The organism is Corynebacterium minutissimum, assembly GCF_016889765.1.
Taxonomy (GTDB): Bacteria; Actinomycetota; Actinomycetes; order Mycobacteriales; family Mycobacteriaceae; genus Corynebacterium; species Corynebacterium minutissimum_B.
Window position 1 is genome coordinate 2,175,942 of sequence record NZ_CP069533.1, and the last position, 113,762, is coordinate 2,289,703.

The 113,762-nt window shown below is 58.9% G+C and carries 111 protein-coding genes and 2 tRNA genes (2 of these 113 cut by a window edge); 78 read left to right on the plus strand and 35 right to left on the minus strand.

Annotated features, from left to right (window positions below):
* Nucleotides 1–331, plus strand: partial view of a DoxX family protein gene (locus I6J26_RS10185; protein ID WP_039674551.1) — the 3' portion only. 83 nt of this gene lie to the left of the window's left edge; the window shows 331 of its 414 coding nt (coding positions 84–414); the start codon falls outside the window, past its left edge; the stop codon is at nt 329–331.
* A complete protein-coding gene (locus I6J26_RS10190; protein ID WP_115021483.1) occupies nt 318–1,007 on the plus strand; it encodes a zf-HC2 domain-containing protein in 690 nt (229 codons plus the stop codon). Before I6J26_RS10185 ends, I6J26_RS10190 begins: the two co-directional genes overlap by 14 nt.
* Nucleotides 1,008–1,010: 3 nt before the next feature.
* On the opposite strand, the gene I6J26_RS10195 is transcribed toward I6J26_RS10190, so the two are convergent.
* Entirely contained in the window at nt 1,011–2,609 is a 1,599-nt protein-coding gene (locus I6J26_RS10195) for a dolichyl-phosphate-mannose--protein mannosyltransferase (protein ID WP_395858313.1), read from the minus strand.
* A 44-nt stretch (nt 2,610–2,653) separates the two neighbouring features.
* On the opposite strand from I6J26_RS10195, the gene rsmI reads away from it, so the two are divergent.
* The 5 genes from rsmI to I6J26_RS10220 all read left to right on the plus strand — a co-directional run bounded on the left by rsmI (nt 2,654) and on the right by I6J26_RS10220 (nt 9,179).
* On the plus strand, nt 2,654–3,514 hold the full coding sequence (gene rsmI / locus I6J26_RS10200; protein WP_115021485.1) for a 16S rRNA (cytidine(1402)-2'-O)-methyltransferase: 861 nt from the start codon (nt 2,654–2,656) through the stop codon (nt 3,512–3,514).
* A 282-nt stretch (nt 3,515–3,796) separates the two neighbouring features.
* Nucleotides 3,797–5,644: a BCCT family transporter gene (locus I6J26_RS10205; protein WP_115021486.1), complete on the plus strand. Its 1,848-nt coding sequence runs from the start codon at nt 3,797–3,799 to the stop codon at nt 5,642–5,644.
* Between the two features lie 106 nt (nt 5,645–5,750).
* The gene (metG, locus tag I6J26_RS10210) at nt 5,751–7,583 is read left to right on the plus strand and encodes a methionine--tRNA ligase (protein WP_115021487.1); all 1,833 of its coding nucleotides are present in this window, start codon (nt 5,751–5,753) and stop codon (nt 7,581–7,583) included.
* Between the two features lie 5 nt (nt 7,584–7,588).
* Nucleotides 7,589–8,782, plus strand: a complete 1,194-nt coding sequence (locus tag I6J26_RS10215) for an MFS transporter (protein ID WP_115024256.1) — start codon at nt 7,589–7,591, stop codon at nt 8,780–8,782.
* Between the two features lie 160 nt (nt 8,783–8,942).
* On the plus strand, nt 8,943–9,179 hold the full coding sequence (locus I6J26_RS10220; RefSeq protein ID WP_239121875.1) for a HigA family addiction module antitoxin: 237 nt from the start codon (nt 8,943–8,945) through the stop codon (nt 9,177–9,179).
* On the opposite strand, the gene I6J26_RS10225 is transcribed toward I6J26_RS10220, so the two are convergent.
* Nucleotides 9,176–9,679: a GNAT family N-acetyltransferase gene (locus I6J26_RS10225; RefSeq protein ID WP_115021488.1), complete on the minus strand. Its 504-nt coding sequence runs from the start codon at nt 9,677–9,679 to the stop codon at nt 9,176–9,178. The two genes, I6J26_RS10220 and I6J26_RS10225, sit on opposite strands and share 4 nt — an antisense overlap.
* A 288-nt stretch (nt 9,680–9,967) precedes the next feature.
* Here I6J26_RS10225 and I6J26_RS10230 point away from each other — a divergent pair, with 288 nt between their 5' ends.
* From I6J26_RS10230 to I6J26_RS10245, 4 genes are all read left to right on the plus strand, one after another.
* Nucleotides 9,968–10,792 (plus strand): TatD family hydrolase, encoded by an 825-nt coding sequence (locus tag I6J26_RS10230; protein WP_115021489.1) that lies wholly within the window; start codon nt 9,968–9,970, stop codon nt 10,790–10,792.
* A 252-nt stretch (nt 10,793–11,044) separates the two neighbouring features.
* Entirely contained in the window at nt 11,045–12,193 is a 1,149-nt protein-coding gene (locus I6J26_RS10235; protein WP_115021490.1) for a resuscitation-promoting factor, read from the plus strand.
* 33 nt (nt 12,194–12,226) lie between these two features.
* Nucleotides 12,227–13,069 (plus strand): 16S rRNA (adenine(1518)-N(6)/adenine(1519)-N(6))-dimethyltransferase RsmA, encoded by an 843-nt coding sequence (gene rsmA, locus I6J26_RS10240; protein WP_115021491.1) that lies wholly within the window; start codon nt 12,227–12,229, stop codon nt 13,067–13,069.
* Complete coding sequence (locus I6J26_RS10245) at nt 13,066–14,004, plus strand: 4-(cytidine 5'-diphospho)-2-C-methyl-D-erythritol kinase (protein ID WP_115021492.1); 939 nt, start codon at nt 13,066–13,068, stop codon at nt 14,002–14,004. Before rsmA ends, I6J26_RS10245 begins: the two co-directional genes overlap by 4 nt.
* 33 nt (nt 14,005–14,037) lie before the next feature.
* Here I6J26_RS10245 and I6J26_RS10250 read toward each other — a convergent pair whose 3' ends face one another.
* Complete coding sequence (locus tag I6J26_RS10250) at nt 14,038–15,321, minus strand: hypothetical protein (protein ID WP_115021493.1); 1,284 nt, start codon at nt 15,319–15,321, stop codon at nt 14,038–14,040.
* Nucleotides 15,322–15,411: 90 nt separating this feature from the next.
* Here I6J26_RS10250 and I6J26_RS10255 point away from each other — a divergent pair, with 90 nt between their 5' ends.
* Nucleotides 15,412–17,277 (plus strand): ABC-F family ATP-binding cassette domain-containing protein, encoded by a 1,866-nt coding sequence (locus I6J26_RS10255; protein ID WP_115021494.1) that lies wholly within the window; start codon nt 15,412–15,414, stop codon nt 17,275–17,277.
* A 24-nt stretch (nt 17,278–17,301) separates the two neighbouring features.
* On the opposite strand, the gene I6J26_RS10260 is transcribed toward I6J26_RS10255, so the two are convergent.
* A complete protein-coding gene (locus tag I6J26_RS10260) occupies nt 17,302–18,216 on the minus strand; it encodes an AEC family transporter (RefSeq protein WP_115021495.1) in 915 nt (304 codons plus the stop codon).
* A 145-nt stretch (nt 18,217–18,361) separates the two neighbouring features.
* Between I6J26_RS10260 and I6J26_RS10265 the strand changes: the two genes are divergently transcribed.
* Both I6J26_RS10265 and I6J26_RS10270 read left to right on the plus strand, forming a co-directional pair.
* The gene (locus I6J26_RS10265) at nt 18,362–18,919 is read left to right on the plus strand and encodes a hypothetical protein (RefSeq protein ID WP_239107231.1); all 558 of its coding nucleotides are present in this window, start codon (nt 18,362–18,364) and stop codon (nt 18,917–18,919) included.
* 105 nt (nt 18,920–19,024) lie between these two features.
* Nucleotides 19,025–19,348, plus strand: a complete 324-nt coding sequence (locus tag I6J26_RS10270; protein ID WP_115021497.1) for a putative quinol monooxygenase — start codon at nt 19,025–19,027, stop codon at nt 19,346–19,348.
* Nucleotides 19,349–19,457: 109 nt separating this feature from the next.
* Here I6J26_RS10270 and I6J26_RS10275 read toward each other — a convergent pair whose 3' ends face one another.
* Nucleotides 19,458–21,707, minus strand: a complete 2,250-nt coding sequence (locus I6J26_RS10275) for an acyltransferase family protein (protein WP_395858295.1) — start codon at nt 21,705–21,707, stop codon at nt 19,458–19,460.
* Between I6J26_RS10275 and I6J26_RS12950 the strand changes: the two genes are divergently transcribed.
* Nucleotides 21,688–22,020, plus strand: coding sequence for a hypothetical protein (locus I6J26_RS12950; RefSeq protein ID WP_239121777.1), 333 nt, complete (start codon nt 21,688–21,690; stop codon nt 22,018–22,020). The genes I6J26_RS10275 and I6J26_RS12950 overlap by 20 nt on opposite strands.
* A 61-nt stretch (nt 22,021–22,081) precedes the next feature.
* Here I6J26_RS12950 and I6J26_RS10280 read toward each other — a convergent pair whose 3' ends face one another.
* Nucleotides 22,082–22,870, minus strand: coding sequence for an HAD family hydrolase (locus I6J26_RS10280; protein ID WP_258553368.1), 789 nt, complete (start codon nt 22,868–22,870; stop codon nt 22,082–22,084).
* A 95-nt stretch (nt 22,871–22,965) separates the two neighbouring features.
* Here I6J26_RS10280 and I6J26_RS10285 point away from each other — a divergent pair, with 95 nt between their 5' ends.
* The gene (locus I6J26_RS10285) at nt 22,966–24,000 is read left to right on the plus strand and encodes an enoyl-CoA hydratase/isomerase family protein (protein ID WP_115021498.1); all 1,035 of its coding nucleotides are present in this window, start codon (nt 22,966–22,968) and stop codon (nt 23,998–24,000) included.
* A 7-nt stretch (nt 24,001–24,007) separates the two neighbouring features.
* Here I6J26_RS10285 and I6J26_RS10290 read toward each other — a convergent pair whose 3' ends face one another.
* From I6J26_RS10290 to I6J26_RS10300, 3 genes are read right to left on the minus strand one after another with little or no spacing between them, the layout of a single operon-like run.
* Nucleotides 24,008–25,147, minus strand: coding sequence for a DUF6882 domain-containing protein (locus I6J26_RS10290; RefSeq protein ID WP_115021499.1), 1,140 nt, complete (start codon nt 25,145–25,147; stop codon nt 24,008–24,010).
* A 25-nt stretch (nt 25,148–25,172) separates the two neighbouring features.
* Nucleotides 25,173–26,315, minus strand: a complete 1,143-nt coding sequence (locus I6J26_RS10295) for a glycosyltransferase family 4 protein (protein ID WP_115021500.1) — start codon at nt 26,313–26,315, stop codon at nt 25,173–25,175.
* 11 nt (nt 26,316–26,326) lie between these two features.
* Nucleotides 26,327–27,550 (minus strand): NAD-dependent epimerase/dehydratase family protein, encoded by a 1,224-nt coding sequence (locus tag I6J26_RS10300; protein WP_115021501.1) that lies wholly within the window; start codon nt 27,548–27,550, stop codon nt 26,327–26,329.
* A 202-nt stretch (nt 27,551–27,752) separates the two neighbouring features.
* Between I6J26_RS10300 and I6J26_RS10305 the strand changes: the two genes are divergently transcribed.
* Nucleotides 27,753–28,409 carry a hypothetical protein gene (locus I6J26_RS10305; RefSeq protein ID WP_115021502.1) on the plus strand — a complete coding sequence of 219 codons (657 nt, stop codon included), beginning with the start codon at nt 27,753–27,755 and terminating at the stop codon, nt 28,407–28,409.
* Between the two features lie 147 nt (nt 28,410–28,556).
* Here I6J26_RS10305 and I6J26_RS10310 read toward each other — a convergent pair whose 3' ends face one another.
* Both I6J26_RS10310 and I6J26_RS10315 read right to left on the minus strand, forming a co-directional pair.
* On the minus strand, nt 28,557–29,102 hold the full coding sequence (locus I6J26_RS10310; protein WP_115021503.1) for a gamma carbonic anhydrase family protein: 546 nt from the start codon (nt 29,100–29,102) through the stop codon (nt 28,557–28,559).
* 3 nt (nt 29,103–29,105) lie between these two features.
* The gene (locus I6J26_RS10315; RefSeq protein ID WP_115021504.1) at nt 29,106–29,501 is read right to left on the minus strand and encodes a hypothetical protein; all 396 of its coding nucleotides are present in this window, start codon (nt 29,499–29,501) and stop codon (nt 29,106–29,108) included.
* 35 nt (nt 29,502–29,536) lie between these two features.
* Between I6J26_RS10315 and I6J26_RS10320 the strand changes: the two genes are divergently transcribed.
* Both I6J26_RS10320 and I6J26_RS10325 read left to right on the plus strand, forming a co-directional pair.
* Entirely contained in the window at nt 29,537–30,406 is an 870-nt protein-coding gene (locus tag I6J26_RS10320) for a patatin-like phospholipase family protein (protein ID WP_115021505.1), read from the plus strand.
* Nucleotides 30,407–30,586: 180 nt separating this feature from the next.
* Complete coding sequence (locus I6J26_RS10325; protein WP_115021506.1) at nt 30,587–32,152, plus strand: TrkA C-terminal domain-containing protein; 1,566 nt, start codon at nt 30,587–30,589, stop codon at nt 32,150–32,152.
* Between the two features lie 15 nt (nt 32,153–32,167).
* Here I6J26_RS10325 and I6J26_RS10330 read toward each other — a convergent pair whose 3' ends face one another.
* The 3 genes from I6J26_RS10330 to pth (I6J26_RS10340) are packed head-to-tail and all read right to left on the minus strand — an operon-like array spanning nt 32,168 to nt 35,386.
* Nucleotides 32,168–33,811 carry a peptide chain release factor 3 gene (locus tag I6J26_RS10330; protein ID WP_115021507.1) on the minus strand — a complete coding sequence of 548 codons (1,644 nt, stop codon included), beginning with the start codon at nt 33,809–33,811 and terminating at the stop codon, nt 32,168–32,170.
* A gap of 24 nt (nt 33,812–33,835) precedes the next feature.
* The gene (locus I6J26_RS10335) at nt 33,836–34,681 is read right to left on the minus strand and encodes an SDR family NAD(P)-dependent oxidoreductase (RefSeq protein ID WP_115021508.1); all 846 of its coding nucleotides are present in this window, start codon (nt 34,679–34,681) and stop codon (nt 33,836–33,838) included.
* Nucleotides 34,682–34,720: 39 nt separating this feature from the next.
* Nucleotides 34,721–35,386, minus strand: coding sequence for an aminoacyl-tRNA hydrolase (pth, locus tag I6J26_RS10340; protein ID WP_115021509.1), 666 nt, complete (start codon nt 35,384–35,386; stop codon nt 34,721–34,723).
* A gap of 37 nt (nt 35,387–35,423) precedes the next feature.
* On the opposite strand from pth (I6J26_RS10340), the gene I6J26_RS10345 reads away from it, so the two are divergent.
* Together I6J26_RS10345 and I6J26_RS10350 are read left to right on the plus strand one after the other, a co-directional pair.
* Complete coding sequence (locus tag I6J26_RS10345) at nt 35,424–36,407, plus strand: NAD(P)H-dependent flavin oxidoreductase (RefSeq protein ID WP_115021510.1); 984 nt, start codon at nt 35,424–35,426, stop codon at nt 36,405–36,407.
* A gap of 65 nt (nt 36,408–36,472) precedes the next feature.
* Nucleotides 36,473–37,927, plus strand: coding sequence for a glyceraldehyde-3-phosphate dehydrogenase (locus tag I6J26_RS10350; protein WP_115021511.1), 1,455 nt, complete (start codon nt 36,473–36,475; stop codon nt 37,925–37,927).
* A gap of 180 nt (nt 37,928–38,107) precedes the next feature.
* Here I6J26_RS10350 and I6J26_RS10355 read toward each other — a convergent pair whose 3' ends face one another.
* The 12 genes from I6J26_RS10355 to I6J26_RS10410 all read right to left on the minus strand — a co-directional run bounded on the left by I6J26_RS10355 (nt 38,108) and on the right by I6J26_RS10410 (nt 49,961).
* Nucleotides 38,108–39,493, minus strand: a complete 1,386-nt coding sequence (locus tag I6J26_RS10355; protein WP_239121778.1) for a hypothetical protein — start codon at nt 39,491–39,493, stop codon at nt 38,108–38,110.
* A gap of 124 nt (nt 39,494–39,617) precedes the next feature.
* Entirely contained in the window at nt 39,618–40,361 is a 744-nt protein-coding gene (locus I6J26_RS10360) for an ATP-binding cassette domain-containing protein (RefSeq protein WP_115021513.1), read from the minus strand.
* 86 nt (nt 40,362–40,447) lie between these two features.
* Entirely contained in the window at nt 40,448–41,119 is a 672-nt protein-coding gene (locus I6J26_RS10365) for a response regulator (RefSeq protein WP_039674614.1), read from the minus strand.
* Nucleotides 41,100–42,305 carry a sensor histidine kinase gene (locus I6J26_RS10370; protein WP_115021514.1) on the minus strand — a complete coding sequence of 402 codons (1,206 nt, stop codon included), beginning with the start codon at nt 42,303–42,305 and terminating at the stop codon, nt 41,100–41,102. The genes I6J26_RS10365 and I6J26_RS10370 overlap by 20 nt, the downstream gene beginning before the upstream one ends.
* 30 nt (nt 42,306–42,335) lie before the next feature.
* A complete protein-coding gene (gene ppk2 / locus I6J26_RS10375; RefSeq protein ID WP_115021515.1) occupies nt 42,336–43,232 on the minus strand; it encodes a polyphosphate kinase 2 in 897 nt (298 codons plus the stop codon).
* Between the two features lie 48 nt (nt 43,233–43,280).
* The gene (locus I6J26_RS10380; RefSeq protein ID WP_239121779.1) at nt 43,281–43,721 is read right to left on the minus strand and encodes a PepSY domain-containing protein; all 441 of its coding nucleotides are present in this window, start codon (nt 43,719–43,721) and stop codon (nt 43,281–43,283) included.
* 83 nt (nt 43,722–43,804) lie between these two features.
* Nucleotides 43,805–44,680: a fumarylacetoacetate hydrolase family protein gene (locus I6J26_RS10385; protein ID WP_115021516.1), complete on the minus strand. Its 876-nt coding sequence runs from the start codon at nt 44,678–44,680 to the stop codon at nt 43,805–43,807.
* Between the two features lie 5 nt (nt 44,681–44,685).
* On the minus strand, nt 44,686–45,225 hold the full coding sequence (gene pth / locus I6J26_RS10390) for an aminoacyl-tRNA hydrolase (RefSeq protein ID WP_181815346.1): 540 nt from the start codon (nt 45,223–45,225) through the stop codon (nt 44,686–44,688).
* Nucleotides 45,226–45,331: 106 nt separating this feature from the next.
* Nucleotides 45,332–45,991, minus strand: a complete 660-nt coding sequence (locus I6J26_RS10395) for a 50S ribosomal protein L25/general stress protein Ctc (protein WP_039674625.1) — start codon at nt 45,989–45,991, stop codon at nt 45,332–45,334.
* 209 nt (nt 45,992–46,200) lie between these two features.
* Entirely contained in the window at nt 46,201–47,175 is a 975-nt protein-coding gene (locus I6J26_RS10400) for a ribose-phosphate diphosphokinase (RefSeq protein ID WP_070671664.1), read from the minus strand.
* Between the two features lie 24 nt (nt 47,176–47,199).
* Nucleotides 47,200–48,663 (minus strand): bifunctional UDP-N-acetylglucosamine diphosphorylase/glucosamine-1-phosphate N-acetyltransferase GlmU, encoded by a 1,464-nt coding sequence (glmU, locus tag I6J26_RS10405; protein WP_115021518.1) that lies wholly within the window; start codon nt 48,661–48,663, stop codon nt 47,200–47,202.
* A 65-nt stretch (nt 48,664–48,728) separates the two neighbouring features.
* Nucleotides 48,729–49,961, minus strand: coding sequence for an MFS transporter (locus I6J26_RS10410; protein WP_115021519.1), 1,233 nt, complete (start codon nt 49,959–49,961; stop codon nt 48,729–48,731).
* Nucleotides 49,962–50,031: 70 nt separating this feature from the next.
* On the opposite strand from I6J26_RS10410, the gene I6J26_RS10415 reads away from it, so the two are divergent.
* Nucleotides 50,032–51,648 (plus strand): multicopper oxidase family protein, encoded by a 1,617-nt coding sequence (locus I6J26_RS10415; RefSeq protein ID WP_115021520.1) that lies wholly within the window; start codon nt 50,032–50,034, stop codon nt 51,646–51,648.
* Nucleotides 51,649–52,574: 926 nt separating this feature from the next.
* Nucleotides 52,575–53,324, plus strand: a complete 750-nt coding sequence (locus I6J26_RS10425; protein WP_181815436.1) for a trimeric intracellular cation channel family protein — start codon at nt 52,575–52,577, stop codon at nt 53,322–53,324.
* 18 nt (nt 53,325–53,342) lie between these two features.
* On the opposite strand, the gene I6J26_RS10430 is transcribed toward I6J26_RS10425, so the two are convergent.
* From I6J26_RS10430 to I6J26_RS10445, 4 genes are all read right to left on the minus strand, one after another.
* The gene (locus tag I6J26_RS10430) at nt 53,343–54,530 is read right to left on the minus strand and encodes a site-specific integrase (RefSeq protein ID WP_115021523.1); all 1,188 of its coding nucleotides are present in this window, start codon (nt 54,528–54,530) and stop codon (nt 53,343–53,345) included.
* A 173-nt stretch (nt 54,531–54,703) separates the two neighbouring features.
* Entirely contained in the window at nt 54,704–55,279 is a 576-nt protein-coding gene (locus I6J26_RS10435) for a hypothetical protein (protein WP_115021524.1), read from the minus strand.
* Nucleotides 55,276–55,653, minus strand: coding sequence for an ImmA/IrrE family metallo-endopeptidase (locus I6J26_RS10440; RefSeq protein WP_239121780.1), 378 nt, complete (start codon nt 55,651–55,653; stop codon nt 55,276–55,278). The genes I6J26_RS10435 and I6J26_RS10440 overlap by 4 nt, the downstream gene beginning before the upstream one ends.
* A complete protein-coding gene (locus I6J26_RS10445) occupies nt 55,646–56,155 on the minus strand; it encodes a hypothetical protein (RefSeq protein ID WP_147279312.1) in 510 nt (169 codons plus the stop codon). Before I6J26_RS10445 ends, I6J26_RS10440 begins: the two co-directional genes overlap by 8 nt.
* A gap of 183 nt (nt 56,156–56,338) precedes the next feature.
* Here I6J26_RS10445 and I6J26_RS10450 point away from each other — a divergent pair, with 183 nt between their 5' ends.
* The 13 genes from I6J26_RS10450 (at nt 56,339) to I6J26_RS10510 (ending at nt 63,470) form a co-directional block, all read left to right on the plus strand.
* Nucleotides 56,339–56,587 carry a hypothetical protein gene (locus I6J26_RS10450; RefSeq protein ID WP_115021526.1) on the plus strand — a complete coding sequence of 83 codons (249 nt, stop codon included), beginning with the start codon at nt 56,339–56,341 and terminating at the stop codon, nt 56,585–56,587.
* The gene (locus I6J26_RS10455; RefSeq protein ID WP_147279313.1) at nt 56,584–56,916 is read left to right on the plus strand and encodes a hypothetical protein; all 333 of its coding nucleotides are present in this window, start codon (nt 56,584–56,586) and stop codon (nt 56,914–56,916) included. Before I6J26_RS10450 ends, I6J26_RS10455 begins: the two co-directional genes overlap by 4 nt.
* A gap of 217 nt (nt 56,917–57,133) precedes the next feature.
* Complete coding sequence (locus I6J26_RS10460) at nt 57,134–57,904, plus strand: phage antirepressor N-terminal domain-containing protein (RefSeq protein WP_115021528.1); 771 nt, start codon at nt 57,134–57,136, stop codon at nt 57,902–57,904.
* A 12-nt stretch (nt 57,905–57,916) separates the two neighbouring features.
* Nucleotides 57,917–58,072 carry a hypothetical protein gene (locus tag I6J26_RS10465; protein ID WP_181815347.1) on the plus strand — a complete coding sequence of 52 codons (156 nt, stop codon included), beginning with the start codon at nt 57,917–57,919 and terminating at the stop codon, nt 58,070–58,072.
* A gap of 1,384 nt (nt 58,073–59,456) precedes the next feature.
* Nucleotides 59,457–59,681, plus strand: a complete 225-nt coding sequence (locus I6J26_RS10470; RefSeq protein ID WP_115021530.1) for a helix-turn-helix domain-containing protein — start codon at nt 59,457–59,459, stop codon at nt 59,679–59,681.
* A 60-nt stretch (nt 59,682–59,741) separates the two neighbouring features.
* Nucleotides 59,742–59,924, plus strand: a complete 183-nt coding sequence (locus I6J26_RS10475; protein ID WP_115021531.1) for a hypothetical protein — start codon at nt 59,742–59,744, stop codon at nt 59,922–59,924.
* On the plus strand, nt 59,921–60,091 hold the full coding sequence (locus I6J26_RS10480) for a hypothetical protein (RefSeq protein WP_181815348.1): 171 nt from the start codon (nt 59,921–59,923) through the stop codon (nt 60,089–60,091). The genes I6J26_RS10475 and I6J26_RS10480 overlap by 4 nt, the downstream gene beginning before the upstream one ends.
* A gap of 2 nt (nt 60,092–60,093) precedes the next feature.
* Entirely contained in the window at nt 60,094–60,273 is a 180-nt protein-coding gene (locus tag I6J26_RS10485; protein ID WP_115021532.1) for a hypothetical protein, read from the plus strand.
* 244 nt (nt 60,274–60,517) lie between these two features.
* Nucleotides 60,518–60,697, plus strand: coding sequence for a hypothetical protein (locus I6J26_RS10490; protein WP_147279314.1), 180 nt, complete (start codon nt 60,518–60,520; stop codon nt 60,695–60,697).
* Nucleotides 60,694–60,870 (plus strand): hypothetical protein, encoded by a 177-nt coding sequence (locus tag I6J26_RS10495; protein ID WP_181815349.1) that lies wholly within the window; start codon nt 60,694–60,696, stop codon nt 60,868–60,870. Before I6J26_RS10490 ends, I6J26_RS10495 begins: the two co-directional genes overlap by 4 nt.
* A 5-nt stretch (nt 60,871–60,875) precedes the next feature.
* On the plus strand, nt 60,876–61,277 hold the full coding sequence (locus I6J26_RS10500; RefSeq protein WP_147279315.1) for a hypothetical protein: 402 nt from the start codon (nt 60,876–60,878) through the stop codon (nt 61,275–61,277).
* Nucleotides 61,270–62,694 (plus strand): DUF2800 domain-containing protein, encoded by a 1,425-nt coding sequence (locus tag I6J26_RS10505; protein WP_239121781.1) that lies wholly within the window; start codon nt 61,270–61,272, stop codon nt 62,692–62,694. Before I6J26_RS10500 ends, I6J26_RS10505 begins: the two co-directional genes overlap by 8 nt.
* A gap of 188 nt (nt 62,695–62,882) precedes the next feature.
* Nucleotides 62,883–63,470 (plus strand): DUF2815 family protein, encoded by a 588-nt coding sequence (locus I6J26_RS10510; protein WP_115021534.1) that lies wholly within the window; start codon nt 62,883–62,885, stop codon nt 63,468–63,470.
* Here I6J26_RS10510 and I6J26_RS10515 read toward each other — a convergent pair.
* Both I6J26_RS10515 and I6J26_RS10520 read right to left on the minus strand, forming a co-directional pair.
* Nucleotides 63,467–63,949, minus strand: a complete 483-nt coding sequence (locus tag I6J26_RS10515; protein ID WP_115021535.1) for a type II toxin-antitoxin system VapC family toxin — start codon at nt 63,947–63,949, stop codon at nt 63,467–63,469. The genes I6J26_RS10510 and I6J26_RS10515 overlap by 4 nt on opposite strands.
* A 2-nt stretch (nt 63,950–63,951) precedes the next feature.
* Nucleotides 63,952–64,686 (minus strand): hypothetical protein, encoded by a 735-nt coding sequence (locus tag I6J26_RS10520; RefSeq protein WP_147279316.1) that lies wholly within the window; start codon nt 64,684–64,686, stop codon nt 63,952–63,954.
* A gap of 245 nt (nt 64,687–64,931) precedes the next feature.
* Here I6J26_RS10520 and I6J26_RS10525 point away from each other — a divergent pair, with 245 nt between their 5' ends.
* The 13 genes from I6J26_RS10525 to I6J26_RS10585 all read left to right on the plus strand — a co-directional run bounded on the left by I6J26_RS10525 (nt 64,932) and on the right by I6J26_RS10585 (nt 77,757).
* A complete protein-coding gene (locus I6J26_RS10525; RefSeq protein ID WP_115021536.1) occupies nt 64,932–67,454 on the plus strand; it encodes a virulence-associated E family protein in 2,523 nt (840 codons plus the stop codon).
* 288 nt (nt 67,455–67,742) lie between these two features.
* Nucleotides 67,743–68,024: a VRR-NUC domain-containing protein gene (locus tag I6J26_RS10530; protein ID WP_115024270.1), complete on the plus strand. Its 282-nt coding sequence runs from the start codon at nt 67,743–67,745 to the stop codon at nt 68,022–68,024.
* Nucleotides 68,005–69,363 (plus strand): DEAD/DEAH box helicase, encoded by a 1,359-nt coding sequence (locus I6J26_RS10535; protein ID WP_115021537.1) that lies wholly within the window; start codon nt 68,005–68,007, stop codon nt 69,361–69,363. The genes I6J26_RS10530 and I6J26_RS10535 overlap by 20 nt, the downstream gene beginning before the upstream one ends.
* Nucleotides 69,360–69,842: a hypothetical protein gene (locus I6J26_RS10540; protein ID WP_115021538.1), complete on the plus strand. Its 483-nt coding sequence runs from the start codon at nt 69,360–69,362 to the stop codon at nt 69,840–69,842. The genes I6J26_RS10535 and I6J26_RS10540 overlap by 4 nt, the downstream gene beginning before the upstream one ends.
* A 182-nt stretch (nt 69,843–70,024) precedes the next feature.
* Nucleotides 70,025–70,825: an AAA family ATPase gene (locus I6J26_RS10545; protein ID WP_181815350.1), complete on the plus strand. Its 801-nt coding sequence runs from the start codon at nt 70,025–70,027 to the stop codon at nt 70,823–70,825.
* 210 nt (nt 70,826–71,035) lie between these two features.
* Nucleotides 71,036–71,326 carry a hypothetical protein gene (locus tag I6J26_RS10550; RefSeq protein WP_204084463.1) on the plus strand — a complete coding sequence of 97 codons (291 nt, stop codon included), beginning with the start codon at nt 71,036–71,038 and terminating at the stop codon, nt 71,324–71,326.
* Entirely contained in the window at nt 71,274–72,848 is a 1,575-nt protein-coding gene (locus I6J26_RS10555) for a terminase large subunit (RefSeq protein ID WP_147279318.1), read from the plus strand. The genes I6J26_RS10550 and I6J26_RS10555 overlap by 53 nt, the downstream gene beginning before the upstream one ends.
* Before the next feature lie 12 nt (nt 72,849–72,860).
* A complete protein-coding gene (locus I6J26_RS10560) occupies nt 72,861–74,207 on the plus strand; it encodes a phage portal protein family protein (RefSeq protein ID WP_239121782.1) in 1,347 nt (448 codons plus the stop codon).
* Nucleotides 74,204–75,637, plus strand: a complete 1,434-nt coding sequence (locus I6J26_RS10565) for a head maturation protease, ClpP-related (RefSeq protein WP_115021541.1) — start codon at nt 74,204–74,206, stop codon at nt 75,635–75,637. The genes I6J26_RS10560 and I6J26_RS10565 overlap by 4 nt, the downstream gene beginning before the upstream one ends.
* Nucleotides 75,638–75,660: 23 nt before the next feature.
* Complete coding sequence (locus tag I6J26_RS10570; protein WP_115021542.1) at nt 75,661–76,041, plus strand: hypothetical protein; 381 nt, start codon at nt 75,661–75,663, stop codon at nt 76,039–76,041.
* 31 nt (nt 76,042–76,072) lie between these two features.
* The gene (locus I6J26_RS10575) at nt 76,073–76,999 is read left to right on the plus strand and encodes a hypothetical protein (RefSeq protein WP_115021543.1); all 927 of its coding nucleotides are present in this window, start codon (nt 76,073–76,075) and stop codon (nt 76,997–76,999) included.
* Nucleotides 77,000–77,073: 74 nt separating this feature from the next.
* Nucleotides 77,074–77,322 (plus strand): hypothetical protein, encoded by a 249-nt coding sequence (locus tag I6J26_RS10580; RefSeq protein ID WP_147279319.1) that lies wholly within the window; start codon nt 77,074–77,076, stop codon nt 77,320–77,322.
* Nucleotides 77,323–77,334: 12 nt separating this feature from the next.
* Nucleotides 77,335–77,757, plus strand: a complete 423-nt coding sequence (locus I6J26_RS10585) for a Gp19/Gp15/Gp42 family protein (protein WP_115021545.1) — start codon at nt 77,335–77,337, stop codon at nt 77,755–77,757.
* Between the two features lie 137 nt (nt 77,758–77,894).
* On the opposite strand, the gene I6J26_RS10590 is transcribed toward I6J26_RS10585, so the two are convergent.
* Nucleotides 77,895–78,062 (minus strand): hypothetical protein, encoded by a 168-nt coding sequence (locus I6J26_RS10590; RefSeq protein ID WP_181815352.1) that lies wholly within the window; start codon nt 78,060–78,062, stop codon nt 77,895–77,897.
* Nucleotides 78,063–78,108: 46 nt separating this feature from the next.
* On the opposite strand from I6J26_RS10590, the gene I6J26_RS10595 reads away from it, so the two are divergent.
* From I6J26_RS10595 to I6J26_RS10685, 19 genes are all read left to right on the plus strand, one after another.
* Nucleotides 78,109–78,465, plus strand: coding sequence for a hypothetical protein (locus I6J26_RS10595; protein ID WP_115021547.1), 357 nt, complete (start codon nt 78,109–78,111; stop codon nt 78,463–78,465).
* Between the two features lie 424 nt (nt 78,466–78,889).
* Nucleotides 78,890–79,666 carry a hypothetical protein gene (locus I6J26_RS10600; protein WP_115021549.1) on the plus strand — a complete coding sequence of 259 codons (777 nt, stop codon included), beginning with the start codon at nt 78,890–78,892 and terminating at the stop codon, nt 79,664–79,666.
* A gap of 104 nt (nt 79,667–79,770) precedes the next feature.
* Nucleotides 79,771–79,853 (plus strand) — tRNA-OTHER (locus I6J26_RS10605).
* A gap of 99 nt (nt 79,854–79,952) precedes the next feature.
* Nucleotides 79,953–80,306, plus strand: coding sequence for a hypothetical protein (locus I6J26_RS10610; RefSeq protein ID WP_115021550.1), 354 nt, complete (start codon nt 79,953–79,955; stop codon nt 80,304–80,306).
* Between the two features lie 108 nt (nt 80,307–80,414).
* Entirely contained in the window at nt 80,415–80,930 is a 516-nt protein-coding gene (locus tag I6J26_RS10615; protein WP_147279320.1) for a hypothetical protein, read from the plus strand.
* Between the two features lie 20 nt (nt 80,931–80,950).
* Nucleotides 80,951–87,142: a phage tail tape measure protein gene (locus I6J26_RS10620; protein ID WP_115021552.1), complete on the plus strand. Its 6,192-nt coding sequence runs from the start codon at nt 80,951–80,953 to the stop codon at nt 87,140–87,142.
* Complete coding sequence (locus I6J26_RS10625; protein ID WP_115021553.1) at nt 87,142–87,873, plus strand: hypothetical protein; 732 nt, start codon at nt 87,142–87,144, stop codon at nt 87,871–87,873. The genes I6J26_RS10620 and I6J26_RS10625 overlap by 1 nt, the downstream gene beginning before the upstream one ends.
* 13 nt (nt 87,874–87,886) lie before the next feature.
* Entirely contained in the window at nt 87,887–88,858 is a 972-nt protein-coding gene (locus I6J26_RS10630) for a hypothetical protein (RefSeq protein WP_115021554.1), read from the plus strand.
* A gap of 2 nt (nt 88,859–88,860) precedes the next feature.
* Nucleotides 88,861–90,801, plus strand: a complete 1,941-nt coding sequence (locus I6J26_RS10635) for a hypothetical protein (RefSeq protein ID WP_115021555.1) — start codon at nt 88,861–88,863, stop codon at nt 90,799–90,801.
* Between the two features lie 12 nt (nt 90,802–90,813).
* The gene (locus I6J26_RS10640; protein ID WP_115021556.1) at nt 90,814–91,743 is read left to right on the plus strand and encodes a hypothetical protein; all 930 of its coding nucleotides are present in this window, start codon (nt 90,814–90,816) and stop codon (nt 91,741–91,743) included.
* A 679-nt stretch (nt 91,744–92,422) separates the two neighbouring features.
* Nucleotides 92,423–92,728 (plus strand): hypothetical protein, encoded by a 306-nt coding sequence (locus I6J26_RS10645; protein WP_115021558.1) that lies wholly within the window; start codon nt 92,423–92,425, stop codon nt 92,726–92,728.
* 12 nt (nt 92,729–92,740) lie between these two features.
* Nucleotides 92,741–93,391: a hypothetical protein gene (locus tag I6J26_RS10650; RefSeq protein ID WP_115021559.1), complete on the plus strand. Its 651-nt coding sequence runs from the start codon at nt 92,741–92,743 to the stop codon at nt 93,389–93,391.
* Nucleotides 93,392–93,438: 47 nt separating this feature from the next.
* Nucleotides 93,439–94,305 carry a peptidoglycan recognition protein family protein gene (locus I6J26_RS10655; RefSeq protein ID WP_115021560.1) on the plus strand — a complete coding sequence of 289 codons (867 nt, stop codon included), beginning with the start codon at nt 93,439–93,441 and terminating at the stop codon, nt 94,303–94,305.
* Nucleotides 94,305–94,730, plus strand: a complete 426-nt coding sequence (locus I6J26_RS10660; RefSeq protein ID WP_115021561.1) for a hypothetical protein — start codon at nt 94,305–94,307, stop codon at nt 94,728–94,730. The genes I6J26_RS10655 and I6J26_RS10660 overlap by 1 nt, the downstream gene beginning before the upstream one ends.
* Nucleotides 94,731–94,735: 5 nt before the next feature.
* Complete coding sequence (locus tag I6J26_RS10665; RefSeq protein ID WP_115024273.1) at nt 94,736–95,209, plus strand: hypothetical protein; 474 nt, start codon at nt 94,736–94,738, stop codon at nt 95,207–95,209.
* Nucleotides 95,187–95,483 carry a hypothetical protein gene (locus tag I6J26_RS10670; RefSeq protein WP_115021562.1) on the plus strand — a complete coding sequence of 99 codons (297 nt, stop codon included), beginning with the start codon at nt 95,187–95,189 and terminating at the stop codon, nt 95,481–95,483. Before I6J26_RS10665 ends, I6J26_RS10670 begins: the two co-directional genes overlap by 23 nt.
* A gap of 447 nt (nt 95,484–95,930) precedes the next feature.
* Nucleotides 95,931–96,539 (plus strand): TetR/AcrR family transcriptional regulator, encoded by a 609-nt coding sequence (locus tag I6J26_RS10675; RefSeq protein WP_115021563.1) that lies wholly within the window; start codon nt 95,931–95,933, stop codon nt 96,537–96,539.
* 12 nt (nt 96,540–96,551) lie between these two features.
* Complete coding sequence (gene mfd, locus I6J26_RS10680) at nt 96,552–100,190, plus strand: transcription-repair coupling factor (RefSeq protein WP_115021564.1); 3,639 nt, start codon at nt 96,552–96,554, stop codon at nt 100,188–100,190.
* Complete coding sequence (locus I6J26_RS10685) at nt 100,190–100,672, plus strand: hypothetical protein (RefSeq protein ID WP_115021565.1); 483 nt, start codon at nt 100,190–100,192, stop codon at nt 100,670–100,672. Before mfd ends, I6J26_RS10685 begins: the two co-directional genes overlap by 1 nt.
* Here the strand turns inward: I6J26_RS10685 and I6J26_RS10690 are convergent.
* Nucleotides 100,669–102,156: an amino acid permease gene (locus I6J26_RS10690; RefSeq protein WP_115021566.1), complete on the minus strand. Its 1,488-nt coding sequence runs from the start codon at nt 102,154–102,156 to the stop codon at nt 100,669–100,671. The two genes, I6J26_RS10685 and I6J26_RS10690, sit on opposite strands and share 4 nt — an antisense overlap.
* 81 nt (nt 102,157–102,237) lie before the next feature.
* On the opposite strand from I6J26_RS10690, the gene I6J26_RS10695 reads away from it, so the two are divergent.
* Nucleotides 102,238–102,852, plus strand: a complete 615-nt coding sequence (locus I6J26_RS10695; protein ID WP_115021567.1) for a MazG nucleotide pyrophosphohydrolase domain-containing protein — start codon at nt 102,238–102,240, stop codon at nt 102,850–102,852.
* 8 nt (nt 102,853–102,860) lie between these two features.
* Here I6J26_RS10695 and I6J26_RS10700 read toward each other — a convergent pair whose 3' ends face one another.
* The gene (locus tag I6J26_RS10700; RefSeq protein WP_115021568.1) at nt 102,861–103,283 is read right to left on the minus strand and encodes a hypothetical protein; all 423 of its coding nucleotides are present in this window, start codon (nt 103,281–103,283) and stop codon (nt 102,861–102,863) included.
* A gap of 165 nt (nt 103,284–103,448) precedes the next feature.
* On the opposite strand from I6J26_RS10700, the gene I6J26_RS10705 reads away from it, so the two are divergent.
* The 9 genes from I6J26_RS10705 to I6J26_RS10745 all read left to right on the plus strand — a co-directional run.
* Nucleotides 103,449–104,240 carry a hypothetical protein gene (locus I6J26_RS10705; RefSeq protein WP_115021569.1) on the plus strand — a complete coding sequence of 264 codons (792 nt, stop codon included), beginning with the start codon at nt 103,449–103,451 and terminating at the stop codon, nt 104,238–104,240.
* Between the two features lie 132 nt (nt 104,241–104,372).
* Nucleotides 104,373–105,650, plus strand: a complete 1,278-nt coding sequence (gene eno, locus I6J26_RS10710) for a phosphopyruvate hydratase (protein ID WP_115021570.1) — start codon at nt 104,373–104,375, stop codon at nt 105,648–105,650.
* Between the two features lie 157 nt (nt 105,651–105,807).
* Complete coding sequence (locus I6J26_RS10715; RefSeq protein ID WP_115021571.1) at nt 105,808–106,278, plus strand: septum formation initiator family protein; 471 nt, start codon at nt 105,808–105,810, stop codon at nt 106,276–106,278.
* A 34-nt stretch (nt 106,279–106,312) separates the two neighbouring features.
* Nucleotides 106,313–106,861 (plus strand): DUF501 domain-containing protein, encoded by a 549-nt coding sequence (locus I6J26_RS10720; RefSeq protein WP_115024275.1) that lies wholly within the window; start codon nt 106,313–106,315, stop codon nt 106,859–106,861.
* Between the two features lie 16 nt (nt 106,862–106,877).
* Entirely contained in the window at nt 106,878–107,831 is a 954-nt protein-coding gene (locus tag I6J26_RS10725) for a Ppx/GppA phosphatase family protein (RefSeq protein ID WP_115021572.1), read from the plus strand.
* Nucleotides 107,832–107,884: 53 nt separating this feature from the next.
* Nucleotides 107,885–107,961, plus strand: a tRNA-Leu gene (locus I6J26_RS10730).
* 336 nt (nt 107,962–108,297) lie between these two features.
* Nucleotides 108,298–109,131, plus strand: coding sequence for a Bax inhibitor-1/YccA family protein (locus tag I6J26_RS10735; RefSeq protein WP_115021573.1), 834 nt, complete (start codon nt 108,298–108,300; stop codon nt 109,129–109,131).
* A gap of 268 nt (nt 109,132–109,399) precedes the next feature.
* A complete protein-coding gene (locus I6J26_RS10740; protein WP_239121783.1) occupies nt 109,400–110,683 on the plus strand; it encodes an HNH endonuclease signature motif containing protein in 1,284 nt (427 codons plus the stop codon).
* Nucleotides 110,684–112,377: 1,694 nt separating this feature from the next.
* Nucleotides 112,378–113,762, plus strand: partial view of a hypothetical protein gene (locus I6J26_RS10745; protein WP_275422335.1) — the 5' portion only. It continues 202 nt past the right edge of the window; the window shows 1,385 of its 1,587 coding nt (coding positions 1–1,385); its start codon is at nt 112,378–112,380; its stop codon lies beyond the right edge, outside the window.

Sequence of the window (113,762 nt, forward strand, 5' to 3'; positions counted from 1 at the left end):
CAAAATGTTCTTTACCGGAATGGATGAAACCACCGGCCAATTCTCTGCACTGGGAATTCCGCAACCGCAACTGTCGGCCTACTTGGCCAGCATCGCGGAAATGATTGGTGGAGCGGCCCTTGTCGTGGGATTGCTCACCACGTTTGTTGCAGGTGCATTGGCTCTTCTTATGGCCTGTGCCCTGTATTTTGTGCACTTGGGCAATGGACTCTTTAGCGCGGATGGCGGCATCGAGTATCCGTTGGTCCTCATCGTGTCCCTGCTCATGATTGTCGTGTTCGGTTCCGGCCGCGCCAGCGTAGATGGAGTGTTAAGCCGTGCTGACGCATGAGCAGGTGCAGGCGGCTATCTCCGCACAGCTTGATGGTGAAGCCCCCCAACTATCGCCGGACGTCATTGAGGCGCATGTTTCTGGGTGCGCGGAGTGTGCCGCATTCCGCGATAAGGCCGCCTCGTTGTCACGTTCGTTGAGTCAGGTGGAACCGGCGGGGGCACCTCCGCGAGATTTGTCTGAGGTCATCCTCGCCGGCGTGGAACCAGAATGGCAGCGCGCCTCCAGCGCTCGTCAGGCATCGCTGACGCTGGCGCGGGTGAGTCTTGGTGTTCTTTCCGCTGTTTTCCTCGTATGGGCCATCGTGGTCGTCGTGAGTGCTGCTGGCCTGACCACCTCTGGTACCGAGGGAACCCTCGCGGAAGGAGCGGATCCGGAGCGTGCCCGCCTGCTTATGGACGCAGCCGCTCTGCGTTTCGGGCTGGCTAGTGGATTAGGCTTTGCCGCATGGCGTCCAGCATCGGCGCCTGGCCTGTTGCCGGTGGTGTGCACCATGTTTGCCTTCCTCTTCGGATTTACCATGCGCGACTTCGCATTGGGCACCGTGGGCGCTGGCCAGATCTACATTCTCATCGCTACTGGTTTGGCTGCTGCCGGACTCGGCTGGGCGTGGGCTGCAGACCGAGGTTTTGTGTTGCGCGATGTGTACCGCGCGCTTACTGCGAGCCCCCGCTAGGGACTAGGTCCACGACGGTAGCCACATCATCGAGTGATACCAGGACTCGGGAATCATGAATCCGTAGAGGATAGGGGAGAAGTACGCGAACATGGCTACCACCAGCGCGGCGTAGCACACTGTGAGGAAGGTGCCCAGGGGGACCGCGGAGCCAAAGAGCGACGTAATCCACGGCCATGTGAGCTCGCGTCCACGACCAATCATTTGCCCCAAAGCGAGGGCGATAAGCACGATGACAAAGGGGATAAAAGCCGTGGCATAGAAGAAGTACATCTGGCGGTCAAAAACCATGAGCCACGGCAAGAAACCGGCTGCCGCGCCCACGAGTGGAATAAGGAAAGCTCGGTTGCGGCGCACGAGGAGCGACCACAGGCCCCACAGCACAGCGGGGATCACCAGCCACCAAATGGCGGGAGTACCAAAGAGGAACAGCATCTTGCGGCACTCGCCACCTCCCCGGCAGGTGAGGTCGGTGGAGGAGTAATAGAGAATGGGGCGCGCTGCCACCAGCCAGGCCCACGGCTTGGAGTCCCATGGGTGGCTGTGGCCGCCTGAGGATGTCAGTGAGGCGTGAAACTCCAATACTGAGGAGTGGTAGTAGAACCAGCCGGCAATCGGCTCTGGGAGGTGTAGGAGCCAAGACCCCTCTTCGATGGTGCCGTCGACTTTGGCATGGCGGTATACAGCAGTCTCATCAGCAAACCACGCGCGCCATGACCACACGTAGAGCGCCACGGGCACAGCAACGAGGGAAGCTAGTGCCGCCGGAGTATCGCGAATCAGAGTGCCGACGACATAGCGGCGAACGCCGTAGAGACGGCGTAGGGCCAGATCGGAAAAGACGCTCATGAGGCCGAAGAACATGATGTAGTACAGGCCAGACCACTTTATTGACAGGGTAAGACCCAAGAAAACGCCGGCGGTGAAGCGCCACCAGCGGAAACCAAAACGCGGACCGAAGTCGGACGTTCCCATCGTCCCGGTGATGAATGCAGTGTGGAGGCGCTCACGCATCTGCTGGTGGTCGCGAGCTAGGGCCCACGCAGCGGCGACGACAAAGAAGACCTGGAAGATATCGAGCATGCCGAACTTTGAGGACACCAGCAGCACACCATCGCACACTGCTAGAAGACCCGCCAGGAAACCTACCTGCCAGGAACCAGAGAGACGGCGAGCCAGAGCCATGGTGAGCAGCACGGTGCCGACGCCGAAGAGGGCGGTCATGAACCGCCAGCCCATAGGGGTATAGCCAAAGACTGATTCGGAAAGCGCCACAATTTGCTTGGCGAGAGGCGGGTGCACCACAAGGCCGTATCCGGGGTTGGATTCGATGCCGCCCAAAAAGAGGTTATGCCAGCTGGTGACCATGTCCCAGGCCTGGGGAACGTAGTGCTTCTCATCGAAGACCGGGGTTCCTTCAGAGACTGGCGCCCGCAGGCCTGCGAAACGTGTGATGAACGCCAGCACGGCGATGATAGCCGTGCTGATGGTGTCCGAGCGGGTCCACACGTAGGGACGGGGTGCGGGCGGTGCCGGACGCGTATGGCGACCAGACACATCCTTGCGGTCCTGTCGGACGGGTCGGGCGATGGGCTCTGCGATACTCACTCGGAAGAGTTTAGCGTGCGTGTGCCATGCTGGGGAGTATGAGTCTTCAGCTTGAACCTTTGCCGCGCGGTGTCATTCTCGCCGCGACTCCTCTGGGCAATCCTGGTGATGCGTCCGCACGCCTCATTCAGGCCTTGGGCCACGCCGATATTATTGCCGCGGAAGATACCCGCCGTGTGCGCAATCTGGCCGCTGCTTTAGGGGCGGAGATCCGCGGCAAGGTGGTCTCCAATTTTGACCATAACGAGGCGGAACGCTCTCGCATGCTCGTGGACGCTGCCCGCACGGGAACGGTCCTCGTCGTCTCAGACGCCGGCATGCCGCTCGTGTCCGACCCTGGCCATTCCATTGTGGATGCTGCCGTGGAGGCGGGTGTTCCGGTCACCTGCTTCCCCGGACCTTCGGCAGTACCTACTGCCTTGGCGCTCTCAGGCCTGGGTGTCGGGCACTTCCTTTTCGATGCTTTCCCTCCACGCAAACCTGGCCCCCGCAAGGCTTGGTTGGAGTCTTTGGTAGGTGAGCGCCGCGCGATTGCCTTCTTTGAGTCGCCACACCGCCTGGCGCAGACGCTTGCCGACGCCTCCTTAATCCTCGGCACCGAACGCCGCGCTGCCGTATGCCGCGAGCTGACTAAAACCTACGAAGAGGTCAAGCGCGGCACTTTGGGTGAGTTGGCGGAGTGGGCTGAAGAGAATGCGCGGGGCGAAATCACCGTGGTCATCGAAGGCGGCGCGGCCGAACCGGCCTCTCTGGACGAGCTCGTAGCGCAGGTCCGAAGCGAGGTGGATCGCGGCGTGCGCGCCAAGGATGCGTGCAAGCAGGCGGCCGCCGGTACTGAGTGGTCAAACCGCGAACTGTATGATGCCTATCTTTCCGCCCGTGGCGAGCAGAAGCCGTAGGTGTGGGATTATCTAGCATCGACGGATGGTGGTGAGCACAGTCTCTTTTACGCCAATTGTTATTGCTTCGTTATAGATCCCGCCTGTGTTCACTCAGTGTGGTGGCCTAAAATGAGCCGTCAGCTGCACAGTCGCGGGTGGTTGACGGCCCGGGATGGGGAAGGGGAGGCGTCGAAAAGCACAGGCTACGGCGCCCACTCCAGGTATAACGGCGCTCTACAGTGCATTTTTACGTGGCTCGCAGGTTGACTAGTTGGTGGGATGACACCAAGGTCTGAAGCTATGACAGACTCGACCAATGCAGACAAGCTAAAGGACACGGAGGTGTCGTCGGCCGTCCCGAGCGGAGCTAGCTCCCCGAGCGCGGTGGACGACTACCACACTGTTGACGAGCGCCTCGAGGCTGCCTCCGCTACGAGCCAGCTCCAGGACATGCTGAACAACAGGTCCTTCAACCCAGACGCCCACACGGTTCCGGCAGAAGAGAAGGACACGGCGGAGGAGGACTTTGGCCCCGGCGGTATTGACTCGCCAATCGATTGGACCATTGTGAGCTTCGCCGGCATCCTCGTCGCCGCGTTCGTGGCATGGGGACTTGCTGCACCGGATAACTTTGGTACTTTCGCCAGCAACGCGCTGAGCTTCGTGGTCAACAACTTTGGTTGGGCTTACGTGCTCTTCGGCACCATTTTCGTCGTCTTCGTGCTCTTCATCGCATTGTCGAAGTTCGGCACCATTCGCTTGGGTGAGATTAACGAAGAGCCCGAGTTCACCACGGTGTCGTGGATTGCCATGATGTTCGCCGCCGGTATGGGCATTGGTCTGATGTTCTATGGTGCGTCCGAGCCACTCAACTACTTCAAGAACGGCGTTCCCGGTCATGGTGAACATGAAGTCGGTACGGCCATGGCCACTGCTATGTTCCACTGGACGCTGCACCCATGGGCGGTCTACGCCATCGTTGGCCTGGCCATTGCGTACTCGACGTTCCGCATCGGCCGCAAGCAGCTGCTGAGCCAGACTTTTGTGCCGCTCATCGGTCAGCGCAATGCTGACGGTGCCGTGGGCAAGATCATTGACATCCTGGCCATCTTCGCCACTGTCTTCGGTACCGCCTGCTCCCTGGGTCTCGGCGCTACCCAGATCCAGGCGGGCCTTGAGGCGTCCGGTCTCATTGAGAATCCGTCCCAGAGCGTGGTTATTGGCATCGTGCTCGTGCTGACCCTAGCCTTCATCCTGTCCGCGATGTCCGGCGTGGGCAAGGGCATTCAGTACCTTTCTAACGCCAACATGGTCCTGGCTGCCCTGCTGGCCATCTTCGTGTTCATCCTGGGCCCCACGGTGACGATCCTCAACCAGATTCCTGGTTCCATTGGCAACTACTTGGCCAACTTCACCGAGATGATCGCCCGTACCGCCGAGTCCAACAACGGTACTGCTGGTGAGTGGCTGTCCACGTGGACCATCTTCTACTGGGCATGGTGGGTGTCTTGGTCCCCATTCGTCGGCATGTTCTTGGCCCGCATTTCCCGCGGCCGCTCCGTGCGCGAATTCTGCATCGGTGTGCTCCTCGTACCGGCTGGTGTGTCCACCGTATGGTTCGCCATCTTTGGCGGTACCGCCATCCACATGGAGCAAAACGGCAACTCCATCTCGGGTGACTCCGCGGAGCAGGAGCTGTTTAATCTTCTGCAGAACCTGCCTGGTGGCTTCATCGCTGGCATTGTCGCCGCAATCCTGCTGGCAACGTTCTTCATCACATCGGCAGACTCCGCGTCGACCGTCATGGGTTCCATGTCCCAGTCTGGTGCGACCACCGCTAAGCCGTGGCTGTCCGCCGTCTGGGGTGTGCTCACCGCTGCGGTTGGCTTGACCTTGTTGCTCTCTAGCGAGGATTCACTGTCCAACCTGCAGAATGTCACCATCGTGGCAGCCTTGCCCTTCCTCTTCATCGTCGTTGGCCTCATGTTTGCTATCTACAAGGACCTGAGCAATGACGTCATCTACCAGGAGTACCGCGAATCCCAGGCCTTCCAGCGCAAGCTGGCCCGCGAGCGTCGTCTGCACCGCGAGTTCCAGCGCGCACAGGCCTACAAGGAGCGTCGCCGCCAGCAGAAGCAGAAGCACTAACGTTTAAAACGCTGGCGAAGAATCGCCCGTCAAGCGCCTCACCGCGCCCTCTTTTACACCCCCTCACTGCACGTACGGTGAGGGGGTGTTCGATAGAGTAGAGGGCATGACTGAGACAGTTGTCGTTAATGTTGCTTGGCCTTATGCCAACGGACCCCGCCACATCGGACACGTGGCGGGCTTCGGCGTTCCTTCTGATGTGTTTGCCCGTTTCCAACGAATGCGCGGCAATGATGTTCTCATGGTCTCCGGTACGGATGAGCATGGCACCCCGCTGCTCGTTCAGGCAGATAAAGAAGGCGTGACTGTCCGCGAGCTAGCGGACCGCTACAACCGGCAGATTGTTACCGACTTGGCTGGGCTCGGCCTGTCTTATGACCTGTTTACCCGCACCACCACGCGCAACCACTACGCGGTAGTGCAGGAGCTGTTCAAGGGGCTCTACGAGAACGGCTACATGATTAAGGAAACCACCCAGGGTGCTATTTCACCCTCCACGGGACGCACCTTGCCGGACCGCTACATTGAAGGCACCTGTCCCATTTGCGGCGCCGACGGTGCCCGCGGTGATCAGTGCGATGAGTGCGGCAACCAGCTGGATCCGGTGGACCTCATCAACCCGGTGTCCAAGATTAACGGCGAAACGCCGGAATTCATTGAGACCGAGCACTTTCTCCTTGATCTTCCCTCCGTTAAGGACGCGCTTGAAAAGTGGCTCAAGACCCGTGAGGATTGGCGCCCGAACGTACTGAAGTTCTCCCTCAACCTGCTGGAGGATATGCGCCCGCGCACCATGACCCGCGATATTGACTGGGGTATCCCGATTCCGGTCGAGGGCTGGCAGGATAACGGCGCAAAGAAGCTATACGTGTGGTTCGATGCCGTCATCGGTTACCTGTCCTCCTCCATTGAGTGGGCCTACCGCACCGGAAACCCGGATGCGTGGAAGCAGTACTGGCAGAACCCGGAGGCTCGCCACTACTACTTCCAGGGCAAGGACAACATCACCTTCCATTCCCAGATTTGGCCAGCTGAATTGCTGGGCTACGCGGGCAAGGGCTCCAAGGGCGGGGAGGAGCACATCTATGGTGAGCTGAACCTCCCCACGGAGATCGTGTCCTCGGAGTACCTGACTATGTCGGGCTCCAAGTTCTCCTCCTCCAAGGGCGTGGTCATTTATGTCAAGGACTTCCTGAAGGAGTTTGGTCCAGACGCCTTGCGCTACTTCATCTCGGTGGCGGGACCTGAGAACAATGACACCGACTTCACCTGGGATGAGTTTGTTCGCCGCATCAACAACGAGCTGGCGAATGGCTGGGGCAACCTGGTCAACCGCACTGTGTCAATGGCGTTCAAGAACTTCGGCGAAGTGCCGGCGCCGGCTGCTCTGGAACAGGCCGATAAGGATATTTTGGCCCTGTCGGAGGAGACCTTCGCCACCGCCGCGGAATTCCTTGAGCAGTCCAAGTTCAAGCAGGCTATGACTGCCATCATGCACGTTGTCGGTGAGGCCAACGCCTACGTTGCTGCCATGGAGCCGTGGAAACTGGCTAAGGATGAGACCCAGCGTGAGCGTCTGGCAACCGTCCTGTGGACGGCACTCCAGGTGGTGTCTGACTGCAACGTCATGCTCACGCCGTTCCTGCCGTTCACTGCCCAGAAGGTGCACGAGACCTTGGGCCGCGAGGGCGAGTGGGCCGCGCAGCCACGTGTTGAAGACGTCGTTGACGATATTCCGGTTGAGCTCGTCGGCGTGAATCTCCCACCGGAGAACCACCCATACCCGATCATCACGGGTGACTACACAGGCCAGCAGGCAGTGTGGCAGCGCATCGACGTCACCCCCGGCACGGTGCTGCAGAAGCCGAAGCCACTCGTGGCCAAACTCGACCCTGAGCTCGGTGAAACCGGCCCGGAATGGGCCCCGGTCCAGAAGTAGTTCTCGTGGGTCAGGCGTTCCGGCGCACTCTTGCGCCTGCCTTGCTCTTTACCGTCGTGTGCCTCACGGCGGTAAATTTGCGATCCGGCATTGCATCAGTAGCGCCGGTTTTAGGGCAAATCCAAGACTACTTTGGCATTAGTTCCGGCGCAGCCGGTCTTCTTACTGCGTTGCCTGGATTGTGCTTTGCCGTGATGGGCCTAGCTGCCGTTCCTATTGCGCGCCGCGTGGGGTTGAGCCGCACGTTGGCCGCTGGAACTTTCTTGCTCGTTGCAGGATTGGCGCTGCGCCCGTGGGTAGGTAGTTTCTCGCTGTTCGTCGCGCTCACCTTGTGCGTGGTGGCGGGGATTGCGTTGGCGAATATCCTGCTTCCGGCGTGGATTAAACAGCACGGCTCTGGCCGCACGCTGGTAGCGCTCATGACGACGTACACCACGATGTTGGGCGTCTCCAGCGCGTTGGGACCACTGTCGGCGGTGACGCAGCAGACCTGGCAAGGGGCATTGTGGGTATGGTGCCTGCCGGCAGTCGCTCAGCTCATCGCGTGGAGCGTGGTGCTGCCGCGCGCGGGACGCGATGTGGCTCTTGGTGCGGTCGACGGTGCTGGCGCCCCACGCCCCATGTACACCTCGCCGACTGCTGTGGCCATGCTCTTCTTCTTTGGCCTGCAGTCCACCATGGCCTATGTCCAGATGGGTTGGCTGCCCCGCATGCTCGTGGACAAAGGCGTGGGGGAGAACACCGCGAGCGTGGCCTTAGCCATTATCGGTGTGTTCAATATTGTCGGCGGCGTGGTCATGCCGTGGCTCATTTCGCGGCTGGACCGGTTGGCACCTGTGCCCGTGGTGCTTGCCCTGTGTACGTGTGCAGGATGGGCCGGTGTGCTGCTGGCTGCCGACGCCGCCCCATTGGCATGGGCATCCCTCATGGGAATTGGCGGCATGTGCTTCCCCTTGGCACTGGCTCTTCTCACCGCCCGTACGCGCAGCGCGTTGACCACTGCGCGCTTGTCTGGCTTCGTTCAGCCCGGCGGCTACATCCTCGCGGGGCTCGTGCCGTTGCTTGTTGGCGTCGTGCGCGGCGCCACCGGCAACTGGACTGCCGTGCTTATCGGCCTCATGGTCCTCTCACTATGCATGCTGGTGGCAGGCCTGCGCGCGACCGCGCAGGTCTACATCGACGACGAGCTCGTGTCCTAGACAGCGCGCCACCTCGCCGCGATGCACTCTGTATTCTTAAAGAGACGATGAAAGCTATGGGGGCTGCTACAGAGACTAAAGGAGACTGAAGATGGAAAGCACCGATCTGCTTCCCCCAGTGCATCCGGGAGAAATCCTGAAAGAGGAATTTCTTTAGGAACTGGGGCTAAGCCATCACTCGCTCGCACAGTCTCTTGGCGTTGCGCAGCGTCGTGTCGACGAGATCCTTGAGGGGAGAGCGGACGTAGATGCCGATATGGCTCTCCGGCTGGCCCGATTTTTCGGGATGAGTCCTGAGTTTTGGATGGGAATACAGAACCATTACGACTTAGACACGGCGGAGCAGAAATTCCGTTCGGAATTGGAAGCCATCACGCCGCTAGCGGCACCGCGCTAGAAACGGTCGAAGTCGCGCTGCAAGTGAACCAAGCCGAGGCGCACGCCGTCCTTAGTGTGGATGTTGGGCATGCGGCCGGTTTCTACGAAGCCGAACTTCTTGTGCAGGGCAATGGACGCCTCGTTGGTATCCACGATGTAGGTGATCATGGTCTGGACGTAGTCGTTGTCCTGCGCGTGATCCATGAGCGTGGCCATGAGCTCACTGCCCACGCCTTTGCCGCGTGCGGATTCAGCAATGTAGACGGAGTCCTCCGCAGTGCCGTAATAGATGGCGGGAGTAACGAACTGGAAGTACGCGGCCCAGCCAACGATTTCGTCGTCGTCCACGGCGACGAAGACGGGATAGTCGTCTTTCTCCATCTGTGCCAGCCACTGCTTGCGGTCCTCGACGGATTCCTGCCATGTCACCAGGTTGGCCGCCGGCGTTGCGGCGGAAGCGGCGTTGTAGATGGTGGCGATGGAGGGGGCGTCGTCAAGCACTGCGGGACGAACGTGCATACGGGTAATCCTTAAACCATGAGTTGCAAGTGGGCAAGGTCTAACCACTGCCCAGCTTTGCGGCTGACTTCTTTTAGAGTTCCTACAGTGGCAAAACCGAACTTCTCATGCAACTTGATGGATGCGATGTTGTCCGCCACGAGGAGTACCACTTTCCCAGCCGGGCCTTTGGAGCGAGGTGGGGGTGTGGTAGAGCGCCCAGCCCAACGTAGAGTGGCGGTCACTGCGGGGGACATCGGCGTTTACCGCTTCACCGATTAACCTGCGCGCAAGACTACACTCGCAGCCATGTCTAAAAAGAAGCCACGCCCCACGCCCGTGCCCGCCGAAGGTTTGAGCCAGCTTATCGACGCCCACACGCACCTCGCCTCCTGCCGCGACGCTGACGTCGACCTCGTTTCCCGCGCTCGTGCCGCTGGAGTTGAGCGCATCGTCACCGTAGGTGATGGTCTGGCAGAAGCGGAGAAGGCGCTGGCCGCGGCGCACGAGTTCGACAACGTGTATGCAGCGTGCGCGATTCACCCGACGAAGGCGCAGGAACTAGATGAGGCCGCCCGTGCTCGCCTGAGTGAGATGGCGGCGGACCCGCGCTGCGTGGCCATTGGTGAAACGGGGCTGGATACCTACTGGATTCACCACGAGCCGGAGCGCACTGCGCCGCTTGACGTCCAGGAGGAAGCCCTGCGCTGGCATGCGGAGCTGGCGGCGAAGGTAGGAAAGACGCTCATGATCCACAACCGTGAGGCCGATGAGGACCTCCTGCGAGTACTAGGGGAGTGTGCGGAGGCGCCGAAGGTGATGCTGCACTGCTTCTCCTCACCGCTGAAAGTGGCCGAGGAAGCTCTTGAGCGCGGCTATGTGTTGTCCTTCGCCGGCAACGTGACCTTCAAACGCAACGAAGAGATGCGCCAAGCCGCGGCACTTGCGCCGGCGGGTCAGCTGCTTATTGAGACCGACGCGCCGTACATGACTCCGGAGCCTTTCCGCGGTGCGCGCAATGAGCCGTCGCTTATTGGCCACACTTATACTTGCATTGCTGAGGCGCGTGGTCAGGACGTGGAAGAGTTGGCGGCTGAAGTGAAGGAAACCTTCGCGAGCGTCTTTGGAGTGTAGTTGCCAGCCCAAATTGTGACGATCTTCACTCTTTGAAAACCTGCAGTTCAGGGGTGGCGGGGGTGTTTCTTGTGACGAGTGTGTTGCTAGTGGCTGCGGCGCGGGAGGACTTCTCGATCGTTACGCGCTGTTACCGTATCGTTATCCAAAGTTAGCCCGGCATTGATCTTGCCGGGGCGCGCATTCTGTCGCGCAGAATCAGCTGCCGGGCGGATGCCTGGCACGAAATACTGCAGAGACGAGTAGAGGTTTATGTCCCCGAAGAAGCAGATCAAGCGTATTAACAACTCCCGCTCCCTGCCGCTGCGTATGGCTACCGGCGGTGTCCTGGGCACCCTGGCCGTCGGCGGTGTTGTCGCTGTTGGCGCCCAGAAAGATGTCACCCTCGACATCAATGGTGAGACGACTACCCTGGCCACCTTTGCTGGTGACGTCAACAGCGCTTTGGAGGCCGCGGGCGTCGACGTGGCGGGCGATGACCTTGTCTACCCAGCGTTGTCTGAGGAGCTTGCTGATGGTGACTCCATCACTGTCCGCACCGCCAAGCCAGTAGCTGTGACCATCGACGGCGTGGAAACGCAGCTGTCCTCCACTGACCTCACCATTTCCGATCTGCTCGGTGGGCTCGACGGCATCGTGCCTGGCGCCGCGGTAACCTCCGGGTCGAAGACCGTTGAGGATGATGAGGTGGTGACCGAAGGTATGAACATCGAGGTAGTCTCCCCGAAGATTGTGAAGGTCTCCGATGCCGGCTCGGTCTCCTACGCCAGCATCGCCGCAAAGACCGTCGAGGATGCCCTCGAAGCTCGCGGAATCACCGTGGATAAGGATGACCGTGTGAGCCCTGCTCTGGATACCCCGGTCACCGCCGGCATGAGCATCACCGTGGACCGTGTCGAGGTCTCCGAGGAGGAGAAGACCGAAGACTTCGACGCTCCGGCTGACTATGTTGATGATCCGGAGCTTGAGGAAGGCTCTGAAGAGGTCCGCGAAGAGGGAACTCCAGGCTCGCGCACCGTGACCCGCAAGATCGTCAAGGTTAACGGTAAGGAAGAATCCAACGACGTCATCAAGGAAGACGTCCACACCGAGCCCGTAGCCGCACGTATTGCCCGCGGTACCAAGCCGAAGTCCACTGCTCCTGCCGTAGCAGAAGGTTCCGTCTGGGATGCTCTCGCGCAGTGTGAGGCTACCGGTAACTGGTCTATCAACACCGGTAACGGTTTCTCCGGCGGCCTGCAGTTCACCCCGTCCACGTGGGCTGCCTTCGGCGGCAACGAGTACGCACCGCAGGCATGGCAGGCAACCCGTGAGCAGCAGATTGCAGTGGCACAAAAGGTCCAGGCCGCTCAGGGCTGGGGAGCATGGCCTGCCTGCACCGCAAAACTCGGCCTGCGCTAAAACCTCGGCGCGCCGCGTATTAGTCTGGAAGACATGACGCAACCCCACCTGCTGGGCCCAGTGGAGATCCGCGAGCTCGCTGCCGAGCTAGACGTCACCCCGACGAAGAAGCTGGGCCAGAACTTCCTCCATGACCCCAACACGATCCGGCGCATCGTTGCCGCCGCGGGCCTTTCAGCTGAGGACCGCGTGGTGGAGGTTGGCCCGGGACTCGGTTCGTTGACGCTGGGCCTGCTGGGGGAAGTTGAACACGTCACCGCAGTAGAGATTGATCCGCGCCTGGCGGCGAAGCTGCCGGAGACGGTGGCCCAGCGCGCTCCGGAGCAGGCAGATCGCCTCACCGTGGTGGAAAAAGACGCCCTGACCGTGGACAAGGGCGAGTTGGGCGAGCCCACAGCGCTCGTGGCTAACCTGCCCTATAACGTGGCCGTTCCAGTGCTGCTGCACGTGCTGGAGTTGTACCCTACAATCCGCCGTGTCCTCGTCATGGTCCAGCTGGAAGTGGCTGAGCGTCTCGCGGCTGCGCCCGGAAGCAAAGTCTACGGCGTGCCGAGTGTGAAGGCAGCCTTCTATGGGCCCGTGCGCCAAGCCGGCACAATTGGCAAAAACGTCTTCTGGCCAGCTCCCAAGATCGAGTCCGGTCTCGTGCGCATTGACTGCACACGTCCCTATGACGAGGGACTGCGCCCGAAGCTCTTCGCGCTTGTCGACGCCGCCTTTGCCCAACGCCGCAAGACTCTTCGGGCCGCGCTGGCCGGCCACTACGGCACCGCCGCAGCTGCCGAAGAAGCACTGCACGCAGCCGGCATCGATCCGCGCCTGCGTGGTGAGAAACTCGGCGTGGAGGACTTTGTCCGATTGGCAGGCGTATCATGAGCCAGCCACTCGCGCCGTCCTCACAGTTGTGGCAGGCCCGCGCACACGCCAAAGTCAATCTGCATCTTGGCGTCGGTGAAGCCCGCGAGGATGGATTCCACGAGCTCGCCACGGTTTTTCAGGCTCTCGACGTCCATGATGTCGTCAGCTATCGCTGGTCTGAGGACACCACGGTGGAGGTCACCGGCCGTCACGCACAAGGCGTGCCCGCCACGACAGATAACCTGGCTTGGCGTGCTGTGGAGCTGGTCGCCCAACGCCTCATGCTCCCAGCGACGGGCATCCTAACTATGGAGAAGAACATCCCGGCTGCCGGTGGCATGGCCGGCGGTTCGGCCGATGCCGCCGCAGCCTTGCTCCTTGCCAACCATGCATTAAGCACCGAATTCTCCCGTGAACCTGTAACCGAGGAGAAGCTTGTTGAGCTCGCTGCGGAATTGGGCTCCGACGTCCCCTTCACACTTATGGGTGGCACCGCTTTGGGGCGGGGGCGCGGTGAACTGCTTACTTCGATGATGTCGCGTGGCCTCTACATCTGGGCCATCATCACCAATGCTGAGGGACTGTCCACCCCAACGGTCTTCCGCAAGCTCGATGAGCTTCGCGCGGCTGGCCGCGGAAGCTCCCCGCACCTCGACACCGAGGCGGTTGGCCAAGCGCTCATTAGTGGCGATCCGCGTGAACTTGCCGCCGCCCTGCACAATGACCTTCAGCCGGCCGCGCTGTCCCTGCGCCCAGACCTGCGCAAAATCCTCGATACCGGCGAGTCCGCCGGTGCTCTCAAGGGGATTGTCTCTGGCTCTGGCCCTACCTGTGCTTTCCTCTGTGAGGATGAGGAGACAGCCTGTGAAGTCGTGGCTCAAGTCTGTGCCGATAACCGCGGCACCCGCGGCCTGGTGACAACCGGCCCAGCTAGCGGCGCCACGCTGGTCTAAGCATCCGGCTAAAGGCGAATTGGAGGGGAGGCGCTACAGAACCGCCATTTCTACCGGTTTCATCTCCAGCGGAATGCGTTGCGGTTCCTGGTCTCCTAGCAGATCGACGATGACAAGCTCCTGCTTAGCGGCGTCCGTGATGTAGGCATAGCCATTGGCCGCCTTCAAGATAGGTCCTGGCAGCTGCCATTCCTCATTTTCCTTCCACGGAGCAATAGCATCGATCTTCTTTGTGATCTCACCGGAGTCAGGGTCGATGATATTGAGCTTGCCGTTGGTGGTGAGAACAAGGGCCTCCCCAAGCGGGCCGCGGGCTAAGGAGCGGAACCAATAGGATTCCCCGAGCTCGACTTTCTGGGCGGAGTAATCCTCAGTATTAATGAGCGTGACTGAGGTTGGGCGCTCGAATTCGGCGTCCTTTTCCGTCTTGTTGTCTGCCAAGATCACGGTGGATTCTTCGGAACCGGCGGCGTTACCGGAGCGCTGGTAGCCGTCCTTGCCGGCATAGGAAGAGACATCTACTTTGTGGAAGTCCGTGCCGTCGAAGACAACCGGTCCGTTTTCACATCCGAAGAAGAGCGTGCCGTTCCCAGCGGCTGCTTCGCCGTGTACGCCGGGACATTCGGTAGTTTCCGCCAGGACTTTGCCGGACTTGTCCAGGTGCTGAATGGTGTGGCGTTCCTTTTCAGTGCCCTTGGTGATGACCACTGAGCCGTCCTTGAGCGGTACGGCCACGCCGTGATGAGCTGCACCAGTCTCAACGGTGTTGACCGGCTCGGCGTCCGCATTGCCTATCTCCTCCGTCGCGTAGATTTTCGCCACGCCGTCACCATCGGAGAAGAGCGCGGTAAAGCCGTCATGATGCACCACGTGCCCAGCATGAGGGGCGTCCACGGAAACGTCGCCAAGCTTCGGCTCCGCCGTGTAATAGTGCTTGTGGTCGCCGTGTGGTTTGGTGATGCGCCCAGTATCGAAGGTGAGGAAGCTATCGCCCTTGGTCACCATGACATGGCGGTTATCGCCGGCATCGTTGAGGCGCAGGAAGGCCTTCATGTCTTCGCTGCCAATCACCTCGCCGCTCTCGGCATCGATAGTGGTGAGACCATCTTTGTGGGAAAGCACAATGCGTGTGGGCAGCTGCGCTACCTCGGTCTCACCTTCAGCGGACTCGAACCCATCGTGGCTGTGTTCTGAGCCAGCGGCCGTGGGCTCAGTGCTGTGTGGGGAAGCGCTCTCTTGGTCGGGAGCGGAGCAGGACGTGATGGCAAGTGCGGCTGCGGATAGTGCAGCGCACAGGGTTAGTGTGTGGTTCTTCATAGAGAACGACACTATTGCAATCGAAAATCACATTCAATAAGTTTTGTGGTGCGGGGTAACCGCGGTCAGGCACTAAGATAGATCCTCGTTATGGCGAACCTCATCAACCTCGAAAACGTAACCAAATCTTTTGGTCTCAAGACCCTTCTCAACGGGGTCTCCCTTGGTGTCCAAACCGGCGACCGGATTGGCATCGTCGGTGTTAACGGTGGCGGCAAGACCACGTTGCTGGAGGTCCTTACCGGCATCGAGCCGCCGGACTCGGGCCGCGTATCTCATAACTCGGACTTGCGTATGGCTGTGGTGACGCAGCGTTTTGAGGTCGACGAGTCGCTCACCATTTCCCAGGTCATTATCGAGCCGCTGGGTTTGGAGACCTTTGAGTGGGCCTCCAATGCCAAAGTGCGCGATGTCTTGGGCGGTTTGGGAATTGTTGACCTAGGCCTCGACACGCAGGTGGGTTCACTATCTGGTGGTGAGCGCCGACGCGTCAACCTGGCCGCAGCGCTCGTGCAGGATCTCGACGCCGTGGTGCTCGATGAGCCCACCAACCACTTGGACGTGGAAGGTGTGCAGTGGCTGGCCAATCATCTGCTGTCCCGCAAACTGGCGGTTATCGTCGTGACGCACGACCGCTGGTTCCTCGATACCGTGGCCACTACGACCTGGGAGGTGCACGACGGCGTTGTTGATGCTTATGAAGGCGGCTACAACGACTGGACTTTCGCCCGAGCTGAACGTGCCCGCCAAGCCGATGCCATCGACCAGCGCCGTCAGAACTTAGCGCGTAAGGAGCTGGCGTGGTTGCGCCGCGGTGCACCTGCCCGCACGTCCAAACCGCGCTACCGAATCGAGGCCGCCGAGGCGATCATCGCGGACGTCCCAGCCCCGCGCGACAAGGTCGAGCTCATGGCCTTCTCCAAGCAGCGCCAAGGCCGCGTCGTTATTGAGCTCGAGGACGCAAAGATTACGACGCCGGATGGCCGCACGCTGGTAGATCACCTCACCTGGAGGCTAGCGCCAGGTGAGCGCATCGGCCTCGTTGGCGTCAACGGTTCTGGAAAGACCACGCTCCTGCGCGCTCTTGCCGGCGAGGTGGAACTGGCAGCCGGCAAGCGCATTGAGGGAAAGACCGTGCGTCTGGGGTGGTTGCGTCAGGAGCTTGATGATTTGGATCCGGAGCGCAGGCTTCTCGACGCCGTCGAGGACGTCGCCACCTATGTCCAGTTGGGCAAGAAGGAGCTGTCTGCCTCCCAGTTGGCCGAACGTCTAGGCTTTTCGGCCAAGCGCCAGCGCACTCCGGTAGGCGATCTCTCTGGTGGTGAGCGCCGCCGCCTGCAGCTGACTCGTGTTCTCATGGCAGAACCAAACGTGCTGCTTCTCGACGAGCCCACAAACGACCTCGATATCGACACCCTCCAAGAACTGGAGTCCCTCCTGGATTCCTGGCCGGGCACCATGGTGGTCATTTCGCACGATCGCTACCTCATTGAGCGCATTGCGGATAACACCTATGCCTTGTTCGGAGATGGCAAACTCACCAACCTGCCGGGCGGAATCGAGGAATATCTTCGCCGCCGTCAGCAGATGGAGGCGGCTGCTTCCCGCGGTGTTATTGACCTGGGCGAGAAGTCCTCGACTGCTGGCTCGGACACAGGTGGTGCCTCGACTGATACGACTGTGTCTGAGAACGCAGCCCCAGTCAAGCGCTTGAGCTCTCAAGAAGAACGCGAGCTGACTAAGAAGATGAACGCGCTGGAGCGCAAAATGGCCAAGCTCGATGAGAAGACCTCACAGCTCAACCAGCACATGGCCGATGCAGCCGAGAAGATGGCCTCCGGTGAAGGCGACTCTGCAGAGCTCTCCCGACTAGATTCTGATCTCAAGGCTGTGGCCGCCGAGCGCGAAGAGTTAGAGATGGAATGGCTGGAGCTGGGGGAGCAGCTCGAGGGGTAGAGACGGAGGCGGAAAGGGCGGGTTTTAGCCGAAAAGCGCGGCAATGCCGAGCATGGCGGGTAAAGAGAGGAACGTGGTGAGGAAAACCGTATCGCGCGCTACGGTTTCTCCCACCCGGTAGGTCGCCGCGTAGTTGTAGACATTCTGCGCGGTGGGAAGCGCCGCCAAAATCAGCGCTGCGTAGAGCTCGTTGCCGCTGAGCCCGAAGGTTAAACCTGCGACGAGGGCGATGGCCGGCATGCCAATGAGCTTGAGTGCCGTTGCCACGATGGTGGGCAGGCGATCGTTGTTGAGCAACGAATCACCCTTCAGGGAAGCACCGAAGCTCATGAGGATCATGGGGATGGAGGCTCCTCCAAGGATTTCCATTGGGGCCATGATGACATCCGGTACCGTCCACCCGACAGCAGACACGATGAATCCCAGTACCGCAGCGATGACCACGGGTGCGGTAACGCCTGACATCACCGATGTCATGATGGAGCGCAGGTTCGTTCCCTGCGCATTGAGACCAGCGATAATAAAAGGCGAAAGCACCGCCATCTGCAGTACTAGGGCGGGCACTACGAACGTGGCATCACCAATGACATAGGTGGCGATGGGCAGGCCAATGTTGACGGAATTGTAGTAGCTCGAAGCCGCCGCACCCGCCATGGTTTCCGCGCCGCTGCGGCGAAAGAAGAACATGCTCAGAAGGCCGTAGACGCCCATTGTCGCCACCGACGCGACAGCGATAACTGCCACAACGGGCGAGGCAAATGCTGAGGTATCGGACTGCGCCACGCTGGAGAAAATCAGTGCGGGCGTTGCCGCCCAGAAAGCGACACGGTTGAACTGTAAGCGGGCTTCGCCTTTACCGATGACACCTTTGTGTGCCAGTACGAAGCCCACAGCGATAACCACGAAGATAATCGCAAAGCCCGTTAGGACATCTAGCACTAGTGATCAACCTCTCGGACGCGTTCTAGGAGGCGCCATAGATTTCGGAAACAACGCCTTGGAGCATAACAATGCCATATCGAATGTCCTGTGGGACTGCGAGGTTAGTTCACACAGGAAGCGATTGTATGGCACGGTAGAGGACATGAATGCATTCCGTCGTGTTTCCCGTCTGTCTACCACCGCTGCCCTGACCGCAGTGTTGGCTGTTTCCGGCGCTTCCGCTGCGCAGGCGCAAGATATTAATCAGCTGTCCTCTCAGGCGACTGAGCAGATTAACTCCCTCCAGATTGAGCTGCCTGCTCAGGCTTATGACTTGGCCGAGCAGTACAACGTTAAGTTGCCGCCGTTCGTGAAGACACCGACCCCGTCCGTGGCGAACGAGCTCGTCGGCGCTACCCACTCCCACCTGCTGAAGCAGGGCCACCACGCCGATGACAACGCGAAGAAGATCGCTCAGGAGTGGGCTGACCAGGCGGCTGCCGGCAAGGTTACCTTCCATGACAACGCAGGTGACGGCCTGACCCACTTGGAGGAAGGCAGCGGCAATATTTACAAGCTCACCGAGTCTGAGGCTAAGGACCGCGTGAAGTGGCTCAACCGCGATGTTCCGGTTACCAAGACTGATGGCACCGGCTTCGGCGTTGCCCAGGCCTTCGACGGCAAGTACGTCTACGTGGCGGAGTACTTCTTCAACAAGTAATTCACCACGAGCCTAATTCTCCGGCCCTGCTTTACTATGGCGTGAATAAACCGCTATGGGCAGGGCCTTCTGCACGTTTTCAGGGAGATAGTTACAGTGGGGCCCATGATTTTGATCAACGTACAGTTCCACGTCAAGCCCGAGTACGCCGAGACCTTCCTCGACGAGATTGACTGGTACACCAAGGCCTGCCAGGCTGAGCCCGGCTGCATTGACTTCAAGTGGTTCCGCGATCCGGAAGACAAACAGCGCTTCCTCCTGCTCGAGTCCTACAAGGATGGCACCGACGTTGACCACGTCAACACCGAGCACTTCAAGCGTTCCTGCGAGGAGCTCCCGAAGTACCTGGTTGAGACCCCGGACATCATCAATACCCACATTGATGGAAAAACTGAGTGGGACAAGATGAGCGAGTTCTCCGTCGACTAAGACGCCGCCGCGGTCTCATTGGGGCCCAGCAAGGAGAAAAGCGCCGCTTTCGAGCGGCGCTTTTCAGCATTTCAAGGGCATAAGGCAGGTGTAACTCCGCTGAGGTGGGTCAAGCTTCGCACGCGGTCTCGAGAGACGTGTCGCCGTTGGCGTACTGCTCAAGGGTCTCTTCGAAGGATTCGGCGTAGAGGTTCGCGCCTTCGGGCAGTGGATGCACGCCGTCGTCGTACATCAGCGCAGGGTTCTCCTGGGCAGTGCCGCACCAATCCGCCAGGTACACGTTCTCGCGCTGCGATGCTGCTTGCACGATCTCTGAGCGTGCTTGGCCCATCCAATCACGGTCGCCATAGGGCACAGCGAAGACCACGGTGCGCTCAGGGCCCACAATGTCGAGCAACTCATCCAAGCGTCCCGCATCTGCAGCGCCATTGGTTCCGAGCCCCAAGAAGACCGTTGAGCGCAGTTGCCCAGAATCCTTCAGAGCGCGCAGCGAATCAATGGCCTCAGAGTATTGGCGGGAGACCGCAGCATCAATGAGGATGCCAGGGAATCGCTCCATGAGGGCATCGGAAGACGCGAGCATGACGGAATCACCCAACGCAGTAATCTCTGCTCCGGTGGGCAGGGAGCGCTTCTCCTTCGGCTTGTCAGTAGGCTGAGCAGGCGCTGACGCTGCCGCCTGCTCATTGGCTTGCGCCATGCGCTCCAGTTCGCGCTCGAGCTCCGTTTTATCCTCAGAGGTCGCCACACCATAGACCACGCCAAGGGCAGAGAGCACAACGAGTGCTGGCACAACAGGCCACATGGCTTTGCCAAAGCCCACTTTTATCTCATGCAAGGTGGGGCGGGCAGCCCAGTAGTCGTGCCACGTCTTGACGTAGCCGCCGCGGCGGAAGGGGTTCTCTACAAATTGGTACGTCACTTCCGCCAGAACGAAAGAAAGCGGCAGGGCGAGAATGCCCAGTGCCCACGACGGCGCGTCGGATACGGCGACGAGAATCATGATGATGGGCCAGTGCCACAAGTACAGCGAGAAGGACCGCTGGCCCAGCCAGCGCATGACGCGTGTACGGAACAGCCACGTCAGGGGACCGGTTTCGCGCACAACGGACCAGATCATCGCAGCACCCAGCACGCTGGTGAGAACTAGGCCACCGCGGTAGGTGAACTCGCGGTCCGCACCCATCCACACCAGCTGTGCAAGGTAGGCGAGCAAAGCTAGGGTTCCAACGGTACTGGCAAGGACGCCTTTGCTTGTCGACGCCCACGAGTCCGCCCCAGCCTCATTCGACGTCGAGGTGAGCATGAAGGATAAAAGTGCACCGACCAGTAGGCCGAAGGCGTGGGTATCAGTGCCGTAGTACACGCGAGTGGGATCGTCGCCCGGTGTGAAGAGAAAAGCCATGGCCAGGGCGGACGCCGTCGCAAGCACCAGTGCCACCGCGATGGGCAGGCGTGTAGGCTTACGGCGCGAAACAGCGAAGACGCCTGTCATGAGCAGCGGCCAGATGAGGTAGAACTGCTCCTCCACCGCGAGCGACCAATAATGGGCAAAGACCTGCACTTCGTTGGGCGCGAAGTAGGTTTGGCTGGTGGCGATCTGAGTCCAGTTGTTGACGAAGAACAGGGTGCCGAGGAATTGCTCTCGGATGCCAACAGCAAGGTCACCCCCAATGGCCGAAACCACCGCGGTACACAGACACAGCACCACAAGCGCGGCAGGAAGAATTCGCCGAAAGCGCCTTATCCAAAAATCTGTGAGGCTAATGCGCCCAGTAACGTTGAGTTCGCGAATCAACAGTGACGTGATGAGGAATCCAGAGAGGACAAAGAACATGTCCACGCCCAGGTAGCCGCCGGGCAGCAGATTACCGAAAAAGTGGTAAATCACCACGGCTACCACTGCAAGGCCGCGCAGACCATCAAGCCCCGGAACTTGGCGCAAGCGGGCGCGCCGCTGCTGCTTGACGGTCGCGGATTCTTTCGGCACCGCCAGCACGTCGGTAGTACCGTCGTCAGCGTTCACACGGGCAGTAGCACGGCGCTGATCGCGAGTAGCTTTGGTGGGCTTGAGTTGCCTTTCAGTAGGCGTCCCGACGGGCTGAGAGCGGCGTGCTAGTGCACGTGAAATCTCCGCGTCGGGTGCTTCCTTAGCCGGTTGCGGTTCGGGAAGTGCTGTTGCTTCCTTCGCAGTTGCTGCAGGCGTTGCCGTGTCTTTCGCTGCAGCGGACTGAGCTTTAGTAGGGGGTTCGGCAGTGACAGGGCGCTGGGGTGTGACCGCCCGTGGGATGTGGCGGCGTCGGCGGGGTTTATTGTCCTCAGCCTCCTCGCGGGCCTTGGTGAGCTGTGCCTTCCGCACGGCGGAGGCCTTCGGGAGGGAGGCTGCGTTCAGCTCAAGTGAGGAATTATCGCTGCGCTGCGGGCGCCTGCGTTTCGGCGCAGGCGATAGCTTTGACGCGGACTTCGGCTCCGGCGCAGACTCTGCCTTCGGCGCCGACTTAGCCTTTGGCGCCGTTACTGTCGTCGGCACGGCCGGCGGGGGAGAGGCAGGGGAAGAAGCAGTGGACTTTGAGGGACTTGAGGAAGACTTCTCGCGCTTCGTCGATCCAGACAACACCGACCGCAGAAAATTCTTCACGACAACACTCCGCACGTGGGGATCAGAGGGCTAGGGAACCCGAGTAATCCTACTCCGGAGAAGTGCCTGAACCAGGCAGGTTTCCTGGGAGCGTGTTAAGAGCTCAGAAGCTTACGCAACACCACGCTGACCCCGTTGTCTGTGTTAGCGGGTGCGACGATGTCCGCGACCTCTTTGAGTTGTGGGTGAGCATTCTCCATGGCCACAGCTGTGCCCGCAGCCCGAAGCATCTCTAGATCGTTGAGGTAATCGCCGAAGGCCGCGGTGGCGGCGATGGGAACCTCGGAGAGTTCGGCGAGCTTGGTTAATGCGGCGCCCTTATCCACCCCGCGGGCCATGACATCGAGCCATACCTTGCCGGAGACGGCGACGTTATCGTCCGGGACTGCTTGACGGATCGGTCCGTAGACATACGCTTCCGAGCCTGCCTCGCAAAAGATAGCGATTTTGATGATGTCGGAATCAGGGACGGAGGAAAGCTCCGGCACCCACGTGACAGCTTTGTAGTACTTAGCCAACTCAGCACGAGCGGCGTCCGATACGTCTTCGGCCACGAAGGCAGTCTCTGGCGTGCATAGCACCGTGGTGTGCGGTTCGGTGATGGAATCAGCCGCAGTGCGGGCAGCGCGTACGGTTTCTTCCGCAATGGGGAAGGTGGCGATGATGTCCCCGCCGCGCATAACCACCGAGCCATTTTCCGCGATGAAGGTGTCGATGTGAGGGAACATGTCCTTGAGCGTGGCCAGCTGACGGCCGGACGCCGGTACCAGCTCGCAGTGACGCTCAGCCGCTAGTTTCTGAAGCTCAGGGAAATCAGCGGGAAGCTGGCCGTGAGCATCAAGAAGTGTGCCATCCATGTCGAGGGCAACAAGCTGTGGGAGCACGAAAAGTTACACCGTTTCTGTGGTCTTGTTTGTAAGGCTCGGACACCTCAAAAATGTGGTGGCCGAAAAATGTGTGATATGGAACACTGGTGCGTATGACTACGACTGATCCAGTACTCGTTTCCGTCCGCAACCATACCGGAGTCCTCGAACTCAATCGCCCTAAGGCATTGAACTCGCTGACCCCCGACATGATTGACATCATTCGCCGCTCCCTTGAGGAGTGGGCCAAGGACGACACTATCGAACAGGTCCTGATTCACTCTGCGAGTGAGAAAGCATTCTGCGCCGGCGGTGACGTCCGCCATGCCCGCGAAGGAATAGCGGAGGGCAAGCTCGAAGACGTCGATGCCTTCTTTGCCTCCGAGTACCTCACCAACGGTGATATCGCTGAGTTCCCTAAGCCCTATATCGCCGTGATTGATGGTGTCGTTATGGGCGGTGGCCTTGGTATTTCCCTCCACGGCTCGCACCGCGTGGTGACAGAACGTGCCTTTGCTTCGATGCCGGAGATGAACATTGGTTACGTCACGGATGTAGGCGTGGCTTATGCCGCACAGCGCATGGTGGGCACCCGTGGTGTGGCATCGCCTGGATTGGCTAAGTTCTGGGGCATTTCGGGCTACCGCATGTATGCCGCCGACATGTTGTGGACCGGCGTAGCGACTCACGTGGTCAAGGACGCTTCTGAGCTGATCGAGGCAGCAATCGACCGCGGCATTGATGCCGCCCTTGTGGACCTCGCCTTGCCTGCACCACAGGATCCGGCACCGCTGGAGCAGGTAGCCAAGGACTTGGAAGAGACCTTCGCGTTGCCGACGTGGGAGGAGATCTCTGCAGAGCTAGAGACGCGCCCGCAGATCGCTGGGGAAGTGAAGCGCCTCATGGCGGGCGCCTGCCCGGCAGCGATTATCGCGGCCAATGAGCTCTTTGAAGCCGAGGCGAGGTTGGATGATATCCGCGAAGCGCTCCTGTTAGAGCTCAAGCTCGGCATGCACATGTACCGTCGCCCGGATTTCTCCGAGGGCGTGCGCGCAGTCCTCGTTGATAAGACCCAGGACGCGAAGTTCGACCCCGCCACGACCCAGGAGGTCGATCCGGAGGAGTTCCGCGCGATCCTCAACGCTTAAGGAAAAGCTAGAAACCGCGCTGGCGCTGGTACGCGGCGCGGGCGCGCTGCTCGTCTACGCCCGGGGGAACCGCCACGTTGAGCGTGGCCTGCGTGGCGGCCGGGGATGGCGCAGGAAGGCGGAAGGCGGGGGCGTCGGAAAGCGCGAGGCCCAGACGGCCGTCCGGAAGGTGTACCGGCAGCAGTGTCCACAACCCTAGGATGGGCATGGCAAGCTGCGGCAAGCGTGCCTGGCGGGCATCCGCGATGGGAACCTGCGCGCGGAGGAGCTCCGGCACGGCGCGGTCGTAAGCGAAGCGGCGCAGATTGCTTGCCGCCTGCGCAGCCATAGTGGAGGCGAGCTCGTCAGCCCACGCCCAGGTAAAAGTACCGGCAGACTCGTCCAGCGTGGCAACGAGGTGTGCCGGGACGGTCAGAGAACCGCGTGCCGCGGTTACCACCGTGCGGGATGTTCCAGGGTCGAGCTCGGCCCTCAGATTGGGGAAGCGGGCATCGAGGAAAAAGTTGTGCTCAGTGGCAAGGAAGTGAGCATCCGCAAGGATATCCCGCGCGCGAAGTCCCACCTGGCCATTCAGTTGGGGAAGTGCAACGATGCGAGAACCCTCAAACTGTGCGAGCGCTTCTGGGTTGTTGTGAGGGACATTCATATAGGACGCGAGCTCGGTGGTGGCTATGCGCTCATCCACACCGCCCTCGATGTCCCCGCTTTTCTCCAGACCTGCGAGGATAGCACTGGAGGGAGTCGGGTCGATCTCCGTGAAATCCACTGCTACGAGCGCCTCCGCGTCGCCCTGCGGAACGCGGACGACGGGGCGATCGCCAACGAGACGACGAGCCAGGCCCCTGAGTAGTGCCGTATCCGGCTGGGGGCCGTGGAACTCGGGAAGATCAGCCTGCTGCGCCAAGCCAGTGGCCCAGTGGAACTGGCCATCCTGCATGGACGCCAAGCGCAAACCGTCAAAGTCATGAACTCCGCTACTGGTGGTGAAACGCACCGTAGCGCGCTGGTCATGCTCAGGCTGGTCGGGCTCGGTAGGGGTGAAGTTGACCTCTACGTCCGTGATTGGGCCGAGACGTTGGGCAAAGGTGGCGTCGATGCCGGCCTGAATAAACGCGCCGGCGGAGTACAGGTTTCTCGCTGAATCCATGAGTGCTCCTTGACTAAGAATAAGGTTAGTCCCTGCGGTAGGGGTGCTCGATGGCCTCCTCATAAGCTGCAAGGAGGGCATGGGTGGATTCTACCCAGGAATACTTCTCCGCCTCGCGTCGGGCGGCTGCCCCCATCTCGGATCGCCGCGAAGGATCACGGAGAAGGCTCACAGCGGCGTCAGCCCATGCTGCGTCGTCTGCATCGGCGTCAATGAGATGGCCGGTGACTCCTTCCTCAATAACAAAGGGGATTCCGCCGGCGCGCGTTCCGATAACGGGAACACCCGACGCGAAGGACTCCAATGCCACGAGACCCAGGGTTTCCGTAGCGGAAGGGAAGAGGAAGACATCACCGACCGCGAAGGCGGCAGCAAGCTCTTCACCGGAGAGGTAACCGGTAAATGTCGTGTAGGAGGGATCGAAGCCCGCTTTGAGCTCATCCAAGAAGGGGCCGTCGCCGACGATGGCGAGGTGGACGTCGCCAAGCTCAGCGCGCACCAGCTGCATGACGTGGTCGAGGCGCTCTAAGTCCTTTTCTTTAGAAACCCGACCGATGTAGGTAAGCAGCGGCGCACCCGGGTTTCCGCCGGTGAGACGCTCTCGCATCGCCGCGGTGGCCCGGGAAGGCTGATACGTCTCCGTATCCACGGCTTTGGGCCATAGCTTTACGTTGCGAATGCCCATCTCACCAGCCTTGTCCACCATGGGCCCGGAGGTGCACAGATTGACTGCTGCCTGGTTGTGCAGGTACTTCAGCGCGGCTTCGGTGAGCGGGCGAGTCCAGCCAATTCCTAAGGCATCGACGTACTCGGGCACGTTGGTGTGGAAGCTAGCCACGAGTGGAACAGCGTCACGCTGCGCGGCAAAGACGCCGAGCGCTGCGGTCCAAATCGGGTTGACGGCGTGGATGACATCGGGGTCAAAGTCCCGAATTTCTTTAAAGAAATTCCACGAGGGCAAGCCAAACTTGATTTCCGGATAGACCCACAGCGACAAGCTGGGAATGCGGGTGACCTCGAACCCTGCATACGTGGCAGGAGCTTTGCCCGTAGCGAAGATGCGGACCTCGTGGCCCATCGCCGCCAACTGGTCCAGCGTGCGGGTAATGCGGGTGACCACGCCGTCGATTTTGGGCAAGAAAACTTCAGTAACAATCGCGATGCGCATGGAAGTGATGCTTATGCCTGTGCGGTATCGGTAGCGTGGTTCGCCTCAGTGTCGGGAACACCTGCGTGCTGCTGTTTGGTCCACAGAGACTGTGCTGGAATCTTGGAGCGGTCCACGCGCTCGGCGTACTTGCGGGCAACCTCTTCGACCTCATGGAGCAGGCCTTCCGACAAGGTGGTTGGTTCTAGGCCAAGCTCTAGGAACGTGTCGTTGGTGACGTGAAGTTCATTTTCTGCGGACTCCTTGCGTGGATTGGGCACGTAGGCTACTTCCGCGCCAGAAATCTTTGCCAGCAGCTCCGCCAAGTCGCGCACGCGGTGGGTTTCGGTCATCTGGTTGATGATCTTGACGCGCTCGCCACGAGCGGGCGGATTATTCAGTGCCAGCTCAATACAGCGCACCATGTCACGGATGTGGATAAAGGCGCGAGTCTGGCCACCAGTACCGTGCACGGTCAGTGGGTAGCCGATACCTGCCTGAATGAGGAAGCGGTTGAGCACCGTGCCATAGTCGCCGTCGTAGTCAAAGCGGTTAATGAGTCGCTCGTCCTTCTGGGTTTGCTCGGTGTGCGTGCCCCAGATGATGCCCTGGTGCAGGTCCGTAATGCGAAGCTCATCGTTCTTGGCGTAGTAGGCAAAAAGGTGTTGATCCAGAACCTTCGTCATGTGGTAGACCGAGCCCGGATTGGAGGGGTAGAGGATCTGCTGCTCGACGATGCCGTTCTCACCAGCATCGACCTGCACATCCAGGTAGCCCTCCGGAATCTTCATGCCTGCGGTGCCGTAGCCGTACACGCCCATGGTGCCCAAGTGTGCGACGTGAATATCCTGCTCAGATTCCACGATGGCGGCAAGCAGGTTGTGGGTAGCGTTGATGTTGTTATCCACCGTGTAGCGCTTGGTGCGCGAATTCTTCATGGAATAAGGAGCAGCGCGCTGCTCAGCGAAGTGGACAACGGCATCTGGGCGCTCCGTGGTGAGGAACTCCAGCAGGCCGTCATAGTCCTGAGCTACGTCGAGGTTGCAGAATCCAATGGTCTTGCCGGAGACCTCAGTCCATGCGGCCAAGCGCTCTTCGATGGACACGATGGGAGTGAGCGATTCTGCGCCGAGTTCCTCATCGATAGCGCGGCGGGAAAGGTTGTCCACGATGATGACCTCGTGGCCCTGATCGGAGAGATAAAGTGAGGCTGGCCAGCCGCAAAAACCATCGCCGCCGAGAATCGCTACCTTCATGTTTTCTCTCTCCACATCATGATTGGGGGCATTACCTATGGTGCCGCCGTCGACGGAAAACCCGGCGCGGCGGCACACACTTTTATCCACCTTACCGTTGACAGCGTTCACGCGGAGGGCATGCTGGGTAAACAGTGAGTGAATGTTTCCTAAGGCTGCACGATGACGTAGCAGTGAGACGACTGCTAGTAAACTAGCCCGCATGCTTGAAGCCGTGCTCAATGCCTTCGCCGATTCTGTCAACGCCCTGCTCATCGGCATCCTCGTGGCCATTGGCATTATGCTTCCGCGAGGTAGTTACCGCAAGATTGCTGCGCTTGTCATCGTCGGCGATTGGTTCGGTGTGCTCACCGCTGCCGCCGTGGTCATGTTCGTTTTCGTGGGGATTCAAGACAAGGTGGCCGCCGCCTTGGAGTCTCCGGCGATTGGCTGGGGCCTCATCGTCATAGGCGTGGGCCTCGGTGTTCTGGCGTGGCGCTCGAAGGGCGAGCCTAACGATATGGTTCAAAAGCTCCTCGGCCCGCTGCGCACGCCCTCGCCTAAGACCGTTGCGGTGGGCTTCCTTATGGGAGTCATCCAGTCGCTGACCTCCGTGCCCTTCTTCTATGGCCTCATGCACCTAGCAGCCGGGGATTTCAGTAATACCGTGAAATATGGCGGCCTTTTCTTCTATGCCAGCTTCGCGCTGTCCTTGCCCACCGTGTGCGGGCTCTTCATTGCGCTCGTGCGTGCCAAACCTCATTCCTGGGCTGGTCGGGCTTTCGCGTGGGCGCGGGAGAATTCAGCCGCCGTTGCACTGTGGAGCGGCTATGGCGTGGCTGCCTTCTTGGTAGTTATGGGGCTCGTCGCTCTGCTCTAGCACTTTAGCCTTGAGAACGTTCGATTAGGGGTTTAGCTCGCGGCCTTAGCTTGCGAACGGAACTTCCCTAGTTGCCAAAGATCTGGTCAGATCCCGCGGCGAGTTCAAGAGTTTTGGCAACAACGGCAGTTTGAAACAGTCTTGGCGCTAGTCGTAGAGGACTTCGTCGAGGGGGAGGGCTTCGCCAAGCAGCGCCTGATTCTTAGCAATGTCGACGTAGCGCGCGGCGTGCGGGATGAAGGCGTCGGATTCCTCCGAGCTCAACTCACGGCGCACCTTGGCGGGTACCCCAGCAGCTAGGGTGCCGGCGGGAATATTCTGGCCTTCCAGCACCACCGCGCCGGCGGCGACGAGAGAGCCTGGGCCCACGGTGGAGCCCGAGAGTAGGGAAGCCTTCATCCCAACGAGCGTGCCCGCGCCTACGTGCGTGCCATGGAGCATGGCCATGTGGCCCACGGTGACGTCATCCTCCAAGATGCACGGGTTTGTGGACTCTACGTGGATAACGCAATTGTCCTGGATATTAACGCGTGAACCGAGGCGGATGGAACCGACGTCACCGCGAAGCACACAGCCGTAGAACACGGAGGAGTCCGGGCCAATAGTGACATCACCAATGATGGTGGCATTCGGTGCAATCCAGGCGCTGCGGTGAATACGTGGGGTCTTACCTTGGAAGGGGAGGATGAGCATGGTTTAAACTCCTTCAATCGCTATGGCCAGGGCCGTTGAGATTTCATAATCTCCAGGCTCTGGGCTGAGATTCTTAAGAAGAGAGAGTTCTTCAGGCGAGAGCGGGATAACCCAGCCCCTTTTCGGATCATGCACTGCGCGTTCCTGCGCAGTCGTGGGGGACAGGTACACCGTGGTGTGTGGGCCAGTTCGTGGGCCGCGTAATTGGGCGGCTTCGCCCGCACGGGCCACTTCCGCCAGCACCTTAGCGCCGGAAGGGGACGTCTCCACGATGATGAGCCCATCCGCCGTGTGCACGGCAAGGCGGTCCAGCTCAACCTCAACGGCATGTGGATCGGGGGAGGCCAAACGCGCGCCGGGGGAGCCGACAAGATTCTTCAGTGCAGAAAAGAGACCCATGGCGCGATCCTAGCCTGCGGGTACCATCGGGCACTGTGATTGACGCAAAAGATACAGCACTCGTCATTGAAGGTGGCGGCATGCGCAATTCCTATACCGCCGCATGTATCGTCAAACTGCTTCAGGAGGAGGTGGAATTCGGCTGGGTCGGTGGTGTTTCCGCAGGCTCGTCGCACACCGTTAATTTCCTCTCGCGCGATCCCATCCGCTCTGAAGAATCCTTCGTAGACTTTGCCAAGAACCCCAGCTTCGGTGGTCTAGGTTCTCTACTGCGCGGCAATGGTTATTTCAACGCCGAATACATCTATGAGAAGTCGGCCGACAAAGATATGCCCTTCGATTGGGAGACCTTCGAAGCCAATCCAGCACAGATGTGTATCTCGGCCGCTCGGGCGGACACCGGTGAGAGCGTGTATTGGGGCCGCGAAGACATTGAGACCCAAGAGGATCTGATGGTGCGCGTGCGTGCGTCGTCGACCCTTCCTCTCATCATGCCCATGCGTGTCATTGACGGCGCACCTTATGTGGATGGAGCCATGGGTGAATCTGGCGGCATCCTCATTGACCAAGCAGAAAAGGCTGGGTTTGAGAAGTTCCTCTTTCTCGGCTCCAAGCCACGCGGCTATGTACGCCCCTCAGTCAGCCGCCCCACGGCGCTGCGCCGCGTCTTCCGCAAGTACCCAGCCGTGGCTGAAGCCATGATCGAGCGTCCACCGAAGTACAACCGCTCCAAAGACCGTCTCCTTGAATTGGAGAAGGAAGGACGCGCCCAGCTCTTCTTCCCCGAGGATATGCAAGTGACGTCTACCGAACACGATGTGGCTAAGCTGCGCTCCAATTTTGAGGCGGGCCGCGCACAGACGTATGCGGAGTGGCCGGCATGGAGGGATTTCCTCACCGCCTAGTTACCTAGCAGCAGCTTCCGGTGTTGATCACCGAGCATCTGCAGGTGTGAGACGTGCCTCGTTTGCGGCCATAGCAACATCATGGAAAAGGCGGTGCGCTGCAAGGATGCGGTTAATGGGTGATTACAGGAAACGCCTTTCACATGGCTTTTTCTGTGCAGTTTCCTAGAATGACAGACCGTGTTGGCACTATTTGATGGAAATATTTGGCTGAGCATCTTTTTCATTGCTCTGCTCGGCACATTGTTTGGCATGATTCCCTTCGGCCCGCTGCGCTTTGGCGCGGCGGGAACGTTGTTCGTCGGTTTGGCTTTCGGCGCCTTCATTGAGCTCGATGGCGCAATCCTCAGCAGCTTGCAGGAAATGGGCCTTGGTCTCTTTATCTACATGCAGGGTTTGTCTGCCGGTGAGCGATTCTTCAAGGGATTCTCTGAACAGCTCAAGCACATGATCACCGCGGCGATCGCCGTGATTGCGGCCGCGGCTGTAGCGCTGCTTGCCGGCGGATGGCTTGGGTTGTCACCTTTGGCTTCGGTCGGCGTCTTCTCGGGTGCGACGACCTCGACGGCGTCGCTGGCGGTTGCTCAGCAGCAGACGGGCGAAGAGCTACCAGCTGTGGGTTATTCCCTGGGGTATCCGGTCGGCGTTGCAGTGGCCATTCTGCTTGTGGCGATGCTGTTGAAGCAGTCCTGGCCGGGGTCGAAAGACAAGGACAATTCTGCGGAGGAAATCTTCCGCTCCCGTACTATTCGCGTGACGAAGAACATCACCTACGACGAGCTACTGGAACGCTTCGAGGACCAATTCGTCATCGCCACGATTCGCCGCGGGAATACGAGAACTGTGGCCGGTGACCACCCGGAGATTCGCAAAGGCGATATCCTTCGCGTCCTCGTAACGAAGGCGAAGAAACATGAGCTTACGGCCGCCCTGGGTAAGCGTCAGCCGCAGGTGCCCTTCATAGACAAGCGTCTCGTCATTGAAAACGTCGTGGTGTCGAACTCGGACATTGCAGGCCGCACCATCGAGGAACTTGATCTGTTTAAACGCTACGGTGGCCGCATCATCCGCATCCACCGCGGCGATGAAGAGTTCCTCGCCAGCTTTGACACGCACCTCGACTCTGGTGACCGTGTCGACATCATTGTTGACCAGGACCGTCTGGGCGATATCCGTAATTATTTCGGTAATTCGGTACAGGGCTACTCGCAGCTGAACTGGACCGCAGTAGCTGGCGGCCTGTTCTTGGGCTATCTCTTGGCACTCGTTGTTGTTCCGATGCCGGGCGGTGCGTCCTTCGAACTGGGCTTCGCGCTCGGCCCACTGATTACTGGTCTCATTCTGGGTGCACTACACCGCACGCGACGCGTGCCGTGGAAGGTTCCGGCCTCCATCAACACCGCCTTCCAGCAGTGGGGCCTCGTCATCTTTTTGGCCTCTGTGGGCCTCGCTTCCAGTGATGCGTTCCTCTCCACCGCCTTCTCGTGGATGGGTGTGAAGTGCATGCTGCTGGCCGCCATCGTCACTGTGGTTGCCATCGCAATCTTCGCTGTGGCGAACCGCTTCCTTGGTCAGTCCGAGACCCGCACCGCCGGTGGTATCTCCGGTATATTCGGCCAGCCAGCCGTGGTCAACTACGCCACGGGAATGAGCTCTGACTCCCGCATCATGACCGGCTACGCAGCCACGATCGTGGTGGCGCAGATAGTCAAGATTGCGGTTATCCCCATCATGCTGACTTTCTAGTCAGCAACTAGCCATCTAATCCGCCACGAGCGTTTCGATGGTGAGTTCCGGGTGCTCCTTCTCAATGAAGGCCAGCTTCCACTTATCGCCAAACAGGGCGATGAGCTCGCCGTCGGTGCGGGTGAAGATCTCTACGCCGCGCTGGCGGCCCAGCTCTGGTGCGGACTCGGCGTCGGTGCGGCGTCCTACGGAGTAGGGGATGGGCTCCGTGACGGTTGGCACGTTGTACTCGACTTCCATGCGGGCCTGCATGACCTCGAACTGCATGGGGCCGACGGCGGCCATGACGGGAGCGGCGTCACCACGGGTATCGTTGCGCAAGATTTGGACAACGCCTTCGGCCGCAAGCTGGTCCAAGCCTTTGCGGAAGGCTTTGTAGTCGCCCAAAGACTTGGCGCGCAGGATCTGGAATGACTCAGGAGCGAACTGCGGCATGGGCTTGAACTGGACCTTCTTGCCGGTATAGATGGTGTCACCCGGCGCCAAGGAACCGGCGTTAACCAAGCCCACGATGTCACCCGGGAAGGCGGAGTCCACGGTGTCGCGGGTACGGCCAAAGACCGTCAAGGCGTATTTCGTGGAGAAGCTGCGGCCGGATTGGGCATGGTTTACCTGCATGCCACGCTCAAACTCGCCGGAGACGACGCGCATGAAAGCCAGGTTATCGCGGTGCTTGCGGTCCATGCCTGCCTGCACCTTGAAGATGACGCCGGAGAACTCATCAGTGACCTCACGGACCTCATCGATGGCGGCCGCACCACCGGAGCCGGCAGCTTCAATGGCCTTAGGATCCGAATCGCGCGAGCGCGGAGCCGGGGCAATGGCGCACAGCGTATCGAGGATTTGGTGCACGCCGAAGTTCAGCATGGCGGAAGCGAAAATGAGCGGGGAGGTCACGCACTGCTCGAAGAGCTCTTGGTCGTGCAGGGCGCCGTCGGCAGCCAGCAGCTCGGCTTCCTCCACGGCGGTTTCCCACGCATCTTCTTCCTTTGAGGCGGCGTCGGCAGGCGCGTAGTGCTCCTCCGGAGCAATGGTGGAGCCACCTGCGGTGCGCAGGAAGTGAATGTACTCGTCGGCTTCACCATCATCATTAATGTGGGCTAGACCGCGGAAGTCACCAGCAATGCCGACCGGCCAGTAGAGCGGGGTGGGTTGCAGCTGGATTTCGTTCACGATTTCGTCGACAAGCTCCAGCGGCTCACGGCCCACGCGGTCCCACTTGTTGATCACCGTAATAATGGGCAGGCCACGGGCCTTACACACGCGGAAGAGCTTGAGGGTCTGCGGCTCGAGGCCCTTGGCGGCGTCGATAAGCATCACGGCAGCATCCACCGCCGTGAGCACGCGGTACGTATCCTCTGAGAAGTCCGCGTGGCCCGGGGTATCGACGAGGTTGATCATGTAGGGCTCGCCCTCATGGCCCTCCGGAGCGTACTCAAACTGCAGGGCTGAGGATGCGACGGAAATACCGCGGTCCTTCTCCATCTCCATCCAGTCAGACACCGTGGACTTGCGGTTGCCCTTACCGTGCACCGCGCCGGCTTCATTAATAACGTGGGCATGCAGCGCCAGCGCCTCCGTGAGCGTGGACTTACCAGCATCCGGGTGGGCGATGACGGCGAATGTGCGGCGGCGGGAGGCTTCGGAGGCAATACTCATGCGGGTTAGTTTAGCCGCTGGGTGCTACCACTCCACATCGAGCTGGCGGCCTAGATCATCAAAGATGCGCCGCGCCACTGAGAGCTTCTTTGCAATTGGGCGCCGCAGTCCTGGCTTGCGCTTGTCGTTATAGTATTCGCCGGACTCGAAATGGATACCCGGGGTGCCGGTGAGGAAGAAAGCGAGATTCTCGCCACCCTGATCAGCCGTGCCGAAGCGCTTGCCCAGAACGCTGGAATACAGCGTGCTCGTCTTGCTCGTCGAGGTTTTCGCAAAACTGGTCTTGAGCACACCGGGGTGGAAGGCCACGGCGGTCAGCCCATGGGAGTCGAAGTAGCGGGTAAGCAGAATATCGCCGAGCTTGGCATTGCCATAGGCGCGCTCCGCGGAAAACTTCTCAAAGGTGTTCGGGTCACCTGGATCGAAGGAGGACATCACCATATTCGCCACCGAGGCGGTCTGCACCACCGTCGCATCGCTATCCCGCAAGATATCGCGCAACAAGGACGTCAGCAGGAAAGGAGCCACAACGTTGACCTGCCACGTGCGCTCAAAACCATCGGCCGTGGCAAAGGGACCATCAAAAATCCCGCCAGCATTGTTGCCCAAGGCATGGATGTTCTCGTACTGGCGTAGTTCCTCCGCGAGGCGACGTACCTGACCCAAAGATTCAAAATCCGCCACGTGATAGTTAGCATCGATTTCCTCAGCCACGGCCTGTGTTTTCTGCGGGTTGCGGCCGACGAGCACGAGCGTGTCCTGTGGGCGACGCTTGTGCAGAATGCGGGCGGCGGAGGCCCCCACTCCGTCTGAGGCGCCAGTAATGACGATGGTCCGTGGATCCAGGTTCGATGAGAAGGCGTGGCTCATACTTCGATAGTCTAGGGCGATCCACGCGGACGCGCGGGTTTACTTTCCGCGCGAATGGATCTCGTTCTGTGCCTTGTTCATTCCCTCGGACACAATGAGGCGCGCGGCTTCCGCAGCGGTGGCGATGGAGCTTTCGAAGGCCGGGGAGGCGTCGACAGGCGCGAGCACCCAATCCGGAATGGAGCTACCTTTGGGCGGGCGGCCAATGCCCACGCGCACACGTAGATAGTCGCGGGTTCCCAGGCGTTCAGTCAGCGATTTCAGACCGTTGTGGCCATTCTCATTGCCGCCTTTCTTGATACGCACGCTGCCAGCGGGCAAATCGAGCTCATCATGGATGACAATAATGTGCTCCGCCGGCACCCCTAATTGTGCAGCCAGGGGCGCCACGGGGTCCCCGGAAAGATTCATGTACGTGTGCGAGCGCACGGCCAGAACCTGCGTGCCGTCCACGTCAACGGGCGCGGCGCTGAGCTTGTGTCCCGTGACCGGCTCAAGCACATCACCTGCATCAGCAAGGAGATCATCAACTGTCATGTAGCCCACGTTGTGGCGCGTCGCCGCATACTTCGCGCCAGGATTGCCCAAGCCCACGATGAGCCACTCAGCGCTGAGCGCAGCGGGGTCCAGCCCAGCAGCCGGTTGCGGCGACGGTGCAGCGCTGTTGCCGAAAAGGCGGGCAAAGAAGTCACGGATGGAGGACACAACTACTCCCTTCTAGGAAGTTCTTTATTCTGGGACCATGAGTAAGCTTCTTGAGACTATCACTTGCCCGGTTCTACCTGCCCCGATGGCCGGTGGGCCCACCACGCCGGCTCTGGTCCGCGCGGCCGCAGCCGCCGGTTCTTTCAGCGCATTAGGGCTAGGCAGTGCGTCCGTTGAAACTGCCCGGGCAGCCATTAAGGACTGCGCCGGCACGCGCTTTGGTGTCAACCTCTTTTGCCCACAGCGCGAGCTCACTGCCACTGAACGGGCTGCGGCGGAAGCCCTCGCGGCAGAAGAAAATGCCGTGCTTGGCGACGTCCCCCTGACCTTCGGCTGGCAGGAAAAACTCACCGCCGCGCTGGACGGCGGAGCAGCAGTGTTGTGGTCCATGTTCGGCGTCTTCAGCGACGCCGAAGTTCAGCGCATCCACTCCTCCGGCGCGGAAGCGTGGACCACGGTAACCACTCCGGAGGAAGCCCTCGTTGCCGCAAGCCGCGGCGTCGACGTGTTGTGCGTGCAGGGCCCGGAAGCCGGTGGGCACCGCGGCGTGTGGGACCCAGCTGCTGAACCAGATCAGCGCCCGCTGGAGGAACTTATCGGCGCCGTCCACCAGGTCACAGACCTTCCGCTTATTGCCGCCGGAGGAGTGCGCACCGCTGCGGATGTTGCTGAAGCCCTCTCTTGGCCTGGCGTGGTTGCGGTCAGCTGCGGCTCGGCTTTCCTGCTGAGTGAGGAAGCTGGTACGAGCGAACACAACCGTGCGTTGCTTCGACGTGGTGGGCCCACCGTGTCCACACGTGCGTTTTCAGGGCGCTACGCCAGGGGACTCGAAACGGAGTACACCCGTACCCATCCCGATCTGCCTTTGGTGTATCCCTATCTCAACGCGTTGTTGAAGCCGCGCCGTGCCCGCCATGACGCGGAGGTTGGATACTGCCTCGTCGGGACCGCCGTAGAGAAACTGGGCGGGGGTAGTGTGGCGCAAATCCTCGCGCAACTATGCCCAAACGGACATCTTTAACAGTTAATATTTACGGTTGGATAGAGAAGTACACCCCTCTTTGAGAAGTAAAGGATACAGAGCACGTGACTGCAAACGCGCATATTGGGCACGAGGACTGGAACGAACGTCTGGAGCTGGCCCAGGAGATGATCCCGCTCATCCACCAGCTGCACCGCAATAACAACGTCGTGACCTCCATTTACGGTCGCATGCTTATCGGCGTGACCGATATTGACATCATCAAGGCTCACCGTTATGCCCGCCGCATTGCTGAGCGTGAGCTCTCCACTGCTGAGACTCTGCCCATCCTCAAGGAACTGTGCACGATGAACCTGGGCACCGCCTCGATTGACCTGGGCCGCTTGGTCATGGGCTTTGAGGAGTCTGGTTCCGATAATCTGCGGAACTACCTGGAGGAGACCTTGGTCGACCTCGTCGGTGCAGGCGTGGATAAGGAATCCACTGACGTCGTGCTCTACGGCTTCGGCCGCATTGGCCGCCTGCTGGCCCGCATCCTTATCGCCCGCGAAGCTGCCTACGGCGGTGTGCGCCTGCGCGCCATCGTTGTTCGCAAGAAGGGCGACATTGACATTCTCAAGCGCGCCTCCCTCCTGCGCCGCGATTCGGTCCACGGTGCCTTCAACGGCTCCATTGCTGTGGATGAGGAGAATGAGGTCATCTGGGCCAATGGCACCAAGATTCAGATGATTTACGCCAACAACCCGGCAGAAATCGATTACACCCAGTACGGTATCGACAATGCCATTGTCGTCGACAACACCGGTGTCTGGCGTGACCGCGACGGCCTATCCCAGCACCTGCAGTCCAAGGGTGTGGCTCGCGTGCTGCTTACTGCCCCGGGCAAGGGTGACCTCAAGAACATCGTGTACGGCATCAACCAGGGGGACATCGAGGAGTCTGACCAGATTCTCTCCGCCGCATCCTGCACCACCAACGGCATTACCCCGGTGCTCAAGGTCATCAATGACCGCTACGGTGTGGTTCACGGCCACGTGGAAACCGCGCACTCCTTTACCAATGACCAGAACCTCATCGACAACTTCCACAAGGGTGATCGCCGCGGCCGCGCAGCGGGCCTGAACATGGTCCTCACCGAAACCGGTGCGGCCAAGGCCGTATCCAAGGCGCTGCCGGAGTTCGAGGGCAAGCTCACCGGCAACGCCATCCGCGTTCCTACCCCGGACGTGTCCATGGCTGTGCTCAACCTGGAGCTGGAGAAGGAAGTAGACCGCGACGAGGTCAACGACTTCCTACGCAACGTTTCTCTGCACTCTGACTTGCGCCAGCAGATTTCCTACATTGCTTCCCCTGAGGTTGTGTCCTCCGACTTCGTCGGCTCTACCCACGCTGGTGTCGTTGATGGTCTGGCGACCATCGCCTCCGGCAAGCACCTCGTGCTCTACGTCTGGTACGACAACGAGTTCGGCTACTCCAACCAGGTCATCCGCATCGTCGAGGACATCGCTGGCGCCCGCCCGGTGGTGTACCCGAAGCGCGTTGACGTCTCTGAGCTCTAAACGCTAGAAATACGAACACCGCCCGCGCTGCATGGCGTGGGCGGTGTTTCGCTGTTTTAGGCTCCTGCTCGGCGTGAGCCCTAGCTTTGCCAGGATGCTTCAAGCGCGCAACTGCCCGATCTGCCAAAAGTACGGGCCAAGATCGAAAAATCTAGACTGCTTTTGTCAGATTCGTCAGTTTTAGCGGGGAGACAGCGCACGCGTGTGGAGCAGACGCCGTGCGAGCAACGCGGCAGCCGCACAGAGCACCGCAGTCAGGGCCATAGCGATGGCATAACGCATAGGTGAGAGCGCAATCAAGGGCCAAGCCGGGAAGGCAAGGAGCCAGAGGCCGGTATCTGCCAAGACGTCGCCGCCTAAGGTGACGGAGACGATCGTGCCTACGATGGTGAGGGCGATAGCACTCACAATGCCGAGGCGAATCATCAGAATGAGTGACACAGCCGCGATGACAAAGCCCACCCCAACTGAAAGGGGGAATGCCGAAATCTGGGCAGTGACATCGCTACCTGCGAGTGCACTGGCCAGGTAAGCGGCAGCGCATACCGCCACGATGATGCACAGGAACCAGAGGAGAATCCCGGATGCGCCGAACCGTGTTTCCATATGTACCAACGGCCATGATCCAGCTACACGGGGCCAAACGAGGACCGGCAAGATACCTGTGCCGACCGGTAGCAGAAAGAAGTGAAAGAAGCCTTCGACGTAGTTAGCGGGATAAAGCAGTGCTACGAAACCGAGCGTGAAAACGCTGAGCAACAGGCAAGAGAACACCGCTGGGCTAAAAGCCGCATGGTGCAGCCCCAACAATGTGGACCACGGCGAGGACTGCGCTGCGGCACGGGAATGCTCCGTTGGTTTCCATGGTTGGGCTTCTTCCACGGTGGCATTAGTTCGCGTCACCGTAGACTGTGTGAAGGCGAAACGCAGCGGGAATACTGGCCGGTATCGACGCGGCGTGTAGACCGCGGCTAATGACCCAAGCACGGCGAGGATGACACACAATATGAGAGCTGGAAATGGACTGCTGGTCAATAGTGGGTCGTTTGGCTCAAGGGGCACCGAGTTCTGATGAATACGCAGTGCGGGCAGAAGAAGCCGTTGCGGCCATGCTGGTAGAAAGGCCCACCACCTGCCTGTTTCGACAGTGCTCGGAAGAATGCTGACAAGCTGCCACAGAACCGCTGCCACGAGTGCTAATGCGAAGCCCAGTCGACGGGTACAGGCCGCGGAAAGTCCGGCAATGCCAAGCGCGCCAAGGAAGGAGCAGAGCCCAGCTACGAGGATAAGTTCATGATTCTCGCGCCCCTGGGCAGCGACAACGAACCAGGAAACACCAAAGTTCAGAATATGGAAGACCGCAAGGCTGACAATGACGACGATAAAGCGGGCAGCATTCTCGAGACGCGGGTTGAGGTTTCTCCATTGCGTTCCGCCGCTGCGAGTGATGGTCTCGCGGCGTTCTGGAATGGCAGCGAACAGCCCAATAAGAGGGGCATACATTCCGGTAACAAACAAGGACTGCCAAGCCAAGACGCCCGTGGCATCAGTGTGTGCTGAGGCCATTGATGAGAAAATGATTGTCATGATGACCAGCGGTAGTGCCAGCAAAGGCAACCACTGTAAGGTACTTCCGCGGCTGCGTAGTAGTTCTGCAGAAAGGTAACTCGGGCGAGGTGCTGTGGTGTGCTTAGTCACGTGATTCCCCTTCCCGAGAGATAGATGCTTGGGAGGCACGGCTCGGTGACGTGAGCCGGAAGAATTCCTCTTCCAACTGGCCACGGGGTGCTAGCTCGTGTAGGGAACCGGAATATCGAATCGTGCCCTCGGCCAAGACCGTGATGTCATGTGCAAGATGCAGAACTTCACCAAGCTGGTGGGAGCTGACGATAACGGTGTGCCCAGCCGCGGCCAGTTGCTGTAGCAGCTTTCGCAATTCCATGATGCCTTGGGGATCGAGGCCATTCTGAGGCTCATCAAGGACAAGAATCTCTGGATCACCGAGGAGTGCTTGTGCCAAAGCCAAGCGTGCTTTCATACCGGTGGAAAAGGATTTCGCCTTCTTGGCACCAACGCCGCGGAGCCCAGCGATGGAGAGGACGCGGTCAATCTCAGAGTCGGGAAGCCCCAGCAGCCGGGCATGAACACGAAGATTTGCCTCGGCGGACAGATGGCCATAAAAAGCCGGTCCGTTGACTGAAGCACCAATCTGGCGAAGCACATCGCGTGTCCATGGTTGGCCAGCCACGCTCATGGAGCCAGAGTCAGCCGGCACGAGGCCTAAAAGAATGGAAAAGAGTGTTGATTTTCCTGCCCCGTTGCGTCCGAGGAGCGCATGCACGCGGCCAGGAGTGATACAGAAAGAGAGGCCATCGAGGACTCGTTGCTGACCAAAAGTCTTCGTGATGTTCTCAAAAGAGATGTCGCAATTCATAGGTTGCAGTATCGCCGGGGTGCACCATAAAGTAATCCGACTGCATGATGGTTTTCAGCGGGGAGATCTCCTACCGTGGTAGGAGATTAGGCAACCCCAGCGCGTTGGGCTAAGAGAACGAGGGCCACGCGGTCGCGTGCGGCGAGCTTCGACATGAGCGCGGAGACATGTGTTTTTACCGTGGTTTCCGCGATGACCATGTCGGAGGCTATCTCCGCATTCGTAGCACCACGGGCTAGCAATGAGAGTACTTCCATTTCGCGCCGCGTTACCAGGCTGAGTCCTTGGCGTTCCTGGGCGCTGAGGCTATCGTGCGTGAGCGCGGAGCGATAGGCCTCGAGCACAGGGCCGGTAACCTCGGCGGCCAATACCGATTCCCCCTGCGCCACATCGCGCACGGCGGTCACGAGAACCTCTGGGTCGGCATCCTTCAATAGGAAGCCGTTGGCACCAGTGGAGATGGACTGCGCTACGAGCTCTTCATCGTTAAAGGTGGTGAGCATGATGATGCGGCACTCTGGCTTTCGCTCGAGTATGGCTTGAGCCGCCGAAATGCCGTCCATGCCGGGCATGCGAATGTCGAGGATAGCCACATCGATGTGGTGAGCGAGTGCAGATTTTACGGCTTCCGCTCCCGAGGTAGCGGTAGCCGTTACTTCGATGTCTTCTTGCGCAGTGAGGATAGTAGACAGTGCTGAGAGCAGCATTGCTTGATCATCGGCCAACAAGACGCGGATTCTAGAGCTGCTGTGCGGCATTTTTGGTGTCCTTCATGGGTATTTGTGCGTGCAGGTTAAAGACATGAGCATCGCCGGAATAGTCGAGGCGACCGCCAAGGGAACGAGCACGTTCTCCTATCCCCACTAGGCCTACGCCGCTGCCCGAAACGTTGCTCGGTGAGGGGTGTTGATTGGTGGAGGTGAGGGTGAGCGAGGGGGCGTCGTCAAGCGCAAGCTCAACCGTGACATGCGTGCCGACGCCCTGATGGCGCAGGGCATTCGTCAATCCCTCCGTGATGATGCGCACCAGTGCCATCTGAACCAACGACGGTACGGCAAATGAAGCGGGGAGGTTTGCATCGATCTTCAGCCCTGCAACGCGGAAGCCTTCGAGGATTGCCTCGATGTGCTCGAGTTGTTGAGCAGGCTCCAGCGACGTGGGACCAGGCGAGCGTAAAGCAGCGACAATTCCCCGAACCTCGCCCAATGCGGAATCTGCGTTCTCCCGGATTGACAGAAGTGCGTCCTCAGCCGCGCCGGAATCCGATGTCGCTGCAACGATGCCCGCATTAGCCTGAACCTTAATCAGGGTGAGGGAATGGGCGAGGACATCGTGTAGCTCCCGTGCAATGAGGAGGCGTTCTTCTTCTTGTGCCTGGTGGAAGCGCTCGCGGGCCAGTGCCTCTCGTTGGCGATCACGGTCGAAATAGCGGGCAGCAATGAAGTATGTGCTTCCCAGTACCGCCCAGTGAGCCACAACCATAGCGAGGAAGTGGGTGTCCACCTCATAGCGGAGAAGATAGGATTCAACATCGATCCGCCACATGAAGGGGGAGATGAAGGTTCCGAGCGCGGTGATGAGGAGGATCGCCCGAGGAAGTAGCCTGTGGTTTATGTACCGCGAGGTGGTGTACACGGCCATCGGGGCGGTCAACGCCCAAGGCGGCAAGCCGCTATTAGCAGGAAGCTGGCTCATCCACGTGACTGCCCAGGCTGAAAGAAGAACTAAAAAGCCTGCCGCACTTAGGACTGGCTTCGAGCGCCACACGAGGAAGAACGGTATGAACAGCAGGGACAAGAGAGCTTCGATAACCTCTACTGTTCCGGCGGAGGAAGCCGCCAAGGCACAATAAAAGGCCGCTACGAGCCCCGCGACTCCTGAGAGTAGTGCGTCCCCCAAACGCACCGAGGTCAGGAAGGCGCGCGCGGTGCGGGAAAAGCTCATAGACGGCCATGGTAGTACATGCAGAGAGTACTACTTCTTCTTTTTGTCCTTCTTTGACTTGTTTTTCTTGCCCTGCTTCTTGCCGTCACCGTTGACCTTGGCACGCTCCAAGTCGGCAGCGACATCCGGAACGTAGGCAAAGCCGTTGCGCGGCGGGCGGACGTATTCGGCTTCGAGCTCAGGTCGGTTCGGGATCTCAGGTACGTCCTGCTCCACGTGCTGGTAGGGAACCGTCTTGAGGATGTGGTTGATCACGTTGATTCGTGAGCGCTTCTTGTCCTCAGACTCCACGGTGTACCACGGTGCGGATGGGGTATCCGTGTGGACGAACATCTCATCCTTGGCCCGGGAGTAGTCCTCCCACCGAGTGATGGACTGCAAGTCCATGGGGGAGAGCTTCCAGCGGCGCAGCGGGTCGTTACGGCGAGACTTGAAACGAGCGATCTGTTCTTCATCGGACACCGAGAACCAGTACTTCAGCAGGATGATGCCATCCTCGATGAGCATGTGCTCGAGCTGCGGTGCCTGGTGGAGGAAGCGCACGTACTCCTGCTGGGTGCAAAAGCCCATGACGCGTTCCACACCGGCGCGGTTGTACCAGGAACGGTCGAAGATGACGATCTCGCCAGCGGTGGGCAGCTTTTCAATGTAGCGCTGGAAGTACCACTGACCGGATTCACGGTCGGTGGGCTTGGGAAGTGCTTCAATGCGGCAGGTACGCGGGTTCAGGTACTGCGTAATACGCTTGATAGCGGAGCCCTTACCGGCGGCGTCGCGGCCTTCCATGATGATGACCACTCGGGCGCCGGTCTCAACCACCCATTGCTGCATTTCGACGAGCTCAGCCTGGAGGCGCTTGAGCTCGTCCTCATAAGCTTGCTTGTCGAGCTTCGGAGGTTTGGAGGGAGACTTCTTTGTTGAACTCATACCATTAAATGTACCCTTTAGCTGGGAAAATACCTAAACGCGGGGAGTTTAGTCGACCTCGTGCTCGAGCACCGCGCCAGTGGCAGCGTCGACATCGTACTCATACTCCTGGCCGTTGGATGTGAACTCAATTTCCCAGTGCGGGCCCTTGCCATCGTCACCGTCGTCGTAGTCAGCTTCCTTTTCCGTGACGGTGCTGGCGTCTACGCCGGCATGGGCATAGGCGGCAGCCACGGCATCGTCATCGGTGAGTGAGTCAGTGGCTTCTGCCCGCTTGTCGTCGCGGTCATCACGGTCGTCGGTCTTGGCATCGCGGTCATCGTCGTCCTGCTCGACAACAGTTGTCCCAAGCGTTTCAGTGACAGTCTCCATCGGAGGAGGAGTCGTGGCGGGAGCTGGGTCTGCCTCCTTGTCTGAAGAACATGCGACCAGTGCTGCAGATACAGACACTGCAATGCCGGCGGCGAGGACACGGGAGAGAAGAGTCATAAAAGGCTCATCCTTTTTGGTTGGGGAAATGTGCTTCCCTACAGTAGCGATGCGTCGAGTAGCTCGCAGAACTAATAAAAGGTCTAGCCCGAAGTGCAGGTGCATCCCTCACCACAGCTGTTGGTGGGTGGTTCCCCAAAACGCGTGGTGTTCTCGATCGAGCCCAGACCGTCGATGCTGATGCGTGTCACGGAGCCGTCACCCAGCATCGCGTCCGCACCCCGCGCAAACCCCACGCCTTCCGGGGTACCGGTGGCAATGACATCACCCGGGTTGAGCGGATAGAGGGACGAGCAGAAGGCGATGAGCTCAGCCACGGAGAAGATGAGGTCATCGGTGTTGTCGTCTTGGCGTACGTCGCCGTCGACAGTCGTGGTCAGCCGCGCGCCGCGGCCCGGTGCCCAGTCATCAGCCGTGGTGAGCCACGGTCCGAAGCCGGCGGTGCGGTAAAAGGACTTACCAGCGTGAAACTGCGAGGTAGCGCGTTGATAGTCGCGCAGTGTGTAATCGTTCATGATGGCGTAGCCGGCAACGTGGTCCAGCGCATCGTTTACTTTCACGCGGTGTGCGCGAGTCCCGATCACCACGGCGAGTTCGCCTTCGTAATCCAGCTTCTTCGTGGCAAAGTCGGGCACATACACATCGTCGTAGGGGCCAGTGAGTGCCTCCGGAAACTTGATGAACAGCGTGGGCTGGGTCGGAAGGTCGCGGCCCATTTCCCGGGCATGCTTGGCGTAATTCACGCCCACACAGATGATCTTTCCCGGGTTCGGAATGACGGGGGCAAGGTCGGCGGCGTCAAAAACGACGGGTTCTCCTGAAAGCTGTGCTGCCTTGCGCCAGTCTGGGCTAGCGAGCAGCTTGCCGACGTCCTCGTAGTCCAACTCCGTGCCCACATTCGGGCCGTCGATGCGAATAGCGCAGGTACCGAAACTGGTGCGGAGAGTAGCGAGCTTCATAGCCGCTAGTCTAACGCGCGAAGAATCTCATCCACCGCGTCGGCACACATGATGGGAACCTCCTGGGCCTCCTGTTTGCTCCACGGTTTGAGTACGAACGAGGCCGGATCCATGCGTCCAGGCGGGCGCCCAATACCCACGGAAAGACGCCGATAGTCCTTCGTGCCCAAAGATTTCGTCGTGGAACGCAGACCATTGTGGCCATGGTCCCCGCCGCCGAGGCGCAACTTGATCTGGCCAAAGTCCAGCTCGAGTTCATCGTGTACCACAATGATGTGTGCAGGGGAGACGTTGAAGTACTGCGCGAGGGCCTTGATGGGCCCGCCGGAGAGATTCATGAAGCTGCGCGGCTTCGCGACGATCACCTTGGTGTCCCCACGCCGTGCCTCGGCAATATCCGTGTTCGTCTTCTTGTGAACGGAAAAAGAAGCGAAGAGCTCGTGGGCCAGTTCATCAGCCACGTCAAAACCGATGTTATGGCGGGTACCGGCGTACTTTGGGCCGGGGTTGCCCAGCCCCACGACGAGGAAAGAAGAAGTAGTCACGCTGCCTATTCTAAACAGCGCGTGGGCGAAAACGGCGAACCGCGCCTGCCTCCCATAAGCAGGGAAGCGGGCGCGGTGCGCTAGCTAGGTGAGGGGGATGGAGGATTTACTCCTCGTCCTTCTTCTCCTCGGAAGCCTCAGCGCCTTCCTCGGAGTCGGCGCCAGCCTCAGCGCCGCCTTCCTCAGCAGCCTCAGCGGCAGCCTCGACGTCCTCATCAACCTCCGGCTCGGAGATGGAGACGATGACGGTGTCTTCCTCGGCCACGAGGGTGGTGCCCTCCGGCAGGGTGATGTCGCCAGCGGTGACCACGGTGCCATCCTCGAGACCCTCGATGGACACGGCGATCTCTTCCGGAATGTTGAGTACGTCGGACTCGACGAGGAGGACGTCGGCATCCTGGATGAACATGAGGCCCGGGGCCGGCTCGCCCTCGATGGTGAGCGGAACCTCAACCTCAACCTTCTCGCCACGCTTAATGGAGAGCAGGTCGATGTGGTCGATGTCGAAGGTCAGGACGTTCTGGTCGATGTGCTTGACCATGACCAGGTGCTGCTCGCCCTCGAGCTCCAGCTCGAACACAGCGTTGACACCGTTGGCACGGATCAGAGCGGTCAGCTCGAGGCGGTCGACCGAGAAGTGCAGAACGTCAACGGCGTGGCCGTAGACAACACCCGGAACGCGGCCGGCTACGCGCAGGCGACGGGCAAAGCCCTTGCCAAATTCAGAGCGGACTTCACCTTTGAGTACGGGGCGCTCAGAAGCCATAAGTAAATCTCCTTAAAGTATCGTTGTGCGGCAAGGGCTGATGAAGGACCGTGTAGATACGACAAAAGCCTGCCGATGGACGTCTTGGACGAGTCATCGCAGGCTTAATTCTAGATTCACTGCTTAACTTGTGCTATCGCGTCGATAACGGATTTCTCCCTCGCCGAGACGCACAAGATTTTAACAGCAGCGCTGTCGTCGAACCAAATTTAGTGGGTTTCGAAGAGCGTGGTCACAGAACCGTTCTCGAAGATCTCGTGAATGGTGCGCGCCAGCAGTGGGGCAATGGACAGCACCGTGAGGTTGTCCCAGCCCTCGGTGGACTGCGGCAGGGTGTCGGTGGTGATGACTTCTTCAGCGCCGCACTGCGAGAGCCGCTCGCGGGCCGGATCGGAGAAGACACCGTGGGTGCAGGCGATGATGACGGACTTAGCGCCAGCTTCCTTAAGCACACGAACCGCGCCGGCGATGGTGCCGCCGGTGTCAATCATGTCGTCGAGAAGCACGCAGTCCTTGCCCTCCACGTCACCCACCACGCGGTTGGAGACGGTCTTGTTGGCCTCGGTGGTGGAACGGGTCTTGTGGACAAAGGACAGCGGGGCATCACCCAGCTCGTGTGCCCACTTCTCTGCCACCTTTACGCGGCCGGCATCGGGGGAAACCACCGCGAGGTTATCCAGCGAGTAGTTCTTCTTGATGTGGTCCGTCAAGATCGGCATGGCGTGCATGTGATCGACCGGGCCGTCGAAGAAGCCCTGAATCTGGTCAGTGTGCAGGTCCACGGACACAATGCGGTCAGCACCAGCAGCAGCCAGCAGGTCAGCAACGAGGCGAGCGGAAATGGGCTCGCGGCCAAGGTGCTTCTTGTCCTGGCGGGCATAAGGGTAGAACGGCAGGATGGCGGTAATACGCTTGGCGGAGCCGCGCTTGAGCGCATCAATCATGATGAGCTGCTCCACGAGCCACTTGTTGAGCGGCTGGGAGTGGGACTGCATCACGAAACAGTCGGCACCACGTACCGACTCCTCGAAGCGGATGAAGATTTCGCCGTTGGCGAAGTCGCGGGCGGTGGTCGGAACCAGTTCAGTCTTGAGCTCCTTGGCCACAGCTTCTGCCAACGCCGGGTGCGCACGCCCGGTGAAGAGCTTCATGTTCTTGCTGCTGCCGGTAACCTTGCCAGTCATCAGAAAATATCCCTTTACGTGTTGTTAGTTAGTGGTCTGGTCATCAGCCGGAGCGTCCTGAGCCTGTGCCGCGGCCTCAGCCGCTGGCGTGCCCGGGCGCTTCTTCTGGACCCAGCCCTCGATGTTGCGCTGCTTGCCGCCGGAGACGGCTAGTGCTCCTGGGGGAACGTCGTCCTTAATCACTGTACCCGCCCCAGAGTAGGCACCGTCACCCACGGTGACAGGAGCGATGAACATGGTGTCGGAGCCCGTGCGTACGTGGCTGCCAATGGTGGTGTGGTGCTTATTGACTCCGTCGTAGTTCACGAAGACAGACGACGCACCGATGTTGGAGTAGTCACCGACGGTGGCATCACCGATGTAGGTCAGGTGCGGGACCTTGGTGCCGCGGCCGATCTGCGCCTTCTTGGCCTCCACGAAGCCACCCAGCTTGCCCTCTTGGCCCACGATGACACCGGGGCGGATGTAGGTGAAGGGACCAACCGTGGCGTCCGTGCCGATGACGGAGTCAAAGCCGTGCGTGCGCACAACGCTTGCGCCGGCACCAACCTGCATGTTCGTCAAGGTGGTATCGGGGCCCACTTCGGCGCCATCGGCGATGGTCGTCGCACCCCACAGCTGGGTGTTGGGGTGGATGGTGACATCCTGGCCAATGGTGACGTTTACCCCAATCCAGGTGGTCTCCGGGTCAACGATGGTGGCGCCGCCACGCATAGCCTTTTCCACCATGCGGCGGTTGAGCAGGCGGCCGGCTGCAGCCAGCTGTACGCGGTCGTTGACACCAGAAAGCTCATCGGGATCACTAGCCACGTGAGCACCAACGCGGTGGCCAGCCTCGCGGGCAATCTCCAGCACGTCGGTGATGTAAAGCTCGCCCTGGGCGTTATCGGAATTGAGCTTCGTCAACGCGTCACGAAGCACGGCGCCATCAAACGCGAACACTCCAGAGTTCACCTCGCGCACCGCGCGCTGCTCCTCGGAGGCATCCTTCTGTTCCACGATGGCGGTCACGGAGTCATCCTCAGCGCGCAGGACTCGGCCGTAGCCAGTCGGATCCTCCAAAGTCATGGACAGCACAGTCACGGCATTGCCCTGGCTGGTGTGAGTCTCATGCAACTCGCGGAGAGTGTCCGGGCGCAGGAGCGGAACGTCACCGTTGGTGACGATAACGGTGCCGGTGAAATCGGGCAGTGCGCTCAGACCACACTGCACAGCATGGCCGGTACCGTTCTGTTCCTCCTGGACGGCCTGGGATACCTCGCAGTCGAGCTCCTCAGCAATGGAATCGACGGCGGGGGAGACCTGGTCACGTTGGTGGCCCACGACGACCACGAGGTGTTCCGGGTTCACCCCGGCGGCGGCATGGAGAGCATGGCCGAGCAGTGACCGCCCGCCAATCTCATGCAAAGTCTTCTGGGTTGAGGATTTCATGCGGGTACCCGCGCCGGCAGCAAGGACGATGGCGGCGCAGTCGGTTGTTTCAGCCACGAGTGTGTGCGTCTCCTGTGTTTGGGGTGTCAGGACTTACTGCGATTCATCATAACGCGCCCGCGCTACTTTCCGTGAGATACCTCCGGAAGAGCGCGAGCTCGCCATGCACCGAGCACACCCACGATAGCGAGGAAAAGGATAGCCGCGGACGGGCCCGCCAGCGCTATGACTGCTGAGATGCCACCGACGATGAGGAGAATGACACCCATCATCGTGTTTGCAGCACCGACATAGCGGGTGCGCTTGTCCTCACCGGCCATGTCCACCACATACGTCTTACGGGCCACGCGAATACCGGCGTGCGCCAAGTTTACCAGGAAGAATCCGACGGGCAGAGCCCACGCGCTTATCGACGCCGGCGCCCACGCCGCGCAGGACACAATCGCCAGCAGAATCACCGCGGCACATCCCGCGGCCCAGGACATGACCAGGCGGGAAGACTTATCTGAGAGGACACCCGATACGCGCCCACCCACCAGGCTGGCTAAACCGGAGGCGAGGACGAAGCCACCGAGTCCGCTCAGCGCTTGGGAGCCGACGCTTTGGGAGAGCACGACAATAAAGGACGTCGACAACGCTGAAACCAACAGCAGTGCACGGACGTTGACGAAGCTGCGGAAGCGCGCGTCCTGGGTGTAAAGCTGCCACGTGTCCTTCCACCAGCTGGTGTTCATCCCCTGCTGGTCCGTGTTTTCTGGCACGGGTTCAGCGATGGTGCGAAAGACCGCTGCGGCCATAAACCACGTGGCAGCGCCAATAGCCAAGAGAACCGCGAGCCCCCAGCGCGGCAGCTCACCCAGGAAGGCCAGGATTCCACCTGTCACGAGCGTGACCGCACCACCCAGCTGCGTTGCGCGGCCGGTGACCAGTCCGCGGCTGCCCTTCGAAATGGTGCGTGCCTGGACGTCTTTGCCGGTGAGGGAACACAGCGCGCGCAGAAGCGCGAGCACTGCTAGGGCGAGGCAGACGACGAGGCCGAGGAGGGGGCCGTCGAGAAGCACCGCGGCCGCCGCAATGATCGCCGCACACACGCCCTGACCCACCGAGCCCAGCAGCCACAGGCGCTTGCGCGCTGGATGCGAGGTGACCCACGGAGTTAGCGCTGCCTGCGGAAGCATCGAACCGGACTCCCGCAACGGCACGAGAAGGCCGGTGAAAAATCCCGGTACACCAGCAGCGCTAAAGAGCCACGGCAGGACGGTCTTTCCAGACAAGAGCTGATCGCCGACTCCCTGCAAACCGCTGGACCACACAAACTTCCGGGCATTCGAGGATTCTTTCGCGGGGAGAGACATGACTGTGATCTTAAGCCCGGCCAGGCCAATACGAAGGTTAAGGTGTGCCTGACCACCTATCCTGGGATGCATGCCTGTCTCTGTGTCTCGTCGCGTCTTTGTCCAGGGAACTGTCCTTACCATCGCTGGTGCCTCCGTCGCCGGGCTTAGTGCCTGCTCCACGTCGTCTGACCAACCCGCGCCGCTCGGCTACGACGGCGAACCCCGCGCACTTCCCATCCCGCCCGTAGAAGAGGGCACGATGGAAGGCGACACCCGAGTCATCAAGCTCACGGCCCAAGACGGCCACTCGGAGGTACTTCCCGGAAAGGACCGCACGCGCACGTGGGGCTTCAACGGGCCCTTCTTGGGGCCGACGTTGCGTGCCCACCGTGGGGATAAAATCCGTGCCGAAATCACCAATGACCTCATTGAGATGACCACCGTGCACTGGCACGGCATGCAGCTTCCGGCGTACTCCGATGGCGGCCCACACTCGCCGATTCAGGTCGGTGAAACGTGGAAGCCGGAATGGGACATCATCCAACCTGCTGCCACGGTGTGGTACCACCCGCACCCGCACCTGGCGACGGCCACGCATGCCTACCGCGGTTTGGCAGGAATGTTCATCATCGACGATGACGTCTCTGACGGCCTCGACTTGCCGCACGAGTATGGCGTGGACGATATCCCCGTGGTCATCATGGATGCCAAGTTCACCGAGGATGACCAGCTCGATGAGAAAAGCGACAACACCCTGGGGCTCCTCGGTACGACGCCCCTAGTCAACGGAATTACTAACGCCCGCTTTGAGGCCACGACGCGCCGGGTTCGACTGCGCCTGCTCAACGGTGCCTCCATGCGCTTTTACACGCTGGAGGTAGGGGAGAAGCCCTTCCACGTGATTGCGACGGACGCCGGGCTTCTCGACGCCCCCGTGGAAGTCGACTCCCTCCTCCTCGGCCCTGGCGAGCGTGCCGAGGTCATCGTGGACCTGGAGCCCGGCAAGGATATCCAGCTGCGCTCGGTTCCCCGCAAGGACAACTTTGGTGTGCCTACTGACGATAACGCCGCTGACTTCGGCTTCCGGGATTCCTTTGACTTACTCACCATTGTTGGTCCCGAAGAGTCTGCTCCGGAACCCGCGGCGCTGCCAGCCACGCTCGATCCCGCTGCGGGGGAGACCCCGTCCACCGCGGGCCTCACGGAGCGTGAGTTCATCCTCAACACCTTCATGATCAACGGTGAGCAGATGGACATGGCCCGCGTCGATACCGTCATCGACGAGGATGCTCTGGAGCTGTGGACCGTCACCAACGAGAACTCCGACTGGCCGCACAACTTCCATATCCACAACGCCCGCTTCAAGGTCGTGGACTGGGACGGCGATGAGAAGATGAACGTCTTCAACTCCGGCTGGAAGGACATTGTCAACCTCCCGCCGAAGGCCACCGCCCGCCTGCTGGTGGAGTTTGGCCACTTCCCGGACAAGACCATCCCGTACATGTACCACTGCCACATGCTCCTGCATGAGGACCAAGGCATGATGGGGCAGTACGTCATTGTGGACAAAGGCGAGAAACCCGACGTGCGCGTGAAACCGGGCGCACTTGTCTTTGACAAGGACGCTGCCGGCCACGCTGGGCACGCCAGCCAGGTCGTGGACTCTTCGCGCAGCCCGTATGCGTCGCCGGAGGCTAGATCGTAACGCAGTGAAAGCCATTGGAGAACTCTAGGGCTCAGACTAGGGGGCGTCGAGTGCCCACACTCTCCGAGGATCAGATCTCGTTACACGACGCAAAGGGCTGCCTGACATAGACCATCCGGGATAGTCAGGGTTGATTGCGCCTAGCACTGAGAGCATGTCATTGAGTCGACGGTTGACATTTGTCGATAGAAGGTTCTCTTGGTGGGAGACACGGTTTCTCAAGTGCGTTATTCTTTCGAACTTTCTCCCAATATCTTCGCGGGAGGTATCCAGAGCGGGTACCTGCGCAAATGCCTTGTGAAGGCATTCACTCCACAACACTTTTGCGCTCTCATGGTGCACGGGCAGGGCTTCACCAAGCAGAGTCGACCAGTTTCCGAGCGTGAACTGTGAAACCACATCATCATGCGTGAAGGATGCATTTCTTCGTGCGTGACCGACTTTCCGTCTTCGAGATTCTTGCTGTGCCCGCTTACGTGCTTGGGCCATAGGACGACGCAATATACGGTAGAGCAAGCCTGCAGATTTTCCCTCAAAGGACCACTCTCTGTGGCCACAGACTTTGTAGTTCCACTCACGAAGAGTTATGTCAATTGCGTTACGGGTGAGTACTTCGAAGTGAGAAAGCTGATAATGGAGAGCACTGGAGAGTTGGGCGTTCCATCGGTAGAGCGAAACCGCCCTTTCGACGTCACCGTCGGCCTCACGTAAGTATGTGGCAAACCGCGCCGCGCCGAGCATTACTTCAAGATCGTCTTTAGGTTCCAAATTTGTGTGCTACCCTCCCTAGTGAGAGCGTCAACGTAGGTTGGCGCATTATCCCCCACGACCCCAAGCTTAGCGCTTGGGGTCGTTGCTTTCCTCAGATGTGCGACCCCCAATAGAGGCCTCGGAGCCTTATCCGTACGCTAGGGTCAGTAAATGTGATTCAGGACATCGACCCGCTCATCCAATCCCTGTACCAAGTCTTTGACCTCATCGGAGTGGTACTCAACGGCATCATTGGCGGCACGATTGCGCGCCGCAGGGAATTCGACATCATTGGCTTTGTCTTCCTCGCGCTCTTTTCGGCGCTGGCGGGCGGCATGATTCGTGACATGCTCATCGCTAGTGGCCCAGCAGCAGCGATCTCCGACCCGCTGTATCTCACGCTCGCGTGCGTAGGCGCTCTCATTGCCTTCTTGATAGACCTGAAAGGCAAAGCGTGGGAAATTTTCCGTGAGCACGCGGATGCTGTCATTTTGGGAGTGTGGTGCACGACTGGCTGTGTTAAGGCACTGGCGTATGGGATGCCGTTTATCGCCTGCGTTTTCTTAGGCGTCCTGACCGCAGTAGGAGGTGGCATGGTGCGCGATGTTGCCTCCGGAATGATTCCTTCAGTTTTTGGTGGAAGCCCGCTCTATGCGGTGCCGGCAGTGCTTACTGGAATCGTGATGGCGTCCTTCGCACACGTCGATAAGTTCGCCCTCGGCATGATAATTTCGCCCTTTGTTGGATGCGGCTTGGCCATCTTGGCCTACTGGCGTGGGTGGGTCCTTCCGCGAGCTGGCACCGCTCCCTTTAATTCCACCGCCACACAGGTGGCAGCGATGGCGAAGAAGGCTGAGCTCAAGGGCTTTCGCCGTGGGCGTAGAAAACAGAAAAAGCTTCCCCACCAGGACTCGAACCTAGAATGAACCGGGCCTTTTACCAGGCTAAACGGCCTTTCTGTTCCCCTTTTGACGGAGTTTTGACGGAGCTTCAGAAAAATCCACCACCTCCGCAAGCATGCCGTCCATCGTTTCCGCGACCTCGTCCAGCATGTCTGGGAACAAGTCCGCATACGTATTCAGTGTTTCCGCCGCGTCCGCATGACCCAACTGGGTCTGCACCACCTTGACGTTCGCCCCGGCATTCACCAGCAAGCCGGCCGCCACATGCCGAAGACCATGCGGAGTGATGCGCTCAAATACCCGCGGCTCCGGCTCACCCGCCGCGCGCGCCTCGGCGATAGCCTCCTTCGACTTCACCTGCATACGCTTGACCGCGCCGTCAAACCACGTCCTGTGCCCCGGTGAGTGCATAGGCGTGCCGCTGCGCGACTGCCAGATGAGCTCATCGCGGCCGCGTTGCGCGGCCACCTCCAGCACCTGGTCCATAACCGCCGCAGGCACCGCCACGCTCCGCCGCTTATGGTTCTTCAGCGTCGTGTTGATATGCCACCGCTTCTCGTTATCCAAATACACTGCGTTGCGGCGCACATGGATACGACTATTCAGCGGGTCCAGGTCCTTCGGGCGAAGTGCCGCGAGCTCACCCCAGCGCAGCCCAGAAGTGCCCAGCAGCATCACAATTTCACCGTGACGCGCGCATTCATCGGCAAGATCTTTCAGCTGCTGCATCGTCAAATACACGTGTACTGTCTTCACCTTGCGGGGGAGGCGCACACCGCGGGCGACGTTCTTCTTTACCCGCTGGTCTTTGACTGCGACGTCCAAAATTTGGCACAGCACACTGTGGCAGTTGCGTACCCAAGAGGGGGAGTAGCCCATGTTGGAGACCCAGCGCTGTACCTCGCGGTGCGTGATGTCCTTGACCTTGTGGTCTCCCCAGTAGGGCTTGACGGTGCCGCGCCAAATGGTGAGGTTCATGTCCATGCTCGAGGGCTTGAGTAACTCGTTGAGTACGAGCCAGTCCTCGGCGACCTCATGGACTTTTGCCGCGCCCTTGGTGGGGTCCACCCAGTCGCCGTCCGCGATAGCCACCGCGTTACGGCTGGCCCATTCCTCTGCCTGGGGCTTGCGCTTGAAGCCGCGTTTCGAGGTGTTCTTGCCGTCGGGTTTGACGTAGTCGACGCGGTACCTGCGGCCGTGCTTAGTGCTGTATTCCTTGATAGATGCCATAGAATAGACACGTCCTTCCTAGAATCTGGTTGGATACTCCGGCCCTGGTGCTCGCGACTTCCACATGTTGAGCACCAGAGGCCGGTTTACTTTATGATGACTGTGGCCCACAATCCCCCCCCGATGGGCCTAGGGTACCTTCGCGTATTGAGCTCAGCTCCGCGAAGGCATACCTATTCTTCACACCCGTAGTACGAGTAGCTGCCGTCTTCGTTCATTGTCGCCCCCTCGCAGCCAAGGTCCTCTGCGATACCGTCGGCGATGTCGTCGGAGTTAACAGCCTCGGGGGTTGGTGGGGCTAGAGTTTCGGTATTGATGTCGAACTCGTCGGCAAGGGCATCAGCCATGGCGCCATAAAGCCCGTCCTGCAGCTCCTCCACGGTGTTGAACGGGCCCATGCAACCGTTCGGCGTGTTGTATTCAGGAACTTCTGGATTGCCCTGTGGAGTTGCCTTGTCGCATAGCCAGTAGCGTCCCTGGTTGTCCTGGAAGCGGTTGACGCGATCGGCGTTGGCACCCTGCTGCTGCATGTCTGCTTGCGCTGGGTAATCGCCTGCCGGGGCTGGGTCGTCTTGCTCAGTGGGGGTCTCTGATGGCGTAGCGGTGGTGGTGCTCGTCGGGGATGAGGTCGACGAGGTGGCGTTAGTCGTCGGCGCAGTAGTAGCCGTCTCGCTGCTATCACCAGATGTGCCGCATGCGGACAGGGCGACGGTGAGGGCTGCAATGAGAGAGATGGAGAACTTTTTCATGCTGCTTGCCTTTCGTAGAGAGATTTCCAGATGGTGGTGAGATGGATGGTGACGCCAAGCTCGTGGGCTATTGCCGCGGGGTGCGGGCCGTGAAGGTGTTCGGCCAGTGCGTAGTCGACGGGGGAGATGAGAAGCCTTGCGGCGAACTCGTCGGCCTGGCGCTCCTGCGCCCCATAGTGTCCGGGCGGGTGACTGTAGTGCGCGTGCCCCAACTCGTGGGCTAGGGAGCATAGGGTGGTGACATCGTCCATGCCGACGCGCAACGTGATGGTGCGTTTGTGTGGCACCCATGCTGCTTTTGGCCCGCCGCGGTGCCACCGGATGCGGTAGCCCCGGGCCTGCGCCACATCTATCAGGGCGTCGGTGTTAATCAATCAAATCTTCACCTCGTTTCTCGCGCTCTGCCTGCTCGTCGGGGGAGGAGTCAGCGGCGTGCGGGATGCTGTCATCCCATTCCATGACGGTGCCGTCATCCTCGTCCTGTAGTGAAGCATGGGCGTCGGACACGGGGGTGAGATGCGGGGCTAGGCCGATAGCGTCATCGTCGACGTCGTTGCCAAAGAGGTAGCGAGCCTCGGGGTCGGAACGGCGCATAATCTCGTCTAGCAGCTGCTCGTTGGTGGCTTTGCGGAGGGCTATCTCTACGTCGGGGCCGTGGAGTTCGTAGTCGTTGATGTAGCCGGTCTCTATGAGGCCTGCGACGGGGGATCGGTCGTAAGCGCGGCAAAGGGCAATGATCATCTCGGGGGAGAGGTGCCCGCGGGAAAGCTGGCGGGAAATGGTGGTTTGCGCATATTCCGTCTTTTGGGAAGCGGTGCGCATCGAATCAGTCCCGATTAGCTCCGCTAGCCAAGTTTCATGTGTCATCTCGTTCATAACGCTAACAGTATTGCATTTAGCCGCCACCCGCAATAGATGCAGGTCACGGGTGTTGGTGGGGGTGGTCGATGGGGGTGGGGTTTATGTAAGGCGTTGCGTTATGCCGCCGAATGCTGCAAACTGTAATCACCGGCGCAGAACAGCACCGCACAAACACAAGAACCACATGGAGGTAACTACATGGCTGTCATGGCACCGCCCCGGTTCACCTTCCGCCCCGGAGCCCTAGACGCAATCATGCGCTCCAGGAACCTACAAACCGAAGAGCAGCTAGCCCTACTCATCGGAGTACGCGCCGCAGACATTCCGAAACTGCGCGCAGGGGCGAAGGTAACCGCGGAACTCGCGCTGCGAGTAGCCGCACTACAAGGCGACAAAAACTACATCGGCGCTTGGTTCGACCAAGTCAAAGAACAGGAAGCAGCATGACCCGCGATGAAAAGGAAACCTCCGGCGCTGCAACGCCGAAGGTGACCGTAGAACTTAGCGGAGACCCAATCTTCAACAAGGAAGAAGTGCTAGGTCTCGTGGCCGGATTTAAGGCCAAAATGGACGAACTGATTGTCGCTCAAGAGAAATTTAATCGAGCTTTCTCTCAAGGTCGACAATCCGAGCCTCTAACAACCCAAGGGAATACTGCATCTGATTTAGAGCTTGAAAAATCAGCATTCGGTCATCGCTTGCGGCGGTGGCTGGGGTTAGCTGTTCGGCGAGGGCTTCGATTTGCTCGGATACGGAAGTCGAAAACTGCCGAGTAACAGCCAGTTCTTTGGGTAGCGAGTCAGCACTATTCGCGAATGTTGCTGCCACGCCTTTTATCGACGCTCGCAGAGTTTTGAACTCGTCATTCATCATTTTTCACCTCACTTTCCAGGGCAGACCGCCCTGAATTAAGTGAAGCACACCTAGGAAACGAAAAGGCCCGGTGCTGGAACACCGAGCCAAAAAAGAACTACTAACAAGGAGATTACCACAATGGGAAACCAGCTAGTAACTATTCCGGTTCCCGGAACTTCCAACCCCATCATGGCGGTGCAGCACGACGGCACCGAATGGGCCGCCGCTCGCCATATCTGCGACGCGCTCGGCATCGACTGGAAGAGCCAGCATCGCAAGCTCGAGTCCAAGAATTGGGCACGTGTGGTCATGATGACCACGCACGATTCCAGCGGGCGCCAACAAGAAATCAGCATGGTTGACCGCCGAACGCTGACGATGTGGCTCGCCACCATCGACACCAACCGCGTCAATGAAGCGGCCCGCACCACTCTTGAGGCCTACCAGCTCGAAGCCGCTAACGCCCTCGATTCTTATTTCCACAAAGGCGGGGCCATTAACCCCCGCGCCGAGGAGCACCAGTTGAACGCGCTCATGCGCCAATCGCAAATGCAGATGGAACTCTGCCAAGCAGCGAAGGGGCTTATCCACCCAGACCACCTGGAGGCGAAAGCTCGCATCGTCTTGGCGCGCGGCCTAGGCGAGGCCCCGGAGCTCGACCCGAAGACCCGCCCCCTGTACACCGCGGACTTCCTCAAGTCGAAGAACCTCTCCAATAAGAAGATGAAGTCGGTCGCCCCGATGTTCGGCAAGCGAATGAAGGCACTGTACACGCTGGAAAAGGGACGCGAACCAGAAAAGTACGACCTCACCCTGCCTAACGGTCAAGTGCGCCAGGTCAATGGTTACACCGAAGCAGACCGACCGTTGATGCAGCGCGTCTGGGACCAGTACTACACCACCGCATAAGGACGAAGACCCATGAACCTCGCCGACATCCACGCTTTCATGCTCGGCTACATCGAAGCCGCAATCAAAGAGCAAATCGACCCCAAGGAAGTAGACGAGCTCTTTGCCGAGGCGGAAGCCGTAGCGCGCAAGACCCTCAAGAAACTCAACCAATCCAAAAACCAATAGCCCGACCTAGCAGGCAGGGGAGTGCAAGCCTCCCCACGGGCACCAGGCCGCCGAACCCTCCTGCCCCAGGGGATAGGACAGGAACCAGCTGGCCGCGATGACTGAAAACTGAAAAGAGAGCCCACCCCGGCAGAGAACGGTAGCCGGGACGTGTCCCCGCGGGACTACTTGGTGCAGCGAGCATGTGTCTTAGATTGCGATTGACCTGCACCGCCGACAGGCAGAAACCACCCGACCGCCGTAGCGGGCCAAAGGTGAGGCAACACCGCATAACCGGGCACGAAAAACACGAGTTGCGAAGGAAACTCGCCGGGTTCAAGTCCCGGACGCAACACCAAGACTACGGGCGCTTCCCACACATAGCGCCGCATCCTTGCGGTCTGCCCATAGTCCAGCTCCTGCACGATGTCGAGGTGCAGGAGCGCCTAGCCTTTCTAGCTCACTCGGTGAGAGCACACGCTACTAGCCCCAGTGGGGGTGGCTGCCCGGGCGGCGCCTGCGTGGAGGCCAGGTTAGAAACCTGGGAAAGGCACTCGGGGTGTCCCGGGGTACGCAAGCCGGGGTAAGCGGATGAAAGCACATCCTGCACCCATCTTTTCCAAATTTATCGACTGAAAATTTCAAGAAGCGAGGTCAAGAAATGTCAATCATCACCCTAGTGAGCTTTGGAATAGCGTGTGTAAGTATTGGATACATACTCGGGAACAAGTATTAACTTGCCCGCCACGTTTGCTCGCGGGGAATTTCATCCTCGCCAGCCCAACTCAAGCGGGCCGCCCCGCCTACGCTCCGTGGAATCATCTTTGTATTTGCCCTCAACGTTAGTCGCACCTCACAGTGGGGCTCCAAACGACTTACGGTGACCGGAGAGTTCGCAACTTCAAAGTAGTCAACTCGAAGACTTCGCACTACATACCCAAACGGGTTGAAAATGATCAGATTCTCGTCTGCTTCATCGATTCTCACTAGAAGTTGATTGGTTTCTCTTGCGTTAGTGATTTCTTGGAGCCGAGCAAGCTTGCTGTTTGCAACAGCGATGGCCTCTTGTGCTGCGAGCGCTCTTCTGGCCGCAGCATCGGCATTCACGCGTTCGACCCTCGCGAGCACGGCGCTAACTGCTGCGATAGCCGCGCTAATGATGGATGTCCATTCTTGTATGTTCATCCCTTCATTAAATCAGGTCAGTTGACCTACCACGGTGGGTTGCGCACACCGTTAATCACGCAAGAAGCACCCCGCGGCCAATACCACTTAGCGCGGGGTGCTTTCCTATCGAACCCAATTTGAAAGGAGTCCTAGCCATGGACTTTATCACTAATCTACTGCGGTGTTATCGCGGTCGGCACCGCAAGCCCCGCACCCGCACCTTCTGGCTGGTGTGGCGATGACCAGCAAACAACTCATGGAAATGGTCGAGGCCGTCCTCGGCAAAAGGGTCGCCAACCTGACTGTCCAACAATTCGCCGACATTACCGGCCTTTCGCACCGCACCATCCGCCAAGACTGCGCCGCCGGCCGACTACCCGCATACCAAAGCGCCGTAGGCACCCCGTACCTCATCCACTACACACACCTGACCCGATACATGGAGATCAACCATGCCGCCTAACTTCGAATTCGTCGACATCGCGTCCCACTCGCCGCGCTTTTACATGATGCGGAGGGGCTAATGAGCAAGTTTGAGATTCCACTCGACCAAGCCGCAAAAGAATTCTACGAGATTGAGGGCCGATACCTCGCTCTCTGCCAACTCACCCGCCTACCTGACGGTATGCGCAAACGCATCCGAGACGCCGCCGCCTACGTCCGCCACCTCGCCATCCTTACAGAGAAAGAAGCCAAGAAACGATGACCACCACTAATCGACCCCCACGCACCACACTGGATTCCCGCCGCGTCGCCTACTGGCAAGACATCGCAGCCAAGCGCACCCGATTGGCCTGGGCTACTGGCATCCTCGGAGGCCTCATCGGCTTCGTCCTCCACGCCTTCATCAGCATGCCCCCGGTGTGGATGTAGCCATGCCGCTATTCGGATACGACGCGGCTGAGCCGTCGCGTGAGGCACGCAAAATTGCCCTCGCCCGTCTGGAGGGCGAAGTCTTGGATTGGATGCGCGACCACGGCGATGCTTTCCCCGTGTTGCGCGATAAATGCTTCGAGATTGAGACCTGCATCGACATGGAGCGTGGAGCCCTATGAGAGAAGACGGGCTCCCAAACCCGATCTTTGACAGCACCAGATGGTGGGTATCAATCCCCACACCAAAAGCATTCAAGACACGCAAAGAAGCTTGCGAAGCCCTCGCCACATACCGCCGAGAAGAAAAATGCCTGTACCTCGGATGCTGGGCAGAAGGCGCCGACGACCTTGGCTGGGGAAAAGGCTTCCGATTCTGCCCATACCACGCACACCACGCACGAAAAACACTCAACCAAAGGACAGCATGAATTCACCATCACAGATGCCCTCACACATCAGCTCACAGCGCCGCCACCTCGACGAGCTCATCGACCAGGCCACTACCACCATGCAGGCCTTCCTTGCCGCAGGACTCACCGAGGACACCGCGCTCGCACTGACTGATATCACCCTCGACCGCTTCGACCAAGGAGCCAAACTGTGACCGCCAATAATGACCGATTCACACTGCGTCGCTGGGCAGCAGCCAAACACATCACCAAAGCCCAACTGGCTGACCTCATCGACAAGGGCTACATCACCACCCTTGACGACGGCACTCACCGGCTCACCCCAGTCGGCACCGCCCTCATCACTGGAAAGGACACCACACTATGACCTGGATGAATAAAGATTTGACCCTCGACCTGCTCGCTATCGGTATTGACACGCTGCAGCGCACCTACGACCGCATCAAGCAGGAGCCGGATACTGTATCCCCCTGGCCGCAGGTGGAGAGCACGCAGGCCGCGCCGGGCGCGGTAGAGGAGAATCAGGCGCCAGCGCCAGCGTCACAGTCGCAGCCAGAGCCGGCACCCCAGCAAGAGCCCGAAGACCAGGCCACAGACCGCCTACCCGAAGCCCAAATCATTCTCCGCCACATCAGCCTCGCAGAAGGCCCAGCATGGATCACTGGCGAACTATTCCCGCACTTCGGGGTCAAGACCCTGACCGACGTGCCGAAGGAGAAGCTGCCGGAGCTCATCAGCATGGCCACCCAGTACAAGGAGGCCCTGAATGAGTAGCTACCAAGCACTGCTTGCCATGCCCGACACCATAGATGACGAAGAACTCTCCCACATTGAGGACGTCATCAACCAGGCCGGCATCACCCACCTAGAAGACACTGATGGAGTTATCCGACGCATCGCCGGACACCTCAACAAAAAGACAATTCCGCTAGCGAACAAGAACGGCGACGGGCCGACACGGCTGTCTTTCGGCAAGGTGAAAACATTGGGCGCTCTCGAAGAAGATGCGCCCGAACCTGTGGGGCACACCGCGCGCTCCCACGCAGTACTCTCCGCCTCCAGTGCTCACCGCTGGCTGCACTGCACCCCAGCCCCACGGCTAGAGGAGCAATACCCGGACAGTAGCTCTGATGCCGCCGCCGAAGGTACTGCCGCCCACGAGCTCGCAGAGCACAAGCTCCGCAACCTCCAGGGCCTGCCCAGCACGCTTACCAGTACTGACTGGGTGACTGAGGAAATGGACGACTACACCGACGACTACGTTGACAACGTTGTTGCTGAGCTCGACCGCGCGCAAAAGTCTAGCCCGGCCGCGTTCCTCGCCATCGAACAACGCCTCGACTTCTCGCATATCGTGCCGGACGGCTTCGGCACCGGTGATGCCCTCATCGTCGGAGACGGCACCATGACCGTCATCGACCTGAAATACGGCAAAGGCGTAGAGGTGTCCGCGGTGGGTAATCCTCAGATGGCCCTGTACGCCCTGGGCGCGCTGACCCAGTTCGGCATGATTTACAACATCGACCGGGTGCGCATGGTGATTTTCCAGCCGCGCCTAAACAACGTGAGTGTCGATGAGGTCAGCGTGGCGGAACTGTTGCAGTGGGCTGAGAACGTGGTCAAGCCACAGGCGCAGGCTGCTATCAAAGGTGAGGGGGAGCTGATTGCGGGGGAGTGGTGCCGCTTTTGTCGCCACGCCCCACAATGCACTGCGCTCGCCACCAAGTACTTCGCCCCCATCCCCAAGGAAGCGGACGAGGTGACCCCGGCAGCGCCCGCACCGGAGACACTTACCGATGCCCAGATAGCCAACATTGTTACCTGGTCTGGGGAGCTGAAGAAGTGGCTGGGCACGGTAGAAAAGTTCGCCCTAGACCAGGCAAACAACGGGCGCGCGTACCCGGGCCTGAAGCTTGTGGAAGGCCGCAGCGTGCGCCGCTACACGGACGAGGACGCCGTAGCCAAGGCGGTCGAAAAGACCGGCCACGACCCGTACGAGAAGAAGCTGTTGGGTATTACCGCGATGACGAAGTTGCTCGGCAAAAAGCAGTTTCAGGACACGCTCGGCGACCTGGTCCACAAGCCTGCAGGTAAGCCAACGCTCGTGCCTGAGTCGGATAAACGCCCCGCACTGCAGGTAGCCACCCCGGAAACCGTATTCAAACCACTAGGAGGAACCACTAATGACTGACCAAGAAGTCGCGTACCGCAAGATTCAATCTGTCTTTAACCCGACAGGGGAGAAGTTCGGAGACGACCCGGAGCCGGATTACCCGCCCGCCGCCTAGCCCCCGTGTCCGCCGCTGGTCGACGAGATTCACCGGCACCAACAACCCACCACCAACCATCACCAACTAGTTCCAAGGAGGAACCACCACTATGGCCATCACCAACCGCGACGTCACCTTCCCCGCACGCCTCAGCTTCAACGACCTATTCACCCCACGCGCACAAGCCGAAGGAGCCGACCCGAAATATCAAGCCGTCCTTCTCATCCCCAAGAACGATGAGAAGACCATCGCCGCTATCAACGCTGCGATTGATGCCGCCGTCCAGGACGCAGTCACCCGCGGAACTATCAAGCAGGCGATCGACCCGACCATGACCCAGTACCCGCCGCTGCGCGACGGCGACCGCCCGAAGAACAACGGTGAGGCCCGCGGAGACGCCTACCAAGGGCACTGGTTCATCTCCGCAAAGGCCCCTGAGAGCCGCAAGCCGTTCGTCGTTGACGGCAATGTTCGCCCGATTCTTGACCAGTCGGAGGTCTACTCCGGCATGTACGTCAACGCCGCCGTGCAGTTCTACGTGTACTCCACCTCTGGCAACGTGGGTGTGGCCGCGTCCCTGAGCGGTATTCAGAAGGTGAAGGATGGGGAGCGCCTGGGCGCTGAGCCCACCACCGCGGAGGACGTATTCTCCACGCTCGGCGGCCAGGCTGCGCCGTCCGCAGGCCTCGGATTCTAAGTAAGTCCCGAGAAAAGATCGCCGTATGGAGCAGCAGGAGGATGTGTTACAGAAATCGGGTTCAATCCGGTACAAGCTTTGATTAGCTTGTCATCGTAAGTGAAAACGGATTGGCAACTGGCAGCAATCCCGGAGGCAACAATCATTGCATCTGCCGGGCGAATAAGCCGCTCAAGACACAATTCTCCTGCTGTCTCCATCACGAAACTATCTGCTTCAACAAGAGTGAAATCTCGTCTGAATAGAAAATCTTTTGCCTTATTTACAGCTGCATTGCTAATCGGTGGGGTAGATGCCCCTGCCCTCATAGCTGGAGTACCCAGCAACTCAACGCCAACCATTGTCGGTATAAATACCTCGTAGGCATCGCTCTCAATCACAAACTCAACTGAGTCTGCGTAACTCTTTGCCTTCGGAATATGCGGATGATCGAGAAACAAATAGATCAGTGCACACGTATCTAGCACTACACGTTGCAAAACTAATCAACACTCCTCAATCGGTCAATAAAATGCACTGGGTCCTCAATCGACTGTCGATATTCAGACCAAATGCCACGTCCATTAGAAAGACTTCGATCTGGTAGAACATCAACTCCATAAAGATGAACTAGTTCAATCTGATTCGTATCGAAATTTCGATGGACTTTCCCACGAACACGCACCCGCTTGTGCATTTTAGACAGAACATCTTCACGTTGGATTTCCGAAAAAAGAACCTTTACAGAAGCATCAGTCGATTCATCTCTGATCCAAGCTTTGAGCTCATGCGAATCAGAGCCGTTGTAACGGTTTAGTTCGCCGGTAACAGATCCAATTGAAACGAGTGACGCTGAAAGTGCTTTTTCAATTGCTTCTTTCAAATCTGCGTCAATCGGAATCCAATCACTTTGTTTTATCGACAGAGTCGCACCGTTGGTTTTTTGGCCTTCTTTGGCAATCTCGCGAAGATACCTAAGTTGCTGTCGATTCCAGCCGCGAGGTATCTGGCACGTGCGACTGATGGATTTAATTCCGGAGTAAAGCCTGTGAAGCGATTCATCATCAATCAAAACTTCAGTGACAACGCTAGATTGACGGACGCCTGACATTTTTACTCGACCCGAATTTGATGGAAACGCTTGAATCAACTTTGCTAACGATTCAAGAGCTCGAGCTACTGAAAGAGCCTCTATGTTTTCTATCTCGCCATTGAGCGTCAGTTCGAGCTTTTGCATTTCATCTCCTTCCTAGGTTGAGCAAATTAGTAAAGACCTTTCTCGAAGCAATCATAGTGCTCAGCGCTGTACAAGCTAGCGAGTTTTAACAAATTATCTCAAAACCACCGCAACACGCCCATGACCCACACACCGGGCACGAGAAGCCATGCGCGTCTACCTGCGCCAGCGGGGTATTCATCATTGCACCCCCACATGCATCGACGCCCTCATCAACCCACCCCTTCCAAGGAGGAGAAGCCCCAATGAAAAACCGCGAGCTCAAAATCGCCACCGCCACCACCCGCACCTCCTCCCTCTGGACCAACCAACTCACCTCCCTCCAAGACCTCACCGCGCGCGCGTATGAGCCCATCATCGTCAACTGCACCAAAGACGAGTACCGCAGCCTCGCCAAGGCAGAAAAGGACAAGCACAAAGACGTCGGTGGTTTCGTCGGTGGTCACCTCAAGCACGGGCGCCGCCGCAAAGGCCACATCCTCGCCCGCTCTCTCATCACCCTCGACCTCGACAACATCCCCACAGATGTCGACCTCGCTGCCGCCCTGGCCGACACCCTGCCGTACGCTTGGCTCGCACACACCACGCTTAGCCACCTCACCACCGAACAACGCTGGCGGATCTGGGTCTGGCTCCACCGCGACGTCACCGCCGACGAATACGGCGCCGTCGCCCGCAGAGTCGCCCAAGACATTAACCCAGGATTGAAGTGGTTCGACCCCACCACCTTCGAACCAGAACGATTCTTCTACTGGCCCGCCACCCTGCAAGATGGCGACTACCACGTCGAAATCAGCAGCAAAAAGGACATCCTCAACCCCGACGACTACCTCGACCGGTACGACACCTGGCAGGACGTCACCACCTGGCCCGGCGTCACACCCGACGACGCCAAAGCCATGCTCGGCACCTCCAAGCTCGACGACCCGCGCGACAAGCCCGGCATGCTCGGCGCATTCAACCGCGCCCACCCAATCCCGCGCGCTATCAAAACCTTCCTCGCGGACGTCTACAAGCCTGGCACCACAAAGGACCGCTACACCTACACCGGCGGCTCATCCTCAAATGGTCTCATCGTCTACAACGGTGGCCACTACGCCTACTCTCAGCACGCTACCGACCCCGCCGCCGACGGGCACTCGCACTCCGCGTTCGACCTCGTCCGCATCCACAAATACGGAGACCTCGACACGGACACCCCGGCAGGCACCCCAGCCAACAAACAACCCAGCTACACCGCGATGATGGACTTCGTCAACAACGACCCCGGCGCCAAAGCCGAAAACGCGAAAGCGACCGCGGCAAAAATCGCAGACGTCTTCCAACCCATCACCGAGGACCAGGAAGCGCGCGGCGAAGAGGACGACGCAACACCACCCGAGGCAGGGGACAACACCACCGAGGCAGGGGAGAAGGACACCGCCACCTGGCTGACCCAACTCGAAACCAAAAAAGACGGCGGCTTCAAAGACACCATCGGAAACTTCGAACTCATCCTCACCCACGACCCACGACTCAACCACATCGCCTGGAACGCCCACGCCAACCGCCTCGAAATCCAAGACCCCCAAGCCCTCCCATGGGAACAACTCACACCAGGATGGACCGACAACGACGAAGCAATGCTCAAAACAGAAATCGCCCGCACCTACCAAGGCCTCTACTCACCCACCAAAATGCACGACGCCCTCATCGCAACCGCCACCAAACGCGCATTCCACCCCGTCCGCGACTACTTCAACCACCTCCCACCCTGGGACGAAACACCCCGCCTCGACACACTCCTCATCGACACCCTCGGCGCCGACGACACCGACTACACCCGCGCCGTAACCCGCAAAACCTTCGTCGCAGCACACCGGAGAACCTTCCAACCCGGCTGCAAATTCGACCAAGTCCTCACCCTCGTCGGACCCCAAGGCGCCGGCAAATCCACCATCTTCAACCGCATGGCCAACCCCTGGTTCTCCGACTCACTGACCATCACCGACATGAAAGACAAAACAGCAGCCGAGAAACTCCAAGGCAACCTCATCGTCGAACTCTCCGAGCTCGCCGGCATGCGCAAAGCCGAAGCCGAACCAGTCAAAGGCTTCATCTCACGGACGGAGGACAAGTACCGGCCCGCGTACGGCCGCACCGTCATCACCTACCCACGCCAAGGCATCATCGTCGGCTCCACCAACGCCGACGAAGGCTTCCTACGCGACACCACCGGTAACCGCCGCTGGTGGCCCGTCCACGTCACCGGCCAAGGCTGGCTCGGCAAACCACACGACCTAGACCAGGCCACCATCGACCAACTCTGGGCCGAAGCACGCTACCGCGACCAGCAAGGAGAAAAGCTCTACCTCACCGGCGACCTCCTCCACCAGGCGGAGCACATCCAAGCCGAATCAGTGGAGGCCGACGATCGCATCGGCATCGTCCAGGAATATCTCAACAAGACACTGCCCGAAAACTGGGACGCCCTCCCACTCAACGTGCGCCGCGTCTGGCTCGACGGCGGAGGCCTCCCAGAGCACTTAAAAGACAGAGGGAGGCCCACCAACTACTACACGCGCGACAGCGTGTCGAAAATCGAAATCTGGGCCGAGTGCTTCGGACGCAACCCGGAAGACATGCGCAAGATTGACTCCCATGAAATCACCGCTATCTTGCGCCAGATTGACGGGTGGGAAGACAGCGGGTTTCAGCGCAGGCTGCCAATCTACGGCAAGCAAAGAATCTTCCGACGCGCAGAAGTGGGAACAAATGTTCTGGCCTGAAAAAGGTGGAACAAAGGGTGGAACATTGCTTTGTTCCGGCTTTGTTCCACCCGGAACAAAAGACGAGATTGTTCCACTTTGTTCCACCCTTTGTTCCGGGATGAAAACCCGCACTATCCAGCAAGAACAGTAGAGGTGGAACAAACGGAACAAAAAAATGTACTTAGAAACATTCCATAGGAAATGGGGGGTGTTATGTATAGGAATACGTACATATCCCCTAAATACAAGACCTATATAGAAACGCCGTTCCGTTTGTTCCACCCACCACCGCAAGACAGGAAACCAATGCTCGAACGCGAAGTCGAAAAAGCACTCATCCACCAGGTCCGCAAACACGGCGGAATCACCCCAAAACTCACCAGCCCCAACAACGCAGGCATGCCAGACCGGCTCATAATCCTCCCACCCGGAAAGGTCTGCTTCGTCGAACTCAAAGCCCCCGGCAAGAAACCCCGCCCCCTCCAAGTAAGGCAGATGGAACGCCTCACTCAGCTTGGCTGCATGGTCCGCGTCATCGACCACCCCAACCAAATCCAGGAACTCATCCATGAAATTCAAGCCGCATGACTACCAGCGCTACACCATCCAGTTCATCATCGACCACCCAGAGTCTGCGATATTTCTAGGAATGGGCATGGGCAAAACAATCTCCACCCTCACCGCCATCAACGACCTCATCCGAAACCGTTTCGAAACCCAGCGTGTACTTGTCATCGCGCCCATCCGCGTCGCCCGCGACACTTGGCCCGCAGAAATCCACAAGTGGGACCACCTGGAAGGCCTCGCCGTCAGCCCCATCATCGGTACCGCAAAGCAACGACAAGACGCCGCCAATCGTCGCGCCGACATCTATACCATCGGACGCGAGAACATTCCCTGGTTGGTGAAGCACCACGGTAACCGCTGGCCCTACGACATGGTCGTCATCGATGAACTCTCATCGTTCAAAAACCCGCAGGCGAAACGCTTCAAAGCCTTGAAGAAAGTCCGCCCCAAAATACAACGCATCGTAGGCCTCACCGGCACACCCGCCCCCAACAGCCTGCTAGACATCTGGGCACCATTCCGACTCATCGACAACGGCCAACGCCTCGGCAAGTACATCACCCACTACCGAGATCAATACTTCACCCCCGGCCGGCGCAACGGTGCGGTCGTCTACAACTGGAACCTACGCCCCGGCGCAGACCAAGCAATCTACGACAACATTGCCGACATCACCGTCTCCATGCGCACCACTGACTACCTCCAACTGCCAGAAGCCACCCACCAGCACATAACCGTCCAACTCCCCGCGAAGGCGCGCAAGCACATCGACACCCTCAAACGTGACCTCGTCCTGGACCTCGACGACGACACCATCGACGCAGCCAACGCTGCCACCCTGTCACTGAAGCTGCAGCAGCTCGCCGGCGGCGCCATCTACAACGAAGAAGGTAATGACTACATCACCATCCATAATGAGAAGATCCAGGCACTAGCCGAACTCGTTGACCAAGCCCAGGGCAACCCGATACTCGTCTGTTACTGGTTCAAGCACGAGCGCGACCGCATCCTCAACTCCATCCCGGGCGCGCGCGTACTCGACACCCAGCGGGACTTTGAGTGCTGGAACGCAGGCCTCGTCCCCGTCGCCCTCATCCACCCCGCATCCGCGGGCCATGGCCTCAACCTTCAAGACGGGGGCCACATCATGGTTTGGTACACCACTCCATGGTCACTGGAGCTCTACGAGCAAGCCAACGCCCGCTTGCATCGGCAGGGACAAACTGAGCCCGTCAGCATCATCCATATCGACACCGCTGACAGTATCGACCAAACCGTTCACCAGGCACTTACCCGTAAAGACACCACGCAGCAAGCACTCATTACAGCCGTTAAGGCCCAACTCGAGGAGGCAGCATGAAACAAGTAGACGAATTCCACCTACGTGATACCGCCCGCGAGCTTGCAGAGCTCTACATCGAAATGCACGGACTGAAAGACACCACACCTAACCCGCCGGAGGTCAAGACCAGAAACAGCATCAAAGGGCTGGGGCCGAAGTCGCCTGGTAACTGGCTATGGGTGCACCGATACGTGGAGATGGAGCAGAACCTCCGCGAGCTCTGCCTCAACGCCTTCGGTACCGACGGCATCAACGTGCGCATCCAAGAATCTGACTTCACTGCACCACGCCTATGCGGTCTCATCGCCTGGCATGCGCAGCCACTGTCCGAACTGGACTGGGCGGCGGACTTATTGCAGGAGCTTGAGGACCAGGCGCGGAAGATGAACCGCTGGGTTAACCCGACTGACCAGGCTGACGCGCTGCTGCGGAGTGCGAGGGTGAAGCGGCATCTAGTTGACAAATATGGCCCACAACTTGACACAGGCCAAGAATGACATGCTACGCTAGCGCTAACGAAAGACCCCCGGCAAGCGCTGGGGTTTTTGTCGTTTTACATAGGTCTTACCGCCACCCCTCATCCCCATTGCAAGAGTTGAGTGGTTTCGAGCAACACCCGAGGGGCGCAGGCCGCCAGCTCACGACTGGAGTAAGACACAAAGAAGTAGGGGAGGTGACCATGGCTCTCATCGTCATCACTGGCCCGCCGGCGGCAGGCAAGACCACCTACGTTGCCGAGCATGCGAAGCCTGGCGATATCCGCATCGACCTAGACCACTTCGCCAATACTCTCGCAGGTGAAGACATGGGCAACCATGAGCACGCGGCGCACATCCTCACCGTGGCTAAAGCAGCACGGCAAGCAGCTATAGACGCCGCAATCAAACAGGACGCCACTGTGTGGCTTATCCACACCAAGCCCACGCCTAAGCAGCTGGGCAACTACCGCGACCTGGGCGCGACCATCCACGAAATCAACCCAGGTAAAGACGTGGTCATGAAACGCTGCAAGCAAGAGCGGCCCAAAGGCTCACTCATCGCAGCCGCCAAATGGTACGACACACACGACAAGGCGACCACGCATCAAAACCCCACCACCAAGAAGAAACCCAATTTTCGCGAACGTGGATACAGCTACCATGACCACGACCTGCCGCGAAAACGCCTACTCATCGCACTAAAAGACGGATCGCCATGCTGGTGGTGCGGACTACCGATGCACAAAGACAAAAAGAGGAATTGGGACGGCTGGGCGCTTGCTGCAGACCACTCCAACCCGCACGGCGCGAAAAACGGTGAGAAGCCTGACCGGCTACTGCATGGTCGGTGTAATTCACAGCGCCAGGATGGACGCTATGACAAGCGCAGACCAGCGTTGACTGGAAAGCACCCATCGGAGCCGCTAGCCCCACAGACAGGCCAGCAGGCACCGCCCCGTCCCCAGCAGAGCGGCGTCGCCGCGGCATTCGTCTGGAAATAGACCGGGTGGCCAGAATCTTAGGCCGTATCCCCAGCGTGCCCCTACCCTCATGACGCCGAGCACGAGGATTTTTTACACTCGGCCCAAAAGTTTCACTGACCAGCGTTAATGGAGGTTGGGATGATGGGGGAAGCCAACGAATTAGAGCATTTGGAACACCTCTACGAAATGGAGACATTCGAGCGCGGCGGACGTGACCTCTGGGAGCACATGAACGACCCGCGAGACCCCGCAGACGTTACCGCCCTGGTCGTGGAATCATGCCGCGTCAAAGACCGCCTCGACCGTCTACACCGCATCTCTACGCGTGATAACCGTGAATGGGGGCGACTGTTACCGACGGAAATGGAGGGCGAGTTCGTTCTCAAGATAGGGGATGTTCTGCGCGAGCAGCGGCAGACGGAAACCGTGTTCAAGCAGTTGATTGCGGAGATTGCTAGGAGGCGCAGTGAGTACGACGACGATGGAGAGGACGAAGAGGGAGGATTATCCGACCTGTGATGACTTCCCGTCGTTGTCGGGTAAGCAAACGCCGCTGAATCTCCGTGAGGCTCCCGGCATTCATGAGCATGGGCGCAAGAACATTGAGCTGTCTCGGCGTGTTGGGCTTACGGCGTTTCCGTGGCAGTGTCACGAAATTAACGCTATTAACGCTACGAACCAGGATGGTACGTGGGTGCATTCGGATGCGGTGCTTATCTGTCCGCGTCAGAACGGCAAGTCACTGTTGGTCGCGCTCATCGTTCTTTACCGCATCTTTGTCCTTGGTCAGAACGTGCTGTTTACTGCTCAGCAGTGGGAGACTGCGAAAGATCTGTGGGAGCAGACGTGGAAGATTGTTCGTGGTCGTAAGTTCATGTCGAAGCTGGTCACGTCGAAGACGTGCTCGCAGGGGCGTGGCACTATCTTCCTCTCTAACGGCGGGCGCGTCGTGTTTACTACCCGCTCTCAGGATGCAGGGCGTGGTTTGACCAAGGTCGACCTACTTATCTACGACGAGGCCTACAATCTGACGGACTCGGAGATGGCGGCGCTGGCGTTCCTCGTCCAGGCGGCGGACGACCCGCAGGTATTCTTCATGTCTTCGTCGGTGCACCGTGACTTCCCGCAGCACGCGAATGGCCGTGTGCTTTCGTCGATGCGTGAGCAGGCGCTGACGGAGTTCGATGAGAGTGAGCCGGTGTACTTGTCTGAGTATGCGGCTCCGGAGGATATGGACCCAGAGGATGAGCAGACTTGGCGGGTGGCTAATCCGTCGTATGGTGTGATTTCGAATGCGAAGAAGATGCGCAAAATCATGCGTCGTATGAACACGGAGGAAGGTCGTATCAACTTCGGTGTCGAAGCGCTTGGCTGGGGCGAGTGGTTCACACTCAAGGACTTGGATGATTTCACGCCGATTGTGGATCCGGATGTGTGGGACTCGTTGGCTGGCGCGCCGGAGGGAGTGACTGTGGATAACGTGGTTGCGGTTGATACGACGCCTGATGGTGAGAATGTGGCGTTGGTTGCCGCGGTGCGGCTAGGCGATGGGCGCGTGTTTTTGTCTTTGTCGCCGCATGAGAAGTTTGAGCGTGAAGTTCTTGTGGAGTCCGTGTGTGCGTCGATTGATGCTAACGACCCGTTGGCGTTGGTGCTTGATGGTTCCGGCCCGGTCGCGACGCTGATTGACCCGCTTGAGCATTCTGGTGTGGAGCCGGAGGTGTTGACGGGCGGCAAGGTTTCTGCGGCCTATGAGTTGTTCTTGCGGATGATTGCCGAGCGGCGGATTGTTCATGATGATGATCCGCGTTGGGCGGCGGCGTGGGCTGTGGCTGAAGAACGCGCCACGTCGCGTTACCGCAGCCTGGACCGTTATAAGGGTAATGTTTCCACCTTGAATGCCGCGGCGTTTGCAGTGTGGGGGCTGCAGGAGTTTTCAATCCCGGAGGAAGTGGACGTAAAGCAGAAGAAGCGTTATGTCGGTGCAGCTGTTCCGGTTGAGTCGGTGGGGGTGCCGAGTGTTGCGGCTATTGATTTTTAAGGAGGTGTGGTGATGGAGCCTATTGTTCGTCGTGAGGTGGGGGCTGCGCGCACGGTGTCGAATACTGCATTGGCGGAGGATAACTGGGCCTTGCGGTTCCCGGCGTCGTCTCGCGTGTTTGCGAAGATGGGGCGTGAGGACGCGCAGGTGAAGTCGGTGTTGCGTGCTGTGATGCTGCCGATTCGTCGTGCGACGTGGTACTTGGAGCCGAATGGTGCACCTGATGAGGTCGTGTCCTTGGTTGCTGAGGATTTGCGAATGCAGGTTAAGGGTGAGGACCCTAACAAGCCTGTGGCGGCGCGTACGGGCCGCGTGTCGTGGGAGAAGCACCTGGAGGATGCGCTGCGAGCTCTGCAGTTTGGGCATATGTTCTTTGAGCAGGTGTATGCGCCGGGGCGTGATGGTCGTGACCATTTGGTGAAGTTGGCGCCGCGTTGGCCGGGCACGATTACTGATATTCAGGTTGCGGCTGATGGGGGTCTAGCGTCAATCAAGCAGCGGGCCGCGGCGGGCGTGAAGAATGCGGAGTCGGTGGAGATTCCAGTCTCGCGCCTTGTCGGCTATGTCTTTGATGATGTGGGCTCCCAGTGGATTGGGCAGTCTGTGCTGCGGCCGGCTTATAAGCACTGGAAGCTGCGCGATGAGCTTTTGCGCATGGAGCTTAATGCCATTGACCGGAACAGCATGGGTGTGCCGGTGTATGAGGGGTCGGAGCTTGCTTTGGACCCTGATACGGATTTGAAGAACGGGCAGAAGATTGTTCAGTCTTTTCGTGCTGGTAAGTCGTCTGGTGCTTCGATTCCGGCTAAGGCGAAGCTGTCTTTGGTTGGTGTCAGTGGTCAGGTGATGTCGCCTCGGGAGGCGATTACTTATCACGACAACATGATTGCTAAGAGCGTGTTGGCGCACTTCCTGAACCTCGAGGGCAAGGGAGGCTCCTATGCTCTGGCGGAAACTCAGTCTGACCTGTTTATCCAGTCTTTGCAGACCACCGCCGAGTGGATTGCTGATGTCGCTACCCAGCACGTGGTGGAGGACTTGGTGCGTGTGGCGTTTCCGGAGCATGACGGTTTGATGCCGCGCATCACCCTGGACCCGATTGCGTCGAAGAAGGAAATCCAGCCGGGCGACCTTGCGCAGCTTAAGAACGCCGGCCTCATCCTGGCGGATAAGGACCTTGAGGAGGACCTACGCCGCCGCTATGTGCTTCCTCCGAAGCAACGGTTGACGGATGCGCTGCAGTCGAAGAAGGACCTGCAAACACTCGAGGAGCAATTCGGGGTCACGTTGAGTTCTCAGGATGAGGTTCCTACTGATTCTGCCCTTGCCACGTTGAAGAGCTTAAGGAGTAACCCTTGAACGAGATTCTCATGTATGGGCCTATTGGGCCAGATTTTTGGGAACCTGAGAATGCGATTACTGCGAAGTCGGTGATGGCTCAACTCTCCGAAATCTCCGGTGACGTAACGGTGCGCATTTCATCTGGTGGTGGTGATGTGTACGAAGGCATTGACATCATGAACGCCCTTAAGGGCTATGACGGTGAGGTCACGGTGATTGTGGAATCACTGGCCGCGTCTGCCGCATCGTTCATTGCGGTCGGTGGTGCTGACCGCGTACTCATGCGGGAGTCGTCGGAGCTCATGATCCATCGTGCGTGGACGTTTACCGACGGCAACGCGGATGATGTGCGCAAGACGCTGGAAGACCTGGAGCGGCAGGACAGCAAGCTTGCCCGCATCTACGCCGGTAAGGCCGGTGGTGAGGTACAGGACTGGTTGGACGCGATGAGCGCGGAGACCTGGTACACGGCGGAGGAAGCTGTGGCGGCAGGCTTGGCAGATGGGATTGTGGCGGAGAAGTCGTCCGCTCCGGCGCCGTCGGCGTCGTTGGCGAAGCGTCGTTTCAAGTTCGCTAACCGGGCTGCGGCTCCGCCGCCGCCTGTCACCCGGTCGGAATCGGGGGACATGACATCTAAGCCCAGTGATGGGCAGATTGGAGACAAGATGAGTATCTTGAATCAGCTCGCCAAGGAGCTGGGCAAGACGCCGGAGGACGTGCAGAACGCACTCTCCGGCTTTTTTAATGAGACCGTTCAAGTCAACACCGAAGTGGAGATTTCCTACCCGGAGGGCACACAGGTCGTGCCGACGGGTAAGGCAACTATCACCCCGGTTGGCGACGTGCCGACTGGGCTGTCGTTCGCCCTGGGCGAGGTTGCCGAGGGGTGGTCCGCTGAGGTTGCCGAAGATACCGGTGTTATTACCGTGACTGCGCCGAACTCGGAGCCTGGCGAGCAGGTCTCCCTGACCGTCACCGTCCAGTCTGGTGAGGGTGAGCCGACCGAGCTGACCACTGGAGTCATGGTTAAGGCTGCTGCCGATGATGAGGGCGAGCCGACATCTGTGGAGCCGGCCGCGCCGGGTACCCCGGGTGAGCTTGGTGGAGACACTGTCTCTCTCGACAGTGAGACTTATGCGGAGCTCAAGGCTGCTGCCCAGTTCGGTTGGAAGGCGATGGAGAAGGACAAGGAGTCCAAGCTTGTCGCCGAGGTTGATGGATGGGTTAAGGATGGTCGCATTTCCGCATCTCGTCGTGCGAAGGCTGTGGCTGCGATGAAGCGTGACCCGCAGACCGCCCGTGACCTTTACGGCTCCAATCCGAAGGGCACTATCCCACGGGCTGAGTTGGGTTACGGAGTCGATGACACCGCCGACGGAGAGCCTGACATTCCAACCCGAGAAGACCTGTACAAGCGTGCCGAAGAACGCCGGGCCACCCACAAGTAACCACATTCCGATAAGGAGAAAACATGTCGAATCCTACTTTCCGCAGTGGCCCGATTACCTTCGAGGCCGCTACGAAGCTCGAGAAGTTCCGTCTTGTCGCCGTCGCTGACGGCAAGGTCCAGCATGCTGCTGCAACCGGTGGAGTGTTTGGTGCGGTCACCGAAAAGGCAGACCCGAACAACAATGCACTGCCGACGGACATCGCCGTCCACATTGGCCCGGCGTCCGTGAAGCTCGAGGTCGATGGTGGCGACGCCACTGCAATCAAGGCCGGCGCCGCGGTGTTTGCCGCAGCCGACGGCAAGGTTGCTGCTGAAGGCACCGTCCAGGTGGGTGTCGCCGCCTGGGATGGCGAAGGTGACCGCGTGCTGACCACCTTGACCACGCCGATTGCCAACAGCTAATCGTCAACCCATACACAAGGAGGGGTCGTAAATGACCACTATCAATTCTGCATTTGACCGCATGTCCGGTCTCACGGTTGACGAGATGCTCGCCAACCCCACTATCCTTCCGGAAATCTTCCGTGAGTCCTTCGAGGGAGAAGAGGCACACCGTCTGTTCTTCCGCACTATCCCGTCCGCATCGAACGTGGTCGGCTACTACGAGGCGCAGGCCAACTTCCTCGAGGACGACGTTCAGAACGTCGCCGAGTTCGGGGAAATCCCGGTCTCCGACCCGACCGGCGCCGAGTTGCAGACCCTTAAGCTCGCGAAGAACGGTATCGGTATCCGTGTTTCCTGGGAGCAGCGCAACGATAACGACGTTGATGCTGTCCAGCGTGAAATGGTATCTCGCCAGAACACTTTGCGTCGTAAGGATGGCCGTGATGCTCTCGCGGCACTGTCCGCTGCAAAGATTCAGACGTTTGCTGCCACTACTGCCTGGAACCAGGAAGGCTCCAACCCGGCTTCTGACATGCTCGACGCGATTGAGCTCATCCAGGGCGCCGAGGACATCAATGGCAATTACTTTGAGTATGAGCCGGATGTGTTGTGGATTAACCCGATGACGTTGACTGCGCTTAAGCGCAATGCTGAGGTACAGAAGCTCTACATCGGCGACATGGCTCACGAGAACCCATTGTTTACCGGTATTGCTGCGGAGCCGTTGCTGTTCGGCAACCTTCAGGTTGTTAAGGATTTCACCGTCCCGAAGGGTGAGGCTTTCCTTGGCGTTGAGGGCATTTCCGGTTTCATGGCGCAGCGTGAGGACCGCAAGGTCACTGATTTCTACCCGGAGCGTGGAGATTCTCAGCTCGGTGGTGCGAATATGTCGTTCCGTTCGGATGCTGTTCATCGTCGTGGCTTCGGTGTGGATAATCCGAAGTCGGTTGTGAAGCTGACGGGGTTGATGTCGTAATGGTGCGCGTGACCTTGGCTAAAGGCTGTCGCCTGCCGGGTCACCCGGTCAGGCCAGCGGGTTACACGATGGACGTGAGCCAGGACATTTTCGACGAGTTCGCACCCCGTGGCTTCTTCGTCAGTGATACTGGCGATGAGCCAGAACCTGTGGAACCAGTTTCTGAGGAGACCGCCCCGGTGCCGGTGGACGATGAACCTGCAGATGAGGTAAAGCGTCCTGCAAAGACGGCACCGGTGGACGCATGGCGTAAGTACGCAAAGTCCATGGGCGTGGAGGTCAAGGGCTTGTCGAAGCAGGAGATTATCGCGGCGACGCAGTAAGGAGGCCTGCTCATGGAGATTTCGGTTCCCGAGATTGAATCGCGCCTCCCGCGCCCATTGTCGGCAGATGAGCGTCCCCGCATGAAGGCGCTTCTTGATGATGCGGTGGAATATCTCGAGGTGGAGTTTCAGAAGTGTGGGTGCTCGCTTGATGCGGCGTTGGCACGAACTCCGTGGCTTGAATCGGTAGTACGTCGCGTCATTCGTGAGATGGTGTCTGCAGCTGTACTAGTAGGCCCCAATGTGGGTATGCGGTCGGCATCATCTACGACGGGCCCGCAGTCAGATTCCATCACATTTGCCGATGTTGATTCCGTTGGTTGGGGTGGTGTCCGGTTGACTCCGGCGCAGCGTCTCGACTTAGGGTTGTGTATGCCAGGTGGTGCGCGGGGTAAGTTCCCGCGCCCGGCTTACTGGCCGGAGAGGATCTGCTGATGTTTCCTGACCAGCATGGCGAGACAATCAAACTCCTAGGCGAGCCGCGTTACTCCGATTATGGGAAGCTCCTTGGTAGAGAGGTTATCGGCACGGTTGAGCATTGTGTCATCGGCCCTGCCGGAGATTCAGAGGTCTCAGATGATGGCTATTTCACTGCGGACGTAAATCGTCTTCAGGTATTCGCCCCGCCGGGGACGGTAATAGAGGACCGGGCGCGGGTAGATATTCGTGGCCGTGTCTACATCGTTGAGGCGCGTGGCTTTGACTACTCGCTGGGTAGGCGGCCCATTGTGGCGCGTCACCGTCCGAAGGTTGTGTTCACGGCTGTCGCGGCGGAGGTGTCCGACGATGGCGAAAGCTAAGTATTTTCGCCCGTCTTTTCATTGGAATGATGGGGCATTTGAGAAGCTGCTGGCGCAGCCGGAGGTCGTCGAACAGGCACAAGCTGCGGCGGAGAAAACATCGCAGATTGTGCGGGCCGCGTGGCCTTCCGACAAGAAAGAGCTGACACCGGACACGCCGGGTTTCAAGCACGGCTCGCAGTCTGAAGTGTTCAATGTCGAAGTTGGTGCTGGGCGTAATGGTCGTCAGCGTGCCGTCTTGCTCATTAACCATCCCTACGCGGTGGCTTTCGAAGCCCGGCTAGGGGCTATCACGAATGCGATTCATGCGGCGGGATTCCAGATGAACCAGCCGGGAGCGTAAGGGGAGGTGCCTGATGGACTCGATTGCTGGGTTCCTTTTCTCACAGGACCCGGCCCAAAAGCTGTACGCGCAGCTGCGGCGGGCAATCCCCTCGGAGGTGACGGTGTGTGAGCATTCGTTACCGAAGGGGTGGAACCCGACGATGGGGGCTGCTGTTGTGGTTGCCGATGGGGCACCGCAAACCCGGGATACCGGGCATGACCGCACTTTGGTGCGGGTGACTGTTCATGCTCCGACGTTTGCCATTGCGCGGCGGCTGGGGCGAAGTATCAACGAATATTTGCTCAGCCCTATGGGTGGGCTGGGCCTTTCCATTTCCAGAACCCGTTCGACTGGGGTCATTGTTGGCCCAGACAGTCTCAAGGGCGGGTACGTCGCCACATGCTCCTATAGCTGTGGCACCACACGAAAGGTTGTATAAACAATGGCGAAGAAGCGTACTGCAGGACTGAACATTCGAGTCCTCGAGGACAAGGAAGTCCTCATGCACTTCGGGGAGAACCCCGCAATCGACACCCAGACCGGCACTTTCGGCCCTGGCTGGCACTCTGCAGGTCTCGAGCCGAACGATTCCACCTGGAACGAAGCGCGAAACGTGGATTCCAACAAGACACCGCTCACCGGTGGACAGTCTTCAACGTCCTACACCGCAGGCGACGTCAACGGCTCCGTTGACCTGATTCCAGGTTCCCCGGTCCTCGACTATATCGAGTGGCCGGACACCGTCAACCAGGACTCTGTGCTCTACCGCAAGCACACCAACAAGGTTGCCCAGGCGTATGTCGCCCGCGTCCACAAGTTCCAGTCCGGAATCATGGGAATCAAGGTTTCCCGCGAGAAGGCAAATCTCACTGTTCCGGACCGTAACCAGGGCAACGACCCGACCCCCCACACCCTCAACATTGACTATGTCAACGGTGATGATGAGGTCATGTTCGAGGAAAACTACTACCTGATTACGGAGGATTCTGTTGTGAAGGTTGAGAAGAAGATCTTCCAGGACATCGATGACCTCGAGTCCAAGATCGACTCTGGTGAGGCATTCATCCCGCAGGGTGGCGAGAAGGGCACCGTGTACGTCAAGGCCACCGATGATGTAGACAAGGACGTCGACGGTGTGGACCTTACCGAGTTTAAGGACCCGGAGACTGGTGAGCCGGCCGAGGTAGATGGCGCTAATACTGGTGACCCTGCCGCGTAAATGTTTCGGCGGGCACTTTCACCGTGACCGCTGATTCCACCACGATTCCCGTGGCCTAACTGTTACGTCGGTAAATCTGCTGGGGGTGACGTCCCCAGCTCTCTGCTGGTGTAGCTCATTGGAAGAGCGCTGGCCATAAGGATTCAAGAATGCCGGGCCGCTGCAGGTTCGATTCCTGCCACCAGTACTCGGCGTTTTCTTCTCATCTTCGGGTGGTCCCTGAGAAGAAAACGCCTTTAAACATTCATCTGGGACCACCTTGTCATACCTATTGGAGGGACCACGCATGACTGCACGAAAGACCACTAGCAACAAGGTGGAAGTTGCCGAGAACACCGACGAGAAGACCACGACCGCGCAGGAGGCCACGACAGTGGAGACCATCGAGTTCCCTGTCACTCTCGCCAACGGCAACAAAGTCACCCTAGAAGCCATTAAGAACACTGAGGACATGGATTTCGACTTGCTCGAGCACGCGCAGCGCGGCAACTATGCCGTGTTCCTCGCCGGTGCTCTTACAGCTAAGTCTCGTTTCCTGCTCAAGAACGCGGGCGCAAAGGTTCGCGATTATGAGACGGTGTCCACCGCCTATGGCGAGGCTATGGGCGCGGTAGACAACACCATCGACCACGAGGACTAGCCTGTGCTGCCCCTAGAACTTGATGCGACGGGGGCACGCACCGTCAAATTCGATGTTCGCCTAGGGTCAGGACGCACAGTCCATCTTGAAGCTGTCGCTGACCCCGTTATGGCAGGATTTAACTCCGCTATCGAGCTTTTCCGCGGTGCAGAGATAGAACTGAATTTCCTGACTGATAAGGCAAAAATGGCCTGGGTATTAGCATTCCCCAGGCCTGGGGACGTGCGGCGCCTAGTCGAATCATGGCTCGAGGCGATAGGAATTAACCGTGAAAGAGTCGACGTGCTCTTTGGAGTCGTTGACCATCTGGAGCTGGTCGAAGCTGACTTACAAAAGTTTTACAGTCTGGATTTAGGTAGCTGGCCTAGGGGTGAATTGTCGACCAGGCGTCTTGCCGTGCTCATCGAAGGGCTACGGCATCGTCCGGATTCACTGTTTTGGGCTGAGACTCAAAGCGAATTCGACCCGATGAGTACCGAGGCCGTCATTCTTGCCGGGATTTTTGGCGCACTCACGGGGGAGCCGCACCCGCTTCTTATGGCTCGGAAGAACCGCGAGGAGGTCGCCCAGAAGGCCGCGGCGATGGAGCGCATGACAGCGCGTGGCTTAACAGCAGGGGATTAATACAAAAGGAGATTTTCACAATGTCAGATAATGCTCTGGGCTGGGTATCCGTCCCATTCGTCCCCGTTTTTGATGGGATTACCCAACGCATTGAAAAGGGCATGGTGAAGCCCATGACCGCGGGGTCTAAAAAGGCTGCGGATGCGGTACAGAAGACCGCGGATGACATGGTGAAGTCTCTGGAACGACAGGCTGCCGCATCTAAGAAAAAGGTCGATTCCCTTGGTAAGGCTGCGGAGGATGCCGCTGGCAAGGAGGAGGTGGCCCGCCGGAAGGTGCAGGCGGCCATCGCTAAGCAGAAAGCCGCGGAAGAGGACTACCAGAAAGCGTTAGCCAAGGGGGAGTCCGGCTCAAAAGAGCTCTCTAAGCTCGAGGATGCCAAGGCAAAGGTCACTGAAGCGACGATTAAGGCGAAGAAGGCGGAGCAGGACTCTACCGATGCGCAGAAGAAAGCCAAAGACCAGGCCGAGGACTACGCAAAAACAGTCGGCAAGCTTGAGGATGCGCAGAAGTCTGCAAAGGATGAGGAAGACCGTCATAAGGGTGTTCTGGGCGGTTTGCGCAAAGAGATGGATAAGGCGAAGGCCGCAGCTGATGAAGCGGGAACCTCGTTTCACGATATTGGCGCCAAGCTAAAGACCGGCATGGCTGCCGCGGCCGGTGCTGTGGCCGGTGGGCTTGCGGGCCTTGTCAAGGTCGGAACGACTTTCGACAACACGTGGGACACGGTGCGCGCTGGCACTGGTGCCACGGGTGAAGCATTCGAGGCGCTCAAGGAAAACATTCGCAACGTCGCGAAAGAATCTGTAGGCGTTGGTGGAGACTTCGAGGCTATTGGCTCGACCGCCGCGGATTTGAATACTCGCCTAGGGCTGACCGGTAAGCCGCTCGAGGATATGACGCGGTCGATGATGCAGCTGCAGGAGCTGGGCGTCGACGCGGATATTAACTCGTTGTCTCAGGCTATGAACGGCTTTGGCGTGGAGGCTGAGGATATGCCGGCCATGCTGGACAAAATGTTCCAGGTGTCGCAGGCTACGGGTTTGTCGGTGTCTGAGCTTGCAAACTCCGCGGTGAAGGCCGGCCCGTCGTTGCGTGGCTTTGGCTTCGACATGGCTGATTCGGCTGCCCTGGTCGGACAGATGGATAAAGCTGGTCTTGATGCGGATAAGACGTTGCAGTCGATGCAGCGCGCTCTCGCGGAGTTTGCTTCCGAGGGGCGTGATGCGCCGGAGGCGTTGAAAGAAACGATTGGCAGTATCGAGGAGCTTATCAACGCGGGTGACGAAGCAGCTGCGATTGATATGGCCTCAAATATCTTCGGCACTCGTGGAGCTGCGCAATTTGTGGATGCCGTTAAGACCGGCACGCTGTCGGTAGACGATTTCATGGCGGCGACTGGTGCGACATCGGACACGATTAATGGTGTTGCAGAGGAAACTGCCAGTTTTGCGGAGAAGTGGGATCAATTCAAGCTGAATGCGCTGGCTGCTTTGGAGCCGGTGGCGTCTAAGATTTTTGACTCTATTGCTCCCGCGATGCAGCTGGTCATTGATAAGGTCATGCCGTTGGCGGCGTCTTTTGCGGAGCAGCTCGGCCCGGTGCTTGAGGATGTTGTCGGTAAGCTCACCTCGCTTGGTGAGTGGATACTCAAGAATAAGGACTACTTGGTCCCCTTGCTTGCTGCAGTGGGTACTGCGATTGGCTTGTGGAAGGCGTGGGCGCTCGGTATGACTGCCGTGACCACGGCGCTTAAGCTCGCTAAGGCTGCCCAGGAAGGCATGAACCTTGCGATGAAGGCCAATGTTATTGGCATTGTTGTAACGGCGATTGCTGCTTTAGCTGCTGGTCTTGTGTGGTTTTTCACTAAGACGGAGACGGGGCGTGAGCTTTGGGAGAAGTTCACCGCGGCGTTGGTTGACGGCTGGCAGTGGGTGTCGGAGAAGTTCTCCGAGGTATGGGGTTGGATTCAGAACAATGTTCTCAACCCCATGGTGGATCTCTTTCAGAACGTACTTTGGCCGGCTATTCAGTCCGTTATTGGTTGGATTGGTGAGAAGTGGACCTGGCTGTCTGAAACACTGTCCACCGTGTGGAGCTGGATTTACGACAACGTCATTCAGCTCATGGTTGATGGTTTTAACCGACTCTGGGACGCGGTATCTGCAGTCGCCGGCTGGATTTCTGACAAGTGGAACTGGCTATACGGCGTCCTGTTGAATGTGTGGAACTGGTTGGATGAGAATGTCATCCAGCGTCAGATTCAGGGTTTCCACCTTATGTGGGATGCCGTCCTCGCCGTAGCTGGATGGATTGCTGATAAGTGGCAGTGGATGGCAGACCGTCTACGCGATGGTTGGGTATGGATTGATGAGAATGTCTTCAGTCCATTAAAGAGCGGTCTTGACACGGTTAAAGGCTGGTTCTCCACCGCTGTGGATGCCATTGGTCAGATTTGGGATGGCATCAAAGAAAAGACCAAGGCCCCGGTTCAGTTCGTGGTGGACGTCGTCTACAACAGCGGCATTCGCAAGGCGTGGAACGCGGTCGCGGGCCTCGTCGGCCTGGATAAGCTGAAGGAAATTAAGTTCGCGACCGGCGGTATTCTGCCCGGCTACACCCCTGGGCGTGACCCGTACACCTTCATCGAGCCGCGCACCGGTATGCGCATCGGACTGTCTGGTGGTGAAGGCATCCTGCGCCCGGAGGCGACCCGCGCCCTCGGCAAGGACTGGCTGGACAACGTGAACGCCGCTGCCCGGCAGGGCGGCGTGGAGGGCGTACGAAACCGCCTGAAGCACTCCCACTTCGCTAGCGGTGGCGTTATAGACCTGGGCAATTTCGCCAAGGGCGGGTTCACCAATATTGCTGGCGCTCTGTCTGCTATCCAGCAGTCGCATGCGAAGTTCGTGTCCCGATTCTTTCCTGGGCTGTTTACGCTGACCTCGGCGTCCCGTAGCGAGCCGGGCTCGATGCATGATTTCTCTCGTGCAGCAGCAACCGACTGGCAGGCGTCGGATGGTCAGTATGCGACGCAGATGCCTACCCCTGCGTCGAAGGCGCTGGCTAGGGCGATTCACAAGAATTTCCCGAACACCACCCAGCTGATTCACCACCCGCTGGACGGTTGGCAGAACCTTCTGAATGGTGCTCCTTTTGACTATGGTGCAGGGACTAATTCCCAGCATGGTAATCACGTCCACTGGGGTACAAACTCTCCGCTCCGCTTCGATGGTGACGACATTGTCCTGGACGACGTGCCTGGCGGCACCTCTTATAACCCAGTTTCGATGGTTAAATCTCTATGGGACTCGGCAATCAAGAAGATCGGTAGTTTTCCGGGGGCTGACAACTTCGGTGATTGGGGCAAGCTGCCCGGCGCGTACCTCAAAACGATGGCTGAGTCTGCCTGGAACTTCATTAAGGAAAAGGCCGACAAGCTCAAGTCTGCTTTTACTGGTGGCGGTGCTCGTAACGTCCAGGAGTGGGCTCCGGCTGCTACTGAGGCGCTTCGCCGAGCTGGCTACGATAACTCTGCGCTGCAGGCCATGCTGGAGCAGATTGCTATCGAGTCAAACGGCGACCCGAATGCGGTCAACAACTGGGACGACAACGCGGTGAAGGGTACCCCGTCGGGCGGTCTGCTGCAGGTCATCGAACCGACATACCGGGGCATGCGCAACAAGTACCCGGAGGCCTTCGAGGGCTTGCCAGATAACCGCATGGACCCAGTCACTAACATGACCGCGGCTCTTTTGTGGACGAAAACCAAGTATGGTGGGCCATCTAATGTGTGGCCAACCCGAGGCGGTTATGCCTTGGGCGGTGTTATCGATTTGCCGAAGCTGTTTGACCAGGGAGGTTGGCTGGAGCACGGCAAGTCTGCTGTGAACCTCTCCGGCAAGCCAGAGCCGGTGCTCAACTTCGACCAGTGGAAGATGGTCGCTCAGATGATCCGTTCTGGTGCGTCCATGGGTGATGTCGTGCGCGAGCTCGGGCGCCTGGTTCCACAGCTGAAGCAGCAGACTGAGGTGTTCGCTCGGTTTGCTGACAATGCGCAGGCGTGGATGGCTAAGGCCGGTGATTACAACAGCATTGAGGGCATTAATGCCCGTCAGGGTGTGCGCCGCATGCTGGACCTTGGCTTGGATTTGCCGGGGAGTGACGTCATCAAGACGGTTCTTGATGGTGAGGAAGCACTGTGGGATTCTCGCGCCCGCGCCACTAAGAACCTTGACACCATCGTCGAGAAGGAAAAGGCGCTGGAGGAGGCACGAAAGGCTGCATCCGATCTCATGTCTGGGCCTGAGGGAATGTCTAAGTCAGATAAGCGCAAGCTAGATGACGCGCAAAAGGCTGTTGATGAGGCTAAGGCTAAGCAGGCTGAAGCTGATTCGGATGAGAAGCGTGCTAAGGCCGCTGACAAGGTTGCGGATGCTGAGGAGAAGCTGAAGCGAGTTCGTGAGGATATTGATGAGCATTCTGAAGAGAATGCGAAAAAGCATGCTGAGGAGGTGAAAAAGGCTAACGAGGAGGTTTCTAAGGCGGAGCAGGAGCTGGCGACAGCTCGCCGTAAGCAGGCCGAAGACCTCGACAACGTTGTTCTCATCTCGCAGCAGCAGATTGAGAGTCTCATTCCGCAGGCGGAGGCCCTGGCCTCCAAGCTTGTCGGCATGGGCGCCCCGGCCGGTGCTGTTGGTGCCGGGCTGGACATGGTGGTGGGCAAGCTCGCCAGCATTGCCGGCCTGGCTGGCCCGACTGGCCTGACCCTGGGTATGGCAATGGACATGCTCAAGGTCGGCATCGGCATCATCAAGTCCATCGTGGGTGCGATTGTGGATTTGATTCACAGGATTCAGGATGCGCGCATCGCCGCGGTGAAGACCTTGGCCGATGGTCTGCAGGTTGTTGCTGATTACGCTGAGCTCAACTTGCAGCTGCAGGCTAATGTGGCTGAGCTGCAGCAGCAGCTGGTGCGCGGGCTGAACGAGCAGCGTGTGGCCGCGTTCAACCTGGAGATTGCTAACCGCGACCGTATGGTGGCGGAAGCTGAGGGCATGTTGGCGATTGCGCAGGCCCGTATGAAGCTCGACGGTGAGATTGAGAAGGGCGCGAAAATCGCCCAACTCAAGATGATGGGACTGCACGAGGACTGGGACTCTTACAACGCGTTTCAGGCGCAGGTGGGGCGCGGCGTGCTGGCCCAATGGTCGGATGCTGCTCTGTCCGCCCTGTTCACGTATGAGAAGGCGCGTGCGGAGGCTTTCCAGAAGGAACTCAACGCTAAGCTATCTCAGCTGGAGGCTGAGTATGAGCTGGCGGAGCGTGTACGGCAGAACGCCCGCACTCAGGCTGATTTGATTACTGCGCAGGAGCGCGTGATTAAGATGGCCGCCCGCATTTCCGGCATGGACTTGGAGGGTGCTACCGGCCAGGCCCAGATTGCCAAGCTCATGGCCGAGATGGCCGAGAACCAGAAGAACCTGGATAACAATGTTTTCGGTCGCTGGGGCTACAAGCTGGGCGCGTCTGGGTCTCACGCCACGGAGTACCGAGGACAGCTGGCACGCCAGGAGTCCCTGCGCGCCGCGCTGGATGCGGTAGCACGTGAAACGAACATCAGTATTGATGAGGGCCGATTCGATAGCACTCTCAAGAAGATGTCCCGCACGTCGTTCCGTGGTGGTGACCCTATGTCGGTGCTGCGAAGCGAGATGCCAGAGTTGGTGGCTGCGGAAACTGCACTGAAGGTGCAGGAAACGATGAAACCGATCTGGGATATTCGTGACCAGAAGCGCGACATTGACCGCGCGTCTGAGGATTTCCGTGCTGAGGTGGATCACTTTGAGAAGACGCAGCCGCTGAAGGAGCAGATTAAGGGCTTGGATTACGCGATCCGTGGCCTGGAGGCTTCTTCGGCTGCGTTTGCTGAGGGTAATGAGAAGGTGCGCGGCGAGTATTTGGCTGTGGCGCGTGCTAATCAGGCTTCGGCGGAGTCTTTGGGTGTGCGGTGGAAGATGGACCCGCGCTACGCGAGTGCGCATGACCAGGTTCGTCGTGAGACGACGGTGGTGATGCGCGGGGATGAGATGTACACAGCCGACCAGGTGGATCGCCTGCTGGCGGATGTTACGTCTGGGACGAATGCGAGTGTGAAGACTCGTATCTCGTCGTCGTTGCTGGCTAATGCTCGTAGGAAGGAGCTTCGCTGATGGAAGTGACGTTGGTTACGGGTACTGGCGAGGAGTATCTGCTGACTGGGTCGGTGCATACGTCGAAGGTGCTGGCCCCGGTGGGCGCGTTGGTGTCGCTGACCGGTGAGGCTGAGAGGTCTGACCTGGCGGTGCCTGCGCGCTCTGGGGTAGTACCCGGCAAGCGTCGGTTTAAGTCGATGGATACCACGATTGAGTTTCATCTCGTGGCTGATAGCCATGAGGAGATGGAGGCGTTGTATTGGTCGTTTCGGCGTGCGTGGTTGAAGACTGTGGCTGCGAGGGATGCGGCCCCGTGTGTTTTCAGGATTGAGGGTGCGCGGGGTACGTATTTTGTTGACGCGGTGCTGGGAGGCGTGCTGCCTGGTGTCGATGTGGAACCGAGTCGTCGTTTGTCGATGCAGTTAGAGGTTCCGGTATTCAACTCGCGCGGGCTGGCTAGGTCGGTGGCGTTCCTCGAGAGGGGAAGCGTCACAGTTACGAATACGGGCGATGGTGTTATATACCCCAAAATCCGACGAAACGGGCGAACCGGAACACTCACATACCCATCCGGCGCCACCTCATACCTGACTGGCTACATGCCAGAGGTTATTGACACTGACCCGATGGTGCTGCGCGAGGACAAGGTATACCCCGAGGGCGTGGAGCGCGGGGATAGTGCGAGCTGGTCGCTGCCGTCTGGGATGCAACTGGAGTGGTGCCAGCTCGTAGCTGACCCATGGGGATAGAAGGGAGACCATAATGGCTACGGACTGGGCTGCTTGGCGTAAGCACGTCGACTACGTTGTCGACAAGCGTGACGTGTGGTACGGCATCGGCGACGGGGACGGTAATCCGCTATTCACCCTGCCGGAGCCGATTGATAAAGACACCCCGGACCAGTGGATGGAGTCGACTGACCTCGAGGTGACGTTCTCTGCCCGTGGCACGGATGGTGAGATTAACCGGTTGACGGATCTTCTCGTCATGTCGGCGCTGCGTGATTTCGACCCGTCTGGCAAGCTGCCCACCGCCCAGGGTGACTACATGCTGCTAGTCGCTTTTCCTGGTGCGGATGGGGTGGTACGCCGTGGTGGGATGATTACTCACGTGGAGGCCAGTGACACTGACAATGATGGGGTGCCTGCCGAAATCACCGTGCATGCCCTCAACATTATGGATGTGTGGAATACGATTCCTGCGGCGTCATGGCCTGCTGCATGGTGGGCCGCAACCCCATACCAAAACACGGGTGACGAGGCGGGAATCGTGTATAAAACACCCCGGCTCATGGCGAGAATTGAGCTGGCCACCCGCACCACGTTCACATGGAAGCACGGCCCAGCGGGGTTCGTCATCCGCCGCCTGGCGCAAGAATCACTCGACGCGACGATGATGACCCAACAGGACCCTGACGGGAAACGCTGGGTCGACGACCCGTACCACATCGTGGAAGTCCCGGAGACCGACCTATCACCCACCATCGACCTAGAGGCCAAAGACGGTTTCCTGTGGGAGACGGTGGCTGGCCAGGCAGAGAACGCCGGCCTGATTCTGGGTGCGTATTTGTGGTGGCCGGGGGATAAGCCGGTGCGCTCATGGAGCCTGGCGAAATCCCACATGGGCCCTGCTCAGGTGGATATTAGCCCCTCGCAGGGCGCGTCCCAGCGGCGGGTTATTACGCAGACTTTTAGTCACGCGATGATTGTGATGACTGTCAAGGAGGTGCAGTAAAAATGCCTACCCCGTATTTTGTGGCTGACGCAGCACAGGTGACTGTAATGCGGTCTTTGGCCTCCACAGCTTTCGGTACGTACGACCTGGTCTTGCCGGAGGGGATTGCGCTCGAGGACTTGTACGCCTTGGCTGCGCCTGGCAACAAACTGGGCTATGTGGCCGCGCTGGGCGGGGAGCGTGTGGGCGGTATGGCCCGCCGCTTCGTCCGCTCTGACGTGTCCATCACAACCGCGATGGGCGAGCAGGAACCTGCCACCAACGTGGAAGAAATCCTAGACGCTGCCGCCAAGCGCACCAGTGGCGATTTCTTCCTGGAGACGGACATCTCGAAGGCAGGACTGGGACCGTGGGTGCCGTTCAAGGATTTCCAGGTGGGGGACAAGGCCCGCGTGGAAATCTGGGGTACCGTCGTCACCCTGCCAATCACCCGTATCGACGACGACGTGGTGCATGTTGGTGGCCAGCTGGTCTCTGACGCTGACGCACGCCTGGCGGAGAATGAGATTGTACGCCGGGCCCTTGTGGACGACCGTCGAGACCTTTTCGGATTGGACGAGAAGATTGAGTCGTCGGTGTCGTCGGCAACGAAGGAGTGGGATGGTCGCCTTAATGACACGGCGTCAAGTCTCAATAACAATCTCGATGCTGCGACGAAGACGTGGAGCGAGCAGTTAAACTCCACGTCTACTGAGTGGCGAACCCAGCTCGAAGCTTTACAAGCCGGGTTCGTTCAAGACTATGGGGTGCTGGAGTCCCACCTAGAAGAAGCGATTGAGGACGCTGAAGCCCATAGCAAGAAGCTCGAAGCTTTGACCCGTGCTCTGCAGGGCGAGAACCAAGACCTGGACGCCGCATCCAAACTCGTCCTGCAGCGCATTCAGAATTTGACTGATACGGCAAACACGGCCGGGGACTGGGTGGCCGAGAACCAGGACGACGTCAACAAGGCGATCGCCCTGGCCTTGTCTGCGCAGGGTAAGTACAACGAGTTTAACGACATCAAGTGGTTCAAAGACTCGGAGTGGAAAGAACAGCAGATAAAAATTAACCAGTCGAACCTGCTTTTCCAGAAAATGCAGGAGCAGGTCAACGGCCTATACCGGGTCCAATTCATTGACCTGTATGAGTGGCGGAAGCAGGTTAACGACCTACAGGACGCGCAGGACGCGATTAACCTCGCGAACAGGAAATTCCAGGCCTGGCAGCAGAACTACAACGAAATGAACGACTACATCAACCAGGTTCAAAATAATGTTCTGCGAAGGTTGAGCAATGCTCAGCGTGAGATGTCGAGAGCTGTCTCGAATTCGGTTGATGAACTCATGGCCACAAAAGCAGGTTCCAGTCACCCAAAGTCCTCCGTCACCAGTAGGGCCGATGGTGGCTGGCGTGTAAACTTTCCGCCGACCGATGGTCAGAATCTAGTCCACGTGGCGTGGTACACGAAAGGCTCTAATGACCTTCTATCCCTTGGCGGTGAGAAACTTTACTCGAACCTTGGGTCGTTTACGTGCTCTGCGGATACTGATTATTTGTACGCGAAGTGGTCGGTGACGTCGTCGAACGTCGAGTCGATTAACCGCAGCATATCCAATACAGCCGTCGGCCACTACGCGTGGGAGACCCTGCTTAGCCAGTACATCAGCGGCGGAGGCAGGAACTTGTACATGGATGCGAATATCACGTGGAAGGCAGCTAGTCGCGGCGCCACCTACGGTATTCGCCTGGTGCTGAACGGCACAGTCATCGGTGAGACCAGTACTACTTCTCTTGGCCCAGCGACCATTCTGGGTGATGGTGAGCGCTCGCAGACGGTGGTTGGTACGCGTAGCTCCATACCTCGCGGCTCTCGACTTGAACTTCAAGCTATTTCAGGCGCGGGCGCTGGTTTTAGTCGCGGTATTAAGTCCGCATCGATGAGTGGTACCTACACCACCTAAAGGAGGAGAATCATGGCGACAGTGTCAGGCCAATTAAAGTTCGTCACACAACGCCCCGAAACAATCGATGAAATATGGGTGCGTGCCCCTGAGGTGCGTGGCCACTCCGGTGGTCTCATCACCCGAAACCCAGACCGATACAAGGTCACCGGTGGGCGGGTGTCGTTTGAAGCAGCCCCCGGCCCGGCCGTCCTGGTGATGGTGTCCGCAGGCGACCCCGTCGACAGCGTGAAAATGTTTATCGGTACTGGGTCGTCGCAGACGTTGGCGGACGCAGTGAAGGACGCTGACCTACTGGATGATAATAGCGTCCGCGAACTTGACCGTATTCTGCGGGAGATTCAGGCGAGTGTGGGCAGGGCTAAGGAGCAAGCTGATATTTCGGTGAGCCATGCTATTTCGGCTCACGCGTCGGCGGAGGCTGCGGAGAATAGTGAGGATGCGGCGAGACGCTCTGCTACGTCAGCAGAAGAGTCAGCCACTTCCGCTGCATCGTCAGCCACTGACGCGGAAAGCTCCGCAGAGGAGGCACAAACAGCGAAGAGCCAGGCATCCGAGTTTGCTGATGATGCTTCCGGCCATGCTGCTACAGCGGGAGAGCATAAGGACGCCGCCGCCCAGTCTGCTAAAGATGCGGACTCCGCCCTGACTGATACCCGCGTACTGAAAACCCAAGTCGATACCAATATCAACGCTGCGAAAGGCTATCGGGATGCTGCGAAGCGTTCCTCTGATGGTGCCGCGTCCAGCCTCACCCTGGCAAAACGCGAGGTGGAAAAAGCCAAGCAAGTTGCCGGTGGGGACTTCGTCACCAAGGAGGAAATTAGGGGCTACCGGCATACCGTGAAGACGGAGGCTGAGGTGAAGGCTGTGGAGTCGTACGCCCAGGTAGGGGACTTTATTGAAGTACTTGAGACCAACAGAATTTATGAGGTGTATTGATAATGGGTTTGAAACTAGTCAGGACTGGCCCGGTGACACGCCGGGGTGTGGTGCCACCTGGGTCTGGCTGGGTAAATGTGGGTGGTTACAACCCAGATTTGCCGACGAACCCGTATTGGGGTGAAACAGGGGTTTACCACATCACGGTGACGGCGAGGAATGCGGACGACCTGAAAATCATAAATTGGGATAACGACAAGAGTGAGGTGGTGGCCCCGACTGGGGGCCATTATCACACTATTTCTGCGGTGATGGATTTGTCTGACACGCGCCTCGTGATACGTGTGCTGAACCCTACGGATGAGACGAAAGTGATTGTCAATATGCAGCCTCTCTCTCTCTCTCTCTCTCTCTTCGTAGAATCCGCCGCCGCTTGGTTAAGGCGGTGGCATTATGGCGCTAAGGCTCGTCAATACCGTGGCCACCGCATCGGGCGAGGGCTGGTCGGCCAAAAAGACCGGGCAGGTCGCGTTCCTACGATTCTGGGGATTTACGGGCCGCTCCATACAGCTCCCCGCCGCATTTGCCCCGATGGAGTCTCACTCCCTGCCGTACCGGTTCGGGGCTATCGACGTGAGGCCCGGCGGGTCGGTATCAATCATCACCGGCGATTACCTCGGCTCGGTTTACGCCACCGTGAGCTACCCAATCGCCTGACCCCCGCAGGGGGTGGGCACTAATGGCTTTGAAGCTTGTACGCGGGCCGCGCTTTATCACCGCCGATTTTAATGGCGGGCAGTGGGTAGTGTCCTCCACCGCGTGGGCGTCAGATGCCGGGGATGGTCGGCTGAAGATACTAGGCGGAAGCTACCTCATTCATGCCCCCGGAGACGGTGGAGCTATCTACGCAATCGCCCGCTCAGGCGGCTCTAATGGCCCACACATCAATTTTGAAGGCAGCGCAGTGACCGGAAATGGCTGGCTGTGGTACGTCATCTCCAAAACCGATAATGGCCAGCCGCTCATAATTTTCAAACTCGAATAAGGAGAAAACACTATGACCATCGATGAGATTAAAACCGCAATCACCCAGCTCTCAGAAGACGACTACGAGAAAATCCTCTCCTGGGTCATCGGCGACGAACGCGAACGACGCCAAACCCAAGACGCGGTAGAGCAGGCCCGCGCTGAGGACGCACAGGAACTCTGGGAAACCCATCCTGAGCTGAAACCCCAGTTCGCTACTGAGGTGGAGCCGGAGACTAGCATCGACCAGCTTGTTGCGAAGGTCGCCGCCTGGTCTAAGCCCACCAGCCGGGCCACCGCCTACCCACCAGCAGCGCTCGTCTCCCACGACGGGAAGCTGTGGCGGAACCGTCGCTTGGGGCAGAATGCGAAAACGCCGGGCGAAATTTTCTCCGGCTGGCAGGATGTGACCCGTGATTTCCTGCGTGATGAGCCGATTAATACTGAGGGTGAGGATGCCCCTGGACTGATTACGGAACCGGATACCCCAGCTGAGCCGGACACCCCAGACGAGCCGGTGGAGCCTGCCCCCACAGTCCCAGAATGGCGCGAAGGCGAACTCATTACCAAGGGAACAACACGCCTCTACAACGGTGACCTCTACGTCTCCCAGCGGCTCCACACCACCCGTGATGACCGACGGCCGGACACCGCAACCGACTACTGGACAAAGCTCAACTAGCCACCCCGCCAGGGTGGCTTTTTTCATACCCACAAGGAGGGCACAGTATGAGACCAAATCCCGCGTGGCGCGGAGACCCCACGTTCTTGCCGGACGTGTTCCGCGCTTTCGGCGTGAAATTCCGCGAATACCCCGGCTGGAAACAATGGGGCATGGGAGACTTCGGACGCATCCAAGGAGTGTTCTGGCACCACACCGGTGCACGCGGCACCAGCGCCCAATTCATCCGCAATAACCCAAGGCTGGGTAACGCGCTTAGCTCGCAGCTGCACACCGCCCCGGACGGGCTGCAAACTATCCTCGGCGCGGGCATCGCCTACCACGCCGGAAAAGGCTGGGGCTGTGGCTACCCAACCAATAACGCGAACCTTTACTCAATCGGTTTCGAGATGCAGCACAACGGCACCGACCCCTGGCCCGAGCAGCAGCTAGAATCCACGCGCCGCGCCACCGCTGCAATCCTCTGGTTCCTCGGCAAGCGCGCCACCGTGGAGACCATGACCGCCCACTGGGAATACTCTCTTAAAGCCCAAGGTAAATGGGACCCGGGACGCGGTGATGGTGTTTCCGGCCACATGATGGACATGAACATCCAGCGCCGCAAGGTCAATGAGCTCATCGACAGATTCAACACCTACGGCACCCTCGACCCGAAGAAGGAGGCCACGCCAGTGACGAATCACCAGGCCAACCTGTACAAGCAAATCACTACATTCATCAGCGGCTACCTTGGCCCGCAGATTGATGCGATTCAGGAAATCTGGGCGCAGCTACGCGGCCCGAAGGGTAAGGGGTGGTCCCAACTAGGGAAAAACAGCAAAGGTCAAAACCTCACATTGGTGGACGCGGTGGCGGCGCTACGCCATGACGTGGCCAACCTCTCCCAAAAAATCGACCAGATTGGAGCACGCTAATGGCATCCGCATACCAGCAAGCAGTACAGCAAGAACTGAAAGACCAGCCCACCTGGCTGCGCTACAAGGGCAGTATCATCATCATCGCTACCGGCGTGGCCTCAATACTCGCGCAGCTGGCCGACAGCCCAGAGCTGGCAGACACGTCCTTCACCGTGGGGCTAACCGCCGGCGCGACCATCCTGGGCTTCTTCGTCAACCGTTTCACCAAGGACGGCATCACCCCATCTGCCGCCCGTAAGCTCGAAAAAGCCGGGCTACGCGCCTACGCAGACCGCCCGAGCCTCAGCGGCATGCCAGACGACTACCAGCAGCCAGGCAATACCACCGCTGGCTATGAGCCCCCCGCTGGTTTCGCTGAGCTGCCTGTGTATAGCGGTGAGTCCACCGCCAACCAAGGTGGACGCCACCGGGCAGGGGAGTGACCAGCATGCCGATTGACCACTTGCCCGCCAAATACCAGCCGGCCGCACGACGGCTACGCGCCTGGTGCATGGGTGACGCCCCGGCGCTCATCATCCTGGGCTTAGGCATCATCGCACGCGGCACCAGCTACCTGCCTCCATTCATGTCCCCCCATGCGCAGGCAACACATCCCGCTGAAGGGGCGCTTACTATGCCCACATGGGGCGTGGTGTGGATAATTATCGGCGCGCTGTGCTTGGTCGCCGCGTGGTGGGAGCGAGCAGCGCCCCTTGCCGTCGGCGCAGGCGTCGGACTCAACGTCCTCTGGGGACTGAGCTTCATCGCAGACAGTATCGTCGACGGCAGTCCACGCGGCTGGGTACCAGCAGTCGGCTACCTATCGACCGCGGGCCTCGTCGTCTGGGCAGTCTGGCGAGGAAGCCGCGAACCAATGCCCGGGAGGGAGGAATTCGCCCGTGAATTCAACCGGGCTGGATAGCGCATCCCTCTCCACCATCATCGTCGCCATCATCACGACTATCGGCGTGCTTGGCGCGGCCTATCTGAAAGCAAGCGCAGACAAAAAATCATCCGCGGCGGAAACGTGGAAGTCTTTCGCCCAAGAGGTCAAAGCTTACTGTGATGACCGCGTCGATGCATTGGAGAAAGATCTTGTAGACCATGTGGATTACGCCACGTGGCTTAATGGGCTAGACCTGCCGCGCCCGCCGTTTTTGTCTTTCCACGAGTGGAAAAACCACCATGAGCGCTAACCACGCTTGTGAAGAATCGACCCTCACCTTGATAGGTGGGGGTCTTTTTCTGCGTTTTAGGGCAATAAAAATGTCTCCGCTGATGGCTAGGCGGGGGTAGGGGCTGGACCAAATCCGTGACGGAGTTTTGACGGAGTTTTGACGGAGAATGAACCGTTTCCGCAGGTCGCCAAACGTCGCCAGTGCAACCGTCTACCAATAGAAAAATAGCCCACCACCTGCATAAAAGCAGGTAAACGGGCCATGCTAATCAGCTTCCCCACCAGGACTCGAACCTAGAATGACGGTACCAAAAACCGTAGTGTTGCCGATTACACCATGGGGAAACAGCGCACACGTTATGAGCGCTGGAGGACATGTTACCTGACGGGGGTCGAGAGTCCTAAACACCTCCCCGCTTTCTCTGTGAGTGCGGGTCATGTCCGGTGGGGGAGATACAGTAGAAGCATGGTTCGACAAAGGATGACCGGCCGTGAGCGCCGTGAACAGTTGATTTCCATTGGCCGGGCGGCCTTCGCGGAGCTTGGCTTCGATGGCGCCAGCGTAGAGGAGATCGCCGCGCGCGCAGGTGTGTCCAAGCCGGTGGTGTATGAGCACTTCGGCGGCAAGGAAGGCCTCTACGCGGTGGTCATCGACCGCGAGCTGGTGGCCTTGGAAAAGTTAGTCATTGAGTCCTTGCAAGAGGGCTCCTGGCGCGAGCGCATCGAGCGCGGCGTGGTGGCGCTGTTGACCTATGTGGAAGAGGAGACTGATGGCTTCCTCATCCTGGTGCGTGATTCGAAGCCGGGGGATGAGCGCAGTTTCTCCACGCTGCTGAACACCGCGGTGAATCAGATTGCCCACATTTTGGGAGAGGCTTTTGAACACCGTGGGCTCAACCCCGAGCTCGCTGTGCTCTACAGTCAGGCGCTCGTTGGCATGGTGGCCACCACGGCCCAATGGTGGCTGGATGAGCGTGAGCCTTCCCGCGAGACTGTTGCCGCGCATATCGTGAACTTGTGCTGGAATGGCCTGGCCGGAATGGAAGCTGCACCGAAGTTGAAGGGAGATGAGTAGGTGGCAACTCCGATGCTGGGAGGACTGCTCAAGGTAGCCGCCTCCGATCCCAAACTCAAAGGCCTTGCCGCCCAGGTAGGTACGCAATCTCTACACATTACGGGCATCGATCAGGCCCGTCCCTGGGCTATTGGCACCCTGGCGCACCATGCGCCGGTTCTCGTTGTGGCAGCGTCGGGCCGCGAGGCCGAGGATCTCAGTGCGGAGCTCACCGCGTTGTTGGGAGACAAGGTTGCGTACTTCCCCGCGTGGGAAACGCTCCCGCATGAGAGGCTCTCGCCGGCACCGGACATCGTCGGTAAGCGCGCCCAAGTCCTCGACCTAGTTGGTGCGGGCAAGGCCCAGGTTGTGGTGACCTCAGCGCGCGGCTACTGCCAGCCCATCCTCAGCAAGGTGGAGGGGCGCGCACCGATTTTCCTCAAAGAAGAGGAAGAGCATGAGTTTTCTCATATCGTCTCTGAACTGGAGTTTCGCGCGTATAAACATGTAGACATGGTGGCTAAGCGCGGCGAGTACGCTACGCGCGGCGGCATCCTCGATATTTTCCCCACGACGTCCGATTATCCGGTGCGTATCGAGTTTTGGGGCGATGAGATTACGGATATCCGCCAGTTCTCCGTAGCGGACCAGCGAGCTATTCAGGAGATTGAGGTCGGGGAAGTTGCCATCTACCCTGCGCGCGAGCTTCCCATCACCAACGAGGTGGCTGCACGGGCTCGCGACCTAGCGCAGAAGTTTGGCGGCAATGCGGCACTGGCTGAGCTGCTTACAAAGGTCGGTGAGCACATCCCGGCCGAAGGTATGGAGGCATTGCTCGCCGTGCTTGCCGACGAACCCTTTGTCACCCTTCCCGAACTCCTCCCCACCGGAACACACGTGCTCCTCGTGGCACCGGAGAAGATCCGCACCCGTGTCGCGGATTTGGAATCCACGGATGCCGAGTTCCTTGCTGCCGGTTGGGAGGCTGCCGCCATGGGCGCAGATGGCCCGCTTGCGGCGGAAGGGCTCGATACGGAAGCCTCTAGTTACCGCTCCTATGAATCTTTGGAAGCGACGTGCGCGCAGATTGAGGCTCCCCTGTGGACTTTTGCGCCCCCAGGCATGTTTGCCGCTGCGGAATCGGAGACCCTGCCGCTCGATTACGAACCTGGCCCCACACCGCGCGGCGATATCGAGCAGATCGATGCCATGATGGCGCAGCTGCTGGCCCACACCACTGCGGGCGGACGGGCAGCCTTCATCGCCCCTGCCCAGGGTGCTATCAAGCGCATGGTGGAGCGGTTTGCTGAAAAGGGGATTCCCACCAAGGTCGCTACTCCTGGATGGGAACCTAGCCCAGGTGAGGTCACGCTCTATCAAGCGCTGAGTCATGCTGGTCTGGTTTTCCCCAAGGTGCGCAAGCTTAAGGACGCTGAAGCGCTTCCGCTCGTCGTGGTGACAGAAACGGACCTGACGGGTAACCGCGTGGGCGATATTGCGGGCGCTAAACGTCGCCCAGCAAAGCGCCGCAACCGCGTCGATCCGCTGGCACTTAAGCAGGGTGACTACGTGGTGCATGAAACACATGGCATCGGCAAGTTCCTCAAGATGGCCGAGCGCACCATCCAGTCTGGTGACGAGACCTCGCGCCGCGAATACATTGTCCTCGAGTACGCAGCTTCCAAGCGCGGCCAGCCTGCCGACCAGCTCTGGGTACCCATGGACTCGTTGGACCTGCTGAGCAAGTACACGGGTGGAGAAGCGCCAACGCTGTCTAAGATGGGCGGCTCGGATTGGAAGAACACCAAGAAGAAGGCGCGCGCTGCCGTACGTGAAATCGCCGGCGAGTTGGTAGAACTCTACGCCAAGCGCCAAGCCGCACCTGGCCATCAGTTTGGGCCCGATACGCCCTGGCAGGCGGAGATGGAGGATAACTTCCCCTACGTCGAAACCGAAGACCAGATGCTGGCCATTGATGCCGTCAAGGAAGACATGGAATCCTCAGTGCCGATGGACCGTGTCGTCGTCGGTGACGTGGGCTATGGCAAGACTGAGGTGGCGGTGCGCGCTGCCTTCAAGGCAGTCCAAGACGGCAAGCAGGTCGCAGTGCTCGTACCGACTACGCTGCTGGCACAGCAGCACGCCGATACGTTCCGCGAGCGCATGCAAGGTTTCCCCGTCGACATTGAGGTGCTCTCGCGTTTTACCTCGGCCAAGGAATCCAAGGAGATTCTGGCAGGCTTGGCAGATGGTTCCGTGGACATTGTCATCGGTACTCACCGCCTGCTGCAGACAGGCGTGCAGTGGAAGAACTTAGGCCTTATCGTCGTCGATGAGGAGCAGCGCTTCGGCGTGGAGCACAAGGAACACATCAAGGCGCTCAAGGCGAGTGTGGACGTCCTCACCATGTCCGCAACTCCGATTCCCCGCACCTTGGAAATGTCCATGGCAGGTATCCGTGAGATGTCCACCATCTTGACCCCGCCGGAGGACCGCCATCCGGTCTTGACCTATGTGGGCGCCTATGAAGATAAGCAGGTTGCTGCTGCAATCCGCCGCGAGCTGCTGCGTGACGGTCAGGTCTTCTTCATCCACAACAAGGTTGCGGACATCGAAAAGAAGGCCCGTGAACTGCGTGATCTCGTGCCAGAAGCTCGCATCGTGGTGGCCCACGGCCAAATGAACGAGGACATTCTCGAGCAAACCGTCCAGGGCTTCTGGGACCGCGAGTTCGACGTGCTGGTCTGTACCACCATCGTGGAAACCGGCCTGGACATCGCTAATGCGAATACCCTCATCGTGGAAAACGCCCACCACATGGGCCTGTCCCAGCTGCACCAGCTGCGTGGGCGCGTAGGCCGCTCCCGCGAGCGCGGCTACGCCTACTTCCTCTACCCGAAGGGCGCCACGCTCACAGAAACCTCCTACGACCGACTGGCCACCATTGCCCAGAACAACGACTTGGGCGCAGGTATGGCCGTGGCCATGAAGGACCTGGAGATGCGAGGAGCCGGCAACGTGCTCGGTGCTGAGCAATCCGGCCACATCGCTGGCGTGGGCTTTGATCTCTACGTCCGCCTCGTGGGCGAGGCCGTGGAGACCTTCAAGGCGCTTGCTAGGGGAGAAGCCCCAATCGTTACGGACGAGGGGCCGAAGGAGATCCGCATCGACTTGCCTGTCGACGCCCACATTCCAGAAAGCTACATCAACTCCGAGCGCCTGCGCCTCGAGGTCTACCGCAAGTTGGCAGCCTCCAAGGACAATGCGGACCTCCAGAACACCGTGGAGGAGATGGAGGACCGCTATGGTCCCGTCCCGGAGCCGGTGCAACGCCTTCTGGCTGTGGCGCGCTTGCGCCACCAAGCGCGCCGGGCAGGTGTCGCCGACATCACCGTGCAGGGAACCCGCATCAAGGTCCACCCGGTGGAGCTTGCGGATTCCAAGCAAGTGCGCCTCAAGCGCCTCTTCCCAGGCTCCAACTACCGTGCGGCCGCCAAGGCTATCCAGCTCAACTTCCCCAAGGCCGGACGCAATGTCACGGATCCCAAACTGCGTGACGTTGAACTTCTCCAGTGGATGGCGGATTTCCTGGCGTCGATGTTTGAGCTCGAGCGAGTCGACGTCAGCGGTGCTAAGACGAAGAAGAACGTCATTAGCGTAGGAGAAAAGTAATGGATGCCACCAACAGCCCTAGTATGAAGCCGCGCTCTAACTCACGAATAGCTCTGTTGGTGGTGTGGATTGTCGCGGCGCTGGTGAGCATTCCTGCGGTGTTGGCGCTGAAGTTTGTGAGCGGGAATGCAGGCTGGTACGCCGTCATGCTGATGTTGGGTGGGGTGGTGCCCCTAGGAGTATGGATGCTCCTGGGGTTTATCCCGCTGTTTATTCTCAGGGACTACGACAGCAACCTGGTGTGGGCATGGGCGGGGCTGGCTATGGTCTTCATCGGATTTATCATCGGCGGCGCCAACCTTCCGGACTTTGGCGATACTGGCCCTGCCGGTGTCCCCGCCTGGTGGCGTGGCAACGAGGACGCAGCCACGATGACCGGCATGCTTTTTCTCGGCATCAGTGCTGTTGGCCACGTGCTGTGGCTGGTGAGCTGCATTGTTTATGCGGTGAAGTCTCACCGCCAACAGCCCCCAGTTCTTTAGAGAACGAGTGCGCCGGTGCTCAGTCCCCACACGGCAGCAATGGCGCCGATAATGACGATCGCCACCACACACCACTCGAAGGTATTGAACACGCGCTCCTTCTTGTACAGGCGAGTAGCCACGTACGGGATCAGGCTCGGAAGCACGGCAAGCGCGCCGAGGAGCACGTAGACCGGATCGGCGGCGTAGATGAGCCACAGGGAGTAGATGAAGGCGACGAGGCCGATGAAAAAGTGGCGTCGATTGCTACGGCGTCCTACCTCAGGCCCGGAGAGATCAAACTTCACACCAGCATGCGGGTGGGTCAGCCCCTTGCCACGCACGGTGAGAAGAACCAAATACAACGAGGAGAAGATGTAGGGAAGGAGGTACATGATGGTGGCCAGCTGCACCATGGCGTTATAGGAGGTCTCGTTGAGGAAGAAGACGATGACAAAGAGCTGAATCGCCAAGGTGGAAATTAGCTGCGCTACCCACGGTGCGCCGGCAACGTTGACGGTGCCAATCTTGCGGGGGATGAGGCCGTCGATAGCCATGAGGACAATCGGCTCCGCGCACAGCATCTGCCAGGACACATACGCGCCCAGGACGGACAGGCACAGGCCAAGGGAGATGAGCGCGCCGCCCCATGGTCCCACTACGGCGGTGAGGACAGAGGCCATGGAGTTATCCGGCAGTGCTGCCAGCTCTTCCTGAGTAAGTACGCCGAAGCTCAGGGTGGAGACGGACACGAGAAGCGCGAGAACGCTGACAAAGCCGATCACTGTAGCGCGGCCAACGTCCCTGCGGGTGCGGGCCTGCTTGGAGTACACCGAAGCACCCTCCACACCGATAAAGACCCACACAGTAAAGAGCATGATGCCTTGTACCTGCTCAAAAACGGACTTGTCGGAGCGCTCGCCCCAGAAGTCCAGAGTGAATTTATCCCAGCTAAAGCCCACGAACAGGACGATGACGACGAAGGCAAGGATGGGCACGATCTTGGCCACCGAGGTCACCATATTCATGATGGCTGCTTGCTTAATACCGCGGGCCAGAACGGCAAAGATGCCCCACGACAATAGCGACACCGCGATGGCGGAGGCCCACTGGTGATCAGCATCGAAGAAGGGCACGTAATGGCCGATGGTATTGAAGAACAAGGTGGCGTAGCCCACCTGCGCCATGACGGAACCAAGCCAGTATCCCCAACCTGACGTAAAGCCAATGAAGTCACCCAAGCCGGCGCGGACGTAGGAGTACACACCGGAGTCGAGGTGTGGCTTGCGGTGGGCAAGAATCTGGAAAACGAATGCTACAGAGAGCATGCCGACGCCCGCGATGAGCCATCCCAGCAGCATGGCGCCGGGTCCGGCCACGGAGGCAATATTTTGCGGCAGAGAGAAGATGCCGGCGCCCACCGTGGAACCGATGATGAGCGCTACAAGCGTCCACAGCGTCACGGAGTGCGTGCGCGGCGATTCGGTGAGTGTTGAAGAGGTCATTGGTCAAAAGTACCCCTTAAGGCGGGTTTATGCGCAACTGGTGCGATTATCCGCGCAGGCCGAGTCCTATACTCGGTGCTTATGACTGTGCTCTTGCTCGATCCGCGTTGGCCCACGATGATTCCTCTGGAAGCCCATGGAAAGCTGCTTGGACCTGCAGTTTTCACCGACGAAGTGCCGGTAAAGGTGCGTTGGAACTTCGACGAGTTACTGTGCGGTGAGGATCCAGAAGGCAAAGGTGTGCTAGTAAGCACGAATGCGTCTGACCCTGAGGTGCGGGCGCTTCTCGACGACTCCCATGACCTTATCCTCGCTCCTTCCCTCGACGACCCTCTGTGGCAGGCGCGGGAGGTCATGTCGAAGGCTCGCAGTATTGGTGAGTGGGAGCGCGATCAAACCCATGACACCTTATTGCCCTACCTGGCTGAAGAATCCGCGGAGTTCGCTGACGCGGTAAAGGATGGCGCGTCTGACGCCGAGCTTCTCAAAGAACTAGGAGACGTTTTTCTCCAGGTTCTTTTTCACGCGGAGATTGCCGCGCGGAGAGGCGCTTTCACCTTGGATGATGTGGCAGCGTCCTTTGTAAACAAAATGCGCTCCCGCGCGCCCTACCTGTTCGACGGCACAGAGGACGTCGTCGGGGTAGAGGAGCAGGAGCGCCTGTGGGCTGAGGGGAAAGCCCGCGAGAACCGTTAAGTGAGCTTCTAGCTCTGCTTCAGAACGGAGGACAGCAGCGGGGCGTAGTCCGCAATCTTGGAGGACAGGCCAGTGCCACCGGTGACGAGGGTGTCTTCCTTAACGATCTTGCACTCGAGGGCGCGGTCAGCGGTCTGGCCGGCGTACTTCACAGCGACGAGCGCCAGCGGGCCGAGGTCCTCAGAACCACCGAGGGCGGTGAGGTTCTTGGACAGCTGGTTGCGGGTGGTGTTTTCGGTGAGTAGATCGCCCTCGGTGGTCTTATCAATGAGGGTCAGGGTGTTGCGCAGGGTGTCGCAGTCAGCGGTCTGGATGCCCTGGGAGAGGAAGCCGCCAAGCTCCTCGAGGGAAGCAGCGGATGCGGTGGCAGGAACAGCAGCACCGAGGGTGACAACAGCGGCAGCGGTGGCGGCAATACGGCGGATGGACATGGGTCTCCTTGAATTACGAGTAGAACAGCACTTTTCCCGGCTCGGCGAGCCGTTCAATGGCGTAGTGTAGCGCACAATGTTACGCATGGGAACACTGTGACATAATTTTTATCATTCTGTGTCGGTCCGGGCCGGCCGTAAAGGTGCGCTGTAGTATCCCTGCCTATGACCAAGGGGCTGAGGAGAATCGGGGGCTGCGGCCTCGGTATCGTCTTGGCCATCATTCTTATTATTTCCCTCGTGGGCTGGAGCTTGTCCTTTCTGGACAAACCTTCGCCCTTCCGTCAGCTTGAGCCTGTACCCCAGGACTTACCGCCAATTGGTGGGGCAGAGGTGCCAGCGATTGACGTGGAGGCCCCTGGGCGTACCTCCGACAAGTTGACGTGGTGGTCGGATCAACTGAAGGACTCCACAAGCATTCCCGAACAGGCCCTGCGCGCCTATGGCAACGCCGAACTTATTGCGAATGCGGCTTGGCCCAACTGTCACCTGCGCTGGAACACTCTTGCTGGCATCGGATGGGTAGAAACCCGCCATGGCACGTATAACGGCAATGTGTTTCATCGGTCTTCTCTGGATGAGAATGGCTATCCTGACCCGCCCATTGTGGGCATTCCCCTGGACGGGACTAATGACACCACGCTGGTGCCAGACAGTGATGGTGGAGCGATTGATGGCGATGCCGAATTTGATCGCGCGGTAGGCCCCATGCAGTTCATCGCTTCGTCCTGGGATCATCTGGGGCGCGATGCTAACGGCGATGGTGTGGCGGACCCCAATAATATCGACGACGCCGCCCTCGGCGCCGCCGCCCTGTTGTGCTTTGGTGATCGGGACCTGTCTACCCCGGAAGGGTGGCGCTCGGCGATTCTCAACTACAACCAATCCGAGGATTATTTGCGTAAAGTGGCGGGTGCTGCCAATTCTTACGCGATCGAGCAGCCGGCAACCTCCTAGATCTTTGTCACGTTGTCCGGTTATGCCCGACATGTTCCGAACTTTCCTGGAACAATGGGCAGCAGGTGATTTGGGAGTCCTCCCGAAGCACAAAACCACACTCAATTTGGTTCTATTAGGAGTGAAAGCAGCATGGCTGACATCATCCACGTAATGGCACGCGAAATTCTTGATTCCCGCGGTAACCCGACTGTTGAGGCTGAGGTTTTCCTCGACGACGGTGCACGCGGCGTCGCCGGCGTTCCGTCTGGCGCATCCACCGGTGTTCACGAGGCACACGAGCTGCGTGACGGCGGCGAGCGCTACTTGGGCAAGGGTGTGCTCAAGGCAGTTGAAAACGTCAACGAAGAAATCACCGACGAGATCGCTGGCTTCGAGGCTGATGACCAGCGTCTCATCGACGAAGCGCTCATCAAGCTTGACGGTACGGAGAACAAGTCTCGCCTCGGCGCTAACGCCATCCTCGGCGTTTCCATCGCTGTAGCCAAGGCTGCCGCTGAGTCCGCCGGCCTGCCGCTCTACCGCTACATTGGTGGTCCGAACGCTCACGTCCTGCCTGTTCCGATGATGAACATCCTCAACGGTGGCTCCCACGCGGACTCCGGCGTTGACGTCCAAGAGTTCATGATTGCTCCGATCGGCGCGGAGACCTTCGGTGAGGCACTGCGTGAAGGTACCGAGGTCTACCATGCGCTCAAGTCCGTCATCAAGGACAAGGGCCTGTCCACCGGCCTGGGTGACGAGGGTGGTTTCGCACCGTCTGTGGAGTCCACCAAGGCCGCACTTGATCTCATCGTTGAGGCCATCAAGAAGGCTGGCTTCGAGCCGGGCAAGGACATTGCCCTGGCACTGGACGTGGCTTCCTCCGAGTTCTACAAGGACGGCAAGTACCACTTCGAGGGCGGCGAGCACACCGCTGAAGAGATGGCCAAGGTTTACGAGGACCTCATTGCCAACTACCCGATCGTCTCCATCGAGGACCCGCTGCAGGAGGATGACTGGGAGGGCTACACCAAGCTCACCGAGACCATCGGTGACAAGGTCCAGATCGTTGGCGATGACTTCTTCGTCACCAACCCGGCACGTCTCCAGGAGGGCATCGACAAGAAGGCTGCTAACGCCCTGCTCGTGAAGGTCAACCAGATTGGTACCCTCACCGAAACCTTCGATGCCGTTGAACTGGCTCACCGCAACGGCTACCGCACCATGATGTCCCACCGCTCCGGCGAGACCGAGGACACCACCATTGCTGACCTTGCCGTTGCCCTGAACTGTGGCCAGATCAAGACCGGTGCTCCGGCTCGTTCCGAGCGCGTTGCCAAGTACAACCAGCTTCTGCGTATCGAGCAGGAACTGGGCAGCGCCGCCGTTTACGCCGGCCGCTCCGCATTCCCGCGCTTCCAGGGTTAATCACCTCCCCCGAAGCTCGATTGTGCCCCGTGATTGTGGGCCACGTTTAAAGGCGTCACAGGAAACTGTGGCGCCTTTGGCGTGACACCTGTTATTTTTGTGACTCCCACGCGCGCCGTCCTGAACCCTGGCGGTTGATAGCTAGACTTACTCTCCGATGGCACGCACTACCCCTACTCGCACGAAGCGCCGGAACACTGTTCCGGTCCACACGCGTGCCCGCGATGCCCACAAAACCCCGAAGCGCCCGAAGAAGCCTAAAGGTCTCGATATCCTCGGGGTAGGCGTCATCATCGCGGTGGTACTCGTCGTCTTGCTCACCATCGCCGTGCCGCTGCGTAACTACTACAACGGCCAGTCCGAAATTGCCCGCCTGGAAAGCTCCATCGCAGCCAAGCAAGAGCGCAAGGACAAGCTTTTGGCGGAAATCGATAAGTATCGTTCGGACGAGTACATCAAACAAGAGGCCCGCCGCCGCTTCGGCGTCATGGACGAAGGTGAAACCGCCTTCCGAATCATGGATCCGCGCATGGATTCCGGTGACACCGTGACCTCAGAGCACCGCGAAGACATTGATGAGCGCGAGTGGTACACCGTGCTGTGGGACTCCGTTGCCGAATCGGAATAGGACTCATCCCAGTCGCCGTGCCACAATGGTTGCCATGACCGTGACCGATGCTGATCTTGACGTTGTCCGCGAACAACTTGGCCGCACTCCGCGCGGCGTCGTAGACATTGCTTACCGCACCCCCGACGGAGCGCCCGCAGTGATTAAAACTGCGCCAAAGCTTCCCGACGGCACCCCGTTCCCCACTCTCTACTACCTCACCGACCCGCGCCTGACGGCCGAAGCGTCGCGCCTTGAGGTCGCCCACGTCATGAAGTGGATGGAACAGCGCCTCGCAGAAGATGAGGCGCTGCAGAAGGACTATCTGGCCGCTCACGAGCACTACCTTGCTATCCGCAACGAGATGGAAGATCTCGGTACGCAGTTCTCCGGTGGCGGTATGCCAGATCGCGTGAAGTGCCTCCACGTACTGATTGCATATGCCTTGGCCGAAGGTCCCGACCGCGTACGTTTCGGCACGGAAGCCGTCGCAATGGCAGCAGAACACGGTAAACTCCGTGGCAGCGCCATTCCGGAAGAGTGGCCTACCGTGGGGGACTTGGGCATCGATATGGCCCAATTTGATTTTTCTAACGCCGGTTAACAGAAAGGCTTGACCTATGACTCGCGTCGCTGCTGTCGACTGCGGAACCAACTCCATCCGTCTACTCATCAGTGAGATTCAAGGCGATGGCAAGATTCGGGACATTTCCCGCACGATGGAAATTGTTCGCCTTGGTCAAGGCGTCGATGCTACCGGCGAGTTCGCTCCGGAGGCCCTCGCGCGTACCCGCGCAGCCTTGGAGGAGTACGTCAAGCAGATGAAGTTCGAAAAGGTTGAGCGCGTGCGCATGGTGGCTACCTCGGCCACGCGTGATGCCAAGAATCATCGTGATTTCTTCGACATGACGGCGGAGCTTCTCGGCCAAATTCAGCCGGGGGCTCGCGCTGAGATTATCTCCGGTGAGGAGGAAGCCCTGTTGTCTTTTACCGGCGCTGTGGCGGACCTCAGCTCGGAGAAGGGGCCTTATTGCGTCATTGACTTGGGTGGAGGCTCCACCGAGTTCGTCGTCGGCACTATCGACGGTGAAATCCTAGGCTCTCACTCCGCTCAGATGGGTTGTGTCCGTCTCACCGAACGCATGATGCGCAGTGATCCGCCTACTGAAGCAGAAATCGAGATCGCCACTGATTACGTCGCTGAGCGTATGGCCGACGTGGAGAGAATCGTACCCATCGACAAAGCCGTCACCTTCGTCGGCTGCGCCGGAACCTTCACCACGTTGTCTGCTCTTGCCCAAGGCATGGAGCGCTATGACGCCGATTCCATCCACGGTTCCGAGCTGCGTTTCGACGCCCTGCGTGTGCTGATCCGTCAAATGATAGGTCTGTCCTCGGACGTCCGTGCCCTCAATCCGGTCATCCACCCAGGCCGTGCTGACGTCATCGGCGGTGGATGCGTAGCCGTCGAAGGCATCATGACCATGATTGAGCGCAACAGCAGCGCCCGCTCCTTCTTTATCAGTGAGAAGGATATTCTCGACGGAATTATCGCCGGTCTCGCCGCAGCCTGACCCAATAACTAGTGTGCGAGCACCCGTGCCCTAAAATAGGTGGGCACGGTTTGGCCCCCATAGCCCAATCGGCAGAGGCAGTCGACTTAAAATCGATTCAGTGTGGGTTCGAGTCCCACTGGGGGCACCACTGGGGGCACCATGACCAGCGGAAACGCAGATGGATATGGCCACTTTGGCGCGAAAGTGTCCAAAAAGTGTCCAGAAATCCTCCAATTAATCGGGCTGCGCTATCCGTGACTATATAGATGCGAGTCACGAAGTATGAGGCCAGTCGTGCGGGTAGGGGGAGGCGTCGACAAGCACAGTGCTTCCCGACGCCTCTCTTTAAGAATATTTTGCAAAGTTTGGGATTTTTGGGAACTTCCTAGCAATCGAGTGCGTTGAAGCTAGTGAGAACATAACCACGGCGGCCCTTATGGGGCCGTCTTTATTGAGCAAGACTGTGAAAGGAATCGGGATTCACGTGCGTTCTAGCAACCCCGTCATGAGTTCCCTCTCATCCAGCCGAAACCAGAACCAGACTCAGAGCAATCCGTTTGGTCAGAGCGACAACCCGTTTAACGAGGCCACCCGTAGTGCCGACCGCCCGCTGACCGTTGATGACGTGGTGACCAAGACTGGTATCACCCTCGCCGTCATCATCGCGCTGGCTGTTCTTAACTTCTGCATTGGCGCGCTGTTTAACCCAGTTGTGGCGATGGGTCTGACCTTGGTTGGTGCCATCGGTGGCTTGATTACCGTGCTGGTGTCGACGTTTGGCAAGAAGTTCGGTTCTGCTGCCGTGACTCTTATCTACGCCGCATTTGAGGGCCTCTTTGTCGGTGGCTTTTCGTACATCGTTGCCGGTGGATCTCTTGATAAAACGGGTGGTGCGGCACTCGCCGACCTAGGTGAGATCGGCGTGGGCATTGGCCAGGCCATTATGGGTACGGTCGGCGTCTTCATCGGCATGCTCATGGTCTACAAGACCGGTGCAGTGAAGGTGACCCCGAAGTTCAACAAGATTATGTTCGGACTCATTACTGGTGTCGCCGTCTTGGCATTGGTTAATTTCCTGGGCGCTATTTTCTTCGGCTTTAACCCGCTGCGTGACGGCGGCGCGATTGCCATTATTTTCTCCTTGGTTTGCATCGTCCTGGCATCCCTGTCCTTCATGACCGACTTCGACCAGGCTGACCGACTTATTCGTCAGGGTGCTCCGGCACAGTACGCGTGGGGTATCGCCCTTGGCTTGGCCGTGACCTTGGTCTGGCTCTACACCGAGATTCTGCGTCTGCTGAGCTACTTCAGGGATTAGTTCTTAACCAACGCCTTATATAGCCGGCGGCTGACACCTTAACTGGTGTTGGCCGCCGGTTTTGTGGTGTTTGTCACAGTGTGGTGTGGGGTGTTTGATAATTCGCCGTCTATATGTGGTGTTGGCAAGAGTGTGTTCGAACGGGTGTGTTGTTTTGGTCTAGGTTTGGTGGCGTGTTGTGGGGTCTGGTGTGGTGTCGGGGCGGTTGGGTAGTGTTGTGACTAGAAAGCATGTTCGTATGTTCTAGTCTTTAAGGGGTGGGTCACTTATGGTGGCAACCACAACAACAACTTCTTCTGTTCCTTTGGCGTATTTTTCTCATTCAAATCCTGATGATCCGGTTTGTGTTGCGGGGATGTTTCTGCGGCGCGCGGAGTACGAGTTTTGGTTACATAATCTTCCGGCTTTGGAGGCTGATTCTGATAGTGAAGTGATGAAGCTTTCGGTCAAGACTGCCAAGACGGCCAGGCAAGTCGCTAAGAATGTGATGGGGGTTCTTCGGCTTGAAGAATTGCCGAAGGTCAAGCAGTTGCAGGATGCGCAGGCGTTGTTGGATATGGCGTCGCTGGTAGCGATTGATGAGGTCATGTCGAAGCTGGGGCATCCGACTAGGGCGGTGGTGGCAGAAATTGATGAGAATCTTTCGCGCTGGTTTGTACCGAAGCGGCCTAATCAGGTGTTTCCGACAGCGAGTCAGATTCGGCGCCGGGTGCGTGATATCGCCAAAGTATTAGATGATTCAGTAGCATTTCGTGATACGCGTAAAAAGAACCGGTATTCCATCCTTACTCGAGGCCAGCGGGCGTTTCTTGAGTTAGAGGTTGATTCCACTGTGGGTGTGGTCATCCATGAGCTGATTAAAGAAACCGCCAGAAAGCATGAGGTTTCAATGGCGGATGCCATGGTGCTGTTGTTGTCGGGCACAGTGGAGCCGGAGGCAGGCAAAGTGGTGGTGCATACTTATAAGGCGTCTGATGTGGAGGGGGCACCGGTGTTTGTTCAGGGCCATGGGTGGCGTGGTGAGGATATACCAGCAGCCAAGGTGGTTGAGCGGGATTTAAGCCAGGTACCTAAAGCATCTGATTCTTATCGTCCGTCTGATTTTGTGCGTAAGTATGTTGAGGGCCGTGATGGGACGTGTCGGGCTGGGGGGTGTGATGTGCCAGCGTGGATGTGTCAGTTGGATCATCGGATTAATTATGCCGAGGGTGGGCCAACACATCCAGATAACTTGGTGTGTTTGTGCCAGCGTCATCACAATATGAAGACCGAGGGCAGGGCCTTTTATATTTTGGATCCCGTTACCGGTGATGTGGTGTGGTTGTTAGCTGATGGCAGTTGGGTGACCACGCAAGCCACAGGCCCGCTAGCACCCTCGATGCGCAGGTGGGCTCGTAGTGTTGCTGAGGATGTTATGGCGCATCGAGCGAAGATGCATGAGGATGCCAAAGCATTAAAGGTGGAGTTGGATAACGGTGACATCGTTGAAGTCTTCGACATGACCGACCCCGCAGACCGCGACAATACTAACGGTGGCGATATTCCCTTCTAAGCAATAGGGAATATGGCGTCAAAGGCTCGTCGTCGTCAGAAACGACGAAGCTAGGTGAGGTGATTTGCTGTCGCGACTTTCGTTGTCACGGACGACGGGATGCCAAGTGGTCACGTAGAGGGGAGAGAATCGCGCAACGTCGTTTCATACGACGACGAACTCAGGCATGTAGCTCTGAGTGAGTTGTAGTTTTCCAATCCGGCGATACTCGGGTTTACATTCGCCTGCCACCTGGTCGTGGTGGCAGTCTTCTTTGGTTTCGTCGAAAACGCCGACGTGAGAAGTTACGGCCCATATGGGCGCCGAATTGGAGGTTTCTAGGTTGGTTCATGGTCGCGTTAATGGACGCAAGGGTAATTTGGGTCTCATTTTTTACTGAAAAGGTTTGTTGGTTTGCTTGCCGTATGCCGCGAATCTCCCTGTCGCTGCCAGAGTATGTCATTGCACGTGTTACGCCTCGAAAGGGAAAACTGCTCGTCGGGAATCGTGGCCGAAAAGCCCAGCTCATCTACTTCCATTATTGTAATTCGGGGGTACCCGTCCCAAATTTTTTCAAATTAGATCGAGCTTATCTGTCAGCCCTGAGGGTAGCCTGTGTCACAGGGTCTGCCAGTATCTATTTGCCAAACTTCTAATAGTATTCATTGATAAGTCTCGTTGGTTTATCAAATTCTTAAGTGATTCATACAATCTGTCGAGACAGCCGGTGTCTTTTCGTGCATCCTTGTTTCTGAAGCCGCTCACGGAGTCCGCTCCGGAAGGTGGCTTCGAAAAGTCAGGGATATTGGTTGAGAAGGAAAACCATGAAGCGAATCGGGGGCCTTGTGTTGGTGACGGCTTGTATGGGGGTGCTATCGAGCTGTGCATCATTGCAGGGTCTGAGTGTTCGTTCTCATGGCGACAGTAACGGGGGCTCTCACGATTTCTCTGACGTTAGGGGCGGCGGTGGCTCAGTGGACTCGGGGGTCGCTGATGCCACCGCCACGGGGAAGTTTGAATCATCGCCGCTGAGGGATGGTGTATTGCCGCCACTTGGGGGTTTCGATCGAAGCGTTCCTGGCTTTAGGGTCTTCGATCCGTGCACGGAGAGAATGCGTTTGTATGTAGCTGACATGGGGTTGGTGGCAACAGGCGAGGCAAAGCGCGAATCCGGTTTCAGGTCTTGTCGATTTGTCTTTGAATCCTCCGAAAAGTCAATTGCCAACGTTACTTTTGAAACTCGTGACTTTTCAATGGCGGAAGTTAAAGATGCGTTTCCCGAAGGGAGGCCCGGGGCTGGTCAATATCGAGACACAATTTACTTTGTAATAGATTCACTTATTGAAGGCGCTACTTGTACTGGATACGTCGAAACTAAAGAGGGAACCTTTTCAATATCTTGGACTGAAGTATCAGTTAGATATCCAAGTGTAGATAATTGCAAGAACGTGGGAAGGATAATGGGTTCTTTGCTTTAAAGAGTTAGGGGCTCGGGGTCTAAAATGTTAATTAATGAGAGCAATTTAAATAGCCATGTGGAGTCAATACACAATCTGGATAGGAACCTAGAGTTCGCAAAACAGCGTGCTCATAGCCCACTTGACGGGGGATTTTCAACAGTTACAGGCCTAAGTGAAGTCGGTGCGATCCACGAGCGTGTGTTGGCGACGGATCCGGGTTCTGCGCGTAATTCGTTGGAAGGTTTCAGGAGTCAGGTGGCTTGGTTAGGGGATACTCTGCAAACTGAACTAGCTGGTTTCGAATCCCAAGATGAATTGAATAGTCGTGGGCTCGACGTTGCGGATGCTGGAGGTGGCGGTGGGGCAGAAGCCATGCCCATCGTGGAGCAGCCGGACCCTGGATATAGTCCGTTCGGATTCACGATGCCGGTAGTGGACCCAGGCGCTTCGATTATGGGGTTGGCCTCGGATTTGTTTACAACGAGATTCTGGGATGTATCGGAAGCGCAGGCGCGCTGGAGGACGTTGAGTGCGGAAGTCGGCGACATCGTTGAGGGGCTCCATGCTTCGGCGGCGTCGTTGGAGTCCGAGAACGACAGTGAACCAACGGCGAGAGCAGCGGCCAAAATCCGTGAGGTAGCGCAAGCTGGTACCCACTTCATTGCAAATTCCGAGGTAATGCAGCAGAAGCTCTTCGGCTTGCAAGCCCGCATTATGAGTACCCAGGCAGAGGCAGTAGCTCTTGCCTTCGAGGTGATGGCTATTCCGGAGCCTGCTACGCGCGCAGCAGCGGAAAGGGCAGCGTTGCTTCATATGCAGGGGCTGCTACAAGAGGGGGTTGTTATGGCTATGCCGTACCAACACGCGCTCATGGATGCAGCCCCGCCGAGTGGTGGGGGCGATGTGAGCACGGAGTTCGGTGCGGTGGCTGGGGATGGAACCCAGTACAACACCGACGGAGTTACGTGGCCTAAGCAGATTGCAGAGGCTATGGAGAGTGGTGAGGTTGGTCCGGGATCCTTTGACGCTGCGACTGGACAGATGAAGGGGCTCTCGGAACTGGGAATGGATGCCGCAGAGATCGCGCAGTTCCAGTCAGATTTGCGCAACCGCGGGCGCAGTATCTTGAGCGAGCTAGGGTTCGGTGATGCGCTTGAGCCAATCGACGCCTCCCAAATGAACACGTCCGCAGCCACCGCAGGGGTTAGTTCCGTGAATCTTATGGGTGGCGTTCAGGCGGCAAACGGACAAGCCCTGTCGGCCGCCGGATTAGGCAGTGGCGCGGGTGCGGGAGCATCCGGCATGGGAGCCTTGGGGCTGCCGGGAGGCCGTGGCAGTACAGCGGGTGCGCTGACAGGCGGCATGCCGAGGGGCATGAACAACGGAATGAACAGAGCGCTGGGTCGCATTCCTGAAAACCCGCTGACCTCGGCAGCGGGCCTTGGGGGAGCGTCTGCCACCTCACCGCAGACCGGAACGCACCCCGTCCTCGGCGGACTACCGGGAGCGGCGGCGTCTGGCGGGGCGAGGGACGGAAGGGCGTCGGCAAGCGCGGGCGGAGCTGGCGGATCCGTCACGGGCCCTATTGGGGGCGCGGTTGGAGGAGCCGGAAACAACGGTGCCGGGGTGGCAGCCAAGTC

Excerpts from the sequence above, each read along its gene's own strand:
- I6J26_RS10510 (WP_115021534.1), top strand. The coding sequence starts at position 62,883 with ATGGCCATCACCAACCGCGACGTCACCTTCCCCGCACGCCTCAGCTTC.
- I6J26_RS10415 (WP_115021520.1), top strand. The coding sequence starts at position 50,032 with ATGCCTGTCTCTGTGTCTCGTCGCGTCTTTGTCCAGGGAACTGTCCTT.
- eno (WP_115021570.1), top strand. The coding sequence starts at position 104,373 with ATGGCTGACATCATCCACGTAATGGCACGCGAAATTCTTGATTCCCGC.
- I6J26_RS10345 (WP_115021510.1), top strand. The coding sequence starts at position 35,424 with ATGAGTAAGCTTCTTGAGACTATCACTTGCCCGGTTCTACCTGCCCCG.
- I6J26_RS10255 (WP_115021494.1), top strand. The coding sequence starts at position 15,412 with ATGGCGAACCTCATCAACCTCGAAAACGTAACCAAATCTTTTGGTCTC.
- I6J26_RS10685 (WP_115021565.1), top strand. The coding sequence starts at position 100,190 with ATGGATGCCACCAACAGCCCTAGTATGAAGCCGCGCTCTAACTCACGA.
- I6J26_RS10235 (WP_115021490.1), top strand. The coding sequence starts at position 11,045 with ATGTCCCCGAAGAAGCAGATCAAGCGTATTAACAACTCCCGCTCCCTG.
- I6J26_RS10530 (WP_115024270.1), top strand. The coding sequence starts at position 67,743 with ATGCTCGAACGCGAAGTCGAAAAAGCACTCATCCACCAGGTCCGCAAA.
- I6J26_RS10460 (WP_115021528.1), top strand. The coding sequence starts at position 57,134 with ATGGGAAACCAGCTAGTAACTATTCCGGTTCCCGGAACTTCCAACCCC.
- I6J26_RS10245 (WP_115021492.1), top strand. The coding sequence starts at position 13,066 with ATGAGCCAGCCACTCGCGCCGTCCTCACAGTTGTGGCAGGCCCGCGCA.
- I6J26_RS10720 (WP_115024275.1), top strand. The coding sequence starts at position 106,313 with ATGACCGTGACCGATGCTGATCTTGACGTTGTCCGCGAACAACTTGGC.
- I6J26_RS10535 (WP_115021537.1), top strand. The coding sequence starts at position 68,005 with ATGAAATTCAAGCCGCATGACTACCAGCGCTACACCATCCAGTTCATC.
- I6J26_RS10265 (WP_239107231.1), top strand. The coding sequence starts at position 18,362 with ATGAATGCATTCCGTCGTGTTTCCCGTCTGTCTACCACCGCTGCCCTG.
- I6J26_RS10355 (WP_239121778.1), bottom strand. The coding sequence starts at position 39,493 with ATGGCCTCAGCACACACTGATGCCACGGGCGTCTTGGCTTGGCAGTCC.
- I6J26_RS10305 (WP_115021502.1), top strand. The coding sequence starts at position 27,753 with ATGCTTGAAGCCGTGCTCAATGCCTTCGCCGATTCTGTCAACGCCCTG.
- I6J26_RS10330 (WP_115021507.1), bottom strand. The coding sequence starts at position 33,811 with ATGAGTATTGCCTCCGAAGCCTCCCGCCGCCGCACATTCGCCGTCATC.
- I6J26_RS10520 (WP_147279316.1), bottom strand. The coding sequence starts at position 64,686 with ATGCAAAAGCTCGAACTGACGCTCAATGGCGAGATAGAAAACATAGAG.
- I6J26_RS10435 (WP_115021524.1), bottom strand. The coding sequence starts at position 55,279 with ATGAAAAAGTTCTCCATCTCTCTCATTGCAGCCCTCACCGTCGCCCTG.
- I6J26_RS10310 (WP_115021503.1), bottom strand. The coding sequence starts at position 29,102 with ATGCTCATCCTCCCCTTCCAAGGTAAGACCCCACGTATTCACCGCAGC.
- I6J26_RS10560 (WP_239121782.1), top strand. The coding sequence starts at position 72,861 with ATGGAGCCTATTGTTCGTCGTGAGGTGGGGGCTGCGCGCACGGTGTCG.
- rsmI (WP_115021485.1), top strand. The coding sequence starts at position 2,654 with ATGAGTCTTCAGCTTGAACCTTTGCCGCGCGGTGTCATTCTCGCCGCG.
- I6J26_RS10225 (WP_115021488.1), bottom strand. The coding sequence starts at position 9,679 with ATGCACGTTCGTCCCGCAGTGCTTGACGACGCCCCCTCCATCGCCACC.
- I6J26_RS10600 (WP_115021549.1), top strand. The coding sequence starts at position 78,890 with ATGGCGAAGAAGCGTACTGCAGGACTGAACATTCGAGTCCTCGAGGAC.
- I6J26_RS10740 (WP_239121783.1), top strand. The coding sequence starts at position 109,400 with ATGGTGGCAACCACAACAACAACTTCTTCTGTTCCTTTGGCGTATTTT.
- I6J26_RS10385 (WP_115021516.1), bottom strand. The coding sequence starts at position 44,680 with ATGAAGCTCGCTACTCTCCGCACCAGTTTCGGTACCTGCGCTATTCGC.
- I6J26_RS10455 (WP_147279313.1), top strand. The coding sequence starts at position 56,584 with ATGACCCGCGATGAAAAGGAAACCTCCGGCGCTGCAACGCCGAAGGTG.
- I6J26_RS10630 (WP_115021554.1), top strand. The coding sequence starts at position 87,887 with ATGGCTACGGACTGGGCTGCTTGGCGTAAGCACGTCGACTACGTTGTC.
- I6J26_RS10500 (WP_147279315.1), top strand. The coding sequence starts at position 60,876 with ATGAATAAAGATTTGACCCTCGACCTGCTCGCTATCGGTATTGACACG.
- I6J26_RS10335 (WP_115021508.1), bottom strand. The coding sequence starts at position 34,681 with ATGAGCCACGCCTTCTCATCGAACCTGGATCCACGGACCATCGTCATT.
- I6J26_RS10725 (WP_115021572.1), top strand. The coding sequence starts at position 106,878 with ATGACTCGCGTCGCTGCTGTCGACTGCGGAACCAACTCCATCCGTCTA.
- I6J26_RS10400 (WP_070671664.1), bottom strand. The coding sequence starts at position 47,175 with ATGACTGGCAAGGTTACCGGCAGCAGCAAGAACATGAAGCTCTTCACC.
- ppk2 (WP_115021515.1), bottom strand. The coding sequence starts at position 43,232 with ATGAGTTCAACAAAGAAGTCTCCCTCCAAACCTCCGAAGCTCGACAAG.
- I6J26_RS10690 (WP_115021566.1), bottom strand. The coding sequence starts at position 102,156 with ATGACCTCTTCAACACTCACCGAATCGCCGCGCACGCACTCCGTGACG.
- I6J26_RS10645 (WP_115021558.1), top strand. The coding sequence starts at position 92,423 with ATGGCTTTGAAGCTTGTACGCGGGCCGCGCTTTATCACCGCCGATTTT.
- I6J26_RS10465 (WP_181815347.1), top strand. The coding sequence starts at position 57,917 with ATGAACCTCGCCGACATCCACGCTTTCATGCTCGGCTACATCGAAGCC.
- I6J26_RS10635 (WP_115021555.1), top strand. The coding sequence starts at position 88,861 with ATGCCTACCCCGTATTTTGTGGCTGACGCAGCACAGGTGACTGTAATG.
- I6J26_RS10610 (WP_115021550.1), top strand. The coding sequence starts at position 79,953 with ATGACTGCACGAAAGACCACTAGCAACAAGGTGGAAGTTGCCGAGAAC.
- I6J26_RS10395 (WP_039674625.1), bottom strand. The coding sequence starts at position 45,991 with ATGGCTTCTGAGCGCCCCGTACTCAAAGGTGAAGTCCGCTCTGAATTT.
- rsmA (WP_115021491.1), top strand. The coding sequence starts at position 12,227 with ATGACGCAACCCCACCTGCTGGGCCCAGTGGAGATCCGCGAGCTCGCT.
- I6J26_RS10445 (WP_147279312.1), bottom strand. The coding sequence starts at position 56,155 with ATGAACGAGATGACACATGAAACTTGGCTAGCGGAGCTAATCGGGACT.
- I6J26_RS10290 (WP_115021499.1), bottom strand. The coding sequence starts at position 25,147 with ATGGATTCAGCGAGAAACCTGTACTCCGCCGGCGCGTTTATTCAGGCC.
- I6J26_RS10300 (WP_115021501.1), bottom strand. The coding sequence starts at position 27,550 with ATGAAGGTAGCGATTCTCGGCGGCGATGGTTTTTGCGGCTGGCCAGCC.
- I6J26_RS10705 (WP_115021569.1), top strand. The coding sequence starts at position 103,449 with ATGACCAAGGGGCTGAGGAGAATCGGGGGCTGCGGCCTCGGTATCGTC.
- I6J26_RS10525 (WP_115021536.1), top strand. The coding sequence starts at position 64,932 with ATGAAAAACCGCGAGCTCAAAATCGCCACCGCCACCACCCGCACCTCC.
- I6J26_RS10650 (WP_115021559.1), top strand. The coding sequence starts at position 92,741 with ATGACCATCGATGAGATTAAAACCGCAATCACCCAGCTCTCAGAAGAC.
- I6J26_RS10695 (WP_115021567.1), top strand. The coding sequence starts at position 102,238 with ATGACTGTGCTCTTGCTCGATCCGCGTTGGCCCACGATGATTCCTCTG.
- I6J26_RS10485 (WP_115021532.1), top strand. The coding sequence starts at position 60,094 with ATGCCGCTATTCGGATACGACGCGGCTGAGCCGTCGCGTGAGGCACGC.
- I6J26_RS10675 (WP_115021563.1), top strand. The coding sequence starts at position 95,931 with ATGGTTCGACAAAGGATGACCGGCCGTGAGCGCCGTGAACAGTTGATT.
- I6J26_RS10365 (WP_039674614.1), bottom strand. The coding sequence starts at position 41,119 with ATGCCGCACAGCAGCTCTAGAATCCGCGTCTTGTTGGCCGATGATCAA.
- I6J26_RS10615 (WP_147279320.1), top strand. The coding sequence starts at position 80,415 with ATGGCAGGATTTAACTCCGCTATCGAGCTTTTCCGCGGTGCAGAGATA.
- I6J26_RS10505 (WP_239121781.1), top strand. The coding sequence starts at position 61,270 with ATGAGTAGCTACCAAGCACTGCTTGCCATGCCCGACACCATAGATGAC.
- I6J26_RS10595 (WP_115021547.1), top strand. The coding sequence starts at position 78,109 with ATGGCGAAAGCTAAGTATTTTCGCCCGTCTTTTCATTGGAATGATGGG.
- I6J26_RS10360 (WP_115021513.1), bottom strand. The coding sequence starts at position 40,361 with ATGAATTGCGACATCTCTTTTGAGAACATCACGAAGACTTTTGGTCAG.
- I6J26_RS10475 (WP_115021531.1), top strand. The coding sequence starts at position 59,742 with ATGAGCAAGTTTGAGATTCCACTCGACCAAGCCGCAAAAGAATTCTAC.
- I6J26_RS10470 (WP_115021530.1), top strand. The coding sequence starts at position 59,457 with ATGACCAGCAAACAACTCATGGAAATGGTCGAGGCCGTCCTCGGCAAA.
- I6J26_RS10480 (WP_181815348.1), top strand. The coding sequence starts at position 59,921 with ATGACCACCACTAATCGACCCCCACGCACCACACTGGATTCCCGCCGC.
- metG (WP_115021487.1), top strand. The coding sequence starts at position 5,751 with ATGACTGAGACAGTTGTCGTTAATGTTGCTTGGCCTTATGCCAACGGA.
- I6J26_RS10660 (WP_115021561.1), top strand. The coding sequence starts at position 94,305 with ATGGCATCCGCATACCAGCAAGCAGTACAGCAAGAACTGAAAGACCAG.
- I6J26_RS10430 (WP_115021523.1), bottom strand. The coding sequence starts at position 54,530 with ATGGCATCTATCAAGGAATACAGCACTAAGCACGGCCGCAGGTACCGC.
- I6J26_RS10250 (WP_115021493.1), bottom strand. The coding sequence starts at position 15,321 with ATGAAGAACCACACACTAACCCTGTGCGCTGCACTATCCGCAGCCGCA.
- I6J26_RS10205 (WP_115021486.1), top strand. The coding sequence starts at position 3,797 with ATGACAGACTCGACCAATGCAGACAAGCTAAAGGACACGGAGGTGTCG.
- I6J26_RS10540 (WP_115021538.1), top strand. The coding sequence starts at position 69,360 with ATGAAACAAGTAGACGAATTCCACCTACGTGATACCGCCCGCGAGCTT.
- I6J26_RS10585 (WP_115021545.1), top strand. The coding sequence starts at position 77,335 with ATGGAGATTTCGGTTCCCGAGATTGAATCGCGCCTCCCGCGCCCATTG.
- I6J26_RS10665 (WP_115024273.1), top strand. The coding sequence starts at position 94,736 with ATGCCGATTGACCACTTGCCCGCCAAATACCAGCCGGCCGCACGACGG.
- I6J26_RS10285 (WP_115021498.1), top strand. The coding sequence starts at position 22,966 with ATGACTACGACTGATCCAGTACTCGTTTCCGTCCGCAACCATACCGGA.
- mfd (WP_115021564.1), top strand. The coding sequence starts at position 96,552 with ATGCTGGGAGGACTGCTCAAGGTAGCCGCCTCCGATCCCAAACTCAAA.
- I6J26_RS10700 (WP_115021568.1), bottom strand. The coding sequence starts at position 103,283 with ATGTCCATCCGCCGTATTGCCGCCACCGCTGCCGCTGTTGTCACCCTC.
- I6J26_RS10315 (WP_115021504.1), bottom strand. The coding sequence starts at position 29,501 with ATGGGTCTCTTTTCTGCACTGAAGAATCTTGTCGGCTCCCCCGGCGCG.
- I6J26_RS10270 (WP_115021497.1), top strand. The coding sequence starts at position 19,025 with ATGATTTTGATCAACGTACAGTTCCACGTCAAGCCCGAGTACGCCGAG.
- I6J26_RS10640 (WP_115021556.1), top strand. The coding sequence starts at position 90,814 with ATGGCGACAGTGTCAGGCCAATTAAAGTTCGTCACACAACGCCCCGAA.
- I6J26_RS10570 (WP_115021542.1), top strand. The coding sequence starts at position 75,661 with ATGTCGAATCCTACTTTCCGCAGTGGCCCGATTACCTTCGAGGCCGCT.
- I6J26_RS10410 (WP_115021519.1), bottom strand. The coding sequence starts at position 49,961 with ATGTCTCTCCCCGCGAAAGAATCCTCGAATGCCCGGAAGTTTGTGTGG.
- I6J26_RS10490 (WP_147279314.1), top strand. The coding sequence starts at position 60,518 with ATGAATTCACCATCACAGATGCCCTCACACATCAGCTCACAGCGCCGC.
- I6J26_RS10370 (WP_115021514.1), bottom strand. The coding sequence starts at position 42,305 with ATGAGCTTTTCCCGCACCGCGCGCGCCTTCCTGACCTCGGTGCGTTTG.
- I6J26_RS10380 (WP_239121779.1), bottom strand. The coding sequence starts at position 43,721 with ATGACTCTTCTCTCCCGTGTCCTCGCCGCCGGCATTGCAGTGTCTGTA.
- I6J26_RS10655 (WP_115021560.1), top strand. The coding sequence starts at position 93,439 with ATGAGACCAAATCCCGCGTGGCGCGGAGACCCCACGTTCTTGCCGGAC.
- I6J26_RS10545 (WP_181815350.1), top strand. The coding sequence starts at position 70,025 with ATGGCTCTCATCGTCATCACTGGCCCGCCGGCGGCAGGCAAGACCACC.
- I6J26_RS10230 (WP_115021489.1), top strand. The coding sequence starts at position 9,968 with ATGTCTAAAAAGAAGCCACGCCCCACGCCCGTGCCCGCCGAAGGTTTG.
- I6J26_RS10620 (WP_115021552.1), top strand. The coding sequence starts at position 80,951 with ATGTCAGATAATGCTCTGGGCTGGGTATCCGTCCCATTCGTCCCCGTT.
- I6J26_RS10575 (WP_115021543.1), top strand. The coding sequence starts at position 76,073 with ATGACCACTATCAATTCTGCATTTGACCGCATGTCCGGTCTCACGGTT.
- I6J26_RS10550 (WP_204084463.1), top strand. The coding sequence starts at position 71,036 with ATGAACGACCCGCGAGACCCCGCAGACGTTACCGCCCTGGTCGTGGAA.
- I6J26_RS10295 (WP_115021500.1), bottom strand. The coding sequence starts at position 26,315 with ATGCGCATCGCGATTGTTACTGAAGTTTTCTTGCCCAAAATCGACGGC.
- I6J26_RS10450 (WP_115021526.1), top strand. The coding sequence starts at position 56,339 with ATGGCTGTCATGGCACCGCCCCGGTTCACCTTCCGCCCCGGAGCCCTA.
- I6J26_RS10625 (WP_115021553.1), top strand. The coding sequence starts at position 87,142 with ATGGAAGTGACGTTGGTTACGGGTACTGGCGAGGAGTATCTGCTGACT.
- I6J26_RS10715 (WP_115021571.1), top strand. The coding sequence starts at position 105,808 with ATGGCACGCACTACCCCTACTCGCACGAAGCGCCGGAACACTGTTCCG.